The organism is Stutzerimonas chloritidismutans AW-1, assembly GCF_000495915.1.
Taxonomy (GTDB): domain Bacteria; phylum Pseudomonadota; class Gammaproteobacteria; order Pseudomonadales; family Pseudomonadaceae; genus Stutzerimonas; species Stutzerimonas chloritidismutans.
In genome coordinates this window covers 1-115,343 of the sequence record NZ_AOFQ01000031.1, presented here as the reverse complement: position 1 = coordinate 115,343, position 115,343 = coordinate 1, and the positions used below count along the sequence as shown (strand labels likewise).

The following is a 115,343-nucleotide window of genomic DNA, read 5'->3' as shown; positions in this document are numbered from 1 at the left end:
AGGCCGCTGGCCGGCGACACCGAGATTACCGCGGCGCTGGAAACCCAGGCGCGCTACAGCTCGCCCGAGGAGTTCGAAGCCATTGTCCTGCGAGTGGAGCCGGATGGTGCGTCCGTGCGGCTTGGCGATGTCGCGCGGGTCGAACTGGGGGCGAAGAACTACAACGCCAGCACCGAACTCAACGGTGATGCCGCTGCGAGCATGGCGGTGAAGCTGGCGCCTGGGGCGAATGCGCTGGAGACCGCCGAGGGGATCAAGCAGCGCATGAGCGAACTGGCGCGAGCGTTCCCGGAAGATATCGTCTGGACCATTCCGTACGACTCCACCCCATTCATCGCCGCGTCGATCAAGGAAGTGCTGCTTACCCTTGGGCAGGCCATGGTGCTGGTGGTCCTCGTGATGCTGTTATTTCTCCAGAGCTGGCGCGCCACCGTCATTCCCTCGATCGTCATTCCGATCACGCTGGCCGGAACCTGTCTGGGGCTTTGGCTGGTGGGTTTTTCCATCAACCTGCTCAGTCTGTTTGCCATGGTGCTGGCGATTGGCACGCTGGTGGACGACGCTATTGTCGTGGTCGAGAACACCAAGCGGATCATCGACGAAGAGCAACTGACGCCGTTCGAGGCCACGAAGAAGGCGATGGGGCAGGTCAGCGCGGCGATCATCGGGACGACATTGGTGCTGATCGCGGTGTTCGTGCCCATGGCATTCTTCAGCGGGTCCACCGGAGGTATCTATCGGCAGTTCGCGGTGACCCTGGCCATCGCGGTCGCCATTTCCACCGTCATGGCGTTGGTGCTGACACCGGCGCTTTGCGCCACCTTGCTTCGCCCGAGCAGCGGTGCCGGCGAGCGCGGCAGGATGCCAAGGCCGTTGCGGGTGCTCAATCGGGGACTGGATGGCACCGCGACGGGTTATCACCGTGCCGTCGGCGGAATGCTGCAGCGACCGATCTGGTTTCTGGTGATTTTCGCAGGGCTGGTCGCGCTGGCAGCAACGCTCTTCGTCAGGCTGCCTGGTGCATTTCTGCCGGAGGAAGACCAGGGTTCGCTGATGACGGTCATCCAGTCTCCACCTGGGGCCACGGCCAAGCGCACGGAGGAGGCCGTCAGGCGGGTACAGGCCTATTTTCAGGTTCTTCGCGGAGTCTGGGGGAAGAGCGAGTTGACAGTCAGGGAAGCAGGTAAATTGGCAGTCGCCAAACACACCCTTCACCTGTCCCTGCTGTCGCCGTGCATCCTATTGATCTTGCTGCTTTCTGGCCAGGCTACGACGCCGTTGCCTGTCGCCCATCTACCGATAACACCCTCCTCATTGAGCTTGAACCTCAAGCCGGCTCTCTTCCTAAGTGCGGGCGTTGTGGCCAGTTCAGCCCGTTGATTCACGATCGCCGGATTCGTCTGGTGCGTGATCGTGATCTGTTCGATCAGCGCGTCCTGCTTCAACTACCAGTGCGCCGAGTCGATTGCCTGAGTTGTGGGCGGGTGACCGAGCGGATCGACTGGTTGGAGCCAGCATCTCGGCTGACCCAGCGGTTACGGATATGGCTCGAAAGCTTGCTGCGGCTGCTGCCGATCAGCCACGTCAGCCAGCTCACCGGCCTGCACTGGCACACCCTCAAAACGCTCGATAAACGACGCCTTCAAGCCGAGGTAGGCACCTTCGATTCAACCGGTGTCCGCCGCCTGGTGATGGACGAGTTCGCCCTGCACAAAGGGCATCGCTATGCCACGGTCATCATGGATGCCGAGCGAACGCGGGTGTTGTGGGTCGGCCACGGCAACAGCCGCGAGGCGGTCCGCCCGTTCTTTGAATTGCTCGGCAAGCACTGCCAGCAGATAGAGGCGGTGGCCATGGACATGAACACGGCTTTTGATCTGGAGGTGAAGAAGCATTGCCCGCAAGCCGAAGTGGTGTACGACCTGTTTCACGTCGTCGCGCGCTATGGTCGGGATGTGATCGACCGTATCCGGGTTGACCAGGCCAACCTCCTGCGCGAAGACAAGCCGGCACGAAAGGCGGTCAAGCAAAGCCGCTGGCTGCTGCTGCGCAATCGCAACAACCTGAAGGACGGACAAGCCGTGCAGCTTCAAGAACTACTCGCGGCCAACCAGCCGCTGGCTACGGTCTATGTCCTCAAGGATGCGCTGAAGGATGTCTGGTTCGCCCCCAGCGTACGAGAGGGCTGGCGCCGCTGGCGAACCTGGTTGCGGCACGCCCGGGACAGCGGCCTCGCACCGCTACAGCGCTTCGCTCGCAACCTGCGCAAATACGCCCGAGGCATCCTCGCCAGTGCCAACTTCCACATGCATACCAGCGTCCTTGAGGGCGTCAACAACCGCATCAAGGTGATCAAGCGTATGGCCTATGGTTTTCGGGACTCGGAATACTTCTTCCTGAAAATCAAGGCTGCCTTCCCCGGGAAAGCGCGATGAACCTATTTTCATGACCATCCGCTGGTTGCGAATACCACGCTGGTGTATGGCCACAGTGCGGCGGGGCAGGGCCAGGGGCATGCCACGGCTTATGTACGCATGGTTCCCTGGGATGAGCGTCCCGGCGATGAGGAAACGGCACCGGAACTGGTGCGCCAGGCAACCGATGCCTTCAAGCAGATCAAGGAGGCAAAGGTCTACGCGGTGAACCGATCGTCCATTCCATCGCTGGGCGAAACGGGCGGTTTCAGCTTCAAACTGCAGGACCGCAGCGGGCATGGTTATGAGGCGCTCTATGAGGCGCGCGAGGCGTTGATCAAGGCCGCCGGTAAAAGCGATGCGCTGGAGGATGTACGGCCGTCCGGCGATGACGAGGCACCGCGGCTCAGGGTTCGCATCGATCGAATCAAGGCGCGAGCGCTTGGCCTGTCGATCGAGGAGGTCAACGCTACCCTGACCATGGCCTTCGGCAGCGCCTATGCCAATGACTTCACCCGTGGCGGGCGCGTCCTGCAGGTGCTGCTGCAGGCCGACGCACCGTTCAGGATGCAACCGCAGGATGTGCTGGCGCTGAAGGTACTGGACCAGCAGGGCGAGGCTGTGCCCTTTGGCGCGTTTCCACGGTCGAATGGAGTGCCGGGCCTTCCCAGCTGCAGCGCTACAACGGCTATTCCACCATGAGCATTTCCGGTAGCAGCGCTTCGGGCTACACCACCGGCGAGGCAATGGCGGAGATGGAGCGCCTGGCCGAGGAGCTGCCGGAAGGATTCGATTTCGAGTGGTCGGGCGCCTCCTATGAGGAGCAGCAAGCGTCCGGTCAGCTCTACTGGCTCCTTGGCCTGTCGTTGTTGACCGTGCTGATGGTGCTCGCCGGGTTGTACGAAAGCTGGTCGGTACCCATCGCCGTCCTGCTGGTCGCACCATTCGGGGCCCTCGGGGCTGTGCTGTTTTCCATGCTGCGTGGCCTGGCGGCAGACGTCTATTTCAACGTCGGGCTGGTGGCGATCATCGGCCTTTCGGCGAAGACCGCGATCCTGATCGTCGAATTCGCCATCGAGGAAGAAGCCAAGGGCGAACCGCTGATGACGGCGGTGCTCAACGCGGTACGGATGCGTTTCCGGCCGATCCTCATGACCTCGCTCACCTTTGTTCTCGGCATGCTGCCGCTGGTGCTCTCGACCGGGCCGGGTTCGGCCGCACGTAACGCCGTGGGCACCGGAGTGATGGGCGGCATGCTGCTGTCCACCCTGCTCGGGCTGTTCTATATCCCGCTGTTCTACCTGCTGGTCAGAAGATGGCTGACCAACCGACGGCCGCCTACCCGGCTCGATCGTGAAAAGGCCAAGCGCCGTCCCGCTACGCAGGGTGGCAGCGAGCAACGATGAACGGCGCAGCTTGCGAAGCATCGGCGGCGAATGCCGGTTAGCCATGGCAGCCACTGGTCCCGGCAGGAGGGAGACGAAATGAACCTGGAACAGCTGATCGACAAGATTCGAGCAACCCCGGAGGAGGATGGACGGGTTGCATTGGGCGACATCATGGAAAGCCTGGGTACGCGGTCGTTTGGAAGTTTCCTGGTGCTGGCTGGCCTGATCGTGGTGATGCCACTGATAGGCGATATCCCGGGAGTGCCGACCCTGGTGGGAGTGATCGTTGCCTTGGTGTCGATTCAGCTTCTTATGGGACGCAAGCAGTTCTGGCTGCCGCAGACGATGCTCAAGCGCAGCATTGAGAAAGCTCGGCTGGACCGAGCGCTGCAACGTATGGAGCGCCCGGTGAGCTGGATCGACCGGATGATCAAGCCGCGGCTCTCGGCCTTTGTAGAAGGTAATGCCAGCTACTTCATCGCGGCGTGCAGTCTGTTGGTCGCGGCGATGATGCCGCCCATGGAACTGGTGCCTTTTTCCGCGAATCTCGCCGGCCTCGCCCTGATCACTTTCGGTTTAGCGCTCGTAGCGAGGGATGGGCTTTTCGCCTTCCTGGCATTCGCTTTCACCTTGATTGGGCTTGCGCTAGCCGCTTCCGCGATTCTGTAGCCGCTTTCCAAGGTAGCGGATCAGCTCCGAATGCAGCGTTCCATCATTGCCGAATGACTGGGGGGGCGGCTGCACCATCAATTTTTGCGGTAGGCCAGCAGCACGATACCGCCGACCACGATCAGGCCGCCGAGCACTTGCATGGCCCCGAGTACCTGCCCGAGGATCAGCCAGCCCAGCACCATGCCGGCCACCGGCTCCATGTTCATCACCGGCGCATTGCGCGCGATGTTAAGCCGCGGCATGCAGATGAACAGTGTCGAGAACGCCGCGCCGTAAAGCAGCACCAGGCAGGCGAGGGCGATCCAGCCGGCGGTTGCATTGGGCAGGCCGAGCCCACCCGGAATCAGGTCGCTGGCGCCGAGCAGGGCGGAGGCGGTGAATACCACGATCAGGGTCAGCATGCTGCGCACCGAGCCGGCCATGCTCGACAGCTTGTGCTCGGTGACCCACAGCGCCACCGCAAATACCGCAGCTGCCGTCAGGCTGAAGAGGATGCCCGCGACCCACTGGCCATCCGGCGCTGCGCTGCCGAGCAGGCGCGCCGGTACATCCAGCACCAGTACCAGGCCGAACAGGATCAGCCCCATGATCGCCAGTGCCTGGCGAGTCGGCCGCGGGCCGCCGAGCGCCCAGGTGAGCAGCGCCAGCAGGATTGGCGAGAGGTTCACCACCAGCAGCGCCAGCGCCACCGGAATGCGTGCGACCGCCGAATAGATGCAGAAGCTCTGCACCGCGATCAGCAGGCCGAGCAGGATTTGCCAGCGCCAGGTGGCAGGGCTCAGGCGCAGCGATTCGCGGCGCCAGAACACCAGTGCGGCCAGCGCCAGCAGGGTCACCCCGGCGCGAAAGAGCATGGCCAGTAGCAGGCCGGTGCCGTGATCGAAGGCGATCCGCGCGGCGATGTGGTTGGCCGCGAATGAACAGGCCAGGGTGGCCAGGACCAGTACAGCGATGTGGCGTGGAAACGGCGTGGCTAACATGGCAGGGCGATACGTCCTTAAACGAGGCGCTGCCCACAAGGCGGCTTTGCTTGGGCGAGTATCTCGGCAAACGATGCAGCGAAGCAGGCAGTGTGTGAGATCTTGCGAGCTAGAGCCCTACAAGGCAAAAACAGGCGAGGAAGCGGAGTTTACTTTTGTAAATGAGCATTCCGAGCCTGTTTTTAACGCAGGAGGGCCGACGCGCAGCAGATCGTGAGCTGGATCAGAGCACTACGCTCGGCAGCCACAGCGAAATCATCGGGATATAGGTCACCGCCATCAGCACGGCGAACAGCGCGGCGTAGAACGGCAGCAGCGCTTTCACCGTGTTCTCGATGGTGACCTTGCCGATGGCGGCACCGACGAAGAGTACCGCACCGACCGGCGGGGTAATCAGGCCGATCCCCAGATTGACCAGCATGATCATGCCGAAGTGCACCGGGTCGACGCCAAACGACGTCACCACCGGCAGCAGGATCGGCGTGAGGATCAGGATCAGCGGCGCCATGTCCATCAGCGTGCCCAGCACCAGCAGCATCAGGTTGACGCACATGAGGATCACGTAGCGGTTGTCCGACAGGGTCAGGAACGCGGTGGTGATCTTCGACGGGATCTGCATCAACGTCATGATGTAGCCGAAGCTGGCGGCGAAGGCGATCAGGATCATCACGATGGAAAGCGTGCGCACCGTGCGGTGCAGCATCTTCGGCAGCTCGCGCCACTTGTAGTCGCGATAGATGAACATGGTGACGAAGAAGGCCCAGACCACCGCCACCGCGGCGGACTCGGTGGCGGTGAACACGCCGGAGAGAATGCCGCCGAGGATGATCACCATGGTCATCAGGCCCCACAGCGCCTCGACGCAGATCTTCAGCGCCTGGCGCAGCGGCACCACTTCGCCCTTGGGGTAGTTGCGCTTGCGGGCGAACAGCAGGCAGAGCGCGGCCATGGCGGTGCTGAGCAGCAGGCCCGGGCCGATGCCGGCGACGAACAGCGCGGAGATCGACACGGTGCCGCCGGCGGCCAGCGAGTAGATCACCGAGTTGTGACTGGGTGGAGTCAGAAGCGCCTGCACCGAGCCGGAAATGGTCACCGCGGTGGAGAACTCCCGCGGGTAGCCCTTCTTTTCCATCTCGGGAATCAACACCGAGCCGACCGAGGCGGTGTCCGCCAGGGATGAACCGGAGATGGCGCCGAAGAAGGTCGAGGCGGTGATGTTGACCAGCGACAGGCCGCCGCGGACGAAGCCGACCAGCACCCCGGCGAAGGCGACCAGGCGGCGGGCCATGCCGCCTTCGGCCATAATCGCGCCGGCCAGGACGAAGAACGGAATGGCGAGCAGGGAGAATTTGTTCACGCCGCCGGCGATCTGGATCATCACGGCGTGCAGGGGAATATCGATCCACCAGGCGCCGGCCAGGGTGGCCAGGCCGAGCGAGTAGGCCACCGGAACACGTAGCAGAATGAGGACGATGAAGCTGCCCAACAGGACGACGGCATCCATTACACGGACTCCTTGGACTCTTCGCGGGCTTCGTAATCGACGACCCGCCGCTTGCTCTGGTCGCCGTACAGCAGTTGCTCGATGACGAACAGCAGGGTGATGAAGCCGCCCAGCGGAATCGGCGCGTAGCTGATACCGACGCGCATCCAGGTCAGGGTGCTGAGGTACTGGTTCCATGTGGCCAGGCATAGCTTGTAGCCCCAGATCAGCATGAACAGGCTGATAGCCGCCATGGCCAGGCGTACGAACAGGATGATGAAGGGCTGGGCCATCGGCGGCAGGCGATCACTGAGCACCTGCACGGCCATGTGCGCGCCGGCGCGGTAGCTGGCGGCGGCACCGACGAAGGTGAACAGCACCATCAGCAGGATGGCGATGGGCTCGGGCCAGCCGAGGCCCTGGCCCAGTGCGTAACGGCTGAACACGCCCCACGGAATGATCGTCGCCATGATCACGATCGCCGTGGCCGCGACGATGACGCAGGTGCGATAGATGGCGTCATTGACGCCCAGAACCAGGTTTTTCATGAGAGTCCACCGGTTGCACCGCGACGGCACGGGCCGCCGCGATGCGCTTGCACGAGGATTACTGAACGGCTTCGATGCGCTTGATCAGTTCGGCGTATGGCGCGCCGTACTTCTCGCGGATCGGCGCGGTGGCGTCGAAGAAGGGTTTCTTGTCGATTTCGATGAACTCGACCCCGGCTTCCTTGAGTTTGGCTTCGCTGGCGGCGGACTTCTCGTCCCACAACTTGCGCTCTTCGAACTGCGCTTCCTTGGCGAACTTCTTCACCAGGTCCTGCTGTTCGGCGCTGAGCTTGTTCCAGGTGGTCTTGGAGATCACGATCGGCTCGGGCAGGATCAGATGGCCGGTCAGGCTGTAGTACTTGGCGTTGCGGAAGTGGTTGTGCTCAAGCATGGTCGGCGGGTTGTTCTCGGCACCGTCGATCACGCCGCTCTGCAATGCGCTGAAGATCTCGCCGGTGTCCATGGCGATACCGCTGGCGCCCAGGGCGTTGAAGGTTTCGATGAACATCGGGTTGCCGATCACGCGGATCTTCATACCCTTGAGGTCTTCCAGACTGCGTACCGGCTCCTTGGTGTAGAGGTTGCGCACGCCGCCGTCCATCTAGGCCAGGCCGACCATGTTGAATTCGGAGTTGGTGATCTTGTCGAGGATCTCCTGGCCGATGTCGCCATCGATGACCTTGCGCATGTGTTCATGGTCGCGGAACACGAACGGCATGTTGAACACGTTGACGTCCGGGACCACCGGTCCGAGGGTGCCGAGGCTGACGCGGGTCATCTGTACCGCGCCGAGCTGCACCTGCTCGACCACTTCCTTTTCCGAGCCGAGAACACCGCCGGCGAACATGCGGTAATCCAGTTCGCCCTTGGTGGCTTCGGCGATCTTCTTGCCCATGTTCTCCTGCGCGACCACCGTGGGGTAGCCGGCCGGGTGGATCTCGGCAATCTTCAGCGTCATGGCATGTGCCAGCCCGCTGACGCAGAAGGCGAAGGGTAGGGCGGTAACGAGCAACTTGCGTTTGAGGTTCATGACACTCTCCATCTTGTTTTTGTTGGTGTGCAGCGTTGCGAGAAGCGAGGTTGGGCACGCAGCGGCCCTTCCCTGGTGAGTCAGTTGAAAGCGGGTTCCTCCAGTCCGGCCACGCCGGGATGGAGCGCGAAGACGCCGCCGGCCAGCGGCTGGTCGCTCAGATCGCCGCCGGGGCGGATCGAGGTGACGAACAGGGTCTCCAGCCGCGAGCCGCCGAAGGCGCACATGGTCGGTTTCTTCACCGGCACGGCGAGCGAGCGGTCCAGGCGGCCATCCGGCGTGAAACGGTGGATCAGCCCGGCGTCGTTGCCGCAGATCCAGTAGCAGCCGTCGGCATCCACTGCGGCACCGTCGGGTCGGCCGGGGTGGTCGAGCATGTCGACGAACAGGCGTCGGCCGGTCGGCGTGCCGCTGTTCGTGTCGTAATCGAAGGCCCAGATCTTCTGCACGCTGGGGTGCGAATCGGACAGGTACATGGTTCGCCCGTCCGGGCTGAAGGCCAGGCCGTTGGGCACGATGAAACCGTCGAGCTGCGGCCGCAGCGGCGCATCGTTGGCATCGCGATCCAGCCGGTAGAGCGCGCCGACCGGGTGCCCGGCGGCCATGTCCAGCGCCATGCTGCCGGCCCAGAAACGGCCCTGGCGATCGCAGCGGCCATCGTTCATGCGCATGTCCACCAGCTGGTGCTCGATGGTCGCCAGCGCGCGGCTGTCGAGCCGGCCGTCCGGGCGCGTCTGCAGGGCGAAGAAGCCGCTCTCCATGCCGGCCACCCAGCCGTCGCCGTGGCGCGCGATGCAGGCCAGCATCTGCTCGCCCTGCCAGCGTGAAACCTGGCCGTCGGCAGCGCTCCAGCGCAGCAGCTCGCGGTTGGGGATGTCGACCCAGTACAGCGCCTGTTCGGCGGCGACCCAGACCGGGCTTTCGCCGGTGGCGCAGCGCAGGTCGGCGATGAGTTCAGCTTCACGGGCCATTGCGTTTCTCTTTGTTGTTGTACGCGGGCGAAGGGGGGGCGATCAGTCGAAGGGGCCGGCCGCGACGAAGGCGCCACCCTGGTAGATGCCGGCGGGGTCGTCAGCGCTGTATGGCGGTTGCTGCTCGACCTTGTCGCGGAACACCTCGGAGCTGTCCTGCGCTTGGAAGCCCAGGTGCGCCGCGAGATGGTTGTCCCACCAGACGTCGCGGTTGGCGGACATGCCGTAGACCACGGTATGACCGACCGCTGGGGTGAACAGCGCGCAGCGCATCAGCTCGGTGAGATCGCGGAAACTGAGCCAGGTGCTCATCATCCGGCGGTTGGCCGGCTCGGGAAACGAGGAGCCGATGCGGATGCTGACGGTCTCGATGCCGTAGCGGTCGTAATAGAAATTCGCCATGTCCTCGCCGTAGGACTTGGAAAGGCCGTAGTAGCCATCCGGGCGGCGTGGGGCGTGGGTGTCCAGAGTCTCGGACTGCGGGTAGAAGCCGATCACGTGGTTGGAGCTGGCGAAAACCACGCGCTTGATGCCGTGCAGGCGGGCTGCTTCGTAGATGTGGAAGGTGCCGCGGATATTGGCGTCGAGGATTTCCTCGAACGGCCGCTCGACGGAGACACCGCCGAAGTGGGCGATGGCGTCGACACCTTCGCACAGGGCATGCACGGCGGCCTTGTCGGCGAGGTCGCAGGGCATGACCTCCTCGTGTTCACCGGCTGCTGGAGCCATCGGCGCGATATCGGACAGTCGGATGATGCGGGCGTAGGGCTGCAGCTTTTCGCGTAAGACCTTGCCAAGGCCGCCTGCCGCTCCGGTGAGCAGAAGACGGCCAAGCGTGGGATTGGGGGTGGTAGTCATCGGGGTGCCTGTCATTATTGTTCTTGAAGTCATCTGTTGTCATATGACATGTGTCAAATATCAGCATCTAGCCGCATGAATGTCAACACGCTTAAAGTCGTATTTGATGACATATGTTGCTTTTCAGCGTCACTTCCGTTGTGTTGTCCAAGCTAAAGCGCTGCGACAGAGGGCTCCAGAGGAGCGGCACCCGAGATTGATAAAAGCGGGGCGCTGCCAGCAATATTTTCGATAGTTGTATGATGACTTTTCGAAAGTGGAGTGCGTAACGAGGTTGGTGCGCGGCCAGCACAATGCCGACGCGCTGCTGGTGCACACGGTAATGACTGCTATGGAGGCTGCCAAACTCGGTGTCCTGAGCGGCCGCGATCGGCCGCTGCGGCTCAGAATTGCCTGACCAACGCTGCGGCGAGGATGCCGGCGGCAATCGCCGGCAGCGGCTTCTTCAGCACCAGCATGGTCACTGCCGTGGCTAGCAGCGCCAATCGCGCGCCAGCATCACCCTGCAAGGCCATCGGCGCGACGATCGCCACCAGCACCGAGCCGGACATGGCGGTGATGAACTGGCGGACGCGGTCGCTGATGGGCACGAAGGCCATGACGAACACGCCGCCCCAGCGCGTCGCCAGGGTCACCAGTGCCATGACCAGCACCACGGTCAGCGCGCCTGCGCCCGTCGCATCAAGATTCACGCGCTTTCTCCTTCCACAGCAGCCCGGTCGCGCCACCGGCGAGGGCACCCACCACCACGTGGCTGTTCTCCGGCAGGTAACGGAAGGCGAGCAGCGAGGCGCCGGCGGCAACGCTCCAGATCACTAGCATGCGCAGGTTCTTTTCGCCGCCCACCACCATGGCCAGCAGAAAGCAGCCCATCACCATGTCCAGCCCCAGGCGCTTCGGGTCGCTGACTGCACTGCCGAAATGGATGCCCAGCCAACTGCCGACCACCCAGAACGACCAGAGCGCCAGGCCGCCACCGAGCAGCAGGCCGAAACCCGGGCGGTTGCGGTTGAAGGCCTGCATGGCCATCGCCCAGTTGGCGTCCGAGGCGATCAGCATCACCCCGTAGCGCCTGCCCGGCGGCAGCTGGCGCAACCAGGGATAGAGTGTGGCGCCCATCAGCAGGTGGCGGGCGTTGATGGCAAACACCGTGATCATCAGGGTGAGCAGCGGCACCTGCGTGCCCCACAGCTCCAGCGCGGCGAACTGCGAGGCGCCGGCGAACACCAGCGCGCTCATCGCCAGGATCACCGAATCGTCCAGCCCGGTCTGCACTGCGGCGAGGCCGAAGGCGGCGCCGAACAGGGTGACGAAGATGGAAATCGGCGCGAGCTGGCGAAAACCGGCCCAGACCATGCGCCGGTCGAAATGATGCAGCTCGCTTTCTGCGTCAGTCATGCATGAATCCTCCAGGTGGCAGCGCTGGATCGATGTCATTCAACGTCCAGCCAGCCAGATTAGGGGGTGTTGCCGCGACGGAACAGCGCAGTTGGCGTCGGATCGGGCGGTACAGATTCGCGCGGGCAGTCGATCGCGCGGCAATGAAGGCTTCGGCCTATCGACGCTGTGCCTCGCCAGTCATCACCGATGCTATGGGTGGCTATGTCCGATTCTGATTTTGCAGTGTGATGGGCTGTCGACGGCTAGAAGCTGCCGGTCGCAGCGGAAGGCTTATCTGGCTGGAATGGTGCCGAACTGGACAGATTTACCGCCCGGGATCCGAGAGTGATCTGCCGTTCCGGGTTTGTTCGCCGTAATAAGATATCTATTCATGACAGCTTATCGCACTTAAGGTGCTTTGAAATGACTTCTTAATACCATTGCAAGGTTGCTTAGTGTGCGATTAGTAGTATCTTATCCTTTATAGGATGTCGCTTGGTTTAACCTTATGAAAGGCTTTTTCCCTGTTCAAAGTACGTCTCTGCTTTACCGTATAGGCCTTCTGGTGAAGGAGGCGCGTCTGCGCATGGGGCTGCGCCAGGCTGACCTTGCAGAGCGGGCTGGGATTTCTCTCCGAGCTGTTCGTCACATTGAGGGAGGCAAGGCTGAAGGTGTTTCGCTTCGCGACTTCATGCTCGCGTTGTTCACCGTTGGGATTTCTGACCGGGTTTTCCAGGCGCTGATCGATGACCCAGCGCTTGATCTCGACGCTTTGGAAACCAATGCGACCAAGCGCGTCAGGCTGCCGCGCAGCAACGCGGAGGACTTCTAATGTCGCGCGCTTACATCTACATGGAGTGTCCGGAAACGGGTGAGACTGTGACTCTGGGCAGGCTGACCCTTGCGGGTGGTACGGGAACCTTCGTCTATGCGCCGGAGATCGTGGAAGCCAAGCGTTGGGTGCCTGATCCGATACGGTATCCGCTCTCCACTCGACCCATTCAGGTACATAAGAATGGCGGCGTTCCCGGCTTCATTGATGATGCGATGCCAGATGGCTTGGGGGGAACGCCTGTTGCGCCGCACCCGAAAGGGCGAGCTCACTCCGATCCAGCTCCTGCTGTTATCTCCTAACGAAGATCGCGCCGGAAACATCATGGCTGGCGAAGATCGCACCCCGAGGCCGGGTATAGGCGAAAGGCCTGTGAAAATGCTTGAAGCCAAAGGGCTCGATCATTTCATAGATATTTGCGCTGCGATCTATGACAGCCAGCTGAGCGCTGAGCAGCTGGAGGAATTAAGAATACGGGATCAGCGCTCAGCTGTTGGTGGTGCCAGGCCCAAGCGCACGTACCGCTTTGATCACAAGCTGATTCTTGCCAAGCCACGCGACAAATTTGATCACTACGACCTGCCGAAATTCGAGTATGCCTGCATGACTTTTGCGGCTACCAAGGGGATGAATGTTGCTCGGACAGCACTCCATCAAAGTGAAAGGGGCAACACGTTGCTAGTGGAGCGATTCGACCGAGAATGGTCAGCGAATGATGCAAGGTTTCGCCGCATTCCGATGATGAGTGGCTTAACTCTTCTCGATGCCGAATGGCAGGTGCAGCGCAACAACGGGTGGATCTACGCGGCGCTCGCCGATGAGCTGTACCGCAGAGGCGCGCCAGATTCTGATAGGCAGGCGCTCTACAGGCGAATGGCCTACAACGCTCTGGTCGGCAACAGTGACGATCATCCTCGCAACCACGCCGTGATCTGGCAGGAAGGCGCTTGGCGCCTCTCGCCCATGTATGACGTTCTTCCCGTACTGGGAGAGGGGCCTGCGCAGGGGCTGGCGATGGAGGTTGGTATCAGCGGTACTCTCCTAAGTCGAGCCAACCTGCTTAGCCAGCATGAGCATTTTGCACTGACGAAAGATGAGGCGGCCGGCATATTGGGCGAGGTCGCTTCTTGGGAGTCGGAGCTGATGGAGCACTATGCAACGCATTTGGCTGGGGCTGAGCTGGATGCAGCAGTGGACGCAACAAGCAGCGAGAGGCTGCTGGCTTAGGGCGGGCTGCGAAGGCTTCTCCTGCACTCTTAGACCTTGCTTTAGCGTCGAGCAGCGCATTCGTCACAGCCTGGATAGCCCCGGCTCTGGTCGACCATTTGAACGTCAACTCGTGGCCGTCAGCAGCCCGTCCCATGGTGTTGGGGCTGGATTGGCGGCAGGTCCCAGGCGATATCGCGGGCCGCCTGACGCACGGCATTGCGCGCCGCCTCCAGCGTCGGGTTGTCGTTGTCGTCGCGCCAGGCCAGATACAGCTCGGCGCAGATGCCCTCCGGCAGCGGCAGTTCGCGAAAGCGTACCTGCTGGAAGCGGATCGCGCTGGCCCCGCGCGGCACCAGCGCCAGGCCGAGGCCAGCGTTGACCAGCGAGAGGATGGTGAGCGTCGAGCCCAGTGACTGGACGAATTCGGGCTGGATACCGCTGGCGCGGAACAGCCCGGTGTGCAGCTCGTTGAACGGCTGCCAGGCGCCATGGGCATAGAGGATGAATGGCTCGCCGTGGAGCATTTCCAGGGTCGGCGCCGGATGCTGCGCCAGCGGGTGGTCGGTCGGCGTGGCCAGCACGAAGGGCTCGCGCAGCAGGCATTCACTGACCAGTCCCGGCTGCTGCAACGGCTCGCGCACCACCGCCAGGTCGACCCGCCGCGCGCGCAGAGCCTGCAGTTGTTCGAAGGTGGTGGTCTCCAGCAGGTTGATGGCCACACCTGGCCGTTCCCGGCGCACTTGGGTGATCGCGCGCGGCAGGAAGTCGTAGACCGCGCTGGCAACGAAGCTGATGGTCAGCGAGCCGCTCTCGCCCAGTGCGGCCAGGCGCGCACCTTGTGCGGCGCGGTGGGCCTGGTCGAGCAGGGCCTGGGCCTCGACGAAGAAAGCGCGGCCGGCGGCGGTGAGTGCTACCGAGCGCGTGCTGCGGGTGAACAGCGCGACGCCGAGCTGGTGTTCCAACAACTGGATCTGCCGGCTCAGCGGCGGCTGGGTCATATTCAGGCGCTCGGCCGCGCGACGGAAATTCAGTTCGCTGGCCAGGGTGGTGAAGCAGCGCAGCTGGGCGAGTTCGAACATTGATCCGTTCCTGGTATCAATCGAGAGCTTTAATGAATTGGACCGTATCAATCAGTCGGCGGATTATCCAGCGCATCCCCTGACTGGCGAGGCGGTGCACGAATGAGCGACCTCTATGAAGCTGACCGCATCAGCTTGATCGGCCTGCGTGCGGTGGAGCTGCCGCTGCAGCGGCCGGTCAGCGACGCCAAGGTACTCACCGGGCGGCAGCTGCCGCTGGCGTCGGTCAGCCTGTTGTTCGTTGAACTGCAGTCGCAGCAGGGCCATCACGGCCTCGGTTTCAGCTACAGCCTGCGCACCGGCGGCCACGCGCAATATGCCCACGCGCGGGAACTGGCGCCGTTGCTGCTGGGCGAAGATCCCAACGACATCGCCCGCCTGTGGAGCCGGCTGAGCTGGGCCAGCGCCTCGATCGGGCGTAGCGGCCTGGCAGTGCAGAGCATTGCCGCCTTCGATACGGCGCTTTGGGACCTCAAGGCGCGTCGCGCCGGGCTGCCACTGGCCAAGCTGCTCGGCGCCCACCGCGACGCGGTGCCTTGCTACAACACCTCCGGCGGCTACCTGCAGGCGCCCATCGAGGAGGTCATCGAAAAGGCCGAGGCGTCTAGGGCGCGAGGCATTGGCGGGATCAAGCTGAAGGTCGGCCAGCCCGATCGGCACGCCGACCTGCGCCGGGTCGCGGCGCTGCGCAGGCACTTCGGCGACGAGGCGGCGCTGATGGTCGACGTCAACCAGCAATGGGATCGCACCACCGCGGCACGCATGGGCAGGGCGCTGGAGGAGTTCGAGCTGATCTGGATAGAGGAGCCGCTGGACGCCCACGATCTGGAAGGTCACGCCGCCCTGGCGGCGCAGCTGATCACCCCGGTCGGCACTGGCGAGATGCTCGGCAGTGCGGCCGAAGCCTGTGCCTTCGTCGAACGCGGGGCGGTGGATGTGATCATGCATGATGCGCCGCGCATCGGTGGTTTCACGCCGTTCCTGCAGGTGGCCGAGGCGGCGCGGCGGCGCGGAATCGTGATGGCGCCGCATTTCGTTATGGAATTGCATATCCACCTCGCGGCGGCCTACGAACATGCCACATGGGTCGAGCATTTCGAATGGCTCGAGCCGCTGTTTAAGGAGCGGCTCGAGATCCGCGACGGCTGCATGCAGGTGCCGACCCGGCCCGGGCTGGGGCTGAGCCTCAGTGAGCAGGTGGCGGGTTGGACGCTGGCAAGCGAGACGTTCGGCACCAAGCCCTGACGGCAGCCCCTCTGCTGGCGCAGAGGGGCGCAGCTTCAGGTGCGTAGCACCTGACCGAGCACGCCGCTCCGTGGCCGCATCGCGCTGTACAGCTGCCAGAGCACGAAGGCCAGGGCCAGCCCGAGAAAGGTCGCGGCGATGGGGTTGGTGAAGAACGAGGCGAAGTTGCCGTCGGAGAGCATCAGGCCGCGGCGCAGATTGGTCTCCGCCATCGGCCCGAGGATGAAGCCGATGATGAAGGGCGCGACCGGCATGCCCGCCTTGACGAAGGCATAGCCAAGCACACCGAACAGCAGGATCGACCAGACATCGAACAGCCGGCTGGAGAGGCCGAACGCACCGACCACACAGAGCACCAGGATGATCGGCAGCAGGATGTGCTTGGGCACGTCGAGCAGCTTGATGAACAGGCGTAGGCCGTAGAACTCCATGAACAGCATCATCACCGAGGCCACCAGCAGCGCGGCGAAGATGGTGTAGACCAGCGGCCCCTGGCTGATGAACAGCAGCGGGCCGGGCTGGATGCCGTGGATCAGGAAGCCGCCGAGCAGGATCGCCGTGGTGGTGTCGCCGGGAATGCCCAGGGTCATCAGCGGCATCATCGCGCCGCCGATGCCGGCATTGTTCGCGGTCTCGCTGGCGACCACGCCACCGATGTTGCCCTTGCCGTAGGTTTCCGGCTGCTTGGCGCGCTTCTTCGCGACGATGTAGGAGAGCAGATTGGAGGTGCCGGCACCGATCCCCGGGAGAATGCCCACCGCCAGGCCGATCAGACCGGAGCGACTGGCGTTGGGCAGCTCCTGGCGGAACTCCTTGAGCGAGAAGCCGAAGCCTTTGATGTCTTTCATGCTCACCGAACCGGCCTTGCTGCGCACGGCATGCCGGCCGGTTTCGGCGAGCTTGATGACCTCTGCCACGGCGAACATGCCGATCATCACCGTGAGCATGGAGAAGCCGCCGTTCAGTTCGCTGATGCCGAAGGTAAAGCGGCGTACGGCTTCCACCGGGGCGATGCCAACGGTGGATACGGCGATGCCCAGCGTGCCGGCGAACAGCCCCTTGACCATCGAGCCGGCGGAAAGGGTGGCGATCAGCGTCAGCGAGAACACCGCGATGGCGAAGTATTCGTGCGGGCCGAAGCTCAGTGCGATCTTGGCCAGCTGCGGGGCGATGAACATCAGCGCGATGATGCTGAAGATGGTGCCGAGAAAGGAGAACACGATGCCGACGCCGAGCGCCTTCACGCCCAGGCCTTGCTCCATCAGCGGGCCGCCGTCGAACACCGTGGCGATGGACGATGGCGTACCGGGAATCTTCAGCAGGATCGCCGAGATCAGCCCGCCGGACGTAGCGCCGATGAACAGTGCGACGAGCAGCGACAGGCCAGCTTGCGGCCCCATGGTGAAGGTCAGTGGCAGGCACAGCGCCACTGCCATGGTCGCCGACAGGCCGGGCACGGCGCCGAAGACGATGCCGACCGCGACGCCGCCGAGCATCAGCAGCATGATGTAGAGCGAGAAGACGGCACCGAAGCCTTGCTGCAGTAATTCGAGCATGGTCGATTCCTCAGAAATTCAGCAGGCCAGCGGGCAGCAACAGATCGAAGGCCTCGCGGAACAGCAGGTAGATGACGGCCGACGTGACCACCGCGATGGCCGCGTAGGGCAGGTGGCGGACCTTTTGGTTCACGGGCGTCAGGACGATGAACTGCAGGTAGAGGTACAGCGCGGTCATGATCGGAAAGCCCACCGGGCCGAGCAGCACCACGTAGATAAGGATGAGCCCGAGGGTCTTCAGCACGGTCAGCGGCTCGACGACGCTGGTGCTGGTTTGCTCCGGTGCGTCGGCGTCGCTCTCGGCCGCGGGCCGCGCGCGGTTGCCGATGGCGCTGAGCGTCTGCAGCGCCCCGAGCAGGCAGAGCAGGATGGCCAGCAGGGTGGGGACGGTGGCGGCATCGATGCCGTCGTGGCCGGGTACGCGGTAGGCCATCACCAGATAGGCGATGCTGGCGCCGAGCATGGCCACGCCGATGATCAGTTCTTTCTTGTTTGCAGTGGTCATGGCAAACCTCCGTGCGCGAGGAGAGACAGCCAGCCGGCGTGGCCGGCTGGCGACACGTCAGGGATCAGTTCTTGGCCTGACGCAGTTCGTCCTTGAACTGCATGAAGTCCTCGCGGGTCTTGGCCAGAATCGCCTTGGCCTCTTCGGTGCCGTAGTAGGCCACCGGCTGCTTGAACTTCTTCAGTTCCTCGGCGTACTCGGGGATTTCGGTGATCTGCTTCATCACGTCGGCCATCTTCTTCACGATCGCCGGATCGGTGCCCTTCGGGAAAGCGACCACGTAGGGCTTGTCCATGGTGATGTCGAGGCCCTGCTCCTTGAGTGTCGGCACCTCGCCGAGCAGTGGGTTGCGCTCCTCGTTGGGCTGGCCGAGGGCGACCATCTGCCCACCGCTGACGTAGTCCTGCACCGAGCCGTAGGTGATCGCGCCGAGGTCGAGGCGTCCGCCGAGCATGCCCACCACGCGGTCGGAAACCGTGCCGCCGTCGACCATCTTCAGCTTGGTGTCGGTCAGCTTCTCCAGCATCAGCCCCTGCACGTGGGAGAAGCTGCCCATCTCGGTGCCGTAGGTGATGCTGCCCGGCTCGGCCTTCGACTTGGCGATCAGGTCCTGCATGCTGGTCACGCCGGACTGCTTGGAGGCGACGAACACGGTGCTCTTGTCGACCCCGGCGATGCACGCCACATCGAAGGTCTCGTAGCTGTCCTCGGTGAGGCCGGCGACCTCGTTGACGATCAGCTGACCGGGGTGGGTGAAGAGGATGGTGTTGCCATCCGCCGCCGCGCCCTTGACCTGTTCGGCGGCCAGGGTGCCGCCGCCGCCGGCGATGTTGGTCACCACCATGCTCTTGCCGGTGATCTGGTTGAAGTACTTGGCCATGGTGCGGGCGTTGAAATCGGTGTCGCCGCCGGGGTTGGCGATCACCACCACCTGCACGGGGCGGGTCGGCCATTTCACGTCGGCCGCCATGGCGGTGGAGGCGGCGAGGCCGGCAATGCCGACGAGGGCAGAAAGCAGGGAGGCGCGGAATATTGTTTTCATTGGAGTTCTCCGGGTTTGGGCTGCGGGATCAGGTATTGCGGCCGAGGCTGGGTTTCTTCGGGTCATAGGTCCAGCCAGGCACCAGGTAACGCATCGCCATGGCGTCGTCACGCGCACCACTGGCGACCTTCTTGTAAAGCTCGTGAGCCGCCATGATCCGGTCCATGTCCGGCTCGATGCCCAGGCCCGGGCGCTCGGGTACGCGAACCTGGCCGGCGACGATCTGCAGCGGCTCTCGGGTCAGGCGCTCCTGGCCTTCCTGCCAGATCCAGTGGGTGTCGATGGCGGTGATGCGTCCCGGCGCGGCGGCCGCGGCGTGGGTGAACATGGCCAGCGAGACGTCGAAGTGGTTGTTCGAATGCGAACCCCAGGTCAGGCCGAACTGCTCGCACATCTGCGCCAGGCGCACCGAGCCCTGCATGGTCCAGAAATGCGGGTCGGCCAGCGGGATGTCGACTGCCTCCAGGCGCAGCGAGTGGCCCATCTGCCGCCAGTCGGTGGCAACCATGTTGGTGGCAGTGGGAATGCCGGTGGCGCGCTTGAACTCGGCCATGATCTCGCGGCCGGAGTAGCCATTTTCCGGGCCGCAGGGGTCTTCGGCGTAGGCGAGCAGGTGGCCCTGGCCCTTGCACAGGGTGATGGCCTCGTCCAGCGACCAGGCGCCGTTAGGATCGAGGGTGACGCGGGCATCCGGGAAGCGCGCCTTGATCGCGGCGATGGCCTGCATCTCCTCCTCGCCGCGCATCACCCCGCCCTTGAGCTTGAAGTCGGCGAAGCCGTAGCGCGCATGCGCGGCCTCGGCCAGGCGGACGATGGCGTCCGGGGTCAGCGCCTGCTGGTGGCGCAGGTGGTACCAGTCCTCGCCGGTGCCGGCCAGATAGGGCAGGTCGGTGCGCTGGCGATCACCTATATAGAAGAGGTAGGCGAGCATCGGCACGGCATCGCGCTGCTGGCCGCTGCCGAGCAGCTCGGCTACCGGCACGTCGAGGTGCTGGCCGAGCAGGTCGAGCAGGGCGGCCTCGACTGCGGTTATCACGTTGTCCAGGCGCAGGTTGATCTCGTGGGGCTGCTTGAGCACCGCCGCCTCGGCTGCGGAGGTCACCTCGTGGCGGGTGTCGCGGCCATTGCCGGCGAGCATCGCGCGCAGGCGGTTGAGCACCCGGTTGTAGGCGCCGATCGGCTGGCCGATGACCAGCGGGCAGCTACGCTCCAATGCCTGACGGATACCCTCGCCACCGGGTACTTCGCCGATACCGGTGTTGCCGGCATTGTCGGTGAGCAGGACCAGGTTGCGGGTGAAGTAGGGGGCGTGGGCGCCGCAGAGATTGAGCAGCATGCTGTCGTAGCCGGCCACGGGTATGACCTGCATGCTCTGTACACGGGGCGTTGCACTGGACGGCTGACTCATTGTGCGCGGCCTCCGCTGCAGGCGAGGCGAGCGACCGGAGCGGGCGCTGTGCGCGCATCTGCTGAGGCAGCGCGGCGGATGGCGTTATCGGCAGCCAGCGGCTGCGCAGGGGACGGGCAATTGCGGAACATGTCCGGGGCCTCGCTATTGTTATTGTGGTTATAGGTCGTCGTACGACTATGTGGGGTTTTTACAGTTCGCTACGTCACCTGTCAAACGAAATCATCAGTGCATTTGGCTGGGGCATCCGCAGCTGCTTATGCCTTTTAAGCTGCCGCCCTTATGGTGATTAACCTGGCCGGGTGAGTGAAAAGCAGAAAGCTTTCAGTCAGCTTTCAGCGCTGAAGAAAATGCGCAGAAAAAACGGTTGGAGTATTTTTAGTTGTACGATAACGTATCTCAAGGCTGATGCCCTTGTACCTCCTCCACATGCATTCAGGATGCTCGAATAATGAACCCACAAGAATTGAAGGCCATCCTCTCTTACGGCCTGCTGTCATTCCCGGTCACCGACTTCGACGCGCAGGGCGACTTCAATCGCGCCGGCTACGTCAAGCGCCTGGAATGGCTCGGTCCCTACGGTGCCTCGGCGCTGTTCGCTGCCGGCGGTACCGGCGAGTTCTTCTCGCTGGAGCCGCGCGAGTACAGCGAGATCATCAAGACTGCCGTGGATACCTGCGCCGGCACGGTGCCGATTCTCGCCGGCGTCGGTGGCCCGACCCGCCTGGCCATCCAGATGGCGCAGGAGGCCGAGCGCCTGGGGGCCAAGGGCCTGCTGCTGCTGCCGCACTACCTCACCGAGGCGAGCCAGGAAGGCGTCGCCCTGCATGTCGAGCAGGTCTGCAAGTCGGTGAACATCGGCGTGGTGGTCTACAACCGCAACGTTTGCCGCCTGACCGCGACGCATCTGGAGCAGTTGGCTGAGCGCTGCCCGAACCTCATCGGCTACAAGGATGGTCTGGGCGACATCGAGCTGATGGTGTCGATCCGCCGCCGCCTCGGCGAGCGTTTCAGCTACCTCGGTGGCCTGCCGACCGCGGAAGTCTATGCCGCGGCCTACAAGGCGCTAGGCGTGCCGGTGTATTCCTCGGCGGTGTTCAACTTCATTCCGAAGACCGCCATGGACTTCTACAAGGCCATCGCCCGCGAGGATCACGAAACTGTCGGCAAGCTGATCGACGATTTCTTCCTGCCGTACCTGGACATTCGCAATCGCTGCAAGGGCTATGCGGTCAGCATCGTCAAGGCCGGCGCACGCATTTCCGGCTACGACGCCGGCCCGGTGCGCGCGCCGCTGACCGAGCTGAAGCCCGACGAATACGAGCGCCTGGCGGTGCTGATCGAGAAGCAGGGCGCCCAGTAAGCCTTCCCCAGAATCGTCCCGGCGCCGCGCTGCCGAACGGCCGCGCCGGGCATCATCAGAGGACACTTTGCATGGCTGACGTACAACGCTACGACAACTACATCGACGGCCAGTGGGTCGGCTCGGATCGCTACCAGGCCAACACCAATCCGTCCGACCTCTCTGACATGATCGGCGAATACGCCCAGGCCGATGCCGGGCAGGTCGAGCAGGCCATCGCCGCCGCCCGCCGCGCCTTTCCGGCCTGGGCCACCTTCGGCATCCAGGCGCGCGCCGATGCGCTGGAAAAGGTCGGCGTGGAAATCCTCGCTCGCCGTGAAGAGCTCGGCACGCTGCTGGCCCGCGAAGAGGGCAAGACCCTCCCGGAAGCCATCGGCGAAGTCGCCCGTGCCGGCAACATCTTCAAGTACTTCGCCGGCGAATGCCTGCGCCAGGCCGGCGAGACGCTGCAGTCGGTGCGCCCCGGGGTCGGTGTGGAAGTGACTCGCGAACCGCTCGGCGTGATCGGCCTGATCACACCGTGGAACTTCCCCATCGCCATCCCCGCCTGGAAGATCGCCCCGGCGCTGGCCTTCGGCAACTGCGTGGTGATCAAACCGGCCGACCTGGTGCCGGGCTGCGCCTGGGCCATCGCCGAGATCATCTCCCGGGCTGGCTTCCCGGCCGGCGTGTTCAACCTGGTGATGGGCCGAGGTCGTGAAGTCGGCGAAGCCATCGTCAATGCCAGGGATGTCGACGCGGTGAGCTTTACCGGCTCGGTGGGTGTCGGTCGCGGCATCGCCCAGGCCTGCGTGGCGCGCGGCGCCAAGGTGCAGCTGGAGATGGGCGGCAAGAACCCGCAGATCGTGCTGGACGATGCCGACCTCAAAGTCGCGGTCGAGCTGTGCACCCAGAGCGCCTTCTATTCCACCGGCCAGCGCTGCACGGCCTCGAGCCGCATCATCGTCACCGAAGGCATCTACGACCGCTTCGTCGAGGCGATGGTCGAGCGTATCAAGAAGATCAAGGTCGGCCCGGCGCTGGAGCAGGGCGTCGACGTCGGTCCGGTAGTGTCCGAGGCGCAGCTTGAGCAGGACCTGCGCTACATCGAGATCGGCAAGCAGGAAGGCGCACGCCTGGCCTGCGGTGGCGAGCGGGTGAAGTGCGGCACCGAGGGCTACTTCCTGGCGCCGACACTGTTCGTCGACAGCAACCCGAGCATGCGCGTCAGCCGCGAAGAGATCTTCGGCCCGGTGGCCAACGTGGTGAAGGTCAAGGACTACGACGAGGCGCTGGCCATGGCCAACGACACCGAGTTCGGTTTGTCCGCCGGCATCTGCACCACCTCGCTGAAGCACGCCAACCACTTCAAGCGTCACGCCCAGGCCGGCATGGTGATGATCAACCTGCCGACCGCCGGGGTGGATTACCACGTGCCGTTTGGCGGCCGCAAAGGCTCGTCCTACGGCCCGCGCGAGCAGGGCCGCTACGCCCAGGAGTTCTACACCACGGTGAAGACCACCTACATCGGCTGAGGTGAAAGCCGGTCGAAAGGCCACGCTGCGAAACTGCGTAACGGCGCCCCGCGCGGGCGCCGCATCCCCGACAAGAACAACAGAGGGACACCCATGACCATTGCCGCAACGGGCACGCCCCGCATTACCGAACTCACCGTCGTGCCCGTCGCTGGGCAGGACAGCATGCTGATGAACCTCAGCGGCGCCCACGGCCCCTGGTTCACCCGCAACATTCTCGTTCTCAAGGACAGCGCCGGGCACGTCGGCGTTGGCGAGGTGCCGGGCGGCGAAGCCATCCGCCAGACTCTGGAGGACGCCCGCTCTCTGCTGGTCGGCGAACCGATCGGCCAGTACAACGCCTTGCTCAACCGTGCGCGCCGCGCCTTCGCCGACCGCGATTCTGGCGGCCGCGGCCTGCAGACCTTCGATCTGCGCATCGCCATTCACGCCGTCACCGCGCTGGAATCGGCGCTGCTCGACCTGCTCGGCCAGCATCTGGACGTGCCGGTCGCCGCACTGCTCGGCGACGGCCAGCAGCGCGACGAGGTCGAGATGCTCGGTTACCTGTTCTTCATTGGTGATCGCAACAAGACCGACCTCGGCTACCGCGACGAATCCGGCGCCGATGACGCCTGGTTCCGCCTGCGCAACGAGGAGGCGATGACCCCGGAGAGCATCGTCCGCCAGGCCGAGGCGGCCTACGAGCGCTACGGCTTCAAGGACTTCAAGCTCAAGGGCGGCGTGCTGCGCGGTGAAGAAGAAGTCGAGGCGATCCGCGCGCTGGCCGCACGCTTCCCCGACTCCCGCGTGACGCTGGACCCCAACGGCGCCTGGTCGCTGGATGAGGCCATTGGGCTGTGCCGCGATCTGCATGGCGTGCTGGCCTATGCCGAAGACCCCTGCGGTGCCGAAAACGGCTACTCCGGTCGCGAGGTGATGGCCGAGTTCCGCCGCGCCACCGGCCTGCCCACCGCGACCAACATGATCGCTACCGACTGGCGGCAGATGAGCCACACGGTGCAGCTGCACTCGGTGGACATTCCGCTGGCCGACCCGCACTTCTGGACCATGGCCGGCTCCGTGCGCGTGGCGCAGATGTGCGCCGACTTCGGCCTGACCTGGGGTTCGCACTCGAACAATCACTTCGATATTTCGCTGGCGATGTTCACCCACGTCGCCGCCGCCGCGCCGGGCCGCGTCACTGCCATCGACACCCACTGGATCTGGCAGGACGGTCAGCACCTGACCCGCGAGCCGCTGAAGATCGTTGGCGGCAAGGTCGCGGTGCCGCAGAAGCCGGGCCTAGGCGTCGAGCTGGATTGGGATGCGCTGGGCAAGGCACATGCGCTGTACAAGGAAAAAGGCCTGGGCGCCCGCGACGACGCCATCGCCATGCAGTACCTGATCCCCGACTGGACCTTCAACAACAAGAAGCCCTGCATGGTGCGCTGAGACGCCGCGGTTGCAGGCGCGCTGCGCCCGTGGTGGACGGCTTCGGCCGTCCACCCTACGGAGGGTGTGATGCGCAAAGCCGTTCTCGGTAGATGGCTTCGGTGATCCCCTGCGGCTATGCGAAGAGCAGAACAACAACCGGACCCTAACCGGAGCAGACATGAGCGAAACCGTGCAACTGATTCCCCACCAGGATTCCCCGCGCTGCATCCGCCTGCACGAGGCGGACAACGTGGCCGTGGTGGTCAATGACGGCGGCGTGCCGGTCGGCGCCCGTTTCGAGGATGGCCTGGTCACCGTCGAGGCCGTGCCGCAGAGCCACAAGGTCGCGCTCGTCGACATCGGCATAGGCGAGCCGGTGCGGCGTTACGGGCAGATCATCGGTTACGCGCTCGAACCCATCCGTTGCGGTAGCTGGGTCAAGGAAACGCAGTTGAAGATGCCCAGCGCACCGCCGCTGGACAGCCTGCCGCGTGCCACCGCCGTGCCGGCTGCGCTCGAGCCGCTCGACGGCTACACCTTCGAGGGCTACCGCAACGCCGACGGCACCGTCGGTACGCGCAACATCCTCGGCATCAGCACCACGGTGCAGTGTGTCACCGGCGTGCTGGAACACGCGGTCAAGCGCATCCGCGACGAGCTGCTGCCGAAATACCCGAACGTCGACGACGTGGTCGCGCTGACCCACAGTTACGGTTGCGGCGTGGCGATCAACGCCCGCGACGCCTACATCCCGATCCGCACCGTGCGCAACCTGGCGCGCAACCCCAACCTGGGCGGCGAGGCGCTGGTCATCAGCCTCGGCTGCGAGAAGCTGCAGGCCGAGCAGGTGATGCACGAGGGCGATCCCTCGGTGGACCTGCGCGACCCCTGGCTGTACCGCCTGCAGGAGTCCAACAGCGGTTTCGGCGAGATGATCGAGCAGATCATGGCGCTGGCCGAAACGCGGCTGAAAAAGCTAAATCAGCGCCGACGCGAAACGGTGCCGGCCAGCGAGCTGATCCTCGGCATGCAGTGCGGCGGCAGCGACGCCTTCTCCGGCATCACCGCCAACCCGGCGCTGGGCTATGCGGCGGACCTGCTGGTGCGCGCCGGGGCCACGGTTATGTTCAGCGAGAACACCGAGGTGCGCGATGCGGTGTACATGCTCACCGCTCGCGCCGAGACGCCAGAAGTCGCCGATGCGCTGATCGCCGAGATGGACTGGTACGACCGCTACCTGGAGCGCGGCGCCGCCGACCGCAGCGCCAACACCACGCCGGGCAACAAGAAGGGCGGGCTGTCGAATATCGTCGAGAAATCCCTCGGCTCCATCGTCAAATCCGGCAGCGGCGCCATCAACGGCGTGGTCGGGCCGGGTGAGCGGGTCGCGCGAAAGGGCCTGATCTTCTGCGCCACCCCCGCATCCGATTTCGTCTGCGGCACGCTGCAGCTGGCTGCCGGGATGAACCTGCACGTGTTCACCACCGGTCGTGGCACGCCGTACGGCCTGGCCATGGCGCCGGTGGTCAAGGTGGCGACGCGTACTGAGCTGGCCGAGCGCTGGCCGGACCTGATCGATATCGACGCCGGGCGCATCGCCAGTGGCCGCGCGAGCATCGAGGAACTCGGCTGGGAGCTGTTCCACTATTACCTGGACGTCGCCAGCGGCCGCAAGCAGACCTGGGCAGAGCGCCATCGGCTGCACAATGACATCGTGCTGTTCAACCCAGCGCCCATCACCTGAGCCGGAGCGTTCCCGCTGCGTCGAACTCGCAGCGAGTGCTATTGCCCTGCAATCGCAGGAGATTGGTAACTGCTATCTTCTAAATGGGAACATTTATCAATATCATGCGCGTTCTCATCAAACAACAAGGTAGCACTCATGAGTCGCGTTGTCGCTTCGCCCCCGTTTTCGTTGCGCCCGCTGGTGTTGGGCCTGCCGGTGCTGGTCGCCTGCTTTGCTGTCGACGCTGAGGAAGCGGTCGAGCTGGAGGCACAACAGATCACCGCGCCACGTGAAGTCGAGCAGGGCAATGGCCCGGTCGAAGGTTATGTCGCCAAGCGCAGCGTCGGCGCCACCAAGACCGACACACCGATCATCGAAACCCCGCAGTCGATCAGCGTGATCACTGCCGACCGCATTCGCGACCAGGGCTCGCTGACCATTCAGGACTCACTGCGCTATGTCGCCGGCATGCGTGGCGAGGCCTATGGTCTGGACAGTCGCGGCGACTTCGCGCTGATCCGCGGTGTCGCGCCAACACTCTTCTTGGATGGCCTGCAGCAGAGCGTGGGTTTCTATACGAACTCACGCACCGATCCGTTCACCCTGGAGCGCGTCGAGGTAATCAAAGGACCGTCGTCCATGCTCTATGGGCAGAGTTCGGTCGGCGGCTTGCTCAACTTCGTCAGCAAGCGTCCGCAGGCGGAACAGAAGAGCGAGCTGCAGTTGCAGTACGGCAGCTTCGACCGCAAGCAGATCGCCTTCGACAGCACCGGTCCGCTGGATGAAGACGGCACGTTGCTCTATCGCGTCGTGGCAATCCAGCGCGACAGCCAGACCCAGGTCGATCACACGAAGGACAACCGTCTGGTGTTCATGCCGTCATTGACCTGGCGCCCGAACGAGCAGTTCGAATGGACGCTGATGGCCAACGTGCAGAAAGACGATAGCGGCACCACCAGCTCCTTCCTGCCGCACCGCGGCACGGTACTCAGCGCACCCTACGGCGAGATTGGCAGCGAGCGCTTCGTCAGCGAACCCGGCTTCGACGAATATGACACCGAGCAGAAAGCACTGACCTCGCAGATGGCCTGGCGTGTCGACGACACCTGGACGCTGCGGCAGAACCTGCGCTGGCAGAAGAGCAAGGTCAGCTACCAGACCATGTATGGCTGGCCGCCGGTGCTCGGTGCCGACGACCGCACGGTCAATCGTGTCTGGTCCATTTCCAAGCCGGAGGTGACCATCTGGAGCGCCGACCATCAGGCCGAATCGCGCTTCGATACCGGCCCGCTGCAGCACACCGCGCTGGTCGGTATCGACTACCGGCACGCCGTCACCGATAGCAAGACCGCCCGCGGAACCGCCACCCCGCTGGATCTCTACGATCCGGTGTACGGCACCTTCGACCCATCCGGCATTACGCTTTCCGATGTCCCGCAGCAGCGCGTTGCGCAGCAGGGCCTCTATGTTCAGGACCAGATCCGTCTCGACAAGTGGCTGGCAACTCTGGGCCTGCGCAAGGACTGGGCCGACACCCGCGTCGAGCAGGGCACCCGGCAGAAGGACGATGCTGTGACCGGCCGGGTGGGCCTGACCTATCTGTTCGACAATGGGGTGGCGCCCTACATCAGCTACAGCGAGTCCTTTACGCCGATTATCGGGCTGGACAACTTCACTCAGCAGTCCTACAAGCCGCTCGAGGGCGAGCAGTGGGAACTCGGTGTGAAGTACCAGCCGGCAGGCAGCAACACGCTGCTCACTGCAGCGGTGTTCGATCTGCGCGAGAAGAATCGCCAGATGCCGAACCCGGCGAACCCGCTCAGCACCATTCAGGCAGGCGAAGCGCGGGTCAAGGGACTAGAGCTTGAAGGGCTGGTGGAGATGAACTCCAACTGGGATCTGATCAGCACCTACACCTACCTCGACAGCGAAGTGGTCAAGGGCCCATCTGCCCAGCAGGGCAAGCGCATCGCCAGTGTGCCCGAACACATGGCCTCGCTATGGTCGCAGCACCGCTTCAGCATCGCCGGCATCCCCGGCTTCAGCGCCGGCGCTGGCGTGCGTTACGTCGGTGCCAGCTGGGATGGCACCGACAGCCTGAAGACGCCGTCGACGACGCTGTTCGACGCCATGCTCGGCTACGCCTACCAGGACTGGGCGTTCACCCTCAACGCCACCAACCTGGAAGACGAGACCTACTACACCACCTGCCTGTCGCGTGGCGACTGCTTCACCGGCAACCGCCGCACCGTGGTGGCAACCGCGAGCTACAGCTTTTGAACGTCGCTGAGCCACGTGCCGCTTGCCGGCCTGCAAGGGAGGATTCGAGGTGAGTCGCAACGCATCCATCAATCGCTGGAACATCGCGTCGCGTGTGCTTGCGGCGCTGGTCGGCGGCTATGCGGTCGCCTACGCGGTGACCGCCTTTCTGGCGGTCTACCTGCCGCTGGCGCGGCCTGATCGTGTGGTGTTTTCCAGCCTGGCGAGCTTCGCCGTGTGGACCGCCGTGGTGATCTACGTGTTCGCCGCCCGCAGTGCCACGCGGGTATGGCTGTTGATCGTCGGTGTGACCGCGGTGCTGTGTCTGGCCGCGTTCTTTTCCGGCGACTGGAGGGTTCGTCCATGAAACTGCGCCAAAGCATGGCCGGTTTGCACACCTGGGGCGGCCTGCTGCCGAGCTGGCTGCTGTTCGTGATCATCTTTGCCGGCACCGTCGCCTGCTTCGACAAGGAACTCACCCGCTGGATGCGTCCGGCGCTGCATGACGGCGTGGTATCCAGCCTCGGTGCGGACGATGTGCGTGGCTGGTTGCAGCAGAACGTCAGCGAGGAGTTGCATGCCTTCTGGATGCACGGCCCGACCGAGCGCGAGCCTTACTGGCGACTCGGTTGGGAAGTAGACGCCACCAAGACGATCCACAACATCGCCTTCGACCCGCGCAGCGCGCAGGCCGAGCCAATGCCGGAAACGCTGGGTGGCGAGTTCTTCTTCAAGTTGCACTACAACCTGCACGCCGGTGACATCGGCATGTACATCGTCGGCCTGGCCGGCATGTTCATGCTCGTCGCGCTGGTGTCGGGGGTGATCATCCATCGGCGCATCTTCAAGGATTTCTTCACCCTGCGGCCCAAGGCCAACGGCCAGCGTGCCTGGCTCGATGCGCACAACCTGTTCGGCGTGGTCGGTTTTCCGTTCCATCTGGTGCTGGCCTACACCGGCGTGGCGATCTTCGTCGCGTCCTACATGCCGGCCGCCGCGCAGGTGAGCTATTCCGGCAACGTCATGCAGTACTTCGGCGAGGTGATGGGCAGCTTCGAGCGCGAAGAGGTGGGCCAGCCGCCGTCGGCTCCGGTGTCCCTCGATGCGCTGATCGCCGAATCGCGCCAGCAGTGGGGCGGTGGCGAGGCGGGCTGGGTCAGCGTGCATCATCCCGATGATGCCTCGGCGGTGGTCGACGTCCGTCGTCAGGACCGTTCGCGGATCGGCTCGCCGCAGGACACCCTCAGCTATGACGCCGGCACTGGCGAGCTGCTCAATCGCCAGGACGCATCCACCGGCTACCGCGCCTACCTCTGGCTGGCGGGGCTGCACATGGCGCAGTTCGGCGGCACGCTGGTGCGCCTGCTCTATTTGCTGATGGGGCTTGCCGGTTGCGCCATGCTGGTCGGCGGGCTGCAGGTCTGGCTGGCCAAGCGCGAACAGCGCGGCGACCGCAGCGTGATCTGGGTGCGCGCGCTGAACGCCTCGGTGTTTGCCGGCCTGCCGCTGGCCAGCCTGGCGCTGCTGTGGGGCAATCGTCTGATTCCGGCAACATTCGCCGAACGCGCCGTGGCCGAAGGCTGGGTGTTCGTCGGTGCCTGGTTGCTAGCGGTGCTCTGGGCCGTTCTGCGCCGCCATCAGAGCCGCCGCCTGCTGCGCGAGCAGCTGCTGCTCGGCGCCGTGCTCGCGCTCGGCTTGCCGATCATCAACGCGCTGACCACCGATGGCCACCTGATCGCCAGCCTCGGACGTGGCGACTGGGCCCTGGCATCGGTCGATCTGTTCATGATCGTCGCGGGACTGGTGTGTGCGGCCTGCGCCTGGCGCCTGAACGCAACGCCGGCTGCCGCTGCGGTGCGCGGTCGCTCAACCCGTGTGCAGGAGGCCTGATCATGCTGCTATTGGCATTCGCGCTGGCCTACCTGGGCATGACGCTGCTCTGCCTGACCATGAACCGCCACCGTGGTGCGCTGCTGCGCGCCGATACGCGCCTGCCGGGCCCGGCCATCATCCGTTCGCTGGCCGTTGGCTGCTTTGGCTTCGCGCTGTGGCTCGGCGTCAACAGCCAGGGCGGCGAGATTGGCACGGTCATCTGGCTGTGCCTGGTCATGCTCTCCGGCTTGCTGCTGGTGCTGCTGCTGGCCTGGCGTTCGCGCTGGGTACTGCCAGCGGTACCGCTGCTGGCGGCATGCGGGGTGGTGCAGACCGTGCTGTAAACAACCCATGGGCTGCGGCCCGCCAACGCGCAGAGGAATATCGATGAGCTGCATTCTCCAGATGGGCCCCTTGTCCGAGCGAGTCCAGCAACGCCTGAGCGGGCATGAGGTGCTGGCCTACTGGCAGGGCGACGCCGAAACGCTGCTCGCCGAGCATGCCGGGCGCATCGAGATCATGCTTACCTCTGCGCGCTTCGGCTGCCCGGCCTCGTTGATCGAACGGCTGCCCCGGTTGAAGGCGATCTGCAGTTTTGGCGTCGGCCATGACGCCATCGCCGTAGAAGCCGCCAAGGCGCTCGGCATTCCGGTGAGCAATACGCCGGATGTGCTCAACGAATGCGTGGCCGATCTGGCCTTCGGCTTGATCATCGACAGCGCGCGACAGCTCGCCCTGGGCGACCGCTTCGTCCGCGAGGGGCGCTGGGGCGAGGCTAACCTCCCACTCGGCCGTCGCGTCAGCGGCAAGCGGCTGGGCATCGTCGGGCTGGGCCGCATCGGCGAGGCGGTGGCCAAGCGCTCGGCGGGCTTCGACATGGCCGTGCGTTATCACAATCGTCGGCCAGTGGCCGGTAGCCCGTACGAGTACGAAGCGAACCTGCTGGAACTCGCGCGCTGGGCGGACTTTCTCGTGCTCAGCTGTCCCGGCGGGCCGCAGAAGCAGAACCTCATCGACCGCGCAGTGCTCGACGCGCTGGGTGCCAAGAGCATCCTGATCAACGTCGCGCGCGGTTCGGTGGTGGACGAGCCGGCACTGGTCGCGGCACTGCAGGAGGGCCGGCTCGGCGGTGCCGGACTGGACGTCTTCGCCGAAGAACCGAGGGTCCCGGCGGCCCTCTGCGAGCTGCCCAATGTCGTGCTGCTGCCGCACATTGGCAGCGCCACCCATGAAACCCGCGGCGCCATGGAGGATCTGCTGCTGGACAACCTCGACAGCTTTCTTCGCGAGGGACGGCTGCTGACGCCGGTCTGACCGCGGCAGTCGACCGCTGGGTGGCGGCGTTTTGTCTACGCGAGAAATCGCAGCCTCATTCGCAAGCAACGTCGCTCCATCTCTGAGCGGCCACCATCAGGAGCGCGCATGGCTTCCCTCGATGAAGTGCACCTCGCCCACGCCGGTTTCCGGCTCTCGGTCTGCCCGGCGCTAGGCGGCGCAATTACCCGCTTCGCCCTGGATGATTTCGACCTGCTACGTCCCTGGGATGGCAGCGAGCAGGTGCGTCGTACCAGTTGTTTCGTGCTGGCGCCGTACTCCAACCGGGTTGGCGGCGGAATGTTCCAGGCGGACGGCGAGTCGCACCGCTTGCGGCTGAATTCCGCGGAGCATGCCTTGCCGATTCACGGCGTGGGCTGGAAGCGCCCGTGGACACTGGCTGCGCAGGAGGCCGACCGACTGCTGCTGACACTGCTGCATCGGGCCGAAGGCGATGGCCGGCAGGACTGGCCGTTCTCCTTCGAGCTGGAGCATGAGCTCGGGCTCGACGAGCAGGGCGCCTGGCTGCGGCTGGCGCTGATCAACCGCAGCGAGCGGGTGATGCCGGCCGGGCTCGGCTGGCACCCGTACTTCCCGCGCCATGCAGGCGTGACGCTGCGTTTCGCTGCCGAGCAGGTCTGGCTGAGTGACGATCAGCAGTTGCCTAGCGAGGCGGTGGATGTACCGTCACGCTGGGACTTCCGTCAGATGCGGGAGCTGGGTGAGCCCGAGCTGGATCACTGCTTCGCCGGTTGGGATGCCACGGCAACCTTGCAGTGGCCGACGGCAGGCGTGCGGCTTGAGCTCGAGGCGGACCCGTCGATGACGCATCTGGTGGTCTATACGCCGCCGGCCGCGCAGGGCTTCTTCGCCGTGGAGCCGGTGTCCCATCGCAACAACGCGCTGAATGCGCCGGACCCGGCCAGGCATGGCGTTTTGTATCTGCAGCCGGGCGAGCGACTGGAGCGCCGCTGCTGCCTGCGTGTCACGCGTTGCTGAAGGCGGACGAAAAAAGGCCCGTCATTCGACGGGCCAAAGATTTATCGCAACCGGAGCGAGGAGGGTTGCGTACTGCGCTACCGCTTACAGCAGAGACAACGGGTAGTTGAAGATCAGGCGGTTTTCGTCGAATTCGGTCGCGCTGTAGTCGCGACGGATGCTGGAGTTGCGCCACTTGATGTTGAGGCTCTTGAGCGGACCGCTCTGCACCGTGTAGGCCAGCTCGGACTCGCGACCCCATTCCTTGCCATCGTCCACGCCACCGGCTTCGATCTGATCGCCGCTGATGTAGCGGTTCATGATGGTCAGGCCCGGAACGCCCATGCCGGCGAAGTTGTAGTCATGGCGCAGCTGCCAGGAACGCTCGTTGGCGTTGTCGTACGCGGAGTTGAACGAGTCGTTGGCGAGGGTGCCGCCACTGGTGCCGTTGACGCGCATCCAGCCGTTGTCGCCGCTGACCTTCTGCAGACCGACGTAGAAGGTGTTGCCACCGACCTGCAGGCCGAACAGGCCGGAGTAAGTTGAAGCGGTCGGAACTCGCGCCGCCGTAGAACATGTCGTCCATGCTGCCGTCGTCGCGCGGGCTGTTCTGCCGCATCTGCCCGCCGTAGAGCGACAGACCCTTGATTTCCTTGGAGGTGATCATGCCGCCCTGGAAGGTCTGCGGCAGCGAGCGACCGTCGTCCGAACGCAGGATCGGCAGTACCACCATCCATTCACCGACGCGCACCTCGGTTTCGGAGAACTTGGCCTTCGCCGCGACTGCCAGGCGCGCGAAGTCATCCGGCGGATGCCGATCGCCGGGTGCGCCATGCACCGGCAGCAGGCCAGTGCCATAGGTACCGCCACCGCCATCCAGCTTGACCGCCAGCAGGCCCAGCGCGTCGACGCCGAAGCCCACCGGGCCGGGCGTGTAGCCGGATTGGAAATTGAGGATGAAGCTCTGCGTCCACTCTTCGCCCTTGCTCTGGGGGTAGTCGGAGTCGACGAAATTGCGGTTGATGTAGAAGTTGCGCAGGTTCAACGAAAAGTTCGCATCTTCGACAAAGCCTTCGGCTTGGGCGCCGGCAGTGAAGCCGAGCGATGCGAGGGTCATGCAGCCGCCCGCGAACAGTGCGACGGACGAGGGTGTGCGTGGGGTCATTATTGTTGTGCTCCCTTGCTTGATGGGCCGCCCCGGTGTGGCCACCGTGGGGGCGGTGGTCTATGCCTGATCGGCAAGTCTAATGACGTCAGTTGTCATATGACTGCAGGGATTATGACGATGAGCACGTCGTTGTCAATGTCGCTGAAAGTCGAAGGGGTCCCGCATGCACACACCGCTATTTCAGGATATAAGCAGAATTAGAGGCGATAGGAGGAGATTTTTAGCACGTCGAGGAAGCACAGGCGCCGCTCGTACAGCGCCTAGGGAATCCTTATGGTTTTTGGTGGTGATCGTATGACTCAGGGGCGCTGGTAGGGAGAACCTGTTACCGGCGACAAGTCGAATGTGCCCTTCTCGACGAAGCGCTGGGTGCCGAACAGGCCGCCGGCAAGCTTGCCACGCAACACGTAGGGCACTTCGTCGAGCCCGATGTGTTCCGCCAGTCCCAGTGCCTGGCGCGCGGCCGAGAAGGCGGAAATGGTCACCGGCACGCTGAGCACGCTCTCGCCGAAACGCGGCACCGTGCCGCGCTGGTCGCTGACGCCACTGGCCAGCCGGCGACCGTTGACCTCCAGGTCCAGCGCGACGCCGTTGTAGTCGATGGCGCCATCGTTGGGGTTCTGCAGGCGCAGCTTGACCAGGAAGCGCACCTCCAGGCCTTCGCCTTGCAGCGGCTGGATGCCGGCGACCTGAACGTTGAGCGGGTCGCGCGGTGAAAATGCCGTGCAGGCGCCCAGCGCCGAGGCAAGCAGGGCGATCAACAGCAACCGCAGTGGTCGGTGAAACGTGGGGAATATGTGCACTCAGGGTTTCCTGTCGAGGTTCTTGATCCCCTGCAGCAGCTCGATGGGCAGCGGGAAGACGATGGTAGAGCTCTTGTCACCGGCGATGTTGCTCAGTGTCTGCATGTAGCGCAGCTGCATGGCGCCCGATTGCCGGCCAAGCATCTCGGCGGCCTGCATGAGTTTCTCCGACGCCTGCAGTTCGCCCTCCGCATGAATGACCTTCGCCCGCCGCTCGCGTTCCGCTTCGGCCTGCCGGGCGATGGCGCGGATCATTGATTCATCGAGGTCGACGTGCTTGATCTCGACGTTGGCCACCTTGATCCCCCAGGCATCGGTCTGCGCATCGAGCACCTGCTGGATGTCGCTGTTGAGCCGCTCGCGCTCGGCCAGCATGTCGTCCAGTTCGTGCTTGCCGAGCACCGCACGCAGGGTGGTTTGCGCCAGCTGGCTGGTGGCCGAATGGTAGTCCTCGACCTGGATGATCGCCTTCTGCGCGTCCAGCACGCGGTAATACACCACCGCGTTGACCTTCACCGAGACGTTGTCGCGGGAGATCACGTCCTGGGTCGGCACGTCGAGCACCAGCGTGCGCAGATCGACCCGTACCATCTGCTGGATGCCGGGAATCACCAGGATCAAGCCCGGCCCCTTGACCTTCCAGAAACGTCCGAGCATGAACACCACGCCGCGCTCGTATTCGCGCAGGATGCGAAAGGTCGACGCCAGCAGGCCGAACAGCAGCACAAGCAACACCAGAAAACTCATTTCATAGCCCATGGTTCAGCTCCTCTCGATGGGTGGATGGCTGTGCGGCGACCTCCAGTTGCAGCCCGTGCCGGGCGATTACCCGTACCTGCTGGCCGGCCTGCAGCGGCGAGGCGCTGTGCACCTGCCAGTTCTCGCCCTGCAGGTGCAGCCAGCCACTGTGGGAATCCTGTACCGAGACCGAGGTGATCTGCGCGAGGCTGCCGATCAGCTCGCTGTCTCCGCCGACCAGGCGCTGCCGTCGCGCCTTCAGCGCCATGGCGACGATGCCGAACACCAGCAGTGCGCTGACCATGCCCAGCGGCACGATCAGGCTCAGCGGAATGCCGAAACCCGGCACCTCGGTATCGATGAGGATCACCGCGCCAGCGACGAACGTGGCCACGCCTCCGATGCCGAGCACGCCGAAGCTCGGCAGGAACGCTTCGGCGACCATGAAAGCGATGCCGAGCAGGATCAGCGCCACGCCGGCGTAGTTCACCGGCAGCAGCTGCAGCGAATACAGCGCCAGGATCAGACAGATGCCGCCGAGCACGCCGCCGGCGCCGATGCCGGGGTTGGAGAATTCGAGGATCAGCCCGTAGATGCCGATCATCATCAGGATCAGCGCCACGCTGGGGTTGGTGATCACCGCCAGCAGGCGCACCCCCCCCCCCGCGGCCCCCCCCGCCAGTCGGGTGCGTGCTCGATGAGTGGGGCTTCGGCGGTGCTTAGCGTGGCGTCACCCTCGACGGTGGCGAGGGTTGTGCCGTCGAGCTGGCGCAGCAGGTCGGCAACGTCGCGCGCCAGGTAGTCGATCACCTTCTGTTCCAGCGCTTCGCTCGCCGACAGGCTGACCGCCTCGCGCACGGCCTGCTCGGCCCACTCGGCATTGCGTCCGCGCAACTGGGCGAGGCCGCGGATATAGGCGGCGGCGTCGTTGACCTGCTTGCGGCTCATGGCATCGCCGGGGGGCTTGGATGGCTCGTCCCGCTCGCCTTGCGGCTGCTCGGGCGGTGCGCCGGGCATGCCACCGATCTGCACCGGCGTCGCCGCGCCAAGGTTGGTGCCCGGCGCCATCGCCGCGACATGGCTGGCGTAGAGCATGTAGGTGCCGGCGCTGGCCGCCCGGGCGCCACTGGGGGTGACGTAGGTAGCGACTGGGATCGGGCTGGCGAGGATCGCCTTGATGATCGCGCGCATCGACGTGTCCAGCCCGCCGGGGGTGTCCAATTCCAGCACTACCAGCTGTGCCCCCTCGTCGCGGGCATGTTCGAGGCCGCGCAGCAGGTAGTCGGCGCTGGCCGGGCCGATGGCGCCGTCGACCCGCAGCAGCGTGACCGGCGCCGCAGCCAGTGCGGGGCCAGCCAGCAACAGCAGCAAGGCCAGCGACCAGCGTAGCAGGCGCATGGAGCGGAGCATGGCGCTCTCCTCGGGCAGTGCAGGATACTGCCGGTCATTTCAGCGTAGACGACGGCTGCTCGCGCGCCGATTGCTGCGCGAGTGTGTCGCGGTGCGGCGCAATCGCTGAACTCTGCTCGGTGTTAACACCTCACAGGTGCAGAGGGATGGTTGTCCGTCGCCTGCAGAACGAGGAGATATGCCGATGATTCCTTGCCCCGACAAGCGCTCCGCGCCCGTATCGAGAAGCCGGCAGGATGGGCTGCGCTGATGCCCGCACCGCGCAGCAAGACAGTGGAGAAGATGATGGGCGTCGTGCGCTGGATCGGATTCGCCGCCTGCTCGCTGGCGGCCGTCGGCTATGCCGCCATCGGCAACTACAACATGACCGGTGCGATGCTGGCGCTGGCCGTGCTGTCCTGGCTCAACATCCGTCGCAAGCGTTCGCCGCGGCCGCCTGAGCGCTAGCGTCGGCCTCGGCCCAATGCCCAACCCGCACCCAGTGCCAGCAGGGCGCCGGCGCCCAGGGCCAGCTTGCCTACATTCGCCGCGCTGATGGTCAGCGCATGTGACTGCGCCTGATCGCCGAAGCGGCCGTCGGTAGAGTGCAGGCCTTCGACTGGCTCGAACAGGTTGTCCGGGCGGTTTTCCGCCACGCGCTCGGGCACCAGCTGTCCGTCCCAGGCCTGCCGCGCGAGCATGCGATCGAGCAGGCCTGGCATGAACAGCGTGCCGATGATCGCCTTCAGGCTGGCCGTGCCGACCCACAGCTCCCGGGGTGCTTCACGCGCTGCACGGAGGATGGCCCGCGCCGCGACTTCCGGTGTGTGGATCGGCGGCACCGGCTGCGCGCGCCAGCCGATCTTGTTGCGTGCCCAATCGAACTGCGGGGTGTTGTGCGCCGGCAGCTGAACCATGCTCAGGCGAATGGCGCTGTTGTCGTGGATCAGCTCGCAACGCAGCGAATCGATAAAGCCGCGAATGGCGAACTTGGCGCCGCAATAAGCCGACTGCAAGGGGATGGCGCGGTAGGCCAGTGCCGAGCCGACCTGGACGATGGTACCGCTGTTGCGTGGGCGCATGTGGCGCAGCGCAGCCAGCGTGCCGTGCACGCTGCCGAGGTAGGTCACCTCGGTGACGCGGCGGATTTCCTCGGCGGTCAGGGACGCGAAGGGGCCGAACACTGTCGCCATCGCCGCGTTCACCCAGACATCGATCGGCCCCAGTTCCGACTCGATGCGGCTGGCCGCGGCATCCAGCGCCTTGGCATCGGCGACATCGGCGGAAATCGCCAGCACCGTCGCGCCCAGTGCTTCGAGTTGATCGCGGGTGTCGCGCAGGCCCTGTTCCCCCCGGGCGATCAGCGCCACCCGGTAGCCGGCCGTGGCAAAGGCCTCGGCGGTCGCGCGGCCGACGCCCGCGGTTGCCCCGCAGATCACCGCGATTGGTTCTGGCATGAGAAGTCCTCTGATCGTTGCAGTTGGCGGTCGCGCTCGGCGGCCCGCGGTCTGCTTAGACGACCCGTGCGGGCATGGGGGAGTTCGGATGAGCCCGAGCGAAATGCGCGGCTATCGACCAATGGCCAATGGCGTCTACGCCTTTCGTCTGAGATTGTTAGCAGGCTAAGCGATACGCTTGGCGCCGCCCCTTGGCTCAAAAGGCGAAGCGGCATGACGCAACGATGCCCACGTGAAAGACGGGCTGCGTCTTCCCCCTCCGTGCATCTAACCGATGCCCTCGGCGGCTTATCCGGTCGCCCTCGGACTTCAGCCCGCTGCCCCTCGGCAGCGGCGCTCCGCCAGCAGCGTGGAAGGAACCCCTCTGCGCTGTTCCGGTCGATTCAGGTAAGCCGCATATGGCCACACTTACCTGACGGAGACCATGATGGACCTCATCCGCATCATTATCGCGATACTGCTGCCACCGCTTGGCGTGTTCCTCCAGGTAGGCTTCGCCGGCGCGTTCTGGCTCAACATCCTGCTCACCTTGCTCGGCTATATCCCCGGCATCATCCACGCGGTCTGGATCATCGCTCGCCGTTGATCGTCAGCGGCCCGGCTCGACCGGGCTGCTTTTGAACTCCTTCCCCTGGCCGTGTAGAGTCGCGCTTCCTGCGCTACGGAACCAATCACGCGCGAAACACTCAAGAAAACGCCGCTAACCGAGCGCGATCGCCCGTGGGTGACGCCTGCGTTCAGCCGCCCGCGCCAGGTATACGGAAAGGAAACCAATGAGCGAGTCCTTCATCGATCAGAGCAATTTCAGGCGAATACTCAACCGCAACGTGGCCGTGCCACTGGGGTTCGGCTTTCTCAGCGCGTTCTTCTTCAGCGCCATCGTGTATTACCTGCTGAGCGTGAGCCAATGGGTCGAGCGTTCGGTTCAGGGCGTGGCCTACGCCCACGAGGCGCAGAAGATGCTCAACGACATCGAGTCCTCGATGCGCGGCTACCTGATTGCCGGCGAGGCGCGCTTTCTCGAGCCCTATGAGCGCGAGCTGCCGCTGTTCGAAGAGCAGGTGGAGCTGATGCGCAAGTACGCCGCCGAGGACGCCGAGCAGCTCGAACGCATCGAGCGTATCGCCATGCTGCACAGCCAATGGCTGGTCTTTGCCGAGGATCTGATCGGCCAGCGCGGCCAGGGGCTTTCGATTATCGAGGAGGTGCAGAGCAAGCGCGGACTCGAGCTGAAAGAGGACCAACGCCGCCTGCTCAACGACTTCATCGCCCGCGAGCGTCAGCTGCGCAGCGAGCGCACCGACGTTTCGGAAGTGATCACCACCGCGCTGATCGGCGGCTTCCTGCTGTTCAGCCTGATCTTCAGCGGCCTGCTGGTATACCTCGGTCGTCGTGACCTGACCTCGCTGTCGGAGAGCTACTCGCAGTCGCTGCAGCGCCAGCAGGCGCATGCCGAGGCGCTTGAGCAACAGGCCTGGTACCGCACCGGGCAGACCCAGCTCAGCGACTCCATCATCGGCGAGCTGGCCCTGCCGGCGCTTGGCCAGGGTGTGCTGAATTTTCTTTCGCGCTACATCGATGCGGCGGTCGGCGCGCTCTACGTGGTGCAGGATGGCAAGCTGCAGCGCGTCGCCGAGTATGCCTACGACCCCGATCATCTGCAGAGTGCGCGCACGCTGGACATCGGCAACGGTCTGGTCGGCCAGGCCGCGCTGGAGCGGCGGGTAATGGCGCTCGAAGACCTGCCGGCGGATTACCTCAAGGTGACCTCGGGGCTGGGCAACACGGTGCCGCGCTCGGTACTCATCGTGCCGGTGGAAGACAGCGGCATGCTCAACGGTGTGGTCGAGCTGGGCTTCCTGCGGCCGCTGCGCGAGCAGGACAGCGAGCTGCTGCGGCGCATCGTCCCCAGCATCGGTTCGGCCATCGAGGCAGCGCGCTATCGCCAGCGCCTGCAGAAGGTGCTGGCCGAAACCCAGCAGCTCAACGAGGAGCTGCAGGTGCAGCAGGAAGAACTGCGCGCCGCCAACGAGGAGCTGGAAGAGCAGTCCAACGCCCTGCGTGAATCCCAGGCGCATATGGAAGAACAGCAGGCCGAGCTGGAGCAGACCAACGAGCAGTTGGCCGAGCAGACCGAAGAGCTGGCCCGCCAGCGCGACCAGATGGACGAGAAGAATCAGCGCCTGAACGAGGTACAGCTGATGCTCGAACAGCGCGCTGACGAGTTGCAGCGCGCCAGTCGCTACAAGTCCGAATTCCTTGCCAACATGTCCCACGAGCTGCGCACGCCACTGAACAGCTCGCTGATCCTGGCCAAGCTGCTGGCCGACAACCCCGAGGGCAACCTCAGCGACGATCAGGTGCAGTTCGCCCGCTCCATCTATTCGGCTGGCAACGATCTGCTCACCCTGATCAACGACATCCTCGACATCTCCAAGGTGGAAGCCGGCAAGCTCGAGGTGCATCCCGAGTTGACCATCCTCACCCGCCTGGTCGACGGCATGAAGAATCTGTTCCTGCCGCTGGCCATGGAGAAATCCCTGCAGTTCAGCGTGGAGCTTGCCGATGACCTGCCGGCCAGCCTGTTCAGCGATCGCCAGCGCCTGGAGCAGATCATCAAGAACCTGCTGGCCAATGCCTTCAAGTTCACCGAGAAAGGCTCGGTGACGCTGCGCGTCGAACCGCGCGACGACGACCTGCTGGCCTTCGCCGTGCGCGACACCGGCATTGGCATCGCCCAGGAGCAGCAGGCGGCGATCTTCGAGGCATTCCGCCAGGCCGACGGCACCACCAACCGCCGTTACGGTGGCACCGGCCTGGGCCTGTCGATCTCCCGCGAGCTGGCCAATCTGCTCGGCGGAGAAATCGAAGTGCAGAGCCAGCCAGGCGCCGGCAGCACCTTTACCCTGGTCGTGCCGCAGAACTACAGCGAAGCGCTCGTCGCCGCGCCGGTGGTGCAGGAGCCGAGCCGCCAGCCGGAGCCGAGCAGCAAACCGGCGCTTGTGCCGAGCAAAGCACCGGCGCGTCCCGACGAGCGAGAGCTGCTCAATCGTGCCGCCGCGGTACCGCAGGCGCGCCTGGCCGATGACCGCGACAGATTCCCGTTCAAGGAGCGCTGCGTGCTGGTGATCGAGGACGAGCCGCAGTTCGCGCGCATCCTCCACGATCTCGCGCATGAGCTGCAGTACAGCTGCCTGCTGGCGCAGAACGCCGACGATGGCTTCGATACCGCGGTGCAGTACAAGCCGGACGCGATCCTGCTCGACATGCGCCTGCCGGATCACTCCGGCCTGACGGTGCTCGAACGGCTCAAGGAAAACCCCGCGACCCGGCATATCCCGGTGCATGTGGTATCGGTGGAGGATCGCAAGGAAGCTGCCCTGCAGATGGGCGCGGTGGGCTATGCGATGAAACCCACCACCCGCGAAGAACTCAAGGACGTCTTCAGCCGGCTGGAGGCCAAGCTGGCGCAGAAGGTCAAGCGCATCCTGCTGGTCGAGGACGACGCGCTGCAGCGCGAGAGCATGTCGCGGCTGATCGAGGACGTCGACATCGAGATCACCGCCGTCGAGTTCGGTGCCCAGGCGCTCGAACTGCTGCGCGACACGGTGTTCGACTGCATGATCATCGACCTCAAGCTGCCGGACATGGACGGCAGCGAACTGCTCGAGCGCATGGCCAAGGAGGACATCTGCTCCTTCCCGCCGGTGATCGTCTACACCGGGCGCAACCTGACCCGCGACGAGGAGGCGGCGCTGCTCAAGTACTCGCGCTCGATCATCATCAAGGGCGCGCGCTCGCCGGAGCGTCTGCTCGACGAGGTGACGCTGTTCCTGCACAAGGTCGAGTCGGACATGCCGCCGGAGCGGCAGAAGATGCTGAAAAGCGCGCGCAGCCGCGAGAAGGCCTTCGAGGGCCGCAAGATCCTGGTGGTGGACGACGACGTGCGCAACGTATTCGCCCTGACCAGCGCGCTGGAGCAGAAGGGCGCGCTGGTGGAGATCGCCCGCAATGGCCTGGAGGCCATCGACAAGCTGCAGCACGATGCCGGCATCGACCTGGTGCTGATGGACATCATGATGCCGGAGATGGATGGCTTCACCGCCATGCAGGAAATCCGCAAGGATGCCCGCTTCGCCAAGCTGCCGATCATCGCGGTGACCGCCAAGGCGATGAAGGATGACCAGGACCGCTGCCTGCGTTCGGGCGCCAATGATTACCTGGCCAAACCCATCGACCTCGACCGGCTGTTTTCGCTGATCCGCGTCTGGCTGCCGAAAGTGGAGCTGCTGTGAAATGGGCGACCGTAACGTCGAGATCGAACTCAAGCTGCTGATCGAGGCGATCTACCTCAAGTACAGCTATGACTTCCGTGACTACTCCGGCGCTTCGCTCAAGCGCCGGGTATTGCTGGCGTTGAAGCAGTTGCAGTGCGAGAGCATCTCGGCCTTGCAGCGCAAGATCCTCTATGACCCGCAGGCCTTCATGGACCTGCTGCAGTACCTCACCATCCCGGTCAGCGAGATGTTCCGCGATCCCGGCTATTTCCGCGCGCTGCGGGAACAGGTGGTGCCGGTGCTGCGCACCTATCCGTCGCTGAAGATCTGGATCGCCGGCTGCAGCACCGGCGAAGAGGTCTACTCGATGGCCATCCTGCTCAAGGAGGAGGGGCTGCTCGAGCGCTCGATCATCTACGCCACCGACATCAACCCGCGTTCGCTGGAGCAGGCGCGCCAGGGCATCTTCGCCATCGACCACCTGCGCCAGTACACGGCGAACTACCAGCAGGCCGGCGGCACGCGCAGTTTTTCCGACTATTACACTGCCGCGTACGACTCGGCGATCATGGACAAATCGCTGAAAGAAACGGTTACGTTTGCCGACCATAGCCTGGCAACCGATAGCGTATTTTCCGAAACGCATTTGATCTCCTGCCGCAACGTGCTGATCTATTTCAACAAGCCGCTGCAGGACCGCGCCTTCGGTCTGTTCCACGAATCGCTCTGCCACCGCGGATTTCTTGGTCTGGGGAGCAAGGAGACGGTCGAGTTCTCCGGCTACGCCGGTTGCTACGAGCCGTTCAACAAATCGGAAAGGATCTTCCGCAAATCATGAGCAGCTCCGCGCAGGCGATCCTGCACGCCCGTCGCCAGCCGCCGATAGAGGCCGTGGTGATCGGCGCCTCCGCTGGTGGGCTCGAGGCTCTCGGGATGGTGCTCGAAGGGTTGCCTAGCGGTTTCCGCTTGCCGATCCTGGTGGTCCAGCACGTGCCGGCCAATGGCCCGACGCATCTGGCCGAGATTTTCGGACGTAGAACCCGGCTACTGGTCAAGGAAGCCGACGACAAGGACCAGTTACGCTGCGGAATGCTGTACTTTGCCGCACCCGGCTACCACCTGCTGGTCGAAAGCGACCGCAGCCTTTCCCTGAGCCAGGACGATGCGGTGCATTTTTCCCGTCCGTCGATCGACGTGCTGTTCGAATCGGCGGCCGATGCCTGGGGACCGCAGGTTGCGGGTTTCCTGCTGACCGGCGCCAACGAGGATGGCGCCGCCGGCCTCGAGGCGATTCACCGCGGCGGCGGGTTGACCGTGATTCAGGACCCCGTCGAAGCGGCCGTACCAACCATGCCTCGCGCCGCTCTGCGGCGCTTCGCGCCGGATTACATCTTGCCCCTACGCGACATTCACCGATTGTTGCGAGAACTGGAGTGACCATGCCCGACCGTACCGACGAGGTGAATCTGCTGATCGTCGATGACCTGCCGGAGAACCTGCTGGCCCTGGATGCGCTGTTGCAGGCGCCCGGCATACGGGTTCATCAGGCCGAATCGGCCGAGCAGGCGCTGGAGCTGTTGCTGCGGCACGAGTTCGCGCTGGCAATCCTCGACGTGCAGATGCCGGGCATGGATGGCTTCCAGCTGGCCGAGCTGATGCGCGGCACCGAACGCACCAAGCAGATCCCCATCGTCTTCGTCAGCGCCGCCGGCCGTGAGCTCAACTATGCCTTCAAGGGTTACGAGAGCGGCGCGGTGGACTTCATGCAGAAGCCGCTCGATGCTCATGCGGTGCGCAGCAAGGTCAGTGTGTTCGTCGATCTTTATCGCGGGCGCAAGCGCCTGGCGCGCCAGCTGGAGGCCCTGGAACGGAGCCGTCGTGAGCAGGAAGTGCTGCTCGACGAACTGCGCAGCACCCAGGCCGAGCTGGAGGGCGCCGTGCGCATGCGCGATGACTTCATGTCGATTGTCTCCCACGAGCTGAAAACGCCGCTCAACACCCTGATTCTCGAGGTGCAGCTGCGCAAGCTGCAGCTCAGTCGCAACAATCTCGAGGCCTTCAGCGAAGAGCGCCTGCGCAATATGGTGGACAAGGACGAGCGGCAGATTCAGAGCCTGATCCGCCTGATCGACGACATGCTCGATGTCTCGCGCATCCGTACCGGCAAGTTGTCGATCCGCCCGAGCCGCACCGACCTCGCGCAGCTGGTGGGCAACGTCGTGGAGAGCTTTGCGGCGCAGATGGAAGCCTGTGGCTGCGAACTGCGGCTGGAGCGAAATGAGCCGATCATCGGTGTGTGGGACGCCTTCCGTATCGAACAGGTGCTGGCCAACCTGCTGACAAATGCCATGCGCTACGGGGCTGGCAAGCCGGTGCACGTCAGTGTCGTGTCGTGTGCAGACGGCGCCTGCATCGAGGTGCGCGACCACGGCATCGGCATCAGCCCGCAGAGTCTGGAGCGCATCTTCTGCCAGTTCGAACGTGCCGAAGGCAGCGAAAGCAGCGCCGGCCTGGGACTGGGTTTGTTCATCGCCGACCAGATCGTCCGTGCGCACAACGGCCGCATTCAGGTGCAGAGCGAGGAAGGCCAGGGCTCGCTGTTCCGCGTGCTGCTGCCGCTGGGCGAGTAGCTGCCGGTATGCTCGCGGGCCTGTAGCGCCGCAAGAGCGTATCTCCGCCCGAGCGGAGAAGGTGCCTAGTGCGCCGGCCCCGGCGCGATACTGATTTTCCGCCTCAGGACGAGCAGCTGATCTCCAGGTGCTTGCCCCATTCCGGCGGCCGCTCGGCGTAGCGCTGCATGCCCGGCTGTTCCTCGAAGGGACGGCTGAGCACGGCGTGCAATTCGCGCACGGGGGCGTAATCACCTTTTTCCGCCGCCTCGATTGCCTGCTGCGCCAGGTAGTTGCGCAGGATGTACTTCGGGTTGACCGCCTGCATGCGCGCCTGTCGCTCGGCCGGCTCGCTGCCCTCACGTGCGGTGCGCGCGCAATAGTCCGCGGCCCAGGCATCGAAGCCTTGCAGATCGACGAAGTCCTCGCGCAGGCGGCGGACCGCCTGTTCGGCCGGGCTCTCGCTGAGTTCACGGAAGAAGTTCGTGTAATCGACGGCACTGGCCTGCATCAGTTGCAGTAGGCGGCGCACTAGCGCCTCGTCATCCGCCTCGGCCTGGGCGAAACCCAGACGCCGGCGCATCAGGTCCAACCATTCGGCTTCGTACAGCGGCAGGAACAGCTCCATGGTTTCGCGCAGCACCTTGACCTCGACGAAAGGCGTCAGCGCCTGGGCCAGCGCCGCCAGGTTCCAGTGGGCGATGGGCACCTGGTTCTCGAAGGAGTAGCGGCCGGCGTCATCGGAATGGTTGCAGATGAAGCGCGCGTCGAAGTCGTCGAGAAAGGCGTAGGGGCCGAAATCGAAGGTGATGCCGAGGATCGACATGTTGTCGGTGTTCATCACCCCATGGCAGAAGCCGTAGGCCTGCCAGCGGGCGATCAGCGCGGCGGTGCGTTCGAGCACCTCGCGGAAGAATGCGTGGAACGGCTCGGGGTGTTCCAGCAGTTCGCTGAAGTGCGCCTCGATGACGTGTTCGAGCAGCTGTTTCAGCTCGGCGTGCTGGCGGGTGTAATAGAAGAACTCGAAATGGCCGAAGCGCACATGACTGGGCGCCAGGCGCAGCAGCATGGCACCGCGCTCCGGGCGCTCGCGGTAGACCAGCGAATCCGAACCGGTGACGCACAGCGCCCGCGAGCTGGGAATGCCCAGCGCATGCAGATGTTCGCTGGCGAGGAACTCGCGAATCGACGAGCGCAGCACCGCGCGGCCGTCGCCCATGCGTGAATAGGGCGTCTTGCCGGCGCCCTTGAGGTGCAAATCCCAGTACTCGCCGGCCTCGTTGACCACTTCGCCAAGCAGCAGCCCGCGGCCATCGCCCAGCTGCGGGTTGTAGCTGCCGAACTGGTGGCCGGAATAGACCATCGCCCGCGGTTCGGCGGTCGACCAGATCTTGTGCCCGGAGAACAGTTCGGCGAACAGCGGCTGCTCGGCCTCGGCCGGGTCCAGATCCAGCAGCGCCATGGCCGCCTCGCTGACGACCACCAGGCGTGGATCGTTCAGTGGCTGCGGCGAGACCTCGGTAGAGAAGGTATCGCCGAGGCGGGCGAAGCGGTTGTCGAAGGTCAGCTGGGTCAGGCTTTTCAAGATGTCTCCGGCGGCGGCAGGCGGACGAGGAGTGCCCGGCCGCAGCCGGGCGTTCTGGACGTTGGAGAGTGCGCGGTGCCCGGACGTTCCTCAGCCGCGATCGTCGGTCGCCGGCTTCGGCGTGTCGTCGGCGGGCTTCGGCGTGGCACTGAGCTGCAGCTGCTGGCCGGCGACGTTCTTCAGGAACACGTCGACCTGGCGGAAGGCGATGTTGATGCCGGCCTTGGTGAACTCGCTGTCGATGAAGCGGTTGATCTCATCGGTGGCCGGGTTGCGGTCGCCCAGATCGCGCACGTGGATGCGCAGTTCGTGGTCCAGCGTACTCTCGCCGAAGTTGAGGAAGAACACCTGCGGCTCCGGGTCCTTGAGTACGCGCGGGTTGGCTTGAGCGGCCTTGTAGAGCAGCGCCTTGACCTGATCCAGGTCGGAGCCGTAGGCCACACCGACCTTGACCGTCACGCGGGTCACGGTGTCGCTCAGCGACCAGTTGATCAGCTGACCGGTGATGAAGGTCTTGTTCGGGACGATGATGTCCTTGCGGTCGAAGTCGGTGATGGTGGTGGCACGGATGCGAATCCGGCTGACCGTGCCCGACAGGTTGCCGATGGTTACCACGTCGCCGATTCGTACCGGGCGTTCGAAGAGGATGATCAGGCCGGAGATGAAGTTGGCGAAGATCTCCTGCAGGCCGAAACCCAGGCCCACCGATAGAGCGGCTACCAGCCACTGCAGCTTGTCCCAGCTGACGCCGAGGGTGGACAGCGTGGTGACGATGCCGAAGCCGGCCAGCGCATAGGACAGCAGCGTGGTAGTGGCGTAGGCGCTGCCCTGGGCCAGACGCAGCTTGGACAGCACCATGACTTCCAGCAGGCCGGGCAGGTTGCGCGCCAGGGCCACCGTGATGGCGACGATCAGCAGTGCGCCGAGCAGGTTGTTCAGGCTGATCGCCGCGGTGGTCAGGGCATCGCCGCTGCCGGTGGTGTATTCGTACAGGGTGATGTTGTCCAGGTAGGACACCACCGAGATCAGGTCGGACCAGACCCAGTACAGCGCCACGAGGAACACGCCGAACATGGTCAGGCGGGTCAGGCGCAGCGACTGCTGGTTGACCTGTTCGATGTCCAGCCCCGGTTCGCCCTGGGTTTCCACCGTGTCGCTGCCATCGTCGCCCTGCGCCTGGCGCTTGGCCAGGGCGCGCTTGTAGGCCAGCCGCCGCGCCGCGACGGTGAGGCCGCGGACCAGCGCCGCTTCGACGACGATCCAGATCATCAGCAGGTAGAGCGTGTCGATCAGGCGGTCGGTCAGCTTCAGCGCCGTGTAGTAGTAGCCAAAGCCCACTGCGACGATCAGCGCGATCGGCAGCACGCTGAACAGCAGGCCGATCATCAGGCGCAGCGGCGGCGCGTTCTGGCTCGACGGTCCCTTGAGCAGCAGGCGGTTGAGACGCCAGCTCATCAGGGCGAAGCAGGTCAGCACCACGAGAATGCCGAGCACGTCGTCGGCCAGCCGCGCCGGCTGATGCTCGGCGACGCTGACCACGGCAACCAGGGCCATGACGATCAGCCCCAGCCGGCGAATCTCGTCACGCAGGAAGGCCACCTGCGGCCGCGACCAGCCGAAGTGCAGCTCGGCCACGCGCCCTGGCGAGAGCATGCGGTAGGCGCTGTAGAACACCAGCCAGGCCTGGGCCATTTCGTACAGGGCGGCGCCGAGGACGTAGTTCTGCCCGCGCGCGTCCATCTGCAGCAGGTAGCCGCAAAGGGCCAGGAACAGCGCGCCGGGCAGCGCCAGCAGCAGGTTTAGCAGCAGCGCCAGCGGGGTGTGCAACTGACTGTCGTTGCGGAAATGGCCGATTTCCTCGCTCAGCGAGCTGAGCTTGGCGTCGATCTTCTTGCGCCACCAGAGCAGCGCGGCGATCAGCAGCAGCAGCGGCAGGAAGAACAGCGGGCGTTCCTTCAGCCCCGCGCCCAGCTCCTGTACCGCGGACAGCCAGGGCATGGCCGCAAGCTGCGCCTTGAGTCGGCGAACCGAACCCTGCAGCCAGTCCAAATCAAGCGGCTTGTTGCTGGGAATCCAGAACATCTGCTCGTCGAGGGTATTGCTAAGCGCGCTGGCGGTGTCCTGCAGCTGCTTCTGGTTGAGCTGCAGGGTGATCGAGGCGTTGAGCAGTGAGTCCAGCTCACGGTTGAGTCGGTCGAGCAGCTCGCTGCGAGTCGTGGCCAAGTCCAGCAAGGCGCGGCGCAGTTCCGGTGTGACTTCCTCTTCGTTCTGCTGGGCGAGCAGCTGGTCGACGTAGGCAGAGGGGTTGCCCGCGGCTTCACGGCGCTGGTTTAGCTCGAACTGATAGAGGCGGATATCGGCGATCTCATCGGCGAGGTCCTTGTCCAGCTGCAGGCTCGGCAGCGCCTGCTTCTGCTGATAGAGAATGCGCGACAGCAGCAGGCTGCCTTCGAGCACGGCGATCTGCTCCTCCAGTGCCTGATCGGTCTGGTTGAGGGTGTCGAGCTGCTGGCGGGTCTGCAGGTTCTGCTGGTTGAGGCGGTTGAGGCGCTCGGTGGCCCGCAACAGGTAGTCGGACAGCTTGAGGTTCTCGGCGCTTTCGGCGGCGAGCAGCTTGTCCGAGCCGGCCTGCTGCACCCGCGCGGAGAACTCGGCGACGGTCTGCTCCGATTCGGCACGGCGCTTCTCGTTGATCAGCCCTTGCAGGGCCTGGGTGTCCTGCTCGGCACGGGCGATGCGCTCGGCCAGCAGGTCGCGGCGGGCCTTGCCCAGGTCCTGCAGCAGGCTGTTGCCGGCCAGTTCCTGGCGGCGCAGTTCGATCTGCGCGCCGAGCGAGGCGATCTCCGCCTCCAGCAGCGCGCGGCGTTCCTCGCTCAGTGGCTTGCCGGATTCGCGTCCGCCCTTGAGCAGGTTGTTGATTTCCTGGATGCGCGTCTGCGCCGTGCCGATCTGCGCCTGGGCGCGCTCGGGACGGGTCTGCGCGCTGATGATCATGCTGTTGGCGGCACTGAACTGCTTCTGCCATTCGGACAGCTCCTCGACCCGCGCGCTCAGGCGCTGCTCGAGTGCCTCCACCGACTGGCTGGCATAGCGCTTGGCGGGGTCTTCGTCCGGGCTGGCCTTGAGTTTCGCCAGCTCGCGCTGAGCCTCGGTGATTTCCTTCGGCGCCTGCGCCAGCTGCGCTTTCAGTTCGGCGAGGCGGGTTTCGCTGGTCGCGGCCTGCTCGCTCATGCGCCGGGTCTGCTCGTCCAGCGAGGGTTGTGCGGATTTCGTTTCGCCTTCGCTGGCGGGTGGGGTGCCCGTCAGGCTGTCCAGTGATTGAGCATGCAGGGGGGCGACAAACAGGCAGAACGTCGAGAGCAACAGGGCGCGCAGAAGGGACATGGGGGCAGTGACGCAGCGGATGACCAGAAAGTGCGAAAGTCTACGGGCTGCGCCTGTCCAGCGCGAGTACCGCGCAACCGGTCGAGTGATGAGCGGTGAGGCCGCGTCATCCGCCGGCCATGGTGGCTTTAGAACATCAGCTGTGGGCCTGGCTTGTCACCTTCCGGAAACTTCAGGCCGACCTTGCGCACTTCGCCGGCTTCCATTGCTGCCACGGTCCAGGTCAGCCCGTTCCATTCGATCTGGTCGCCCACCACCGGATTGCCATTGACCTGCTCGGCCATGAAGTTGCCGATGGTCTGGTTGCCGTCCACATCGCCGAGCTTGAGGCCGTAGAGCGCGGTGATGGCGCTGAGCTGGGCGTCGGCCTCGAGGATGAAGTCGCCGAAGAAACGCAGGTCCTGGCCGCGCTTGGGTGCCTGGCTGAACAGCTTGCCGAGGGCTGGCAGGTCTTCGTCATGACCGATCACGCAGAGGATATCGTCCACCTGCAGCCGCGTGCTGCCGGACGGGTGCAGCAGGTTCTTGCCGCGGAACAGCGCGGCGATGCGCGTGCCAGGTGGCATCTTCAGTTCGCGCAGGGCGGCGCCGACGCACCATTTGCTGGCGCTCAGGCGGTAGACGAACATTTCCCACTGGCTGGTGGCGTGCACCTGCAGGCCCGTACGCGAAACCGGCATGGGCGACGGCGGTACCTCGACCTTGGCCTTCTTCGCCGCCCAGGCCAGCGTCGAACCCTGCAGCAGCAGCGACACCAGGACGATGAAGAACGCCACATTGAAGAACAGCTGGGCGTTTTCCAGCCCGGCCATCAGCGGGAATACCGCGAGGATCACCGGCACCGCACCACGCAGGCCGATCCAGGAGATGAACAGGCGCTCGCGCAGGTGGAAGCTGCGGAACGGCAACAGGCTGACGAACACCGCCAGCGGGCGGGCGAACAGGATCATCCACAGCGACAGCGCCAGTGCCGGCAGGGCGATGGGCAAGAGTTCGCTGGGGGTGAGCAGCAGGCCGAGCACAAGGAACATGCCGATCTGGCTGAGCCAGGCCAGGCCGTCGAACATGTGCAGGATGCCGTGGCGGTTGCGGATCGGCCGGTTACCCAGCAGCAGACCGCAGACGTAGATGGCGAGGATGCCGCTGCCGCCGATGGCGCCGGACAGGGCGAAGATCATCAGGCCGCCGGCCACTGCCAGCAGCGGGTAGAGCCCGTCGGCCACCGACAGCCGGTTGATCAGCTGCAGCAGCAGCCAGCCGCCAGCCAGACCGAGCACGGTGCCTATACCGAACTGTTGCAGCAGAGTCAGCAGGAAGTCCCAGCCGAAGGTGGTCTGCCCGGCGAGCAGCATGTCGATCAGCGCGACGGTAAGGAACATCGCCATCGGGTCGTTGCTGCCCGACTCGATTTCCAGCGTCGAACCGACCCGCTCGTTCAGGCCCTTGCCGTTGAGCAGGTTGAACACCACGGCGGCATCGGTGGAGCCGACGATCGCGCCGATCAGCAGGCCCTGCAGCAGCGGCAAATCGAACAGCCAGGCAGCGGCCAGCCCGGTAAAGCCGGAGGTGATCGCCACGCCCAGGGTCGCCAGCGAGAACGCCGGTTTCAGGGCCACGCGGAAGGTTGCGGTACGGGTACGCATGCCACCGTCGAGGAGAATCACCGCCAGCGCCAGGTTGCTGATGACGAAGGCCAGCTGATAGTCCTCGAAGACGATACCGCCTACGCCATCGACCCCGGCAAGCATGCCGACGCCGAGGAAAATCACCAGGATCGGCACGCCGAGACGCGCCGAAAGGGAACTCATCAGGATGCTCGCCGCCACCAACAAGGCACCGATAAAGAACAGGTGGTTGATGTTGCCGACGTCCAAATGAAGTCTCCGTTAGAGATAGCTGCCGCGTGCCCATGCACGGGATATGCCAGCGATTCTAACCTGATGATTTGACAGCCTGTCAAAAAAACGCCCCGCAGGAGCGGGGCGCTGTTACAGCATGTGCGGCACGCTCTAGAACCAGGCGTCCTGCATCGTCAGGCAGGTGTCGTCGCGTGCGTCGAGGATGGCCAGCTCGTGCGCGCAAGCCGGCACTTCCCAGGTCAGAAAGTAACGCGCGGCCTGCAGCTTGCCACGGTAGAAGTCCGCATCCGCCGGATTGCCTTCGGCCAGCCCGCGTTCGGCGCGCAGTGCCTGCTCCAGCCAGCGCCAGCCGATCACTGCATGGCCGAACACCTTCAGGTACAGCGCCGAGTTGGCCAGCGCCTGGTTCACCTTGCCGGCTGCCAGATCGCCCAGCAGCGCCTGGGTCACGCTGGTGAGGCGGGCGATGTGCTGCTCCAGTGGTTGGCGCAGTGCGGTCAGCGAGTCGTACTCGGCGGCGCGTGCGCAGCTGGCCTGGATCAACCCGAGCAGCTGGCGCAGGCCGGCACCCTTGTTCTGCATCAGCTTGCGGCCGAGCAGGTCCAGCGACTGGATGCCGTGGGTGCCTTCGTGGATCGGATTGAGGCGGTTGTCGCGGTAGTACTGTTCCACCGGGTATTCGCGGGTGTAGCCATGCCCGCCGAGAATCTGGATGGCCAGTTCGTTGGCCTTCAGGCAGTACTCCGACGGCCAGGATTTGACGATCGGCGTCAGCAGGTCGAGCAACTCGCCGGCGTTGCGCCGCTCCTCGTCGCTCTCGGCGGTGTGCTCGTCGTCCACCAGGCGTGCCGAGTACAGGCCGAGATCGAAGGCGCCTTCGACATAGGCCTTCTGCATCAGCAGCATGCGCTTGACGTCGGTGTGCTCGATGATCGGCACCTGGGTCGAGGCCGGGTCCTTGCCGTCCGGCAGGCGGCCCTGCGGACGCTCGCGGGCGTAGTTCAGCGAGTAGAGGTAGCCGGCGTAGCCGAGCATGATCGCGCCCATGCCGACGCCGATGCGCGCCTCGTTCATCATCTGGAACATGTAGGCCAGGCCCTTGTGCGGCTCGCCTACCAGATAGCCGACGCAGTTGCCGTTGTCGCCGAAGTTCAGCGCCGTGCTGGTGGTGCCACGCCAACCCATCTTGTGGAACAGGCCGGCGAGCAGCACGTCGTTGCGCTCGCCCAGCGAGCCGTCGTCGTTGACCAGGAACTTCGGCACGATGAACAGGCTGATGCCCTTCACCCCGGGCGGCGCGTCCGGCAGCTTGGCCAGCACCATGTGCACGATGTTTTCCGACAGCGGGTGGTCGCCGCCGGAAATGAAGATCTTGTTGCCCTTGAGGCGATAGCTGCCGTCACCGGCCGGTTCGGCGCGGGTGCGGATGTCCGACAGCGACGAGCCGGCATGCGGCTCGGTGAGTGCCATGGTGCCGAAGAAGCGGCCCTCGAGCATCGGCTGCAGGAAGCGCTGCCTCTGCTCGTCGGAGCCGAAGGCCTCGATCAGGTGCGAGGCGCCCATGCTCAGCATTGGGTAGGAGCTGGTGGCGATGTTGGCCGACTGGAAATGCGCGAAGCAGGCCCGCGACAGCAGGTTCGGCAGCTGCATGCCGCCGTCGTCGAAGCTGCGCTGCGCGTTGTGAAAGCCCGCCTCGATAAAGGCGTCCACGGCCGGCTTGACCTCGGGAATCAGCACCGCTTCGCCGTTGACGTACTGCGGCTCGTGCTCGTCGGACTTGCGGTTGTGCGGTGCGAAGTATTTCTCGGCGATGGTGCGCGCGGTGCCGATGGCGGCGTCGAAGGTTTCGCGGCTGTGATCGGCGAAGTGCTCGCGGCGGGTCAGGGCCTCGGCGTCCAGCACTTCGTAGAGTTCGAATGCCAGGTTACGCGGGCAGAGCAGGGTCTCGGTCATGGTCAACCTCCATTTTTATCGGCCCGAGTCTAAGGACCACGGTTTTCCATTGCCTAGCTTCATCCATTGCACTGATGAAGCGTCAACACGGGGTCGCTCCGTTCAGCCGAACAGCTGGCGCATGAGCGCGGCCAGTTCGCCATCGCCCAGGCCGGCGGCATCAAGATGGCTGAGGGCGGCCTCTCGATGGGTTGCCAGCTGCTGCTCTGCCGCCTGCTGGCCAAGCAGCGAGACCACGGTCGCCTTGGCCCGGTCCTGCTGGCAGTCCTTGCCGGTCTGTTCGGGCGTCAGGCCATCGGCGATATCGTCGAGCAGCTGAAACGCCAGGCCCAGTTCGTTGGCAAAGCCTTGCAGATGGCGTGTCCGCGTCCGCTCAGCCCCCGCGAGCAGGGCCGCAACTTCCAATGCGGCGGTGAACAGTGAGCCGGTTTTCAGCTGATTGGTGGCAATCACCGCATCGAGCTGCTGTGCTTCTTGTGCGCCATGCAGGTCGCGAAATTGCCCACGCACCAGGCCCTGCGCACCGACCGCTCGCGCCAGTGTGGCCACCGCGTCGTTGCGCTGCCTGGGGGTGAGCCTGGGCGCGGTGGCGGTTATGCCATAGGCATGGCTGAGCAGGGCCACTGAGGCGAGGACGGCGACATCCTCGCCGAAACGCAGATGAATGGTCGGCTGGCCGCGCCGCAGGCTGGCGTTGTCCATGCATGGCATGTCGTCGAGAAACAGCGAGGCGGCGTGGATCATCTCCAGCGCACATGCCGGGTCCAGGCCGATATCGGGGTCGACGCCGAGATCTCCCAGCGCCAGCAGCAACAACAGTGGCCTGATTCGTTTGCCGGGAGCGAGGGTGCCTTCACGTAACGCCAGCGTGACCTTGTCCAGCTCCGACTCGGGGCGCGGCAGGCGCATGGCCAGGCGCTCGTCGACCTGTCGCCGCAGGCGCAGCAGGCTGTCGCATTGCGGAAGCGGGAGGGTGGAATTCTGCGTTTGCATGGCGGTGCCCTCGCTGGCGCCCCAGTTCGAGCACCAGGGTTGTGCAATGTTGTACAACGATTGGACGTTATGACAAAAACCTGTACAACTCGTTGCCATCGCATAGCACTTTTTTCAGGGCGTCACGTCCAAACAAGTCTTCCCGGGAGCCGATTTCCATGAGCAAGCAATCGTTGGTCAGCCGCAAAAACGATCATCTGGATATCGTCCTGGACCCGACGCGGGCAGCCGGTGCGACGGGTACCGGTTTCGGCGCATTTCGCTTTGAGCACTGCGCCCTGCCCGAGTTGCACCTTGATGAGATCGACCTGCATAGCGCGCTGTTCGGGCGCCAGCTGCGGGCGCCGCTGCTGATCAGCTCGATGACTGGCGGCGCCGCACGTTCTGCTGCGATCAATGCGCACCTGGCGGAAGCCGCGCAACACTTGGGTATCGCCATGGCGGTGGGTTCGCAGCGGGTTGCGCTTGAAACCGCGGGAGATCAGGGCCTGACCGGGCAGCTGCGCCAGCTGGCGCCGGACATCCTGTTGCTGGCCAATTTCGGTGCCGCGCAGCTGGTACGTGGCTACGGCGTGGACGAGGCGCGGCGCGCGGTCGAGATGATCGATGGCGATGCGCTGATCGTGCACCTGAACCCGCTGCAGGAAGCGGTGCAGCCGGGTGGCGACCGTGATTGGCGAGGCGTGCTGCGGGCGATCGAAGCGCTTGCCAGCCGCCTGGCCGCGCCTGTGGTGATCAAGGAAGTCGGTGCCGGCATATCCGCGACGGTGGCACGGCAGCTGGTCGACGCCGGTGTTGCCGCCATCGATGTCGCCGGTTCCGGTGGAACCAGCTGGGCCGCAGTGGAAGCCGAGCGCGCCAGCGATGTCAGCCAGCGTGCGATCGCCCAGGCCTTCGCCGATTGGGGCATCCCCACCGCGCAGGCGCTGCAGGCCGTGCGCAAGGCCTGCCCGGATACGCCGCTGATCGCCTCCGGAGGCATTCGCGACGGCGTGGAGGCGGCCAAGGCGATCTGCCTGGGTGCCGATCTGGTAGGGCAGGCAGCGGGCGTGCTGCAAGCCGCGATGCTGAGCAGTGAGGCGGTGGTCAAGCACTTCGAAGTGCTGATCGAGCAACTGCGGATCGCCTGCTTCTGTACAGGTTCGGCCGGCCTGGCCGAGCTGCGGCAGGCGCGGCTGCTGCAAGTGCCCACTGCCTGATGCCGGGCGGAGCCGCCAGATGACTCATTTCGCGGCAATCGCGCTGCCCTTTCTCAGCCACCTGCGCGCGTTCGAAGTAGTCGCCTGGGCGCTGACGCAGCGAGGCCACCGAGTGACTTTCGTCCAGCAGGCCGATGTCGCCGAGCTGTTGACGTTGCCCTCGGCCGGATTTGCCGCCATCGGTGCCGATTCCCATCCGCCGGGCAGCCTGGCTGCGGTGGTCCGCCGCGCCGCGCAACCGGGGCCGTTCGGCATCCGCCGGGTCATCGCCGACATGGCAGCGAGCACCGCAATGCTCTGTCGCGAGTCGCCGGACGTGCTGCGTTCGCTGAAGGTCGACGCCGTGCTGGCCGACCAGATGGAGCCGGCGGGGGCGCTGGTGGCCGAGCATCTTGGCCTGCCGTTCGTTTCCATCGCCTGCGCCTTGCCGTTCAACCGCGAGCCGCTGGTGCCCTTGCCGGTGATGCCCTGGCGCTACCGGGCGACCGACTGGGGCGAGCAGCTCAACCTGCACAGCAGTCGTGTCTACGACCGCCTGATGCGCCCCCACGCCGAGGTGATCCAGCACTACTGTCAGGCGTTAGGCCTGGCGCCGCGCTCGACCTTGAGCGAGTGCCTGTCGCCGCTGCTGCAGGTCAGCCAGACGGTGCCAGGTTTCGACTTTCCGCGCCGCCAGCTCCCGGCGAATTTTCATGCTGTCGGGCCGTTGCGTCGTCCGCTGGAAAACGAAGCCGAGCTGAACCTGCCAATCGATCCGGCGCGGCCGTTTGTCTTCGCCTCGCTGGGCACCCTGCAGGGACATCGCTATACCTTGCTGCGCAATATCGCCAGCGCCTGCAAGCCGCTCGGCGTACAGCTGTTGATCGCCCATTGCGGCGGGTTGAATGCCGCGCAAGCGGCGCGGCTGCAGGATGAGGGGGCGTATTGGGTCACCGACTTCGCACCCCAGCGGGCGGCATTGGCCAGGGCTGCGGCGGTCATCACCCACGCCGGGCTGAATACCGTGCTCGATGCGCTTGAGGCCGGTGTGCCGATGCTGGCGCTGCCGATTGCCTTCGATCAGCCGGGTGTCGCGGCGCGTATCGAACATGCCGGCGTCGGCCTGCGCCTGCAGCCGCAACTGGCGAGCCCGGCGCGGATCGGTCACGCATTGCAGCGGTTGTTGAGCGAAGGCGAGTTTCGCCGGCGGGCGGCACAGCTGGGCGCAGAAGTGCGGCAGGCTGGCGGCGTCGTTCGTGCCGCCGAGCTGATCGAGGCTGCGCTCGGGACAGATGGGCAACGGCTGGAGGTGGCGAGTGGCGCTTGATGCGGACCTGATCCTGGTTGGCGGCGGGCTGGCCAACGGCCTTTTGGCCCTGCGCCTGCGTCAGCAGCGGCCTGATCTGCGCCTGCTGCTCGTCGAGCAGGGCGACACCCTGGGCGGCAATCACACCTGGTCGTTTCACCAGCACGATCTGACGCCGGCTCAGCACCGTTGGCTGGAGCCCATGGTGAGCAAGCGCTGGCCCGGCTATGAAGTGATCTTTCCCGACCTGCAGCGCCGGCTGGGCAGCGGTTACGCGAGCATCTTCTCGGAGCGCTTTCACCAGTACCTGATGCCTGAACTGAGCGATGGCGTGCGTTTGCGCACCACCGTTGCCAGCGTGGAGCCACAAAGGGTGCGTCTGGCCTCGGGGGACATCCTGCAGGCCGGCGCCGTGATCGATGGACGCGGCGTGCGCCGGACCGATCAGCTGGCCCTCGGATTTCAGAAATTTCTCGGCCAGGAATTGCGCCTGCAACAACCGCACGGCTTGCAGGAGCCGATCATCATGGACGCCAGTGTTGCCCAGCTCGACGGCTATCGCTTCGTCTATGTGCTGCCGCTGGATGCGGACACCCTGCTGATCGAAGACACCTATTACGCCGACGGCGCTACCGTGGCCCCGGATACGCTGCGCGAGAACATCGGCAGCTACGCCAGTGCGCGCGGCTGGACCATCGCCGAAATGCTGCGCGAGGAGCAGGGCGTGCTGCCCATCGTCCTCTCCGGTGACCTGCCGGCTTTCTGGGACGAGGCGCGCGGTGTGCCGCAGACGGGGCTGGCCGCAGCGTTGTTCCATCCCACCACCGGCTACTCGCTGCCCGACGCGGTGCGTCTGGCCGATCACCTGATCGCGCTGGACCGCTGGGATGCCGCCAGCCTGTTCGAGGCGATCCGCGACTACTCGCTGGCGCAGTGGCGCCAGCGCGGCTTCTTCCGACTGCTCAATCGCATGCTGTTCATGGCCGGTCCGGCGGATCGCCGCTGGGCGGTGATGCAACGTTTCTATCGCCTGCGCGAACCGCTGATCCAGCGTTTCTATGCGGCCAAGCTGACCACCCGCGACCGCTTGCGCATCGTCTCGGGCAAGCCTCCTGTTCCGCTAGGCGAAGCGCTGCGCGCGCTCGCCGCCCATAATCTGCATCGCAAGGATTACCGATGAACCAAGCTAAACGAGCGGTGGTAATCGGCGCCGGCTTCGGCGGGCTGGCGCTGGCCATCCGACTGCAGCGTGCCGGCGTCCAGACCACCTTGTTGGAGAAGCGCGACAAGCCTGGTGGCCGCGCCTACGTCTATCACGATCAGGGCTTCACCTTCGACGCCGGGCCGACGGTGATCACCGATCCGCCAGCGCTGGAAGAACTCTTCAGCGGCGCTGGCAAGCGCATGGCCGATTACGTCGAGCTGCTGCCGGTCAGCCCCTTCTACCGGCTGTGCTGGGAGGACGGCTACAGCTTCGATTACGTCAACGACCAGGCCCAGCTGGATCGGCAGATCCATGCGCTCAACCCCCGTGACGTCGCCGGCTATCAGCGCTTTCTCGCCTATTCGCGCGCGGTGTATGAAGAGGGCTACGTCAAACTCGGCACCGTGCCCTTCCTGTCGTTCCGCAGCATGATCGGTGTCGCCCCGCAGCTGGCCAAGCTGCAGGCCTGGCGCAACGTGTACAGCATGGTGGCCAAGTTCGTGGAGAACGACCGGCTGCGGCAGGCGCTGTCCTTTCACTCGCTGCTGGTCGGCGGCAACCCCTTTGAAACCTCGTCAATCTACGCGCTGATTCATGCGCTGGAGCGCCAGGGCGGCGTCTGGTTTCCGCGCGGCGGTACCGGTGCGCTGGTACAGGGGATGGTCCGGCTTTTCGAGGACCTGGGCGGCAAGCTGGAGCTGAACGCCGAGGTGGCGCGCATCGAGCTGGCCGAAGGGCGGGCGAAGGCGGTGATCACGGGTGACGGTCGGCGCTTCGATACCGATGCGGTCGCCTCCAACGCCGATGTGGTCAACACCTACAAGCAGCTGCTCGGGCATGAGCAGCGTGGTCGCGATGAGGCCAAACGGCTCTCCGGCAAGCGTTTCTCGATGTCGCTGTTCGTCATCCATTTCGGCCTCAAGCGCCGCCATGAGCACCTGCAACACCACACGGTGTGTTTCGGGCCGCGCTACCGTGAGCTGATCGACGAGATTTTCAAGCGTGAGACCCTGGCCGATGATTTCTCCCTCTACCTGCACGCGCCCTGCGTCACCGATCCCTCGCTGGCGCCGGAAGACTGCGCCAGCCACTACGTGCTGGCGCCGGTGCCGCACCTGGGCACGGCAGATATCGATTGGGCGGTGGAGGGGCCGAAATACCGCGACCGCATTTTCGAGTACCTCGAGCGGCACTATATTCCCGGTCTGCGCGGTGATCTGGTGACCCACCGCATCTTCACCCCGCACGATTTCCGCGACGAGCTCAACGCGCACCTGGGTTCGGCGTTTTCGCTGGAGCCGATCCTCACCCAGAGCGCCTGGTTCCGCCCGCATAACCGTGATGACGTGATTCCCAACCTCTATATCGTCGGCGCCGGTACCCATCCGGGCGCGGGCGTTCCGGGCGTCGTGGGCTCGGCCAAGGCCACCGCCGGGTTGATGCTGGAGGACTTCATGTTGGGGGAGCAGGCCGGATGAATGACAAGGTCATCGATCATTCGACCCAGGCAATCAACGTCGGCTCCAAGAGCTTCGCGGCGGCGGCAAAGCTGTTCGACGAGCGCACTCGCCAGAGCGCCGTGATGCTCTACGCCTGGTGCCGTCACTGTGATGACGTGATTGATGGGCAGACGCTGGGGCATGGTCAGGTCGAGGGTGATCGATCGACTGGCGAGGCGCGGTTGGCCGAGCTGGTTGACCTGACCGGACGCGCCTATGCCGGCGAGCCGATGAGCGATCCGGCTTTTGCGGCGTTCCAGCAGGTGATTCAGCGGCACCAGATCCCCCGTGAGTACCCGCTGGAGCATCTCGCCGGCTTTCGCATGGACGTGCAGGATTACCAGTACCGGACCCTCGACGACACCTTGCTCTACTGCTACCGGGTTGCCGGCGTGGTGGGGCTGATGATGGCGCGGGTGATGGGCGCCGAAGCGGAGCCGACGCTGGATCGCGCCTGTGACCTGGGCTTGGCCTTTCAGCTGACCAACATCGCCCGCGATATCGTCGAGGATGCGCAGATCGGGCGCGTCTACCTGCCGGCCGAGTGGCTGGCCGAGGTGGGCATCCCTGAAGATCAGGTCGCGCTACCTGAGCATCGTGCGGCATTGGCCACGCTGGCAGCGCGACTGGTGGATCTGGCCGAACCCTACTATCAATCAGCATCTCAGGGTTTGCGGGACCTGCCGTTACGCTCGGCCTGGTCGATCGCCACGGCGCATGGCGTCTATCGGCAGATCGGCGTCGAGGTGAAAGCGCGCGGCGCGGCGGCCTGGGATGCGCGGGTGTCGACCAGCAAAGGGCAGAAGCTGCAGTTCCTGCTGGGTGGCGGGGTGCTGGCGCTGGCCTCGCGGCGGATGCAGGTCAGGCCGCGTCCTGACGGTCTTTGGAGGCGTCCTCGCTAGCGCTAACGCTCGCCTTGCGCAGCGGCCCGTCATGCAGTTCTCGCAGCTGCTGCTTGAGCACCGGCAGCGGCGGCGCGTAGAGGAAGCCGAAGGACACGCAGCGCTCCTTGCCTTCCACCGCATGGTGCATGCGGTGCGCCTGATACAGCCGCTTGAGATAACCGTTGCGCGGCACATAGCGCAGCGGCCAGCGATGATGGACCAGCCCGTCATGGGCGACGAAGTAGAGAAAGCCGTAGGCCGTCATGCCAGCGCCGATCCATTCCAGCGGGTGATAACCGGCCGTGCCGAGGGCGATCAGCAGGATCGGGGGCGATCAGCAGGACCCCCACGCCAGCGAACACCACCGCATAGAGGTCGTTCTTCTCGAACCAGCCGCTGCGTGGCTCGTGGTGCGACTTGTGCCAGCCCCAGCCCCAGCCGTGCATCACGTACTTGTGTGCCCACCAGGCAAAGACTTCCATGCCGGCCAGGGTGGCCAGGAAGACGAGCATATTGGTCAGTGGGCTCATGGCGGCGTTCCGTGTGACGTGCGGTCGATTCTACGCTCCGTCACGGCGGCTCAGGGCTCGCCGCGACGGACTGCGTAATGACTCAGGCCCGCCAGCCGGCCGCAAGTTCACGGGTCAGCTGGCCGGCAGGGATTTCCCGGCAGCCGCTGACGTTCTGCCCGGCCCACAGCGGCGTGCAGTGATCCAGGCCCTGCTTCTCGGTTTGGGCGCGCAGCGCGCCGATGGCGTTGCCGGCCAGCGGGAAGGGGGGCACGCCTTCGGGGAGCGGGCCCAGTTCGCGCATGATGCGGTTGACGATGCCGCGCGCCGGGCGCCCGCTGAACAGGGTGGTCAGCGCGGTATGCGCTGCCTGCGGGCTCTTCAGCGCGGCGCGATGCAACGCATTGGTGCGGCTCTCCGGGCACAGCAGGTAGGCGGTGCCCAGTTGCACACCAGCCGCGCCGAGGGTCTGCGCTGCAGCCACGCCCCCGGCATCGGCGATGCCGCCGGCGGCGACCACCGGCACGTTCAGCGCGGCGACCAGTTGCGGCAGCAGGGCAAAGGTGCCGAGCTGGGTGGTCAGGTCCTCGCTAAGGAAGATGCCACGGTGGCCGCCGGCTTCCAGGCCCTGGGCAATCACCAGGTCGACACCGTGCTGCTGCAGCCAGAGGCCTTCGGCGGCCGTAGTCGCGGTGGAGGCGATCTTCGCCCCGGTGGCGCGGGCGCGTTGCAGCAGATCGGGCGCCGGCAGGCCGAAGTGGAAGCTGACCAGCGCCGGCTTGTGCCGCTCCAGCACCGCGGCCATTGCCGCATCGAACGGCTGGCGGGTGGCGCCGGTGGGAATGCCTGCCGGGTCGATGGCGAACTCGGTGAACATGGGTGCGAGCATCCGGTGCCAGGCGTCGAAGGCCGTCGGGTCGGCGGCTGGCGTCTGGTGGCAGAAGAAGTTGACGTTGTAGGGTCGGTCGGTCAGCGCCTCGATGGCGGTCAGCTCGGCGTCCAGCGCCTCGGCATTGAGCATGCCGGCCGGGATCGAGCCCAGCCCGCCGGCCTCGCAGACCGCCGCGGCCAGCAGGTGATTCTGCGCGCCGGCCATGGGCGCCTGGATGATCGGGTGCTCGATGCCGAAAAGATCGCGCAGGTCCATGAGGTCAGCTCCGTTCAGTCGTCGTGGGTGGGCACTGTAGCCCTAGTCGGTGGCCGGGGAAAACGACGCCGGTCATGCCGGACCTGCGCGGCGCAAGGCGGACGGGTAAACTGCGCGGCTCTCGAGGAGGATCAGATGAACTACCGCCACGCCTTCCATGCCGGCAACCACGCCGATGTGCTCAAACACCTGGTGTTGAGCCGGATCTTCGCCCTGCTGTCGCGCAAGGAGGCGCCCTTCGCCTACCTCGACAGCCATGCCGGCGTCGGCCTCTACGACCTGGCCGGCGACCAGGCCAGCCGCACCGGCGAGTGGCTGCAGGGCATCGCCCGCATCTGGCAGGCCGAGGCGCACCCGGCGCTGCTCGATGACTACCTCGGCGTGATCCGCCAGCTCAACCCGGGCGGGGCGCTGCGCTATTACCCCGGCTCGCCGGAGCTGGCGCGACAACTGACCCGCGAGCAGGATCGTCTGCAGCTCAACGAAAAGCATCCCGAGGACGGCGCGCTGCTCAAGGACAACATGGCCGGCGACCGCCGCGTGGCCGTGCACCGCGGCGAGGGCTGGCATGTGCCGCGGGCCCTGATGCCGACGCAGGAAAAGCGCGTGGTGTTGTTGATCGATCCACCGTTCGAACAGGCCGACGAACTGAGCCGCTGTGTGACGGCGCTGAAGGAAGCGCTCGGCCGTATGCGCCAGACCATCGGCGTGATCTGGTATCCGATCAAGGACGAGCGCCAGCTCAAGCGCTTCTATCAGGACCTGGCGCGCAGCGGGGCGCCCAAGTTGCTGCGTGCCGAACTGTTCGTCCACCCCGCCGACGACGCCAGCCGCCTGAGCGGTTCGGGTCTGGCTATCGTCAACCCGCCGTGGGGGGTGGAGGAAGAGCTGCGTGAGCTGTTGCCGTGGCTGGTCGAGCAGCTGGCGCAGAGCCAGGGCAGCTGGCGGCTGGACTGGCTGATCGAGGAGGCCTGAGTCGCGGAGACCGCCACCGTGTGGACGTCCACACGGTGGATCGATAAAGCGCGATCCACCCTACGCAGACGCCGGGATTCGTAGGGTGGATGTCGCTTTTCACATCCACAGTCACGGGTCCGCAGCCACACCATGCCTCAGAACAACCTGAGCGGCTCTTCCTGCAGCGCCGATATCTGTTCGCGCAGGATCAGCACCTGGTCGCCCCAGTAACGCTCGCTGCCGAACCAGGGAAAGCTCATCGGAAAGGCCGGATCGTCCCAGCGGCGGGCGAGCCAGGCGCTGTAGTGCATCAGCCGCAGCGCGCGCAACGCCTCGATCAGCGGCAGCTCGCGCGGGGCGAAATCATGAAATTCGTTGTAGCCGTCGACCAGTTCGGCCAGCTGACCAAGACGTTCATGGCGCTCGCCGGCGAGCATCATCCACAGGTCCTGCACCGATGGGCCCATGCGGCAATCATCGAGATCGACCAGATGAAAGGCATCGTCGCGGGCGAGGATGTTGCCCGGGTGGCAATCGCCATGCAGGCGGATCGGGGTGAAGTCTGTGTTGGCGAAGACGTCTTCGACCCGCTTGAGCAGATCGCGTGCCACCGACTCGTAGGCCGGCAGCAGGCTTTTGGGCACGAAGCCGCCTTCCAGCAAGCTATTCAGCGAATCGTGGCCGAAATTCTGTACGTCCAGGGTTTCGCGATGCTCGAACGGCCGGTTTGCACCTATCGCATGCATCCGCCCCAGCAGCTGGCCGAGACGATAGAGCTGGTCGAGATTGCCCGGCTCCGGCGCGCGACCACCGCGGCGTGGAAAGAGCGCGAAGCGGAAGCCCGCGTGCTCGAATAGCGTCGTGCCGTTGCGTTCCAGCGGCGCCACCACCGGCACCTCGTGCTCGACCAGTTCCAGGCTGAACTGGTGCTCCTCGAGAATCGCCTCGTTGCTCCAGCGACCGGGCCGGTAGAACTTGGCGATCAGTGGTGTCTCGTCTTCGATGCCCACCTGATAGACGCGGTTCTCGTAGCTGTTGAGCGCCAGCACGCGGGCATCGCTGAGATAACCGATGCTTTCCACAGCGTCGAGGACCAGGTCCGGCGTGAGTGTATCGAAGGGATGAGACATGACCGGCTCCGCAGAATAGACCGATCAGTGTATTGCACCGGGGCTTTTAAACAACCGCGCGTCCGCCGCTATCAGTCGCCTGGCTTGGGCGTGCGTGCCAGGCAGTAGACGTCCACTCGCACCGCACCCGCACGCTTGAGCAGTCGCGCCAGCGCCTCGGCGGTCGCACCGGTGGTCAGCACGTCGTCGATCAGCGCCAGATGGCGGCCCTTGATGTCGTTGCCCGGCGCCAGGCAAAACGCCTGGCGCAGATTTCGCCGTCGCGTGGCGGCGTCCAGTTGCTGCTGCGGGGGCGTATCGACGACGCGTTCCAGCAGATGCTCGTCGACCGGCAGTTTCAGCGCGCCGCCCAGCCACTGGGCCAGCATCTGCGCCTGATTGAAGCCGCGTTGGCGCAGGCGTCGGCGTGCCAGCGGCACGGGTACAAGAAGGTCCGGCTGCGGCAGCCCGTCGGTGAATGCATGTTGCAGATGCAGCGCCAGGCGCTCGCCAAGCAGGCGGCCGAATGGCCAGCGCGCCTGGTGCTTGAAGCGGGTGATCAGCGCATCCACGGGAAAGGCGAAGCGCCAGGGCACCTCGACGTGGTCATAGCTTGGCGGCCTTTTCTGGCATTCGCCGCAGACCAGCCCGCGTGTCGGCAGTGGCACGGCACAGGTTGCACACCGGCCATCGAGCCAGGGCAGTTCGGCTTCGCAAGGGCCGCACAGTGGGTGACCGTCGCAAGGTTCATCGCACAGCAGGCAGTGCTGTATATTAATTGACCAGTTGTAAACCATGATTCCTTTCCTGGTTGACAGCGTATCGAGCTTGGCTAAACATTCCGCATCCGTGCCAGGCCGCCGAGCCGCTATTAATTACAAGGAATGCCCATGAGCGCCACCTCCGCCTCTATTATTACGCGTCACGATTGGACCCTCGCCGAGGTCAAGGCGCTCTTCGAGCAACCCTTCAACGATCTGCTGTTCCAGGCGCAGACCGTGCACCGCCAGCACTTCGATGCCAACCGCGTGCAGGTTTCCACGCTGCTCTCGATCAAGACCGGCGCCTGCCCGGAAGACTGCAAGTACTGCCCGCAATCCGGCCACTACAACACCGGCCTGGACAAGGAAAAGCTGATGGAGGTGCAGAAGGTGCTGGAGGCGGCGGCCGAAGCCAAGGCCATCGGCTCGACGCGCTTCTGCATGGGTGCCGCCTGGAAGCACCCGTCGGCCAAGGACATGCCCTACGTGCTGAAGATGGTCGAAGGGGTCAAGGCGATGGGCCTGGAAACCTGCATGACCCTCGGCAAGCTCGATCAGGAGCAGACCAAGGCGCTGGCGGCGGCGGGGCTGGACTACTACAACCACAACCTCGACACCTCGCCGGAGTACTACGGCAACATCATCACCACCCGCACCTACGGTGAGCGTCTGGAGACGCTGAGCTACGTGCGCGAGGCGGGGATGAAGATCTGCTCCGGCGGCATTCTCGGCATGGGCGAGTCGCTGGACGATCGCGCCGGCCTGCTGATCCAGCTGGCCAACCTCCCGGAGCACCCGGAATCTGTGCCGATCAACATGCTGGTCAAGGTCAAGGGCACGCCGCTGGCCGAAGAGCAGGACGTCGATCCGTTCGACTTCATCCGCATGCTAGCCGTGGCGCGGATCATGATGCCGAAATCCCATGTGCGGCTGTCCGCCGGTCGTGAGGCGATGAACGAGCAGATGCAGGCCCTGGCCTTCTTCGCTGGTGCCAACTCGATCTTCTACGGCGAGAAGCTGCTGACCACCGCCAATCCGCAGGCGGACAAGGACATGCAGCTGTTCGCGCGTCTGGGCATCAAGCCGGAAGAGCGCCACGAGCATGCCGACGAAGTACACCAGGCGGCCATCGAGCAGGCGCTGATCGAGCAGCGCGACAGCAAGCTGTTCTACAACGCCGCGGTCTGATGATCGGGTCCGGTGGATGAGTGCGGCATCGGTTGCACGCATCCGCCGCTGGCCAGGCCAACCCATTTGCAGGCTGGATGACCCGCGCGTGGTCATCCATCTCCTCTCGGTGCACCCATGAGCTTCGATATCTCCGCCCGTCTCGCCGAGCGCCGCGCGGCCCATCTCTATCGTCAACGGCCGCTGCTGGAAGCGCCGCAGCAGCCGGAGGTGATGGTCGATGGCGACCGCCTGCTGGCGTTCTGTTCCAACGACTATCTGGGCCTCGCCAATCATCCCGAGGTGATTGACGCCATGCAGCAGGGCGCTGCGAAGTGGGGTGTGGGCGGCGGCGCCTCGCATCTGGTGATCGGCCACAGCACGCCGCATCACCAGCTCGAGGAAGCCCTTGCCGAATTCACCGGCCGACCACGGGCGCTGCTGTTTTCCACCGGTTATATGGCGAATCTGGCTGCGGTGACGGCGCTGGTCGGGCAGGGCGATACGGTGCTGCAGGATCGCCTCAATCACGCCTCCCTGCTCGACGCCGGTTTGCTCTCCGGCGCGCGCTTCTCGCGCTACCTGCACAACGATGCCGAAAGCCTCGCCAAGCGCCTGGAGAAAGCCAGCGGCAATACTCTGGTGGTGACCGATGGCGTATTCAGCATGGACGGCGATCTCGCAGAACTGCCGGCGATTTGTGCCACGGCGAAGCAGCGTGGCGCCTGGGTGATGGTCGACGATGCCCATGGCTTCGGTCCGCTGGGCGCGACGGGCGCCGGCATCGTCGAGCATTTCGGTCTGGGCATGGATGATGTTCCGGTACTGGTCGGCACGCTGGGCAAGGCGTTTGGCACCGCAGGCGCCTTTGTCGCCGGTAGCGAGGAGCTGATCGAAACGCTGATCCAGTTCGCGCGACCGTACATCTACACCACCAGCCAGCCGCCTGCGGTGGCCTGTGCCACACTGAAAAGCCTGGAGCTTTTACGTAGCGAGGGCTGGCGCCGCGATCAGCTGAACCGGCTGGTGGCGCGTTTCCGCGAAGGCGCGGTGCAGATCGGCCTGACACTGATGGCCAGCCCGACACCGATCCAGCCGGTGCTGGTCGGCAGCAGCGAACGGGCGTTGAGGCTGTCGGCATTGCTGCGTGAGCGCGGCATCCTGGTCGGCGCGATTCGCCCACCAACCGTTCCGGCCGGCAGCGCACGGCTGCGGATCACCTTCACGGCGAGCCACAGTGAGGGACAGCTGGACCGCCTGCTGGAAGCGCTGGCCGAGTGCTGGGCCCTGTTGCCCAAGGAGAACGAGGATGCGTGATCGACTGATTCTTCTGCCGGGCTGGGCGTTCAGCTCGGCCGCCCTTGAACCCCTGGCCGAGCTATTGCGCGACCGCGAGCCACGGCTGCAGGTCGACATTGCCCCGCTGCCGACGCTGGATCGCCCCGAGGCCTGGCTCGATGAGCTGGATGCGCGGCTGCCCGTCGACAGCTGGCTCGCCGGTTGGTCGCTGGGCGGCATGCTGGCGACGCAATTGGCCGCGCGGCGTGGCGACAACTGTCCGGGGCTGATCACCCTCTGCAGCAATCCCTGCTTCCGCAGCCGTGACGACTGGCCGACGGCGATGCCTGCCGAAGCGTTCGATGCCTTCGAGGAGGCCTTCCGACTCGGGCCGGATGACACGCTCAAGCGCTTCAGCCTGCTGTGTAGCCGCAGTGCCTACGATCCGCGGACGCTGGCGCGGCAACTGCAGGTTAGCCTGCTCGAGCAGCCTTCGTCAGTGGCTGCCGCCGGGCTGCGTCTGCTCGCCGAGCTGGACGGCCGCGAGGCGCTGCAAGGTTATGTGGGGCCACAGCTGCATCTGTTCGCCGATGGTGATGCGCTGGTGCCGGCGTCAGCGGCAGATGCGCTGCTGGCCTGTCTGCCGGATGTGGAAGTCGATGTGCTGGCCAATGCCAGCCACGGCCTGCCGCTGGAGCGTGCCGACGACGTGGCGACGGCAATGCTGGCGTTTATGGGTGATGGCGAGGATGACTGAAGCATCGCTCAGCGAGCGTCCGCCGGCGCGGTTGCCTGATAAGCGCCAGGTCGCGGCATCGTTTTCCCGTGCTGCGGGCAGTTACGACAGCGTCGCCGCGCTGCAGCGACAGGTTGGCAATCAATTGCTGGCCCGACTGCCCTCCACTCGGCAACCTGGCCGCTGGCTCGATCTTGGCAGCGGCACCGGCTACTTCTCCCGCGTCCTGGCTGCGGCCTTTCCGGAGGCCGATGGCCTGGCACTGGATATCGCCGAGGGCATGCTGCGCCATGCACGGCCGCAGGGCGGCGCACGGCATTTCGTCACCGGTGACGCCGAGCGGCTGCCGCTGCGTGATGGCACTGTCGACCTGATCTATTCGAGCCTGGCACTGCAGTGGTGCGAGGATTTCGCCAGCGTGCTGAGCGAAGTGCGGCGGGTGCTGCGTCCGGGCGGCATCTTTGCCTTCACCAGTCTGTGCAGCGGTACCCTGCAGGAGCTGCGGGACAGCTGGCAGGCGGTGGACGGCTTCGCTCACGTCAACCGCTTCCGCTCGCGGGAGGCCTACCAGACGCTGTGTAGGGGCTGCGGTCTGGGATTGGCGAGTCTCGAAGTGCGCCCGGAAGTGCTGCATTTCCCCGATCTGCGCCAGCTGACCCATGAGCTCAAGGCGCTGGGTGCGCACAACCTGAACCCGGGTCGCCCGGATGGACTGACCGGGCGTGCACGCATCCGCGCGCTGGTCGAGGCCTACGAAGGATTCCGCCGTCCCGAGGGGCTTCCGGCGACCTATCAGGTGATCTACGGCATTCTGCACAAGGAGCCATGATGCATCGCGCTTTCTTCATTGCCGGCACCGATACCGATGTTGGCAAGACCACTATCGCCGCGGGCCTGCTGCATGCAGCGCGCCTGGCGGGGTTGTCCACCGCGGCGGTGAAGCCGGTCGCCTCAGGCTGCGAGCGGACCGAGCAGGGTTTACGTAACAGCGATGCGCTGGCCCTGCTGGCCGAGTGCAGCCTTGCGCTGGACTATGCGACGGTCAATCCGTTCGCGTTCGAGCCGGCCATTGCCCCGCACATAGCCGCCCGCGAAGCGGGTGTCGAACTGACCGTCGCTCGTCTGATCGAGGCCGTGCAACCGGTAATGGCCCGGCAGGCCGGCGTCACTCTGGTCGAGGGCGCGGGAGGCTGGCGAGTCCCGCTGAATGCGCGTGAGTATCTGTCGGCATTGCCCGCGGCGCTGGGTTTACCGGTCATTCTCGTAGTAGGGGTGCGCTTGGGTTGTATCAACCATGCGTTGCTCAGTGCCGAAGCGATCGCCCGCGACGGGCTGGCGCTGGCTGGCTGGGTGGCGAATATCATCGACCCTGCCACGTCGCGGCTGGATGACAACCTCGCCACGCTCGCTGAGCTGCTACCGGCACCCTGCCTTGGCCAGGTGCCTCGCCTCACTGCGCCAACGGCGCGTCAGGTCGCGCGCTACCTGACGTTGCCCGCGTTGCAGCCGGTGTGAGCGGACGCGCATTGCGGCGACTCGCGCCTTGCGGTACGTGTCGGCATCTGCTTGAATGCTGGCAACCTGATAGCGCGTGGAGTCACCATGCAAATCACCAATAATCTTCTGGGCGCGGGCCTCAGTGCCTACCAGGGCGGTCAGCAGCGCGTCGAGCAGGCCGCTTCGTCCATTGCCTCCGCCAACGCGCCAGTGCTGGGCAACTCCCAGGCGGTCACCGAAATCACCGAGCAGCTAATCCAGTTGAAGGTCGGTGAACACAGTGCCAAGGCAGGTGCCCGTATGATCCAGAGCGCTGACGAAGTCCTCGGCACGCTGATCGATACCCAGGCCTGATCGCGTACTCCGGCGCTCATCGATTCTCCTTGCTGATTCGAGTCGTCATTCATGCGCTCGGCCAGCTTCGCTTTCTCCTTCCTGCATCTTCGTATCCGCCAGTCAGCTCGGCAGGCGCCGGGCTTGCTGCGTCTTTGCAACATCAGATTTCCTGTTCCCGAATTCGCCAGGCGTGGCCTTCGCTCGACCTGAATTTGGCTGATTCAGCCGATAAGTGGTGCCCTGTTCCGCGCTTGACATCGCTCAGGTCGAAACGTATGTTTCAAACGCCTGTTTGACCCTTCGGGCTGGTAGTCCGACGGTCGAAATCGAATTCAGATGGCTGGGTCGCCCGGTCAGCTTGTTACAAGAACTCACCGCTGAGGTTTACGCTATGCCCGACTACAAGGCCCCCTTGCGCGATATCCGTTTCGTACGTGACGAGCTGCTCGGCTACGAAGCGCACTATCAGAGCCTTCCGGGATGTGAAGACGCCACCCCGGACATGGTCAACGCGATTCTCGATGAGGGCGCGAAGTTCTGTGAGCAGGTACTCGCTCCGCTGAATCGCGTCGGCGACATCGAAGGCTGCACCTGGAGCGAGTCGGGCGTGAAGACACCGACCGGTTTCAAGGAAGCTTACGAACAGTACGTGGCAGGCGGCTGGCCGAGCCTGGCCCATGACGTCGACCACGGCGGTCAGGGTCTGCCCGAGTCCCTCGGTCTGGCGATCAGCGAAATGATCGGTCAGGCCAACTGGTCCTGGGGCATGTACCCCGGCCTGTCTCATGGCTGCATGAACACCATCGCTACCCACGGTACCGACGATCAGAAGCACACCTATCTGAGCAAGCTTGTGTCCGGCCAGTGGACCGGCACCATGTGCCTGACCGAGCCGCACTGCGGTACCGATCTGGGCATGTTGCGCACCAAGGCGGAGCCCCAGGCCGACGGCAGCTACAAGCTGAACGGTACCAAGATTTTCATCTCCTCCGGTGAACACGACATGGCCGAGAACATCGTCCATATCGTTCTGGCTCGCCTGCCCGATGCTCCGGCTGGCACCAAGGGCATCTCCCTGTTCATCGTGCCCAAGTTCCTGCCCAACGCCGAAGGCGAGAAGGGCGAGCGCAACGGTGTGAACTGCGGATCGCTTGAACACAAGATGGGCATCCACGGCAACGCGACCTGCGTCATGAACTTCGACGGCGCCACCGGTTTTCTGATCGGTCCGCCGAACAAGGGCCTGAACGCGATGTTCACCTTTATGAACACCGCACGTCTGGGTACCGCGCTGCAGGGTCTGGCACATGCCGAGATCGGTTTCCAGGGCGGCATCAAGTACGCTCGTGAGCGCCTGCAGATGCGCGCGCTGAGCGGCCCCAAGGCGCCGGAAAAGCCAGCCGACCCGATCATCGTGCATCCGGACGTGCGTCGCATGCTGTTGACCATGAAGGCGTTCGCCGAGGGCAACCGCGCGATGGTCTACTTCACCGCCAAGCAGGTCGACATCGTCAAGAACAGCCAGGATGAAGAGCAGAAGAAGCAGGCCGACACGCTGCTGGCCTTCCTCACGCCGATCGCCAAGGCGTTCATGACCGAAGTGGGCTTCGAAGCTGCCAACCACGGCGTGCAGATCTACGGTGGTCACGGCTTCATCGCCGAGTGGGGCATGGAGCAGAACGTGCGTGACGCGCGTATCTCCATGCTGTACGAGGGCACCACCGGTATCCAGGCGCTGGATCTGTTGGGCCGCAAGGTGCTGATGACCCAGGGCGAGGCGCTGAAGTCCTTCACCAAGATCGTGCACAAGTTCTGCCAGAACCAGGAAGGCAACGAAGCCATCAAGGAGTTCGTTACCCCCCTGAATCAGCTGAACAAGGAGTGGGGCGAGCTGACCATGAAGATCGGCATGGCGGCCATGAAGGATCGTGAAATGGTCGGTGCGGCGTCGGTCGACTACTGCATGTATTCCGGCTACGCCTGTCTCGCCTATTTCTGGGCTGACATGGCTCGGGTTGCTGCCGAGAAACTGGCTGAGGGCACCTCCGAGGAGGCGTTCTACAAGGCCAAGCTGCAGACCGCGCGATTCTACTTCCAGCGCATCCTGCCGCGTACCCGCATGCATGTCGACGCCATGCTGTCCGGTGCCGACAACCTGATGCAGATGGCTGAGGAAGACTTCGCTCTCGGTTACTGACGGGTTGAGGTTGTAAAGAAAAGCCGCTGCTTTGCAGCGGCTTTTTTGTGGTGCGCCAGGCATGGCGCGTAGCGCCGTGACTGGCGCTGTCGGGTTCACTGTGGTGGTGAGCCTGGCGACTTGGAGGTGAAAGTCCTCTACACACCCGGCAAGGGGAAGTGTTAGCTGAAGGCAAGGGTGTCGCGGGCGACTGCGAATCTGAAGGAAGCCCGAGGCAAAATGCTGGCCTGACGAACAGGAAGCGGATGAGGCGGCGCAGCGGGGTGAGGTGGCCATAATCGCCAAAGCCCGATACTTGCACGGAACGCTGCGACGTAGATCCGACAGGCATAAGCAGGAAGGTCGCGCGAATTACCCTGGGAGATCTGTACGCTTGCCATTGTGCTACCGATTGTCGAGAGGCGACGGGATGGGCGTGCAGAAGTCAGCCGAGGCCGTAGTAAGTGGCGGTCAACCACGCCATCAAGGGCCGAACAGGTCATGCCGCCAGTAGGCGTCAGCGTCTCGTCGATAACCGAAATGCAGAAATTTCTCCAAGAGAAGACTGTCACCCCGAGTCCCGGCCAGAGGCCGAGGATGACGCCTGACAGCGCAGAGGTATCGGCGGCGTCGGTGACGTGGATGAACGCGGAGCCGGACACGCTGATGGAGCGGGTGCTTGCACCGGCGAATCTCAAGCGTGCGTATCAGCGCGTGGTCAGCAACAAGGGGGCGCCGGGTGCCGATGGCATGACGGTCGCCGACTTGGCAGGCTACGTGAAACAGTATTGGCCCATCCTGAAGGTCAGGCTGCTGGCAGGTGAATACCATCCCCAGGCAGTGCGGGCGGTCGAAATTCCCAAACCGCAGGGCGGTATGCGGCAACTGGGCATTCCCAGTGTCGTGGATCGCCTGATCCAGCAAGCCCTGCTGCAACAGCTCACGCCGATCTTCGATCCGCTGTTCTCGGACTATAGCTACGGCTTCCGTCCGGGCAGAAGCGCTCACCAGGCTGTCGAGATGGCCCGCACCCATGTGGCGGCGGGTCATAGGTGTTGCGTGGAACTCGATCTGGAGAAGTTCTTTGATCGGGTCAACCACGACATCCTGATGTTCTGTGTTGAGCGCCATGTCGAAGACAAACAGGTGCTCAGACTCATCCGCCGTTACCTCGAAGCGGGCGTCATGTCGGACGGGGTTGTCAGCCATCGGCAGGAGGGGGCGCCGCAAGGCGGCCCGCTTTCGCCGCTGCTGTCGAACATCCTGCTCGATGAACTCGACCGTGAGTTGGAGCGGCGAGGCCATCGCTTCGTGCGCTATGCCGATGACGCGAACATTTATGTCCGTAGTCCGCGTGCTGGCGAACGAGTGCTGGCCAGTGTCGAGCGGTTCCTGAATCACCGTCTGAAACTGAGACTGAATCGGGACAAGAGTCGCGTGGCTGGGTCGTGGAAATGCGACTACCTGGGGTATGGGATGAGTTGGCACTCGCTGCCTAGACTGCGAGTGGCAACCATGAGCCTGCGCCGTGTGCGCGACCGTCTCAGGGAACTGCTGCGAGGGGTGCGGGGCCACAAGATGGCGAATGTCATCGAGCGGGTAAACCCGGTGCTGCGAGGCTGGGCAGGCTACTTCAAGCTCAGCCAGAGCAAGCGTCCACTGGAAGAGCTGGATGGCTGGGTCAGGCACAAACTTCGCTGTGTCATCTGGCGGCAATGGAAGCAGCCCTCTACGAGGGCGCGCAACCTGATGCGCCTGGGATTGAGCGAGGAGCGTGCCTGCAAGTCGGCCTTCAATGGCCGAGGCCCGTGGTGGAACTCAGGAGCGCCGCATATGAATCAGGCGCTGCCGAAGAAGCTATGGGACAGACTTGGACTGGTCTCGATACTGGATACGATCAATCGGCTTAACCGCATGGCCTGAACCGCCGTGTACGGAACCGTACGCACGGTGGTGTGGGAGGACGGCGGCCGTGAGGCCGCCTCCTACCCGATCCCGATCCAGACGTTGTACTGCTTTTGCCGCATCTTCGCCGGTATTTCGGCTGCACAACTGGGAGCAAGAAGGCAAAATGCTAGCTTTTCTCGGCAGCATGCCGGAGTTGCCGTGTCGCGTACCGTCCCGCCTCGCTTCAGCCATTTTCTCGCGCCATTGGCCCTGTTGCTCGGCGGAGAGGTCATCGCGCGTCAGGTTTCGCTGAACGAGTTCTTCACGTCGCTCTATAACGTCCTGCCGACCGTACTGCTGTTGCTCGGCGGTGCGCTTTGCATGATGTACGGCCGCATCCGCGAGCTGTTTCTGCTGCTCTGCGTCTATCTTGCCTATTTCCTCCTCGATATCCACGCCGATCACTACCGGGCGCATGGCACTCTGCTGGACGATGCTGCACTGACCTTTCATCTCTGCAGCTTGCTACTGCCGCTGCTTTACGGCCTGTATGGCGTGTGGCGAGAGCGCAGTCACCTGGCGCAGGACGGCCTGGCCCGTGCCGCCGTGCTGTTTGCCGTCGGCGTCGTCGCCGTGGCGCTGGCAAAGCGGTTTCCGGAAGCGTTACATGCCTGGCTGGTGGTGATTCGCTGGCCCGCGCTCAAGGCCGACTGGCTACCGCTCATCCAGCTGGCGTATCCGGTGTTCCTCGTGGCGCTGGTATTGCTGATCGTCCAGTACCTTCGCCAGCCGCGACCTTCCCATGCGGCGCAGATCATCGCGCTGCTCGGCATTCTGCTGATGCTGCCGCAGACGTTCAGCCGCTATGCCGCCCTCAACATTCTGAGCAGCCATGTGCTGCTGATGCTGGTGACGGCAATCGCTCATGAGGCTTATCTCATGGCCTTTCGTGACGAGCTGACCGGCCTGCCTGGGCGTCGCGCTCTGAATGAGCGACTGCAGCGCCTGGGGCGGCAGTATGTGCTGGCGATGGCTGATGTGGACCACTTCAAGCGCTTCAACGATACCTATGGTCACGACGTCGGTGATCAGGTGCTGAAGATGGTTGCCAGCCGGCTGCGCAAGATCGGCGGCGGTGGGCGCGCCTATCGTTATGGCGGTGAGGAATTCACTCTGGTATTTCCTGGGCACAGTATCGAGGAGTGCCTGCCGCACCTCGAGGCGGTACGCCAGTCGGTGGAGGCTTATGCCCTGCAGCTGCGTGACGCAGACAATCGGCCGAAGGATGATCGGCGCGGCCGTATGGCCCGGGGAGCGGCGTCGGCGAACCAGGTCTCGGTGACCATCAGCATCGGAGTGGCGGAGCGACAAGGCGAGCAGCGCAGTCCGGAAGAGGTGATCAAGGCCGCCGACCAAGCGCTGTACAGTGCAAAAAAAGCAGGAAGAAACTGTTTGCGAGCGCATGGCAGTGGCCGCGGCGCGGTGCGCATGGCCGAGCATTCGCGTTAGGGTTGCATCGGTATTGATAGTGACTGGTCAAAACTATCTGGTCATAAAAAGACGCTTAATCCTGTCCTGGTTATTCGGTTAGACTCGCTGGAAACGGCCCATAGTGGCCGCAACCCAGTGTCTTGCGAGGAACCTTGCCATGGCTGACTACCAAGCGCCGCTGCGCGACATGCGTTTTGTCCTGAATGAAGTCTTCGACGCGCCGAAACTCTGGCAGTCGCTGCCAGCGCTGGCCGAGGTGGTCGATGCCGAGACGGCCGATGCAATTCTCGAGGAAGCTGGCAAGATCACCGCCAACAGCATCGCGCCGCTCAACCGCAGCGGTGACGAAGAAGGCTGCCGCTGGGACGCCGGGGCGGTTTCTACGCCCGCCGGCTACCGCGAGGCTTATCAGCTATACGCCGAAGGCGGCTGGGTCGGTGTCGGTGGCGATCCGGCGTTCGGCGGGATGGGTATGCCCAAGGTCATCTCGGCTCAGGTTGAGGAGATGATGAACTCCGCCAGCCTGGCCTTCGGCCTCTATCCGATGCTGACGTCCGGCGCCTGCCTGTCGATCTACGCCCACGCCAGCGAGGAGCTCAAGCAGAAGTACCTGCCGAACATGTATGCCGGTGTCTGGTCCGGCTCAATGTGCTTGACCGAGCCGCATGCGGGCACCGATCTGGGCATCATCCGCACCAAGGCCGAGCCTCAGGCCGATGGTTCCTACAAGGTCAGCGGTACCAAAATCTTCATCACTGGCGGTGAGCACGACCTGACCGAGAACATCATCCACCTGGTGCTGGCCAAGCTGCCGGATGCGCCAGCTGGCTCCCGCGGCATCTCGTTGTTCCTGGTGCCGAAGGTGATGGTCAACGAGGACGGCACCCTGGGTGAGCGCAACTCGCTGTCCTGCGGTTCCATCGAGCACAAGATGGGTATCCAGGCCTCGGCGACCTGCGTGATGAACTTCGACGGTGCCACCGGCTGGATGGTCGGCGAGCCGAACAAGGGCCTCGCAGCGATGTTCACCATGATGAACTACGAGCGTCTGGGCGTCGGTATTCAGGGCCTGTCGACTGGCGAGCGCTCCTATCAGAGCGCCATCGAGTATGCCCGCGAGCGTATCCAGAGCCGCGCACCGACCGGACCGATTGCGCAGGACAAGGCAGCCGATCCGATCATCGTGCATCCGGATGTGCGCCGCATGCTGCTGACCATGAAGGCGTTGAACGAGGGTGGTCGCGCGTTCTCCAGTTATGTCGCGCTGCAGCTCGATATCGCCAAGTTCAGTGACGACGACGAGGCGCGACTGCGAGCCGAGGCGCAGGTGGCGCTGCTGACACCGGTGGCCAAGGCTTTCCTCACTGACATGGGGCTGGAAACCACGGTACATGGCCAGCAGATTTTCGGCGGCCATGGCTTCATCCGCGAGTGGGGCCAGGAGCAGCTGGTGCGTGACTGCCGCATTACTCAGATCTACGAGGGCACCAACGGCATTCAAGCGCTGGACCTGGTTGGGCGCAAGATCGTCGGCAGTGGTGGCACCATGTATCAGGCCTTCGTCGATGAAATTCGCGCATTCATCGCTGATGCCGGTCCGGAGCTGGCGGAGTTCGCCGAGCCCCTCAAGGCTGCCATGGACAATCTGGATGAGCTGACCGCCTGGGTTATCGATCAGGCCAAGGTGAATCCGAACGAAATCGGCGCCGCCTCGGTGGAGTACCTGCACGTGTTCGGCTACACCGCTTATGCGTACATGTGGGCACGCATGGCGGCGACGGCATTCGCCAAACAGGATGAAGGCGACTTCTACCAGAGCAAGCTGGGAACCGCGCGTTTCTACTTTGCTCGCCTGTTGCCGCGAATTCATTCGCTGAGCGCTTCGGTCAAGGCCGGAAGCGAGTCGCTGTACCTGCTCGACGCTGCTCAATTCTGAGAAGCCGCGGCTTAATCTAAAGGCAATATGAAATTATTTGGCCATGACGCGGAACGATTAAGCCGCCCTTCAGGTCATAAAAACCGCACCATGTAAGCCTGGACTTACAGCACTGCATCAAGGATGACGCGATGTAGGAAAAGGCTTACAAGGCGTGATGCACAATGGCTACTACAGGCTCACAAGGTCTGACGGTAATCTACTGCTTAAGGACGTGGCGCATGGAAAGCGCAAATCAATAAAACGGACCACACAGGGAGCGGCGCCAGGATGGCGCGCGATCATGGATGTCAGGATTCAGTCTGCAGAGCCCCGCTTCGGCGGGGTTTTTCTTTTCTGCTTAGTTCTTATGCCAGCAGTCAGTCATTCAGGCGGCCTTGCGACCGCTTAGGCTTAGCCCGACTGTTCCGGCATCAATTCGGCAGGCACACACCGGTCCCACCAAGCCCGCAATATCCCCCAGGATTCTTTGCCAGATACTGCTGGTGATAGGCCTCTGCGTAGTAGAACGGCGGTGCATCGTCTACCTCGGTGGTGATGGCCGGAAAGCCCGCTGCGCTTAGTTGTCGCTGGAAACGTTCACGGCTTGCCTCTGCCTCGCGGCGCTGCTGTGCATCCATGCAGTAGATCGCCGAACGGTACTGGCTGCCGACATCGTTACCCTGCCGCATCCCCTGGGTCGGGTTGTGTGCCTCCCAGAAAACGCGTAGCAGCGTGCCGTAGTCGATCTGCTGAGGATCGAAGACCACCAGTACCGCCTCCGTATGCCCGGTAAGCCCGGAACAGACTTCATCGTACGTCGGGTTCGGGGTCAGGCCTCCGGCATAGCCGACAGCCGTTGTCCACACTCCCGGCTGCTCCCAGAACCGGCGTTCCGCTCCCCAGAAGCAGCCCATGCCAAACACCGCCTGGCAAAGGCCTGCTGGAAAGGGTGGCTGCAGCGGGTTGCCATTGACGTAGTGGGCGGGGGGGACCGGTACGGGTGTCGAGCGGCCGGGCAAGGCCTGCTCGGCGGTGGGCAGTGCCTGTTTGTTGATCAGAATCTGCGAGCGTAGCGACATGCGAGCCTCGAGCGGGGAAGGTGGCTGACAAGCTAGGCTACAAAAGCCCGGGAGCCAGTGAAAGCGCCACGGCTACCACGCGTCGCAGAGTTCTGCGCAAACGGCTGGCACTCAGCACCATTGGGGGTAGCGGCGCAGAGCCTCGGTCAGGATGTTGCCGGGGATCGGCTTGTCGAACAGGTAGCCCTGACCGATATCACAGCGATGACGACGCAGGAATTTCAGCTGCTCCGGTGTTTCGATTCCTTCAGCGACGACCTTCAGGTGCAGCTTGCGGGCCATGGCGATCACTGCCGAGGTGATCTCCACGTCGTCCTGGTTGCCCGGGATGTCCTTGATAAAGCTGCGATCGATCTTGATCACGTCGATGGGGAATTTCTTCAGGTAGCTCAGCGAGGAATACCCCGTGCCGAAGTCGTCCATGGCCAGCGTCAGGCCGAGCGCCTTGAGGCCGATCAGCTGCTGTCGGGTTTCCTCGGTTGCTTCGAGCAGGAGGCTTTCTGTCAGCTCCAGCTCCAGCTGCGCGGCGGGAAGTTGCTCTTCGAGCAGAATTGCGGCGATCGTGCCAAGCAGATCCGGATCCGAGAACTGCTTGGGTGAAAGGTTGATTGCGATCTGGGGCGTGCCAAGGCCTAGCGCTGACAGGGTGACGCCCATCCGGCACGCCTCCCGCGCGACCCACTTGCCGATCGGGATGATCAGCCCGGTTTCTTCCGCGACGCTGATGAACTGATCCGGGCGGATCATGCCCTTTTCCGGATGGTTCCAGCGCAGCAGCGCTTCCAGCCCCTGCAGCCGGCCGGTATGCAGGCATAGCTTGGGCTGGTAGAACACTTCCAACTCGTTCTGCAGCAGCGCACGGCGCAGGTTGTTCTCGACGAACAGCTTGTAGTTGGCTTCGGCATGCAGGGCTTCGGTGAATATCTGCACCTGGTTCTTGCCGTTCGCCTTGGCCTTGTGCAGCGCTTGCCCGGCATGCTTCATCAGCGTTTCCGGGTCACGCCCGTGCTGGGGCGAGCACGCCAGCCCCAGGGACCCGCTGACGCTGATCAGCTGCTTGTCGACGAATAGCGGCTTATCGAGGATGCGCAGCACCTGGTCTGCCAGGCGGACGCCTTCGTCCAGTCCCTTGTCATCGAACAGCAGGGCGAACTCGTTGCTGGCAAAGCGTGCCAGTACGGCCTGCTGGCTGAGTCCGTTGCGCAGTCGCCGGGCAAGGCTGGTGAGCAGCTTGTCGCCGGTCTGGTGGCCGAGGCTGTCGTTGATGCGCTTGAAGTTGTCGATGTCCACCAGCAACAGGCAGAGCCTGGGCTCGGCCCCGGCGGCAAAGCGCTCCTCGATGCTGCGAATGAAGTACGGGCGATTGCCCAGGTTGGTCAGGTTGTCGGTGTAGGCCAGGCGCTCGATATGCTGATGCGCCAGTTTGCTGCGGGTGATGTCCTCGTAGATGCCGATGTAGTGGGTCAGCGCGCCTTCTTCATTGAAGACCTTGGAGATGGAAAGCTGACCCCAGTACGGCTCGAGGTTCTTGCGTCGGGAGCGGAACTCGCCCTGCCAGCTGTTGCTGTGGGCAAGTACCGAAGAGGTGTCGAACAGCAGCTCGCCGAGGTTTTCCAGAGCCTTCAGATCGGCCAGACGCTGACCGCGTACCTCGGCTGAGGAAAACTGGCTGATGACGGTGAATGCCGGATTCACATATTCCACCCGGCCTTCTCGGTCGACCAGGATGAAGGCGCTGGCGCTCTGTTCCACGGCGCGCTGGAACAGGCCGAGCATATGGGTTGCGCTGAGCCGCTGCTGATTGGCCAGCACCTGCGCATACTGATCGGCCAGCTCGCCGGCGAAGGCGATCTCGTCGGCCTGCCATGCGCGCGGTTTGCCTGTGTGTTGCAGGCTGAGAACGCCGATTACCTCCCCACCGACTCGAATGCTGGCGTCCAGGATCGAGCGAACGCCCTGCGGGCGATAGATAAGCTGGTCAAGTTCGCAGGTGCGGTGATCCTGGGACACGTCCTGCGCATCGACGGCGCGACCGCTCTGCAGCGCCTGCAAGTAGCGGGGAAACGGTGCGAGTTCCAGGGCTGAGGGCGTTTCGTAATGGTCGCTGTCGAGTCGGTAGCACGACACTGGCTCCAGGCGCGTGCCGTCCAGATGCCAGATTGTCGCGCGGTTCAGCTCGTACACTTCGCAGGCGGCCTGAGTGATCAGCTGTGCCGCTTCCAGTTCCGGATTGGCGGAGCCGTAGCGATGCCGAGCCAGCCTGACGATCAGGCTCTGCTGGGTGCGCGAACGCAGCATGTGCTCGATGTGTTCGTCTTGGGCTTGCTGATGTTGCTGCAGCGCCGTGCGCAGTCGGGCGTTCTGCGCCCTGAGATCCTGATCCGATTCAGGCTGGCGTCCGGGCATCAGATAGCCCCTGAGCAGCTCGCGACCATACTGCTGGCAAACTTCGCCGAGTTCGGTGATGTCCTGCACGCCGTCAGGCGTGTGCAGTCGATAGCTGACTGAATAGTGGCTGCGGCCTGTCAGTTGTTGCTGAATCTCTTCGTGTAGCTGGTGACGGACGCTGGGCTCCATCAGGCTGGCGTAGGGGGCGTCGACCAGGGAGCAAAGGTCGCCGGCGGAAACACCGAGATAACGCTCGCAAGCGGGGTCGAGAAAAAGCAGTGTCCAGCTGGACTCGTTCAAGCGCTCGAAACGCAGCATGCCGAGCCGTGAAGGCACTGGCAACTGCGTCACAACCTCGGTCGCCAGACGGCTGGCGGCATCGGTATGTATTTTCATCGAGCGGTTGGCTTCCAGTATGCTCCACGGAGTCGGGCTGGCCTGTGCTCCAGGCGCCGTTCCAGCGAAGGACGATGGCTAAATAATATTAATTTCGGCAAGGGTGCATCATGCGACAGGGACTGACAAGTCGGCTTGCAAAGTTAGTGATGGTCTCGGTTCTCTGCGTGATCGGAACACCTCTGATCGCGAGTGAAGTGGTGGAGTTCGGCTCGGATGAGTCGGCTCGCTATCTCACTGAATTGAAAAAGCTTTATCTCACCAGCAGTGATCGCGAAGCGCTGCTCGCGCATAGTAACGGATTGCTCGATACCTACGCATTGCGAGCGGGTTATCAGGTTGGTCAGGCCAATCCGCAGGACTTTCTCTACGAGCTGAGCGTGGCCACTCCTGGCGAGTTGCGCATACGCGAGGAAGTCCGCAGCAGCAGCGGCGGTGTTGCCGTACGCAACCGCAGTCTGTCGGTATTCGGGCTTGATCCCTACCTGCAATATCAGTGTCCTGCGCAAGGGTTCAGTTGTTCGATCAGCAGCCCCATCGACGGCCTGCCCTTGCTGGTCATTCTGCGCGACCCCCAGGGTGCCGAAGAGCTGGCCAAGGCACTGTCTTTTCTGATTCGTAATCTGCAGAAGGGTTGACGCAGCAGTTGGTGCGCGTGATCCCTGCACAATAGAAAACGCCGCATCTTCTTCAGAGGATGCGGCGTTTTTCGTTTGGCTCAGCCGTTACAGCAGCAGGGTGCGGATATCCGCCAGCAGCTCCGACAGCCGTTTGGTGAAGCGTGCGGCAGCAGCCCCGTTGATTACACGGTGATCGTAGGACAGCGAGAGCGGCAACATCAGGCGCGGCTCGAATGCCTTGCCGTCCCAGACTGGCTGCATCGTCGCCTTGGATACCCCGAGAATCGCCACTTCCGGCGCGTTGACGATCGGCGTGAAGCCGGTGCCGCCAATGTGGCCAAGGCTGGAAATGGTGAAGCAGGCACCCTGCATGGCGTCAGGCGAGAGCTTCTTGCTGCGCGCTTTCTCCGCCAGCTCGGCCGCTTCGCCAGCCAACTGCAGCAAACTCTTCTGATCCACGTTCTTGATCACCGGGACCATCAGGCCATCCGGCGTATCCACGGCGAAGCCGATGTGCACATACTTCTTGCGGATCAGTGCCTTGCCGCTTGGCGCCAGCGAGCTGTTGAAGTCCGGCAGCTCCTTGAGCAGGTGCGCACACGCCTTGAGCAACAACGGCAGCACGGTGAGCTTGACGCCGGCCTTCTCGGCGGCAGCCTTCTGGGAGACGCGGAAAGCCTCCAGTTCGGTGATGTCGGCCGATTCGAACTGGGTCACGTGCGGTACGTTCAGCCAGCTGCGGTGCAGGTTGGCTGCGCCGATCTGCATCAGGCGCGACATCGCGACTTCTTCGACTTCGCCGAACTTGCTGAAGTCCACGGCCGGGATCGGCGGAATGCCGGCACCACCCGAGGCACCTTCGGCCGGAGCCTGCTTGGCCTTGTGCAGCATGTTCTTGACGTAGGCCTGGACATCTTCCTTGAGAATCCGGCCCTTGGGACCGGTGGCCGGAACATCGGCCAGGTCGACGCCGTACTCGCGCGCGGTCATGCGAACCGCCGGCCCGGCGTGAACCTTGGTGCCGGCCTTGCTCGGACCGCTGACGGCCGGAGCCGGCGTCGCCGCGGCCTTCGCCTCCGGTACGCCCTGCTTGTTCGGTGCGACGGCCTGCTGCTGGGAAACGGCCTCCTGCGGCCTGCTCTCGGCCTTTTTCGCTGGCGCCGAGCCCTGGACCTTGAGGGTCAGGATCAGGTCGCCGGTCTTGGCATCGTCACCCACCTTGATCGACAGCGACTCCACCACGCCCGCCTTGGGCGCCGGAATTTCCATGCTGGCCTTGTCGGATTCCAAGGTGATCAGCGACTGGTCCGCCTCGACGCTGTCGCCAGCCTTGATCATGACTTCGATGACCTTGGCGCTGCCGCTGGAACCGATGTCCGGAATACGAACCTCCTCCACGGACTCGCCTGCAGTTTCGGCCGGTGCTTCTGCGGCCTGCTCGGTCAGTTTCTCCTTGGCCGGGCTTTGTGCCTGGCTGGTCGGAGCACTGGCCGCTCCCGGCTTGCTCGAGGCGGTACCCTTGAGGATCAGGATCAGATCGCCGGTACCGACTTCGTCGCCCACCTTGACCGAAATGCTCTCGACTACGCCAGCGGCTGGAGAGGGGATCTCCATGCTGGCCTTGTCGGACTCGAGAGTGATCAGCGGTTGCTCGGCGGCGATGGTATCGCCGGCCTTCACTGATATCTCGATCACGCTGGCCTTGCCGGAGGAGCCGATGTCCGGAACCTTGATTTCCTGCGACTCGCCTTCCTCGGCGGAGGCCGAAGAATTGTCATCTCCCGGAGGCGTAGGTGCTTCGGCTTCATCAGTCGGGCCGCCAGTGCTGGCAGCGGCAGGCTCGGCCGCGGCTTGCGCCGGCGCTTCGCTGTCAGTTCCTTCTTCGCTTTCCAGCTCAAGTAGCTCGTCACCTTCTTTCAGGCGGTCGCCGAGCTTGACCTTCAAGGCCTTCACGACGCCAGCCTTGGGTGCCGGGATTTCCATGCTGGCCTTGTCGGACTCCAGCGTCAGGATGCTCTGGTCCGCTTCGATACGGTCGCCGACCTTGACGAACAACTCGATTACTTCACCCTCACCGCTGCCGATGTCGGGTACGCGTATGGTTTCACTCACAATAGGTTCTCCTGTGCGCACGCAGCATCAGCAATCCAGCGGATTGCGCTTCTCGGGGTCGATACCGAACTCGGTGATGGCATTGGCCACCACGGTGCGTTCGATGGCGCCGCGATCGGCGAGTGCCTGCAGTGCCGCGACGGCAACCCAGCGGCGGTCGACTTCGAAGAAGTCACGCAGCTTGGCGCGCGAGTCGCTGCGGCCGAAGCCGTCAGTGCCGAGCACCTGGTATTCGCGCGACGGAACCCACTGACGGATCTGATCGGCGAACAGCTTCATGTAGTCGGTCGAGGCCACTACCGGGCCTTCGCGGCCTTCCAGACACTGCTCGACATAGCTCTTGCGCGGCTCCTCGGTCGGGTGCAGACGGTTCCAGCGGTCGACCGCCAGGCCATCGCGACGCAGCTCGTTGAAGCTGGTTACGCTCCAGACGTCGGAGCCGACGCCCATCTTGGCGAGGATATCCACCGCAGCACGCACTTCACGCAGGATGGTGCCGGAACCCAGCAGCTGTACGCGGTGCTTGAAGTCGCCCTTGGCTTCCTCGAGCAGGTACATGCCCTTGATGATGCCGTCCTCGACACCCTGCGGCATGGCCGGCTGCTGGTAGTTCTCGTTCATCACGGTGATGTAGTAGTAGACGCTCTTCTGCAGCTCCATCATCTCGTGCATGCCGTGATGCATGATTACCGCCAGCTCATAGCCGTAGGTGGGGTCATAGCTGCGGCAGTTGGGGATGGTGCTGGCGAGGATGTGGCTATGGCCGTCCTCGTGTTGCAGGCCTTCGCCGTTCAGCGTGGTACGCCCGGAGGTGCCGCCTAGCAGGAAACCGCGAGTCTGGGCATCGCCGGCCGCCCAGGCCAGGTCGCCGATGCGCTGGAAGCCGAACATCGAATAGAAGATGTAGACCGGCAGCATCGGCTGGTTGTAGTTGCTGTAGGCGGTACCCGCCGCGATGAACGAGGAGAAGGCGCCGGCTTCGTTCAGGCCTTCCTGCAGGATTTGACCATCCTTCTCTTCGCGGTAATACATCACCTGGTCGCGGTCGACCGGCTCGTACAGCTGCCCTACCGGGGAATAAATACCCAGCTGACGGAACATGCCTTCCATGCCGAAGGTGCGCGCCTCGTCGGCGAGGATCGGCACGATGCGCTTGCCCAGATCCTTGTCCTTCACCAGCTGCGAGAGAATCCGGCCGAAGGCCATAGTGGTGGAGATCTCGCGATCACCGGAACCGTCGAGCACTGCTTTGAGGGTGTCCAGCGGCGGCGTCGGGATGCTGAAACTCTTCGGCCGGCGCTGCGGCAGCGAGCCACCGAGTTTCTCGCGGCACCTGCGCAGGTAGCGCATCTCAGCGCTGTCTTCGGCCGGACGGTAGAACGGCAGTTCTTCGAGCTGCGAATCGTTGACCGGGATGTCGAAGCGGTCGCGGAATTTCTTCAGGCTGTCGATATCGACTTTCTTGGTGTTGTGGGCGATGTTCTTCGCCTCTCCGGCACCGGTGCCGTAGCCCTTGATGGTCTTGGCCAGGATGACTGTCGGCTGGCCCTTGTGGTTGACCGCCTGGTGGTAGGCCGCATAGACCTTGTACGGATCGTGGCCGCCGCGGTTGAGCTTCCAGACTTCCTCGTCGGACATGCTCTCGACACGCTTGAGCAGCTCAGGGTCAGCACCGAAGAAATGCTTGCGCACATAGGCGCCGTCTTTGGCCTTGTAGTTCTGGTATTCGCCGTCGATGGCTTCGTCCATGCGGCGCTGCATGCGGCCGTCTTCGTCGGCGGCGAACAGTGGGTCCCACAGGCGGCCCCAGACGACCTTGTTGACGTTCCAGTTGGCGCCTTTGAATACGCCTTCCAGCTCCTGGATGATCTTGCTGTTGCCGCGTACCGGGCCGTCCAGACGCTGCAGGTTGCAGTTGATGACGAACACCAGGTTGTCGAGATTCTCACGGCCGGCCAGGGAAATGGCGCCGAGGGTTTCCGGCTCGTCGCACTCGCCGTCACCGATGAAGCACCAGACGCGCTGCTTGCCTTTCGGAATGAAGCCGCGGTTTTCCAGGTACTTCATGAAGCGCGCCTGGTAGATCGCGGTGATCGGGCCGAGGCCCATGGACACGGTCGGGAACTGCCAGAAGTCCGGCATCAGGTGCGGGTGCGGGTAGCTCGACAGGCCCTTGCCATCGACTTCCTGGCGGAAGTTGAGCATCTGGTCTTCGCTCAGGCGGCCTTCGAGAAAGGCGCGGGCGTAAATGCCAGGGGAGGCATGCCCCTGATAGTAGATCAGGTCGCCGCCGTGCTCTTCCGTTGGGGCCTGGAAGAAATAGTTGAAACCGATGTCGTAGAGGGTCGCGCTGGAAGCGAAGGTGGAGATGTGCCCACCCAGATCCGGATCCTTGAGGTTGGCGCGCATCACCATGGCCAGTGCGTTCCAGCGAACCAGAGAGCGAATGCGGCGCTCCATGAACAGGTCGCCAGGCATCTTGGCTTCACGGGTAACGGGGATGGTGTTGCGGTACGGCGTGGTGATGCCGTAGGGCAGGGGGGTGCCGCTACGTGTGGCCAGTTCACCCATCCGGGTCATCAGGTAGTGAGCGCGGTCTTCACCCTCGCGGTCGAGGACGGACTCGAGGGCGTCCAGCCATTCCTGGGTTTCGACGGGATCGAGATCTTGCATGGCTTGCTCCATGGCGGAAAGGCTTCCAGAATCGGTTGCCTGTTCGCGACCGGCTTTGTGGGCCGGTGCGTGTAATGTTCTTGGACGAGTGCCGGGGGTAGGACCGGGCGTCTGTAGTTTTACTACAAAATGACGTCGGGATCAGCCCCCTGAAATACTCTTTAGTAGTAAAACTACAGATCAGCGGCGCTGGCATTTTCCTGAGAAAGGCATCTGCGAGGCTCTGAATCGCGCGGTTTCACTGTGTTGCTGTGAAGGAAACCTCAATGAGTCTGCCATCGCTGGTTGCATTGCCGCCCTCGCTTCTGCCTTTTGTCAGTCGTGCCGAAGAGTCGTTCCTCGCTGCTGCCGGCAGCCTGTCGGATGCCATTGCGGCACGTTGCCGCGCCTGGCTGGTGGAGCAGCGCGAGGCGTTTGGCCGGGTCTGTGCGGCGAGCGACTTCGTCAGCGAACAGGTTAGTCGAGATCCGCAGATGCTGCTGCAGCTGGCCGAGCTGGGCTGGTTGGACAGATCGCTCGCGCCGGTCGAGATGCGTGACGCACTGAGCGAGCAGGTCGCCGCGTGCGACAGCGAGGATGCCTTGGCGCTGACCCTGCGCCGCTTCCGGACGCGCCAGCAGGTGCGGATCATCTGGCGCGACCTGACCCGTCAGGCCGAGCTTGCCGAAACCTGTCGCGACCTCTCCGATCTCGCCGACGCGTCGGTCGATCTGGCCTATCACTGGCTGTATGTGCGTCATTGCGAGCAGTTCGGCATACCCACCGGGCGTCGCAGCGGCAACCCGCAACACATGGTCATCCTTGGCATGGGCAAGCTGGGCGCCCATGAGCTGAATCTGTCCTCGGACATCGACCTGATCTTCGGGTACCCCGAGGGGGGCGAAACCGTGGGCGCCAAGCGCTCGCTGGACAATCAGGAGTTCTTCGTCCGGCTCGGTCAGCGGCTGATCAAGTCGCTGGACGCCATCACCGTCGATGGCTTCGTCTTCCGCGTCGATATGCGCCTACGCCCGTACGGTTCGTCTGGTCCGCTGGTCTACAGCTTCAACGCGCTGGAACAGTACTACCAGGACCAGGGGCGTGACTGGGAGCGCTACGCGATGATCAAGGCGCGTGTCATCGGTGGCGACCAGCAGGCCGGCAAGGAGCTGCTGGAAATGCTGCGGCCGTTCGTCTATCGGCGCTACCTTGATTTCTCCGCCATCGAAGCGCTGCGCACCATGAAGCAGCTGATCCAGCAGGAAGTGCGGCGCAAGGGCATGGCTTCGAATATCAAGCTGGGTGCCGGTGGCATCCGCGAGGTGGAGTTCATCGCCCAGGCGTTTCAGCTGATTCACGGCGGGCGCGATCTCAGCCTGCAACAGCGGCCGTTGCTCAAGGTGCTGGCTACCCTGGAAGGTCAGGGCTATCTGCCGGGTGCAGCGGTGACGGAGCTGCGCGAAGGCTATGAGTTTCTGCGCTATACCGAGCATGCGCTGCAGGCCATCGCCGATCGCCAGACGCAGATGCTGCCGGAGACTGAAGTCGACTGCGCGCGGGTCGCCTTCATGCTCGGTTTCGACAGCTGGCAGGCCTTCCACGAGCAGCTGTTGCACTGGCGTGGGCGTATCGACTGGCATTTTCACCAGGTTATCGCCGACCCGGACGAGGACGAGAATGCCGAAGGCGAGGCGCTGGTCGGCGGCGAGTGGCTGCCGCTGTGGGAGCAGGACTGGGACGAGGAGTTTGCCTGTCGACAGCTTTCCGAAGCCGGGTTCCGTGATGGTCAGGTTGCCTGTCAGCGCCTCGCCGCGCTGCGCAATGCCAGTCAGGTCAGGACCATGCAGCGTCTCGGCCGTGAGCGACTGGACGCCTTCATTCCTCGTCTGCTGGCGCAGGCTGTCGAGCAGGACGACCCTGATCTGGTGCTCGAGCGCGTGCTGCCATTGGTCGAGGCGGTGGCCCGGCGTTCGGCCTATCTCGTATTGCTGACCGAAAATCCCAGCGCGCTGCAGCGCTTGCTCGAACTCTGCGCGGCCAGCCCGTGGGTCGCCGAGCAGATCGCGCGGTTCCCGTTGCTGCTCGACGAATTGCTCAACGCCGGTCGTTTGTATAGCCCGCCGCTGGCGCCGGAGCTGGCTGCCGAGTTGCGTGAGCGGCTGATGCGTATTCCCGAGGATGACCTTGAGCAGCAGATGGAGGCGCTGCGTCATTTCAAGCTGGCGCATCGCCTGCGCGTCGCAGCCTCGGAGATCGCAGGGACGCTGCCGTTGATGAAGGTCAGTGACTACCTGACCTGGCTGGCGGAGGCCATTCTGCAGGAAGTGCTGACCCTGGCCTGGCGCCACACTGTCGCGCGTCATGGTCAGCCGCGGCGCAGCGACGGCACGCTGTGCGATCCGGCCTTCGTCATCGTCGGTTACGGCAAGGTCGGCGGGATCGAGCTCGGTCACGGTTCTGACCTGGACCTGGTGTTCATCCATGACGGCGACCCTGCCGCCGAGACCAATGGCGCCAAGCCCATCGACACCGCGCAGTTCTTTACCCGTCTCGGTCAGCGCATCATTCATCTGCTGACCACCCAGACCACCTCCGGCCAGCTGTACGAGGTGGACATGCGCCTGCGTCCGTCCGGCGCTTCCGGGCTGCTAGTCAGCTCCCTCGGCGCCTTCGAGCGCTACCAGGGTCAGGAAGCCTGGACCTGGGAGCACCAGGCGCTGGTGCGTGCGCGGGTACTGGTTGGCTGTCCGCAGCTGACCGCCGACTTCGAACGGGTGCGCGCCGGTGTGCTCGGTCGTGAGCGTGATCTGGATGCGCTGCGTCGCGAAGTCAGCGACATGCGCGCGAAGATGCGCGAGAACCTCGGGACCCGCGCGACACATGCGGGGACTGCCGAGCAAGCCTTCGACGGCGCGGCCGAGTTCAATCTCAAGCAGGACGCCGGTGGTATCGTGGATATCGAATTTATGGTGCAATACGCGGCTTTGGCGTGGTCGCACCAGCATCCCGAACTGCTGCGCTATACCGATAACATCCGCATTCTCGATGGGTTGGAGCAGGCCGGGTTGATGACCGGCGATGAGGTTCGGCTGCTGCAGGATGCCTACAAGGCCTACCGCGCCGCAGCGCACCGGCAATCACTGCAGAAGCAGCCCGGAGTGGTGAGTGGGGATCAATTCCACGACGAGCGCCGCGCTGTCATGCGTATCTGGCGTGAGTTGGGCCTAAGCTGAGCCCCTCGTCGGGCTACTGGCAAATTCGAATTCTGAGGAGCTGGCAACGATGTCGATGGCCGATCGTGATGGCGTCATCTGGTATGACGGCGAACTGGTGCAGTGGCGTGATGCGACCACCCATGTGCTGACCCATACCCTGCACTACGGCATGGGCGTATTCGAAGGCGTACGCGCCTACAACACCCCGGACGGCACGGCGATCTTCCGCCTGCAGGCGCACACCGACCGCCTGTTCGATTCGGCACACATCATGAACATGCCGATGCCATACTCGAAGGAAGAGATCAACGAAGCGACCCGCGCCGCAGTGCGCGAGAACAACCTGGAAAGCGCCTACATCCGCCCGATGGTGTTCTACGGAAGCGAAGGCATGGGCCTGCGCGCCAGCGGCCTGAAAGTGCACGTGATCGTCGCCGCCTGGCACTGGGGCGCCTACATGGGCGACGAGGCGCTGGAACTGGGCATCAAGGTGCGCACCAGCTCCTTCACCCGTCACCACGTCAACATCACCATGACCCGCGCCAAGTCCAACGGTGCCTACATCAACTCGATGCTGGCCCTGCAGGAAGCCATTTCCGGTGGCGCTGACGAAGCTTTGATGCTGGATCCTGAAGGCTACGTGGCCGAAGGTTCGGGCGAGAACATCTTCATCATCAAGGATGGCGTGATCTACACCCCGGAAGTGACCGCCTGCCTGAATGGCATCACTCGTGGCACCGTGCTGACCCTGGCCGCCGAGCACGGCCTGAAGGTGGTCGAGAAGCGCATCACCCGCGACGAGGTCTATATCGCCGATGAAGCCTTCTTCACCGGAACTGCCGCAGAGGTGACGCCGATTCGCGAAGTCGATGGCCGCGCCATCGGCATCGGTCGTCGTGGCCCAGTGACCGAAAAGTTGCAGAAGGCCTACTTCGATCTGGTCTCCGGCAAGACCGCTGCTCATGCCGAATGGCGGACACTGGTCAAGTAAGCGCAGGCGCCAAGCTGCACGCGGCCGATGGTTTGCCGCTTGCAGCTTGAGGCTCGTGGCTTGAAGCTGCCCTTATGAATATTCTGATTGTGGGACCCAGCTGGGTTGGCGACATGGTGATGGCGCAGACGTTGTTCGTCTGCCTGAAACAGCGCCATCCCGACTGCCAGATCGATGTGCTGGCACCCGAGTGGAGCCGGCCGATTCTCGAGCGCATGCCCGAGGTGCGCCAGGCGCTTAGCTTTCCGGTCGGGCACGGCGTGCTCGACATGGCGACCCGGCGCAAAGTTGCGCAGAGCCTGCGTGGTCAGTACGAGCAGGCGATCCTCTTGCCCAATTCGTTGAAGTCGGCGCTGGTGCCGTTCTTCGCCGGTATTCCCAAGCGCACCGGCTGGCGCGGCGAAATGCGCTTCGGCCTGCTCAACGACATGCGCAAGCTCGACAAACAACGCTATCCGCTGATGATCGAACGCTTCATGGCGCTGGCGTTCGAGCCGGGCGCCGAGTTGCCCAGACCGTATCCGAACCCTTCGCTGCGTATCGACCCCGTGACTCGCGATGTGGCACTGGCACGTTTCGGCCTGAGCCTGGATCGTCCGGTACTGGCGCTCTGTCCAGGTGCCGAATTTGGCGAGTCCAAGCGCTGGCCGGCCGAGCACTTCGCCAAGGTCGCCGAGCTGAAGATTCGTGAGGGCTGGCAGGTCTGGCTGTTCGGCTCGAAAAACGACCACTCGGTGGGCGAGGAAATCCTCGCGCGATTGATTCCTGGGTTGCGCGAAGAGGCGGTGAACCTGGCCGGCGAGACCAGCCTGGCCGAGGCTATCGATCTGCTCTCCTGCGCTGACGCAGTGGTGTCCAACGACTCCGGCCTGATGCACGTGTCAGCCGCGCTGGGCCGGCCTCTGGCTGCAGTCTATGGCTCGACGTCACCGGCCTTCACCCCGCCGCTTTCCGAGCAGGTCGAGGTGGTCCGGCTGGGTCTCGACTGCAGCCCCTGTTTTGAACGCACCTGCCGCTTCGGCCACAACAACTGCATGCGCGAGCTGAAGCCGCGCGCGGTGATCGAGGCGCTGGATCGCCTGGCCCCGCAGTCAGTTGAGGTGCGCTGATTGAAGGTCCTGCTGGTCAAGACCTCGTCGTTGGGCGATGTCGTGCATACCCTGCCGGCGCTGACCGATGCGCAGCGGGCGCTGCCTGGCATCCAGTTCGACTGGGTCGTGGAGGAGGGCTTCGCCGAGATCCCGGCCTGGCATCCAGCGGTGGCGCAGGTGATTCCGGTGGCGATTCGTCGCTGGCGCAAACATCCGATCAATACCCTGCGCAGCGGCGAGTGGCGACGCTTCAAGGCGCGCCTGCGCGAAAGTCGTTATGACCTGGTGATCGATGCCCAGGGCTTGCTCAAGAGCGCCTGGCTGACCCGCTACGTCAAGGCGCCGGTCGCCGGGTTGGACCACGATTCGGCCCGCGAGCCGCTGGCGACACGCTTCTATGATCGGTGCTATGCCGTGCCGCGTGAGCAGCATGCGCTGGAGCGGGTGCGTCAGCTGTTCGCTCAGGCGCTCGGTTACCCGCTGCGGCAGGATGTTGCCGACTACGGCCTAAATCGTGAGCAGATGGCCGCGCCCAGCGATCAGCCGTATCTGCTGTTTCTGCACGGCACCACTTGGCCGAGCAAGCACTGGCCGGAAACCTACTGGCGCGAACTGGCCGAACGCATGAGCGATTTCGGCTGGGCGATTCGCCTGCCATGGGGCAATGCCGAAGAGAAGGCGCGGGCCGAACGCATCGTCAGCGGTGTGGCCAACGCCGCGGTGCTGCCGAAGCTCAATCTGGCCGGTGTTGCACGGGTCATCGCTGGTGCGCGGGCTTGCGTCGCAGTGGATACCGGCCTCGGTCATCTGGCCGCGGCGCTGGATGTGCCGAGCATTTCGCTTTATGGTCCGACCCTGCCCGGGCGGGTCGGCGCCTATGGGCGCTCGCAGGTGCACCTGTGCGCCAGCGGACCGAACGCCGGTCGCGGTGATCGCCACAAGCCTTGTTTCGACGATCTGCGCCCTGAGCGCGTCGTCACCGAACTGAAAGCCCTGCTGCGGGCCCCGGAGTCCGTCTGATGCAACTGGCCTTCATTCTCTACAAGTACTTCCCTTTTGGTGGTCTACAGCGCGATTTCATGCGCATTGCCCTCGAATGCCAGCGTCGCGGCCACGCGATCCGCGTCTACGCGATGATCTGGGAAGGTGACGTGCCCGAAGGCTTCGAGGTGCTGATCGCGCCGGTCAAGGCGCTGTTCAACCACACCCGCAACGAGCGCTTCACCGCCTGGGTCGAGGCCGATCTGGCGCGGCGGCCGGTGGACCGGGTGATCGGCTTCAACAAGATGCCGGGACTCGACGTGTATTACGCCGCCGACCCCTGCTTCGAGGACAAGGCGCAGACCCTGCGCAATCCGATCTACCGCCGCTGGGGTCGCTACAAGCACTTCGCCGAGTACGAGCGCGCGGTGTTTGCGCCCGAGGCGAAGACCGAAATCCTGATGATCTCCGAGGTGCAGCAGCCGCTGTTCGTCAAACACTACGGCACGCCCGCCGAACGCTTTCACCTGTTGCCGCCGGGCATCGCCCAGGATCGCCGCGCGCCGGCCAATGCCGCGCAGATCCGTGCCGAGTTTCGCGAGGAATTCGAGGTGCGGCCCGAGGAGCTGCTGCTGGTGCAGATCGGTTCCGGTTTCAAGACCAAGGGTCTGGACCGCAGCCTCAAGGCGCTTGCCGCATTGCCGCGCGAACTGAGTCAGCGCACCCGCCTGCTGGTAATCGGCCAGGACGATCCCAAGCCGTTCAAGCTGCAGGCCAAGACGCTGGGCGTTTCCGGCATGGTCGAATTCCTCAAGGGGCGCAGCGATATCCCGCGGTTCCTGCTGGGCGCCGATCTGCTGATCCACCCAGCCTACAATGAGAACACCGGTACCGTACTGCTGGAAGCGCTGGTCGCCGGGCTGCCGGTGCTGGTCACCGATGTATGTGGCTATGCGCACTACATTACCGACGCCGACTGCGGTCGCGTGGTGCCCAGCCCCTTCGAGCAGCAGGTGCTCGACCAGATGCTGGCGCAGATGCTGGCCGATGATCAGCAACGCGCGGTCTGGAGTCGCAATGCTCTGACGTTCGCCGGCACGGCGGACCTTTATTCGATGCCGCAGAAGGCGGCAGACGTGATTCTCGGGGCAAGCGCATGAGCGCTACAGCTCGGTCAGCGCCCTGCCGATTGGCGGAGGCTCCATGCGCCTGATGCTATTGGAGCCGTTCAAAAGCCTCTGGCACGGCGAGGACCCGTTCGTCGAAGTCGAGCGTCTCGACGGGCAGGTGTACCGCGAGCTGGAGGGGCGACGCACGCTGCGTACCGAAGTCGAAGGCCAGGGTTACTTCGTCAAGATTCATCGCGGTATCGGTTGGGGCGAGATCGCCAAGAACCTGCTTACCGCCAAGGCGCCCGTTCTCGGTGCTGGCCAGGAATGGCGAGCAATCCAGCGGTTGCACGAAGTGGGTGTGCCGACCATGACCGCGGTGGCTTACGGCGAGCGCGGAGCCAATCCGGCGAGCCAGCATTCGTTCATCATCACCGAAGAACTGGCCCCGACCGTCAGCCTCGAGGATTTCACGGCCAACTGGCTGGAACAGCTACCCGCACCGGCGCTCAAGCACGCCCTTATCGCCGAAGTCGCCCGCATGGCTGGCACCATGCATCGCGCCGGCGTCAATCATCGCGATTTCTACATCTGCCACTTTCTGCTGCATACCGACAAACCGGTGACAGCAAGTGATTTCCGCCTGTCGCTGATCGACCTGCACCGCGCGCAGACCCGCTCCCGGACGCCTCGGCGCTGGCGCGATAAGGATCTGGCCGGGTTGTACTTCTCGGCGCTCGAGATCGGCTTGACCCGTGGTGACAAGCTGCGCTTCCTGCGCGATTACTTTCAGCGTCCGCTGCGGGAGATTCTGCGTGACGAGTCTTCGCTGCTGGCATGGTTGCAGCGCAAGGCCGAAAGGCTGCAGGCGCGCAAGCTGCGCTATGGGGATGCGCTGTAATGGCCGGCTGGACACTGGACCCGGCCTATGCCGATCTGAGTGCGGATTTCGGCACCCTCGCGAGCGTATTCGCGTTGACAGGCGAGCGGCTGACCCAGGACCTGCTGTCGGAGGTCATTCGTATCGAGCGCAACGGTGTTCGCTATTACGTAAAGCGTTACTCCGGGGCAGGCAAGGGTTTGCGTCGATTTGTCGGCCGGCCGCGGGTCAAGGCGGAATGGCAGAATCTTATGCTGTTTCGACGTTGGGGCATCCCCACTGCTCCAATCGTGGCTTACGGTCTGGAGCGTCGTGGTGGTGCGTGTTTACGCGGCGCATTGATCACCCGCGAGCTGGAGCAGACCGATGATCTGGCCATGCTCGCCACTACACATGATGCTCGCCTCCGCGATCCGCGCTGGGTGCAAGAGGTCAGCCTGCAGCTTGCTCGCTCTACTCGGGCGATGCACGACCGGGGCTTTGCTCACAACGATCTCAAATGGCGCAATCTGCTGGTCGATCCGCAGCGTCGTCTTTATCTGATCGACTGTCCGACCGGTGCGTTCTGGCGGGGACCGTTCCTGCAGCGGCGTATCGTCAAGGACCTGGCCTGTCTGGACAAGGTCGCCAAGTACCAGCTCAGCCGAACCCAGCGCCTGCGGTTCTATCTGCAGTACTGCCAGCGCAAGCGGCTGGTAGACAAGGACAAGTCGCGCATTCGGCAGATTCTGAATTATTTCCAGGGGCGGGAATGAAGGACTTCATTGCGCAGGCTGATCGGGCGGCGCTCGAGAGACATGGTCTGGCGGGTTTTGATGCACTCTGGTCGGTGCAGCTGACTGCTGTGGATGAGCCCAATGTCGAGCGCGGTGGCTGGAGCAGTGTCTTCCGGCTCGAGCTCGATGACTCGGCGTTCTACCTCAAGCGGCAGAGCGATCATCTGACTCGCACACTGGCGCACCCCTTTGGCGAGCCAACCTTCGCCCGGGAGTTTCGCAATATCCGTCGTTATGCGCGGCTTGGCGTGCCGGCGCTGCAGGCCAGCTTCTTCGGGCAGCGCAAGGTCGGCGGCGAACGGCGCGCTGTTCTGCTGACGCGTGCGCTGGATGGATGGATGGATTTGGACGAATTGCTGAAGCGATGGCCGGAGCTTGGCGAATCAAATCACCAAGCGATCCTCGTTGCAGTCGGCGGATTGGCGCGTACGTTGCATCAGGCCGGACAGATGCATAGCTGCTTCTATCCCAAGCACATCTTCCTGCGTGAGCAGGGCGGTTGTTGGCAGGCCTGCCTGATCGATCTGGAGAAAACCCGCCCTCTATTGTTGGGGCGGCGCGACCGGGTCAAGGATCTGGAACCGCTCGTGCGGCGTGCAAGCGTTATCGGTAAGCAAGGCGTGCGGCATTTGCTGGAGGCCTATCTGGACGACTCTCGCCTGGTCGAGCCATGGCTGCGGCAGCTGCATCAGCGGCGCGAAGCCAAGGAGGCCCGTTAATGAGGTTGGTCGAGCTGGCCGGAGCCGGGCGAGAGCCTGCCTGCCCGTTGCAAGTCGAGTTACCGGATGGGGCGAGTCTGCATGTCGATCTTTGGCTGCGCATCCTGCCCGGGCAGCGCTATGTCGGCCGCGCGCTTTGGAACGGTCGCCAGGTACTGGCCAAGCTTATGGTGGGTGGCAAGGCGCAGCGTCACCATCGGCGCGAGGTGGCTGGCGCACAGCTGCTCGCGGATCAGCAGCTGCCAACACCTGCCCTGGTTGCTCAGGATTGGCGGGAGGGCGAGGGCGGCTGGCTGCTGTTCGACTGGCTCGATTCCTGCGAAAGCCTGTGGGAAGTCTGGTGCTCCGTTGAGGCGGAACCTGGCCTGTCGGATGCCCAGCGCGACGTGCTCGGCGAGGCGCTTGAACTGATCGCCAGGATGCATGCGCAAGGCCTTTGGCAGGCGGATCTGCATTTGGACAACCTGCTGAGAGCCGCCGGGCAGCTCTATGTGGTCGACGGCGGCGGCGTAAAGGCAGAGACGCCCGGGCAGCCGTTGTCGCGCGAGCGGGTGCTGGAGAACCTCGGCGTTTTCTTCGCCCAGCTACCGGCAGAGATCGAGCCGTTCATAGAAGAACTGCTGGTGCACTATCTGCTCGCCAACAGCGAGCATGCGTTGCCGCTGGAAGCGCTGCTGAAGGAAATCCGCAGGACGCGCGCCTGGCGCCTGAACGACTACCTGAAAAAGGTGGCGCGCAATTGCAGCCTCTTCAGCGCGCACATTGGCCCGTTCGGCGCGCAAGCGGTTCGGCGTGACGAGGCGCCTGCCTTGCAGCCGGTACTGGCTGATCCGGACGCTTTCGTTTCCCGGGGGCGGCTGTACAAGACCGGTGGCGCAGCCACCGTTGCGCAATGCGAGCTGGACGACCGGCCACTGCTGATCAAACGGTACAACATCAAGAATCCGCTGCATTGGCTCAAGCGCTTCTGGCGCCCTAGTCGCGCCTGGCATAGTTGGGTTGAAGGCAATCGCCTCGACTTTCTCGGGATCGCTACTCCACGTTTGCTAGCCGTCATCGAGCGCCGCTGGCTGTGGATGCGTGGGCCGGCGTGGCTGATTACCGAATTGCTGCGCGGAGAAGATATAATTGCGCGTTTTCAGCCGTACCTGGGTGGCTGTCCTCCAGAGGAAGAGCTGGTCGCCCTGGACCGGCTGTTCGCAGCACTGATTCGCGAGCGCATCAGTCACGGCGATCTCAAGGGGCACAACCTGTTCTGGGAGGATGACCGCTGGTCGCTGATCGACCTGGATGCCGTGCAACAACATGGCAGCGATGCCAGCTTTGCCCGGGCATATGCCAAGGACCGCGCGCGGTTCCTGCGCAACTGGCCGACCGACAGCGCCCTGTACCGGCTGCTTGACCAACGTTTACCCGCGGTGCCCGGCACCAGCATCGAAGATTAAGAGGCAATACCCGTGGCATTGACGATTCTCGGCCTTTCCGGCGCCCTCAGTCATGATCCTTCCGCCGCCCTTTACATTGACGGGAAGCTGATTGCCGCCGTTGAAGAAGAGCGCTTTGTGCGTGACAAGCATGCCAAGAACCGCATGCCGTACGAATCCGCCAAATTCTGCCTTGAGCAGGCCGGCATCAAACCGGCGGACGTCGACGTAGTGGCGATTCCGTTCGCACCCATCAGCATCTTCGAGAAGGCCCGCTGGCACTATGCCAAGCGCTACTGGTACGCGCCGGATCGTGCGCTGGATGCCATTCTCATGGGCAACCGCCGCTACTACCGGTACAAGAAGCGCATTGAGTGGTGCCTCCAGCAGCTCGGCTTCGACTTGAAGAAGGTCAAGCTGCAGCCGGTTGAGCATCATCTGGCCCACGCCTCCAGCGCCTACCATTGCTCGGGATTCACCGAGAAGACCGCCATTCTCGGCATCGACGGTAAGGGTGAGTACGCCACCACGTTCTTCGGCTGGGGCGAGAACGGCAAGATTCACAAGATCAAAGAGTTCTACGACCCGGATTCCTTAGGCGGACTGTACGGAGCGATCACCGAGTACCTCGGTTTCGAGATGCTCGATGGCGAATTCAAGGTGATGGGCATGGCGCCCTACGGCGACGCCGCCAAGTATGATTTTTCCCGCCTGGCGACGTTTGAGAACGGCGAGCTGACCATCAACACCGATTACGCCAACGTCATCGGCTTTCGTCGCTACAAGGAGAAGGGCAAGGGCTACTACTTCTCGCCGAAGCTGATCGAATGGCTGGGCCCCAAGCGGGAAGGTGACATCGCCGACGACCCCTACATCCATTACGCGGCCGCCATGCAGGCGCTGTTCGAAAAGCTTGCCCTGCAGATGATGGACTACTACCTGGGCGACATCATCCGCGAGACTGGCAAGATTGCCTTCGCCGGCGGTTGCGCGCTGAACGTGAAGCTCAACCAGAAGATCATCGCCCGTGACGACGTCAAGGAGCTGTTCGTTCAGCCGGCCTCCGGTGACGCTGGTACCGCGGTTGGTGCTGCGGCCTATGTCTCGGTGCAGCGCGGCGTGCCGGTGGAGAAGATGGAGCACGTCTATCTCGGCCCGTCTTATTCCAACGAAGACGTCATCGCTGCCTGTGCCAAGCATCCAAACAAGCCGGTGTTCAAGCAGATCGCCAACACGCCCGAGCGCATCGCCAGGATTATGGTCGATGGCAACCCCGTGGCTTGGTTTCAGGGGCGCATGGAGTTCGGCCCGCGTGCCCTTGGCGGCCGCTCGATCATTGGCTGTCCGAGCGTGCCCGGCGTGGCCGATCGCATCAACGAGCAGATCAAGTTCCGCGAGCGCTGGAGACCCTTCTGCCCGTCCATGCTCGATACCGTTGCTCCGCAGATGCTGAAGGTCGACCATCCTAGCCCGTTCATGACCTTCACCTTCGAAGTGAATGAAGGCTGGAAGGAGCGGGTCGGCGAAGTGGTCCACGAAGACGGCACTTCGCGCGCCCAGGTTCTTGAGCGTCGGCATAATCCGCGCTGGTACGACCTGATGCTGGAGCTGGAAAAGCTGACCGGCAACGGCGTGTCGTTGAACACCTCGCTGAACCGCCGCGGCGAGCCGATGATCTGCTCGCCAACCGATGCGCTGAATATGTTCTACGGCTCGGATCTGCAATACCTGATCATGGAGGACATCCTCGTGGTCAAGGAAGGCAAGGGTTGGTATGAGCACATCTGATTTGCTGATCAGTATCGTCATTCCAGCCTACAACTATGCGAAGACTTTGCCTCGCGCGGTCGAGTCCGTAATCGCTCAGTTAACTGAGCGTAGCGAGCTGTTGGTAATCGATGACGGCTCGACCGACGAGACACCTGCGGTACTTGCCGATCTGCAAGTCAAACATGCTGGACTTTTCCGTGCTATCCGCAAGCCCAACGGCGGGCTTTCCTCGGTCCGTAATCGCGGCATAGTAGAGGCCACAGGGACGTATCTGGTGTTTCTCGATGCCGATGACGAGTTGGCGCCGGATGCCCTGAGGTTGTTGAGTGAGCACCTCGCGCAACATCCGCAAACACGCATGGTAATCGGCGGCCATTGGGCTGTCTGGCCCGATGGCAAGCGCCGTGAACATCTGCCAGCGGCGCTTCCTGATGAACGGCTGGAACGGTTGCGTGGATATCTATTGGACAAGACCATCGGCCTTGCCAACGGGGCGTCCGCCATTCATCGCGACGTTTTTCGGCTCGGAAACTACCCCGAAAGCTTTAGAAATGCCGAGGACATTCCGGTCTTCAGTCAAGCACTCGCAAACTTTGAGTGCACGGTGCTTGCCGCGCCCATGGCGCTGATCTACAAGCACGATGACAGCATGAGGCACGACATCGAGCAGGATTGTGCTGTTGGGCTTGCCGTCGTCGAGGAGATATTCAACAAGGGGCGGGTGCCTGCTGCCATGTCGTCGTTACGCAGAGCATTCAAGGCTCAGCGTTGCCTTTCGCTGTTTCGTGGGCTTTTGAGCGCAGGGCGGTTTGCCGAGGCGCGTGGAATGTATCGGCAAGCGATCAGCAATGATTGGCGGGTAATTTTCAAGATGTCCTATACCCGCAAAGCGTTGCGGCTTTGGTTGAGCGGAAGACACTGAGCGTGGGACCTCCCATGAACGTGGCGTTGCGCCAGCTGCGTGACTTCGTAGTCAGCGCACCATTGCGCCGCGGGAAGGGGCGATTGGCGTCCTGGCGACTGCGCTGTCGGTTGGCAGGTAGGGGGCTGTTGGCTTTCTTTTTGTCCATAGGTCGGCGTATCCCAGCAACGTCATGCGACGTTTTGCTGATTCATCCTTCGCGTAAATCATACGAACAAGGCCGAAAAGGCGCTTTGCTACAGGCGTTGCGGGCTAACGGTCTCCACGTCGAGGAATTTGTCGAAGAGTCGGATGGCGTACTGATTCGCGCTCGGCAGTTCGTCAGACCTGCCAAGCCCGTCCCGTTCCTGCTGTATTGGCATGCTGCGCATGCGGCGTTCTTGCTGCGACGTTATCGGGCCAAGGTGGTGTTGGCCGAGCGAAACGGCTGGATAATTCCAAGTTTCATCAAGGCGCTACGCACCGAGGGCATGCGAGTAATGCATCTGGCGCATTCCGTGCCGTCTGGGCAGTCCAGTCGCTATGACTATTTCGATTACGACTACTATCTGATGTTTGGCAGAAGTTCTTACGACTACCTTTCTTCGCTTGGGGAGGCTTTTGGTGAGTGCCGCGCCGTGTATGCGGGGCCATATTTTCTGACAGACGAAAAGAGAGCCGTTTGGCACGAGAGTAATAACAGAAGGACGCCACGTTTGTTGTTTCTCGGTTCTGGCCCGGGTTACGAGCATACCGAAACCTATCAACAATATTGCAGGTGGGTAGTGACTTGGCTCGAACAGCATCAGGATGCAAGGATCTCAGTGAAACTCCACCCCCGTGGACAAGGCTATCCTTGGCTGGACTATGCAGCGGGTTCCGAGCGAATCGCTCTCTTGTCTGCAGATGAGACGCTCGAGCAATGTGCCGGGCACTTCGATCTAGTGCTGTGTGGTTATACCAATGCTGTCTTGGATGTTGCCCGTGCCGGAGTTCCTTTCGTGCTTCTTGGGCAGGGCGAGGACTATTTTTCGGTCGCGCGATTCGGGCTGCCAAGAGTCGTCGCTGAGGCGCAGTTGGCGCCCTGTATCGAAACAGCTCTGTCTGAACCGGGAAAAATAAAAGAGCGCTTGTTGGAGTTTCTGAACTACCACATCTGTCACGCAGACAAGCCGCTTAGCACCCTTATCGGCAGCGTGCGGGTGGTAGCGAACGCCGCGGAGCCTGTTGGTATTCAACTGTCTGCTCCGCCCCAAAAATATTAATAAGCATACTTATGAAAGTCGTATTTCTCGGATTGGCTAAGCATCAAATCAACTACTTCAGTGGCCTACTTGAAAATTCAGAGTTGACTGGCACTGTCGTCACGCCTGCGACATTGCCTCTTCCATCCGTCTGCGGATTACAACAGGCGCTACGTCGGGTGGAGTGGAGTCGGTTGGTGCAAGAGAAGTGCACCGAGCGGGCGACGAAAGGTCGTTATCACGGCGCCTTATATCGACTTCTGCTGAGGTTGGAGATGTTGGTGATGGCTCTTCGTTTCGGCCGGTTGCTGCGAGAAGAGAGGCCGGGCGCGGTAGCGGTGTGGAACGGTAGCCACCGTTATTGCGCATTGCTCACAAGCATGTGTGAAGCTGGCGTGCTGCGATTGCATTTCGAGAACGGACTGCTTCCAGGTACTACAACCCTTGACCCTCAGGGCGTGAATTATCGCAACTCCGTGCCGAGGGATGCCGCTTTCTATAGGAACTATGCAGAGCGATACCCTGGCCGGCTACGTGGTGCTGGCTCGGTCGCGCTGGTTCCACGAGAAGCGAAGCGTCAAAGCCAGTCCGTTGAGCTACCTAGCAGCTATATATTCATTCCCTTTCAAGATGATTGGGATACCCAGATTCGGCTGTATTCGCCCTGGATAAGCGGCATGCGCGAGCTTTTCTCCTTTGCCGAACTGGTCGCGCAGCGCAGCGGGAGAGTCGTGGTTCTGAAAGAGCATCCATCGAGCCGGGTAAAGTATCCGGATCTAGCCAGGCGCGCCTCAGACAGGGTCATTTTCGCGAACGGCAACTCGACGCAGGAATTGATCGAGAAGGCTGACTGTGTCGTTACGATAAATTCGACAGTGGGCCTTGAGAGCATTCTCTTGGCGAAGCCCGTGCTGGTTCTGGGGGAAGCTTTCTATGCGATCGAAGGCATTGCGGCCAGCGCGCGAAATGCGACAGAGGCTCTCGCTTTACTGGAAAAGCTGCCGGCCTGGGGCCTAAGCGAAGACCTGCGACAGGCATTCATAAGTTATCTTCGAGATGAATACTGCGTGCCGGGCCGTTGGCAGGATGCCGTAGCGGAGCACTGCGCGGCGGTAGCGACGAAAATTGAGGCTTTGGCAGCATGATTCTACCTTGGTCGCTCCCTACCTCCCTGCGGGTGTTGCTCGCGATTGGACTATATCTGCAGCTCGCAGGGATTTGCTTTATTCCAGACGGCAGTCGTTACGCCACCATCACCAACCTAACTCTGTTCGCCCCCGCACTCGTCGCGCTCCTTTTCAGGCAATCATGGCCGTCGTTCAATAAGACTGCGTTTGGCATGTTGTTGGCCCTGTGCGGGTGGGTTGCTTTCGTTGCTGTGTTTAACGAGGGGAGCGTTGGCACACCTTGGAGATGGCTGCGGCTGCTTCTATATGTAGGTCTCTACGTTGTGGCCATTGGTCTTGTGATGCAAAGCAGGAACATCTGGCGAGTCCTGCTTCTGGCGGTGGTTGGTACTGCGGGACTATTTGCATGGCTCAGCTTGTTTCAAGCGCTCTTCATCGATAACCGAGGCTTCGGTTTCAGAGAGTTCAGGCTAGATTCTTGGGCTGGCCACACAATGGCAGATTTTAAGAACCCTATCGTGTCCGCCTTGTACTTTGGCGTGGCAGCAGTCATGGCGCTTTGCATGTCTTTACGCGAAAAAGGTTGGCTCAGAGTATTGCCCCTGCTGGCGTTCCTTGGAGCCTCTACGTACTGCTATTTCACTTATTCGCGAGGGGTATGGGTTGGCCTGTTGGCTGCGGTTATGGCTTGTCTGGCAGTTTCGCTCACTGCTCGGCAGTTTCGCTTGCTGTTATGCGGCATTCTCCCGCTAGCCATTGCCGGGATATTTCTTCTCGAAACGGCCGGCGGAATAGACGCCAGTTATCGAGACGAAATCTTCTGGCAATGGTGGTCAAAGATCGGTTCATTCTGGTGGTGGGGGGCCGGCGCGGGAGCAGAACCGAATATCTGTATTGAAGGAGCCGGGCGCTGTTTCAACCAAGCGCACAGCCTCTATCTGCAGTTCTTCTACGAGTATGGGATTCCCGGCCTGCTGCTCCTGCTGGCGTTGATCGCCATTCTTTTGCTAGGTGGGTGGCGTTATCGTTCTGGGCAAAGCTTCGCGCCTCTGGGATTGGCGCTTATGGTGTTTGTCATTTTCGTGTCCGTTGCAAACTACTATGTGATTTTTCTGCGTCCGGGTGTGTTCTGGATTGTTTTTTGGTTGCCGGCCGCAATCCTCCTGCATGAACACTCGGGGGGCGAGCGGCCAGAAGTCCGATGATGTCGATGTTCAACAGTATGAAGCGGTACTGGTGCCTGGAGATTCTAGGCGCGAGTCAAAAAGAATTTTCATGGCGCAGACTCAGGCAGAAATATAAGAGAAGCAATCGCTATGCTTACTTGTTCTGGTTTCGTCTTGCCTACGTACTTCACGCTGAAGGCGGTCGTTTCTGGAAGCGGCGAGCCAAAATGCTCAACGAGCGAATAAGCCGTAAGTACAACGTCGAAATCATGCTGGGCGCGACGGTCGGCGAGGGGTTATGGATTGCGCACCCGTCGGGCATCGTGATTAGTGCTTATGCCCGAATCGGGAAGAATTTCAAGGTTTGGCAGGGTTGTACCGTCGGCATAAAAGGCGGAACGGGAGAAAAATCGATACACATAGGTGATAATGTCAGTCTTTGTGTCAATTCATGTGTAATTGGCGATGTTATCTCGATTTCCGATAATGTGGTGGTCGGCGCGATGACCTTGGTGAATAAGGATATTCCAAAGCCTGGGACCTATGTTAATAAGCGCGTACTAGAGCGTTTCGGTTTTAGTGACGTGCCGTTGTCGGGTAGTTAATCGCTTCGCTTTTCCCCCCGTGCTACAGAGTGTCTCCGTAGAGCTTGAGAAGTTCCTGTATAGGGAACTTCTCAAGCTTCTTTCGTTTTAGGTGGTTGTGTAAGTGATCGAAATTTCGTCTGATTAAGTTTGGGCCAAGCGGGCTGCGCTTCTTCTGCAGGTCGAGAACGTCAATCAGGCCAAGCGAGCCATTCGGAAGCAGGATAATGTTGCCAATATGCAACGATCGAAAGTAGATGCCTTTTTGGTGCAAGCTTTTTATAAAGTTAGCTAGCGCAGGCAAGTGTTGTTTGATCAGATTAGGATCGGCGCGAAAAATGGATTCTATTGAGGAACCTGGCAAGGGCTGGTATAGGCAGCCGCTCAGGCCTGCGCTCTTGTCAATCCAAAAGGTGTCGATGACTTCAGGGACATGGAAGCCAGCGCCACGCAGTATGGCAAGGTTCCTAGCGAACCGTTCTGCATAGGGAAACAGGCGCGCCAGAAAGGGGCGTCGGCGAGTATAGAAGATCTTTAGAAAACTCCCGTTTACTAGCTCCAGAACTTTGGGCCCGCGCGCATCCTTTTCCAGCACCTTGCCTTCCGCCAGCCAGTTTTCCAGCTCCTGCGCTGTTACAATCCTCATCTTGTTCCTCTAGCCAGTCGTATGGGGCTTGCCGAATGGCCAATTCTACCCAGCAATCCAGTGTGACGGTGTATCTGCGATTGCTGCACTACGTCTTTCCCTATTTAGGGCTGTTTGCGATCAGTCTTCTTGGTTTTCTGATTTTTGCGTCGACCCAGCCGATGCTCGGCTACATGCTGAAATTCTTTGTTGATGGTTTGAACAACCCAGACGCCAGTTTGTTTGCTCAGGTCCCGCATCTCAACGAAGTACCATGGCTGGCTCAGCTCAAGCTATTGCAGGCCGTCCCGCTGCTGATCATCTTCATCGCGCTTATGCAGGGCATCGGTTCGTTTCTCGGCAATTTTTTTCTTGCAAAGGTTTCGCTAGGGCTGGTGCATGACCTGCGGCTGGCACTGTTCAACAACATGCTGACACTCCCCAATCGCTATTTTGACAGCCACAACTCCGGGCATCTGATCTCGCGGATCACATACAACGTGACCATGGTCACCGGCGCGGCGACCGATGCGATCAAGGTTGTGGTGCGCGAGGGCATGACAGTGATTTTCCTGTTCGCCACGCTGCTGTGGATGAACTGGAAGCTCACTCTGGTGATGCTGGCGATACTGCCAGTGATCGGTTTCATGGTGTCGAGCGCCAGCAAGAAATTCCGCAAGCAGAGCAAGAAGATTCAGCTTGCGATGGGCGACGTGACCCATGTGGCTTCGGAAACCATACAGGGCTATCGCGTGGTCCGTAGCTTCGGAGGCGAGCCTTACGAGCGGGATCGTTTCCTGGCTGCGAGCTCGGAGAACACCGCCAAGCAGTTGCGTATGGTCAAGACGAATGCCGTTTACACACCGAGTCTGCAACTGGTCATTTACAGCGCCATGGCAGTGCTGATGTTCCTTGTGTTGTTGCTCCGCGGTGACGCGTCTGCTGGCGATCTGGTCGCCTACATCACGCTGGCGGGGTTGCTGCCCAAGCCGATACGTCAGCTCTCGGAAGTCAGCTCGACCATCCAGAAGGGCGTGGCCGGGGCGGAAAGTATCTTCGAGCAGCTCGACGAGGAGCCAGAAGTCGATCGGGGCACGCTTGAGCGCGAAGCCGTCAGCGGCCATCTTGAGGTGCGCAACCTCGACTTTGTCTATCCGGGTACAGACAAGCGCGTGCTGCACGACATTAGTTTCACCATTGAGCCGGGGCAGATGGTGGCGCTGGTCGGACGTTCAGGCAGCGGCAAATCCACGCTGGCGAATCTGATCCCACGCTTCTATCACCATGAGGCAGGTCAGATACTGCTCGACGGTGCGGATGTCGAATCCTACACGTTGCGCAACCTGCGTCGTCACATCGCCCTGGTGACGCAGCAGGTGACCCTGTTCAACGATACCGTGGCCAACAACATCGCCTACGGCGATCTGGCTGGCGCGCCGCTGGACGACATACGCCGCGCGGCCCGCGATGCGTACGCCGATGAGTTCATCGAGCAGATGCCGGAGGGTTATCAAACCATGGTCGGCGAAAACGGCGTGCTGCTATCCGGCGGTCAGCGTCAACGCCTGGCGATCGCTCGTGCGTTGTTGAAGAACTCGCCGGTGCTGATTCTGGACGAAGCCACTTCGGCGCTGGATACCGAGTCCGAGCGGCACATCCAGGGCGCGCTGGATCATGTCATGCAGGGCCGCACCACGCTTGTCATCGCGCACCGCTTGAGCACCATCGAGAAGGCCGACCAGATTCTGGTGATGGAGCAGGGCCGCATCGTCGAGCGCGGTACCCACGCCGAGCTGCTGGCCGCGAACGGCGCCTACGCCAGGCTCCACGCCACTCAGTTCAAGGACGAAGTGCCCGAAGAGCAGGGATCCTGATGTTTCAGTTCCTGCAGAGCTGGCGCGAGCGTGGCTGGCGCGTTATCGACGCATCGACGTATTCCGAGGTCTGGCAGCGCTACGGTGGCAGCGTTGCGACTCACCCTGAGGTCATCGAGCGGCTGGCTGGGCTCGCTGGTATTCCAGTGCGCTATCTGGGCTGGGAAAAACAAAGTGAGCTGATTGCGGCGGTTCCCTGCTGGGGGCGACATCTGGCGCTTTCCAAGGATGTGCTGAAAAAGACTGGCAAGCGCGGCCTGTTCGATATGGGCAACGCGGAGATCGTTCTGCCGGTTGCCGAGCTGGCAGCGGTGCCGGTACGCCAGCGTATGCGCTACGTGTCCGAGCTGAATGCTACTGCGATCAGCACGTTGCGCGAGCAGCCGGAGGGCTTGGCGCTGGCGCGCGAGCCGGAGGAGTATTCGAAGAAGTTTCGCTACAACCAGCGTCGCGAGCAGCGCTTGCTGGAAGAGGCCGGCGGTGTGCTGCGACCGATGCTGGATTTCTCGCCGACCGAGCAGGCTGCGATGTATGCCGATCTGTTCCAGCGCCGCTGGGGTTTCGAGGCGCCCGGCAAGGGCCATCTGCAAGAGGTCTTTGCACTACTGCGCGAGTTCATGACCGGCTCTGTGGTCCTGCTCGATGAGCAGCCCATCGCCGTCCAGGTGCTTTACCGGGTCGAGGCACCGAAGTGGGTGTCGATCGAGTACATCAACGGCGGTGTCGATCCGCAGCAGCGGGATTTCAGCCCTGGCAGCGTCCTCAGCTTCGTCAACACCCAGACGGCCTGGGCCGAGGCACGGGCGTTGGGCAAACCGCTGCGTTATTCCTTCGGTCGTGCGGACCGAGAGTACAAGGACCGCTGGTGCAACCGCGTCCCGGTCTACCAGGTGTGAGCCATGAGTGCACGCAAGCAGCAATTGCTTAAACGTCATCGCAAGCACAAGCGCATCGCGCTGCTCGTCGCGCTCGTTGCGCTGTTGCTGATTGGTGCGCTGGTCAACTGGTGGCTGATACCGCTGCTGGTGGTTCTCGGCTGGATCGCCCATGAGGCGTGGTTCGCTGATCATCTGTTCTACCGGCCGCAGGACGACTACCGCTACGCCTTTCCTGAAGATGCCAAGCGCTACCTGGTGCGCATCGAGGGCGGCCGTCTGGTTCTGCCTGACGGCTTCGACGCTGCAGATACGCTGATTCTCGAGGTCAACCTGAAGGCCAGCTGGCTAGGGCGCTGGCGCGACCCGCAGGTATGGATCGGTGAGGACCGCCAGGACTTCGAGCGCGGTGTCGCGGGTCGGCGTTACCTCAATCTGTCCGGTCAGCAGGAGCTGCTCGCCCAGGGCAGGCTGAATATTCGCGGGCGGTTCTGCCGGCTGTCGAGCGATGCGACCCTCTACGCGATGCGCAATCCTGACTACGCTGAGCGCCGGATCCTGATCATTGCCCCCCACGCTGACGATGCGGAGCTGGCTGCCTTCGGCTTGTACAGCCGAGCTCGCGACGTCGCCATCGTTACCCTGACTCAGGGCGAGATCGAGGCGAACAACTACCAGCGCCTGGGTTTGGATCTGCCTGCTGCGGCCCGTTTGAAGGGGCGCCTGCGCAGTTGGGACAGCCTTGCGATACCGCTCTGGGGCGGCGTGCCGCAATCGCGTTGCGTGCAGCTCGGCTATTACTGCCTGCAGCTGCCGACCATGGCCGAGGAGCCGGAGCGCACCTTCGGCTCGCGCGAGTCGGGCGAGCAGGACATCCGCAGCGTTCGTCAGAACAACCCCTTCGCGCTGCCGGCCGATGTGGACGGCGTGCCGACCTGGGGCAATCTGCAGGCCGATTTGCGCGCGCTGCTGACGCACTTTCGCCCCGAAGTGGTGGTGACGCCGCATCCTGAACTCGATCCGCACTCCGATCACGTCGCAGCCACGCGAGCCCTCTGTCAGGCGATGGAGGAGGGCGACTGGCTGCCGGAAACGCTGCTGCTCTATGCCAACCACCTGCACGATAATGATCGCTGGCCGATGGGTCCTGCTGATGGTGGTATTGCGTTGCCGCCTGCCATCGAGCCGCTGCCGGCGGACCGCCTGTGGAGCCCTCTGCTGGATGCCGACGCGCGGCTGAACAAGGCTATGGCGTTGGCCATGCAGCACGATTTGCAGGGGCCACTGCCGCTGAAAAAGCGCCTGCGCCGTTTGGTCCAGGCGGCCCTCGCCGGCCGGCGCTGGCCGCGCACCGGCGAGGACGAATTCTTCCGCAAGGCGGTGCGCAGGCACGAACTGTTCTGGGTTCGCCACCTCTAGCAAGGCGCTTGTCGCGGGCAGGCGGCCGCGGCCTGCATGTTATGATCGCCGCCGTTTTCTGTTTGTCATCGGAGCCCCAATGAAGCTGTCCATGCCCCGTTTCGACCAAGCCGCCGTACTGGTGGTGGGTGATGTCATGCTCGATCGCTACTGGCATGGCGGCACGTCGCGGATATCGCCTGAGGCGCCGGTGCCGGTGGTCAAGGTCGAGCAGATCGAAGATCGCCCAGGCGGTGCGGCCAACGTCGCGCTGAACATCGCGGCGTTGGGGTCTGCTGCTGCGCTGGTGGGTGTGACCGGCGAGGACGAGGCGCGTCAGAGCCTGGCTGACAGCCTCGCGGCTGCCGGTGTGCAGGCGCATTTCCAGTGCATCGATGACCAGCCCACCATCGTCAAGCTGCGGGTGATGAGTCGCCATCAGCAACTGCTGCGCATGGATTTCGAGGAGCCGTTCAACACCGATCCAGCCGCGCTGCTGGCCGAGGTGGAAGGGCTGCTGGCCGGAGTCAAGGTGCTGGTGCTGTCGGACTATGGCAAGGGCGCGCTGAAGAACCATCAGGCGCTGATCCAGGCTGCGCGACGCCGCGGTATTCCTGTGCTGGCTGACCCCAAGGGCAAGGACTTCAACATCTATCGCGGCGCTTCGTTGATTACGCCGAACCTGGGCGAATTCGAGGCGATCGTAGGAAATTGTGCCGACGAGGCCGAGTTGGTCAGCAAGGGGGCCGAGCTGATGAGCAGGCTTGAGCTGGATGCGTTGCTGGTCACCCGTGGCGAGCACGGCATGACCCTGCTGCGCCCTGATCACGCACCGCTGCATCTGCCGGCCCGTGCCCGCGAAGTGTTCGATGTCACCGGTGCCGGGGATACCGTCATCTCGACCTTGGCCGCTGCGATTGCGGCCGGCGAGGAGCTGCCACAAGCCGTGGCACTGGCCAACTTGGCAGCCGGTATCGTGGTCGGCAAGCTGGGCACCGCCTGCATCAGCGCGCCGGAGCTGCGCCGCGCGGTGCAACGCGAGGAAGGCTCCGAGCGTGGCGTGATGACCGTCGAGCAGCTGCTCACCGCGGTCGAGGATGCCCGCGCCGAGGGCGAGAAGATCGTCTTCACCAATGGCTGTTTCGACATCCTGCACGCCGGCCATGTGACCTATCTCGAGCAGGCCCGTGCCCAGGGCGACCGGCTGGTGGTGGCTGTGAACGATGATGGCTCGGTGAGCCGCCTCAAAGGCCCGGGCCGGCCGATCAATTCGGTCGATCGCCGCATGGCGGTGCTCGCTGGTCTGGAAGCGGTGGATTGGGTGGTGTGCTTCTCCGAGGACACACCGGAAAACCTGCTGGCTCAGGTTCGTCCCGATGTACTGGTCAAGGGTGGCGACTATGGCGTCGATCAGGTCGTTGGTGCCGAGTTGGTCAAGGCCTACGGGGGCGTGGTGAAGGTGCTGGGGCTGGTGGAAAACAGCTCGACCACCGCCATCGTCGAGAAGATTCGCAGCCGCTGAGCCCTTTGGATACGCCTACCGCGTATCGTCAGTAGGTGGGCAGCCGCTTTGCGCGGCTACCGACTACGCGTTAACGGGCGGCGGCCACCGGCCGTGCCGCCCACCAATCGCGCCAGCGAACGCGCTCGTCGCGCACAACCCAGCCTTCCTGCGGCGCAAAGCTTTCTGAGAGCCACAGGCCGCGAGTGTTCACCGGGCTTAACTGGCCATTGCGCAGTTGCAGCAGCTGATCCTGCGGCAGGCCTTGATGCAGCGGTATCAGGTAGATGTCGGGCCGGCTGCGCTCCAGGCGCGCAACCAGTTGTCCATCTTCCAGGCGCTCGTCGACGTGGAACAGGCTCAACTGGCGTACCTCTTTCGGTAGCTCCATGCGCATGTCATATACCAGCTGCAACGATGCGGTCGGCAGGTGTACATAGGCGCGAGGACGCTCCATCAGCACCATGTTGCCGCACTGCACCGGGCGCGTGGCGCCGGATTGCGAGGCGAGCTTGAAGTGCACCGCCTCTCGGTAGTGCAGGCTGGCCTGGTACGGAGTGGGCAGCCAGGTATCGCCGAAACGCCCGGCAAGCCAGCCTTCAGGGGTTTCCAGCAGGCATTCTTCGGCGATTTCCTGAATGGCGGTAAGCAGCGGCAGGTTCAGCTCATGCGCCGGGATGTAGCCGGAAATCAGCTTGAGCACAACGTCACCACGGTCCGGCCGCTGCTGACGGACCAGCACCCAGTATTCGCGGCCCTGCCAGCTCATGGTCAGACGCACTGAAACGCCGAGATTGGCCAGTTCGATGGCAAAACGGCCCGGATCGGACACCTCCACCGGGCGGCGGCGCTCGATCACTTCGCTGAAGTTCAGCGGCCGGCCCAGACTCTGGTAGCTCAGGTTGTCCTGGCTGGCCTCGACGTAGAGAGGCAGGGTCTTGAATGCGGCAGGGCTCTTGCGCACCAGAACTCTTGGCATTCGGTTTCTCCTTGCGGCGAAGAAAGTAACCGCGCGGCATCAGCGTAATGCGCTTTCCGCGCAGCGGATGAACGTTGCCGCCAGGACCGTTTCAGTTGCCGGTCAGAACGGCAGCAGCAGTCCGTACGTTAGCCGTCAAATGCTGCGGATTGATAGTGCCGATGATCGCGCCGCTGACCCCTGGGTGACCGAACAGCAGCTCGAAACTGCGGCGGACCGGGTCGTCGCCTGGCTTGAGGCAGGCATGTCCGCTGGCCAGGGCTTTCTTGATCAGGATGCCCTTGCCGTGTGCAGCAGCGTAGTCGAGGACCGGTCGTTCGGCCTGCTCGTTGAGGTTGTAGGTCACCATCGCGCAGTCGCCCTGCTGCAGCGCAAGCAGTCCACCATCGACCGTCTTGCCGGACAGACCGAAGGCGAGGATCTTGCCCTCGCGCTTGAGTTGGGCCAGGGTCTGGTAGACCTCGGTGTGCTGCAGGATATCGAAGTCGTTGCCGTCCGAATGCACCAGCACCAGCTCGATGCGGTCGGTACGCAGACGCTTGAGGCTGCGCTCCACCGAGAAGCGCGTGTGGGCGGCAGAAAAGTCGAAACGCGACTGGCCGTTCTCGAACTCCTCGCCAACCTTGCTGACGATCACCCAATCCTCGCGCTGTCCGGCCAGCAACGGGCCGAGCCGTTCCTCGCTGACGCCGTAGGCCGGCGCGGTGTCGATCAGGTTGATACCCAGTTCGCGGGCCAGGGTCAGCAGTTCGCGAGCCTGGGCATCGTCGGGGATGGCGAAGCCGCTGGGGTACTTCACGCCCTGGTCGCGACCCAGCTTGACCGTGCCCAGACCCAACGGCGAAATGCGCAGGCCGGTGCTGCCCAGTGGGCGGTGCATGTCATGCAGCGTCGCGTTCATGGCAGCAGCCCTTCCCAGAACGGCCCGGTCAACGGTGGTCGCGGCAGTTCCGGTAGTGCAGGATGCTGGACGGGGCGAATGCCGTCGCGGGCGAGAGCGGCTTCGACGCGGTCGGAAAAGTCCGGTGACAGCGCCAGCTTGGTCGGCCAGCCGACCAGCAGGCGGCCCTGCTCGGCGAGAAAGGCGTTGTCCGGACGGGCGAGGGCCGATTGCGCCGGCTCGGCGCGGTCGATGCGCAGCGTGGTCCAGTGCGCTGCGGACAGGTCGATCCAGGGTACCAGCTCGGCCAGTTCCTTCTTCGCCGCGGCGATCTGGCTGGCTTCGTCGCGCGCCACGCCATCGGCTTCGGCCAGATCGCCGCCCAGGTACCAGACCCACTCGCCGTCTGCCGCCGGATGGCTGGTCACGGTGATTCGCGGTTTGGTGCCGCCGCCCAGGCAGTGGGCGTAGAGCGGCTTGAGCGTCGGCGCCTTGACGATGACCATGTGCAGCGGTCGGCGCTGCATGGCCGGCTGCTGCAGGCCGAGCGAAGTGAGCAGCTCGGCCGTTCCGCCGCCGGCGCTGAAAACGATGCGCTGAGCGCGGATCTCGCGGCCGTCGACGCGCAGACCGACCAGCTCGTCGCCATCGAGCAGCGGTTCGACCTGCTGGCCGGCGAGCAGGCTGTCGCCGGCCAGTTCGGCCAGGCGGGCGATCAGACTGGGCACATCGAGCACCAGTTCGCTGAGGCGGTAGACCTTGCCTTTGAATTTCGGGTGTTGCAGAGCGGGTGGCAGTTCGTCGCCCTTGACCTGACCAACCCGCGAGCGCACTGCCTTGCTGGCGAAGAAGCTGGTGAGGTTGCCGGCCAGCGTGCCGGGCGACCAGAGGTAATGCGCATCGGACAGCAGGCGCACGCCGCTGAGATCCAGCTCGCCCTTGCCTTCAAGAGCCTCGCGCCAGCGCCGTGGCATGTCGGCGATGGCTTCGGATGCGCCGGTGAGGGCGCCGCTCAAGGCGTATTTGGTGCCCCCATGAATGATGCCCTGGGACTTCACGCTCTGCCCGCCACCCAGCGTTCCCTTGTCCACCAGCAACGTGGCAAAACCTTGCCTGCGCAGGCGCGCGTTGAGCCAGAGGCCGGCGACGCCGCCGCCAACGATCAGGACATCGGTGCTGAGGGATTCAGGCATGTGCAGGCCTCATACGGGGAAACGGACGCGCAGTATAACTGCATGCAGTTCGCGGGGCGCTTAGTGGCCGGTGCTGCCGGAGAACAGCTGAATGACCACCACGCCAGCGATGATCAGGACCATACCGAGCGCTGCCGGCAGGTCCAGGTGCTGGCGATAGATCAGCGCCGCAGCGATGCTGACCAGCACGATGCCCAGGCCCGCCCAGATGGCGTAGGCGATCCCCACCGGAATGGTCTTCACCACCAGCGCCAGCATCCAGAAGGACAAGCTATAGCCACAAATCACCAGCAACAGGGGCAGCGGGCGGCTGAAGCCGGCCAGGGCTTTCATCGAGGTGGTGGCGATCACTTCGGCGCAGATGGCGATGGCCAGGTAAACGTAACACCGGACATGGGAAATCCTGATCGTGGGCTGGAGGAGGTCAACTTCGTTCGGTCGCGTCCTCGTCAACTAGTTCGCCAGCCGTGGCGATTGTGGCTCCCCGGCAGGCGGG

90 protein-coding genes and 6 pseudogenes (1 of these 96 running past the window's edge) are annotated in these 115,343 nt (G+C 63.6%); 60 read left to right on the top strand and 36 right to left on the bottom strand.

The features are described from left to right. The 5 genes and pseudogenes from F753_RS35885 to F753_RS35870 all read left to right on the top strand — a co-directional run. Positions 1–1,071 (top strand): annotated as a pseudogene (locus F753_RS35885) (efflux RND transporter permease subunit) (its annotated part extends 666 nt beyond the left edge of the window); the annotation flags it as partial. Positions 1,072–1,232: 161 nt separating this feature from the next. Then, entirely contained in the window at positions 1,233–2,435 is a 1,203-nt protein-coding gene (locus F753_RS35880) for an ISL3 family transposase (protein ID WP_031297637.1), read from the top strand. A 42-nt stretch (positions 2,436–2,477) separates the two neighbouring features. Then, complete coding sequence (locus F753_RS49995) at positions 2,478–3,116, top strand: efflux RND transporter permease subunit (protein ID WP_245218647.1); 639 nt, start codon at positions 2,478–2,480, stop codon at positions 3,114–3,116. Beyond that, complete coding sequence (locus tag F753_RS49990; RefSeq protein ID WP_023445258.1) at positions 3,113–3,820, top strand: efflux RND transporter permease subunit; 708 nt, start codon at positions 3,113–3,115, stop codon at positions 3,818–3,820. Before F753_RS49995 ends, F753_RS49990 begins: the two co-directional genes overlap by 4 nt. Positions 3,821–3,898: 78 nt before the next feature. After that, a complete protein-coding gene (locus tag F753_RS35870; protein ID WP_023445257.1) occupies positions 3,899–4,471 on the top strand; it encodes an exopolysaccharide biosynthesis protein in 573 nt (190 codons plus the stop codon). 77 nt (positions 4,472–4,548) lie between these two features. Here F753_RS35870 and F753_RS35865 read toward each other — a convergent pair whose 3' ends face one another. The 8 genes and pseudogenes from F753_RS35865 to F753_RS35830 all read right to left on the bottom strand — a co-directional run bounded on the left by F753_RS35865 (position 4,549) and on the right by F753_RS35830 (position 11,742). Next, positions 4,549–5,454 carry an EamA family transporter gene (locus tag F753_RS35865; RefSeq protein ID WP_023445256.1) on the bottom strand — a complete coding sequence of 302 codons (906 nt, stop codon included), beginning with the start codon at positions 5,452–5,454 and terminating at the stop codon, positions 4,549–4,551. A gap of 223 nt (positions 5,455–5,677) precedes the next feature. Continuing rightward, positions 5,678–6,958: a TRAP transporter large permease gene (locus tag F753_RS35860; protein WP_023445255.1), complete on the bottom strand. Its 1,281-nt coding sequence runs from the start codon at positions 6,956–6,958 to the stop codon at positions 5,678–5,680. Next, positions 6,958–7,485 carry a TRAP transporter small permease gene (locus F753_RS35855; protein WP_023445254.1) on the bottom strand — a complete coding sequence of 176 codons (528 nt, stop codon included), beginning with the start codon at positions 7,483–7,485 and terminating at the stop codon, positions 6,958–6,960. Before F753_RS35855 ends, F753_RS35860 begins: the two co-directional genes overlap by 1 nt. 58 nt (positions 7,486–7,543) lie before the next feature. Further along, a pseudogene (locus F753_RS35850) lies at positions 7,544–8,515 on the bottom strand (TRAP transporter substrate-binding protein). A gap of 80 nt (positions 8,516–8,595) precedes the next feature. Beyond that, positions 8,596–9,486 (bottom strand): SMP-30/gluconolactonase/LRE family protein, encoded by an 891-nt coding sequence (locus F753_RS35845; protein WP_023445251.1) that lies wholly within the window; start codon positions 9,484–9,486, stop codon positions 8,596–8,598. 42 nt (positions 9,487–9,528) lie between these two features. After that, a complete protein-coding gene (locus tag F753_RS35840) occupies positions 9,529–10,344 on the bottom strand; it encodes an NAD-dependent epimerase/dehydratase family protein (RefSeq protein ID WP_023445250.1) in 816 nt (271 codons plus the stop codon). Positions 10,345–10,727: 383 nt separating this feature from the next. Continuing rightward, positions 10,728–11,036 carry an AzlD family protein gene (locus F753_RS35835; RefSeq protein WP_014818816.1) on the bottom strand — a complete coding sequence of 103 codons (309 nt, stop codon included), beginning with the start codon at positions 11,034–11,036 and terminating at the stop codon, positions 10,728–10,730. After that, positions 11,026–11,742: an AzlC family ABC transporter permease gene (locus F753_RS35830; protein ID WP_014818817.1), complete on the bottom strand. Its 717-nt coding sequence runs from the start codon at positions 11,740–11,742 to the stop codon at positions 11,026–11,028. Before F753_RS35830 ends, F753_RS35835 begins: the two co-directional genes overlap by 11 nt. 490 nt (positions 11,743–12,232) lie before the next feature. Between F753_RS35830 and F753_RS0124895 the strand changes: the two genes are divergently transcribed. Both F753_RS0124895 and F753_RS35825 read left to right on the top strand, forming a co-directional pair. Then, the gene (locus F753_RS0124895; protein WP_031297634.1) at positions 12,233–12,556 is read left to right on the top strand and encodes a helix-turn-helix domain-containing protein; all 324 of its coding nucleotides are present in this window, start codon (positions 12,233–12,235) and stop codon (positions 12,554–12,556) included. After that, a pseudogene (locus F753_RS35825) lies at positions 12,556–13,783 on the top strand (type II toxin-antitoxin system HipA family toxin). Before F753_RS0124895 ends, F753_RS35825 begins: the two are co-directional and overlap by 1 nt. 119 nt (positions 13,784–13,902) lie before the next feature. Here F753_RS35825 and F753_RS35820 read toward each other — a convergent pair. Then, complete coding sequence (locus tag F753_RS35820) at positions 13,903–14,844, bottom strand: LysR family transcriptional regulator (protein WP_023445247.1); 942 nt, start codon at positions 14,842–14,844, stop codon at positions 13,903–13,905. A 102-nt stretch (positions 14,845–14,946) separates the two neighbouring features. On the opposite strand from F753_RS35820, the gene F753_RS35815 reads away from it, so the two are divergent. Then, entirely contained in the window at positions 14,947–16,089 is a 1,143-nt protein-coding gene (locus F753_RS35815) for an L-talarate/galactarate dehydratase (RefSeq protein ID WP_023445246.1), read from the top strand. A gap of 35 nt (positions 16,090–16,124) precedes the next feature. Here F753_RS35815 and F753_RS35810 read toward each other — a convergent pair whose 3' ends face one another. The 4 genes from F753_RS35810 to F753_RS35795 form a co-directional block, all read right to left on the bottom strand. After that, positions 16,125–17,645 (bottom strand): tripartite tricarboxylate transporter permease, encoded by a 1,521-nt coding sequence (locus F753_RS35810; protein ID WP_023445245.1) that lies wholly within the window; start codon positions 17,643–17,645, stop codon positions 16,125–16,127. 10 nt (positions 17,646–17,655) lie between these two features. Beyond that, positions 17,656–18,150 (bottom strand): tripartite tricarboxylate transporter TctB family protein, encoded by a 495-nt coding sequence (locus F753_RS35805; RefSeq protein ID WP_023445244.1) that lies wholly within the window; start codon positions 18,148–18,150, stop codon positions 17,656–17,658. A 64-nt stretch (positions 18,151–18,214) separates the two neighbouring features. After that, positions 18,215–19,192, bottom strand: coding sequence for a tripartite tricarboxylate transporter substrate binding protein (locus F753_RS35800; RefSeq protein ID WP_023445243.1), 978 nt, complete (start codon positions 19,190–19,192; stop codon positions 18,215–18,217). Between the two features lie 28 nt (positions 19,193–19,220). Continuing rightward, positions 19,221–20,600 carry an enolase C-terminal domain-like protein gene (locus F753_RS35795; protein ID WP_031297632.1) on the bottom strand — a complete coding sequence of 460 codons (1,380 nt, stop codon included), beginning with the start codon at positions 20,598–20,600 and terminating at the stop codon, positions 19,221–19,223. Between the two features lie 451 nt (positions 20,601–21,051). On the opposite strand from F753_RS35795, the gene kdgD reads away from it, so the two are divergent. The 10 genes from kdgD (at position 21,052) to F753_RS35745 (ending at position 33,063) form a co-directional block, all read left to right on the top strand. Then, positions 21,052–21,963 carry a 5-dehydro-4-deoxyglucarate dehydratase gene (gene kdgD, locus F753_RS35790; protein ID WP_023445241.1) on the top strand — a complete coding sequence of 304 codons (912 nt, stop codon included), beginning with the start codon at positions 21,052–21,054 and terminating at the stop codon, positions 21,961–21,963. A 71-nt stretch (positions 21,964–22,034) separates the two neighbouring features. After that, entirely contained in the window at positions 22,035–23,477 is a 1,443-nt protein-coding gene (locus tag F753_RS35785; RefSeq protein WP_023445240.1) for an aldehyde dehydrogenase family protein, read from the top strand. A 93-nt stretch (positions 23,478–23,570) separates the two neighbouring features. Further along, complete coding sequence (gudD, locus tag F753_RS35780; protein WP_023445239.1) at positions 23,571–24,911, top strand: glucarate dehydratase; 1,341 nt, start codon at positions 23,571–23,573, stop codon at positions 24,909–24,911. A gap of 172 nt (positions 24,912–25,083) precedes the next feature. Further along, positions 25,084–26,637: a galactarate dehydratase gene (garD, locus tag F753_RS35775; protein WP_031297630.1), complete on the top strand. Its 1,554-nt coding sequence runs from the start codon at positions 25,084–25,086 to the stop codon at positions 26,635–26,637. 138 nt (positions 26,638–26,775) lie between these two features. Continuing rightward, on the top strand, positions 26,776–28,899 hold the full coding sequence (locus F753_RS35770; RefSeq protein WP_031297629.1) for a TonB-dependent siderophore receptor: 2,124 nt from the start codon (positions 26,776–26,778) through the stop codon (positions 28,897–28,899). 49 nt (positions 28,900–28,948) lie between these two features. Beyond that, on the top strand, positions 28,949–29,245 hold the full coding sequence (locus F753_RS35765; protein ID WP_023445236.1) for a DUF3649 domain-containing protein: 297 nt from the start codon (positions 28,949–28,951) through the stop codon (positions 29,243–29,245). Beyond that, positions 29,242–30,768 carry a PepSY-associated TM helix domain-containing protein gene (locus F753_RS35760; RefSeq protein WP_023445235.1) on the top strand — a complete coding sequence of 509 codons (1,527 nt, stop codon included), beginning with the start codon at positions 29,242–29,244 and terminating at the stop codon, positions 30,766–30,768. Before F753_RS35765 ends, F753_RS35760 begins: the two co-directional genes overlap by 4 nt. Positions 30,769–30,770: 2 nt before the next feature. After that, entirely contained in the window at positions 30,771–31,094 is a 324-nt protein-coding gene (locus tag F753_RS35755; RefSeq protein WP_014818835.1) for a DUF3325 family protein, read from the top strand. A gap of 43 nt (positions 31,095–31,137) precedes the next feature. Beyond that, the gene (locus F753_RS35750; protein ID WP_023445234.1) at positions 31,138–32,064 is read left to right on the top strand and encodes a 2-hydroxyacid dehydrogenase; all 927 of its coding nucleotides are present in this window, start codon (positions 31,138–31,140) and stop codon (positions 32,062–32,064) included. Positions 32,065–32,172: 108 nt separating this feature from the next. Next, entirely contained in the window at positions 32,173–33,063 is an 891-nt protein-coding gene (locus tag F753_RS35745) for an aldose 1-epimerase (protein WP_023445233.1), read from the top strand. Between the two features lie 84 nt (positions 33,064–33,147). On the opposite strand, the pseudogene F753_RS35740 reads toward F753_RS35745, so the two are convergent. The 4 genes and pseudogenes from F753_RS35740 to F753_RS35725 form a co-directional block, all read right to left on the bottom strand. Beyond that, positions 33,148–34,207, bottom strand: a pseudogene (locus tag F753_RS35740) (OprD family outer membrane porin). A gap of 302 nt (positions 34,208–34,509) precedes the next feature. Further along, positions 34,510–35,013, bottom strand: coding sequence for an LEA/WHy family protein (locus F753_RS35735; protein WP_023445230.1), 504 nt, complete (start codon positions 35,011–35,013; stop codon positions 34,510–34,512). Beyond that, positions 35,014–35,772: a slipin family protein gene (locus F753_RS35730; protein WP_023445229.1), complete on the bottom strand. Its 759-nt coding sequence runs from the start codon at positions 35,770–35,772 to the stop codon at positions 35,014–35,016. It abuts the gene before it with no gap. After that, positions 35,762–37,161: pseudogene (locus tag F753_RS35725) on the bottom strand (NfeD family protein). Before F753_RS35725 ends, F753_RS35730 begins: the two are co-directional and overlap by 11 nt. A gap of 249 nt (positions 37,162–37,410) precedes the next feature. Here F753_RS35725 and F753_RS35720 point away from each other — a divergent pair. Continuing rightward, positions 37,411–37,608: a hypothetical protein gene (locus F753_RS35720; RefSeq protein WP_023445226.1), complete on the top strand. Its 198-nt coding sequence runs from the start codon at positions 37,411–37,413 to the stop codon at positions 37,606–37,608. Here F753_RS35720 and F753_RS35715 read toward each other — a convergent pair. After that, positions 37,605–38,597 carry an SDR family oxidoreductase gene (locus tag F753_RS35715; RefSeq protein WP_014818843.1) on the bottom strand — a complete coding sequence of 331 codons (993 nt, stop codon included), beginning with the start codon at positions 38,595–38,597 and terminating at the stop codon, positions 37,605–37,607. The two genes, F753_RS35720 and F753_RS35715, sit on opposite strands and share 4 nt — an antisense overlap. A 427-nt stretch (positions 38,598–39,024) precedes the next feature. Between F753_RS35715 and F753_RS49090 the strand changes: the two genes are divergently transcribed. The 5 genes from F753_RS49090 to F753_RS35690 all read left to right on the top strand — a co-directional run bounded on the left by F753_RS49090 (position 39,025) and on the right by F753_RS35690 (position 45,504). Further along, positions 39,025–39,183 (top strand): YqaE/Pmp3 family membrane protein, encoded by a 159-nt coding sequence (locus tag F753_RS49090; RefSeq protein WP_003282625.1) that lies wholly within the window; start codon positions 39,025–39,027, stop codon positions 39,181–39,183. A 187-nt stretch (positions 39,184–39,370) separates the two neighbouring features. Beyond that, on the top strand, positions 39,371–42,892 hold the full coding sequence (locus F753_RS35705) for a response regulator (RefSeq protein ID WP_023445225.1): 3,522 nt from the start codon (positions 39,371–39,373) through the stop codon (positions 42,890–42,892). A gap of 1 nt (position 42,893) precedes the next feature. Then, complete coding sequence (locus F753_RS35700; protein WP_023445224.1) at positions 42,894–43,712, top strand: CheR family methyltransferase; 819 nt, start codon at positions 42,894–42,896, stop codon at positions 43,710–43,712. Beyond that, complete coding sequence (locus tag F753_RS35695; RefSeq protein WP_023445223.1) at positions 43,709–44,311, top strand: chemotaxis protein CheB; 603 nt, start codon at positions 43,709–43,711, stop codon at positions 44,309–44,311. Before F753_RS35700 ends, F753_RS35695 begins: the two co-directional genes overlap by 4 nt. A 2-nt stretch (positions 44,312–44,313) precedes the next feature. Next, positions 44,314–45,504: a hybrid sensor histidine kinase/response regulator gene (locus tag F753_RS35690; RefSeq protein WP_023445222.1), complete on the top strand. Its 1,191-nt coding sequence runs from the start codon at positions 44,314–44,316 to the stop codon at positions 45,502–45,504. Between the two features lie 103 nt (positions 45,505–45,607). Here the strand turns inward: F753_RS35690 and selO are convergent, their stop codons facing one another. From selO to F753_RS35665, 5 genes are all read right to left on the bottom strand, one after another. After that, complete coding sequence (selO, locus tag F753_RS35685) at positions 45,608–47,068, bottom strand: protein adenylyltransferase SelO (protein WP_023445221.1); 1,461 nt, start codon at positions 47,066–47,068, stop codon at positions 45,608–45,610. Positions 47,069–47,158: 90 nt separating this feature from the next. Next, positions 47,159–50,452: a mechanosensitive channel MscK gene (gene mscK, locus F753_RS35680; RefSeq protein ID WP_023445220.1), complete on the bottom strand. Its 3,294-nt coding sequence runs from the start codon at positions 50,450–50,452 to the stop codon at positions 47,159–47,161. Between the two features lie 128 nt (positions 50,453–50,580). Further along, the gene (locus F753_RS35675) at positions 50,581–52,326 is read right to left on the bottom strand and encodes a potassium/proton antiporter (RefSeq protein WP_014818850.1); all 1,746 of its coding nucleotides are present in this window, start codon (positions 52,324–52,326) and stop codon (positions 50,581–50,583) included. 135 nt (positions 52,327–52,461) lie between these two features. Further along, positions 52,462–54,264 (bottom strand): acyl-CoA dehydrogenase, encoded by a 1,803-nt coding sequence (locus tag F753_RS35670; RefSeq protein ID WP_023445219.1) that lies wholly within the window; start codon positions 54,262–54,264, stop codon positions 52,462–52,464. A gap of 102 nt (positions 54,265–54,366) precedes the next feature. Further along, positions 54,367–55,257 carry a polyprenyl synthetase family protein gene (locus F753_RS35665; RefSeq protein WP_031297626.1) on the bottom strand — a complete coding sequence of 297 codons (891 nt, stop codon included), beginning with the start codon at positions 55,255–55,257 and terminating at the stop codon, positions 54,367–54,369. A gap of 158 nt (positions 55,258–55,415) precedes the next feature. On the opposite strand from F753_RS35665, the gene fni reads away from it, so the two are divergent. Genes fni through crtB form a run of 5 tightly spaced genes read left to right on the top strand, consistent with a single transcriptional unit; the run spans position 55,416 to position 61,346 of the window. Further along, complete coding sequence (gene fni, locus F753_RS35660) at positions 55,416–56,456, top strand: type 2 isopentenyl-diphosphate Delta-isomerase (protein ID WP_023445217.1); 1,041 nt, start codon at positions 55,416–55,418, stop codon at positions 56,454–56,456. 19 nt (positions 56,457–56,475) lie between these two features. Next, on the top strand, positions 56,476–57,762 hold the full coding sequence (locus tag F753_RS35655) for a glycosyltransferase (RefSeq protein ID WP_023445216.1): 1,287 nt from the start codon (positions 56,476–56,478) through the stop codon (positions 57,760–57,762). Continuing rightward, a complete protein-coding gene (crtY, locus tag F753_RS35650; RefSeq protein ID WP_023445215.1) occupies positions 57,752–58,921 on the top strand; it encodes a lycopene beta-cyclase CrtY in 1,170 nt (389 codons plus the stop codon). Before F753_RS35655 ends, crtY begins: the two co-directional genes overlap by 11 nt. Then, positions 58,918–60,423 carry a phytoene desaturase gene (locus F753_RS35645; protein WP_023445214.1) on the top strand — a complete coding sequence of 502 codons (1,506 nt, stop codon included), beginning with the start codon at positions 58,918–58,920 and terminating at the stop codon, positions 60,421–60,423. The genes crtY and F753_RS35645 overlap by 4 nt, the downstream gene beginning before the upstream one ends. Then, on the top strand, positions 60,420–61,346 hold the full coding sequence (gene crtB, locus F753_RS35640) for a 15-cis-phytoene synthase CrtB (RefSeq protein WP_023445213.1): 927 nt from the start codon (positions 60,420–60,422) through the stop codon (positions 61,344–61,346). Before F753_RS35645 ends, crtB begins: the two co-directional genes overlap by 4 nt. Here the strand turns inward: crtB and F753_RS35635 are convergent. Next, positions 61,306–61,858: pseudogene (locus F753_RS35635) on the bottom strand (sterol desaturase family protein). The gene crtB and the pseudogene F753_RS35635 sit on opposite strands and share 41 nt — an antisense overlap. An 82-nt stretch (positions 61,859–61,940) precedes the next feature. Further along, on the bottom strand, positions 61,941–62,984 hold the full coding sequence (locus F753_RS35630) for an NAD(P)H-dependent flavin oxidoreductase (protein ID WP_023445210.1): 1,044 nt from the start codon (positions 62,982–62,984) through the stop codon (positions 61,941–61,943). 135 nt (positions 62,985–63,119) lie between these two features. On the opposite strand from F753_RS35630, the gene F753_RS35625 reads away from it, so the two are divergent. Next, positions 63,120–63,959: a 23S rRNA (adenine(2030)-N(6))-methyltransferase RlmJ gene (locus F753_RS35625; protein ID WP_023445209.1), complete on the top strand. Its 840-nt coding sequence runs from the start codon at positions 63,120–63,122 to the stop codon at positions 63,957–63,959. A 137-nt stretch (positions 63,960–64,096) separates the two neighbouring features. Here F753_RS35625 and F753_RS35620 read toward each other — a convergent pair whose 3' ends face one another. Together F753_RS35620 and F753_RS35615 are read right to left on the bottom strand one after the other, a co-directional pair. After that, the gene (locus F753_RS35620; protein WP_023445075.1) at positions 64,097–65,071 is read right to left on the bottom strand and encodes a serine/threonine protein kinase; all 975 of its coding nucleotides are present in this window, start codon (positions 65,069–65,071) and stop codon (positions 64,097–64,099) included. A 71-nt stretch (positions 65,072–65,142) separates the two neighbouring features. Further along, on the bottom strand, positions 65,143–65,847 hold the full coding sequence (locus F753_RS35615) for a ComFC family protein (RefSeq protein ID WP_023445076.1): 705 nt from the start codon (positions 65,845–65,847) through the stop codon (positions 65,143–65,145). Positions 65,848–65,940: 93 nt separating this feature from the next. On the opposite strand from F753_RS35615, the gene bioB reads away from it, so the two are divergent. The 10 genes from bioB to F753_RS35565 all read left to right on the top strand — a co-directional run bounded on the left by bioB (position 65,941) and on the right by F753_RS35565 (position 78,315). Continuing rightward, on the top strand, positions 65,941–66,999 hold the full coding sequence (gene bioB / locus F753_RS35610) for a biotin synthase BioB (protein ID WP_023445077.1): 1,059 nt from the start codon (positions 65,941–65,943) through the stop codon (positions 66,997–66,999). A gap of 117 nt (positions 67,000–67,116) precedes the next feature. Further along, the gene (gene bioF / locus F753_RS35605) at positions 67,117–68,295 is read left to right on the top strand and encodes an 8-amino-7-oxononanoate synthase (RefSeq protein ID WP_023445078.1); all 1,179 of its coding nucleotides are present in this window, start codon (positions 67,117–67,119) and stop codon (positions 68,293–68,295) included. Continuing rightward, on the top strand, positions 68,288–69,013 hold the full coding sequence (locus tag F753_RS35600; protein WP_023445079.1) for an alpha/beta fold hydrolase: 726 nt from the start codon (positions 68,288–68,290) through the stop codon (positions 69,011–69,013). Before bioF ends, F753_RS35600 begins: the two co-directional genes overlap by 8 nt. Beyond that, a complete protein-coding gene (gene bioC / locus F753_RS35595) occupies positions 69,006–69,821 on the top strand; it encodes a malonyl-ACP O-methyltransferase BioC (RefSeq protein WP_023445080.1) in 816 nt (271 codons plus the stop codon). Before F753_RS35600 ends, bioC begins: the two co-directional genes overlap by 8 nt. Beyond that, the gene (bioD, locus tag F753_RS35590; protein ID WP_023445081.1) at positions 69,821–70,507 is read left to right on the top strand and encodes a dethiobiotin synthase; all 687 of its coding nucleotides are present in this window, start codon (positions 69,821–69,823) and stop codon (positions 70,505–70,507) included. The genes bioC and bioD overlap by 1 nt, the downstream gene beginning before the upstream one ends. 87 nt (positions 70,508–70,594) lie before the next feature. After that, a complete protein-coding gene (locus F753_RS35585; RefSeq protein WP_014818868.1) occupies positions 70,595–70,843 on the top strand; it encodes a hypothetical protein in 249 nt (82 codons plus the stop codon). 373 nt (positions 70,844–71,216) lie between these two features. After that, complete coding sequence (locus F753_RS35580) at positions 71,217–73,022, top strand: phenylacyl-CoA dehydrogenase (protein ID WP_023445082.1); 1,806 nt, start codon at positions 71,217–71,219, stop codon at positions 73,020–73,022. Positions 73,023–73,502: 480 nt separating this feature from the next. After that, positions 73,503–74,924 carry a group II intron reverse transcriptase/maturase gene (ltrA, locus tag F753_RS35575; RefSeq protein WP_017517123.1) on the top strand — a complete coding sequence of 474 codons (1,422 nt, stop codon included), beginning with the start codon at positions 73,503–73,505 and terminating at the stop codon, positions 74,922–74,924. A 183-nt stretch (positions 74,925–75,107) separates the two neighbouring features. Next, positions 75,108–76,397: a GGDEF domain-containing protein gene (locus F753_RS35570; protein WP_023445083.1), complete on the top strand. Its 1,290-nt coding sequence runs from the start codon at positions 75,108–75,110 to the stop codon at positions 76,395–76,397. Positions 76,398–76,536: 139 nt separating this feature from the next. Continuing rightward, positions 76,537–78,315: an acyl-CoA dehydrogenase C-terminal domain-containing protein gene (locus F753_RS35565; RefSeq protein WP_023445084.1), complete on the top strand. Its 1,779-nt coding sequence runs from the start codon at positions 76,537–76,539 to the stop codon at positions 78,313–78,315. Between the two features lie 413 nt (positions 78,316–78,728). On the opposite strand, the gene msrA is transcribed toward F753_RS35565, so the two are convergent. Next, positions 78,729–79,376 (bottom strand): peptide-methionine (S)-S-oxide reductase MsrA, encoded by a 648-nt coding sequence (gene msrA, locus F753_RS35560; RefSeq protein WP_023445085.1) that lies wholly within the window; start codon positions 79,374–79,376, stop codon positions 78,729–78,731. 111 nt (positions 79,377–79,487) lie between these two features. Further along, complete coding sequence (locus tag F753_RS35555; RefSeq protein ID WP_023445086.1) at positions 79,488–82,160, bottom strand: bifunctional diguanylate cyclase/phosphodiesterase; 2,673 nt, start codon at positions 82,158–82,160, stop codon at positions 79,488–79,490. Positions 82,161–82,309: 149 nt separating this feature from the next. On the opposite strand from F753_RS35555, the gene F753_RS35550 reads away from it, so the two are divergent. After that, positions 82,310–82,798, top strand: a complete 489-nt coding sequence (locus tag F753_RS35550) for a hypothetical protein (RefSeq protein WP_014818874.1) — start codon at positions 82,310–82,312, stop codon at positions 82,796–82,798. Positions 82,799–82,885: 87 nt separating this feature from the next. Here the strand turns inward: F753_RS35550 and aceF are convergent, their stop codons facing one another. Further along, on the bottom strand, positions 82,886–84,892 hold the full coding sequence (gene aceF, locus F753_RS35545; protein WP_023445208.1) for a dihydrolipoyllysine-residue acetyltransferase: 2,007 nt from the start codon (positions 84,890–84,892) through the stop codon (positions 82,886–82,888). Positions 84,893–84,919: 27 nt separating this feature from the next. Continuing rightward, positions 84,920–87,565, bottom strand: a complete 2,646-nt coding sequence (gene aceE / locus F753_RS35540) for a pyruvate dehydrogenase (acetyl-transferring), homodimeric type (protein WP_031297582.1) — start codon at positions 87,563–87,565, stop codon at positions 84,920–84,922. A 266-nt stretch (positions 87,566–87,831) separates the two neighbouring features. Here aceE and glnE point away from each other — a divergent pair, with 266 nt between their 5' ends. From glnE to F753_RS35465, 15 genes are all read left to right on the top strand, one after another. After that, a complete protein-coding gene (gene glnE / locus F753_RS35535) occupies positions 87,832–90,777 on the top strand; it encodes a bifunctional [glutamate--ammonia ligase]-adenylyl-L-tyrosine phosphorylase/[glutamate--ammonia-ligase] adenylyltransferase (RefSeq protein ID WP_023445088.1) in 2,946 nt (981 codons plus the stop codon). Between the two features lie 49 nt (positions 90,778–90,826). Next, entirely contained in the window at positions 90,827–91,750 is a 924-nt protein-coding gene (gene ilvE, locus F753_RS35530) for a branched-chain-amino-acid transaminase (protein ID WP_023445089.1), read from the top strand. Positions 91,751–91,824: 74 nt separating this feature from the next. Beyond that, on the top strand, positions 91,825–92,859 hold the full coding sequence (gene waaF, locus F753_RS35525; protein WP_023445090.1) for a lipopolysaccharide heptosyltransferase II: 1,035 nt from the start codon (positions 91,825–91,827) through the stop codon (positions 92,857–92,859). Continuing rightward, positions 92,860–93,861: a lipopolysaccharide heptosyltransferase I gene (gene waaC / locus F753_RS35520; RefSeq protein ID WP_023445091.1), complete on the top strand. Its 1,002-nt coding sequence runs from the start codon at positions 92,860–92,862 to the stop codon at positions 93,859–93,861. Further along, positions 93,861–94,982 carry a glycosyltransferase family 4 protein gene (locus F753_RS35515; protein WP_023445092.1) on the top strand — a complete coding sequence of 374 codons (1,122 nt, stop codon included), beginning with the start codon at positions 93,861–93,863 and terminating at the stop codon, positions 94,980–94,982. Before waaC ends, F753_RS35515 begins: the two co-directional genes overlap by 1 nt. A gap of 43 nt (positions 94,983–95,025) precedes the next feature. After that, positions 95,026–95,832: a lipopolysaccharide core heptose(I) kinase RfaP gene (gene rfaP / locus F753_RS35510; RefSeq protein WP_023445093.1), complete on the top strand. Its 807-nt coding sequence runs from the start codon at positions 95,026–95,028 to the stop codon at positions 95,830–95,832. Continuing rightward, on the top strand, positions 95,832–96,566 hold the full coding sequence (locus F753_RS35505) for a lipopolysaccharide kinase InaA family protein (protein ID WP_023445094.1): 735 nt from the start codon (positions 95,832–95,834) through the stop codon (positions 96,564–96,566). The genes rfaP and F753_RS35505 overlap by 1 nt, the downstream gene beginning before the upstream one ends. Continuing rightward, positions 96,563–97,306: a lipopolysaccharide kinase InaA family protein gene (locus F753_RS35500; protein ID WP_014818884.1), complete on the top strand. Its 744-nt coding sequence runs from the start codon at positions 96,563–96,565 to the stop codon at positions 97,304–97,306. The genes F753_RS35505 and F753_RS35500 overlap by 4 nt, the downstream gene beginning before the upstream one ends. Then, positions 97,306–98,751 carry a BUD32 family EKC/KEOPS complex subunit gene (locus F753_RS35495; RefSeq protein ID WP_014818885.1) on the top strand — a complete coding sequence of 482 codons (1,446 nt, stop codon included), beginning with the start codon at positions 97,306–97,308 and terminating at the stop codon, positions 98,749–98,751. Before F753_RS35500 ends, F753_RS35495 begins: the two co-directional genes overlap by 1 nt. Before the next feature lie 12 nt (positions 98,752–98,763). Beyond that, positions 98,764–100,518 carry a carbamoyltransferase family protein gene (locus tag F753_RS35490; RefSeq protein WP_014818886.1) on the top strand — a complete coding sequence of 585 codons (1,755 nt, stop codon included), beginning with the start codon at positions 98,764–98,766 and terminating at the stop codon, positions 100,516–100,518. Then, positions 100,505–101,422, top strand: coding sequence for a glycosyltransferase family 2 protein (locus F753_RS35485; protein ID WP_014818887.1), 918 nt, complete (start codon positions 100,505–100,507; stop codon positions 101,420–101,422). The genes F753_RS35490 and F753_RS35485 overlap by 14 nt, the downstream gene beginning before the upstream one ends. Positions 101,423–101,436: 14 nt before the next feature. Then, positions 101,437–102,666, top strand: a complete 1,230-nt coding sequence (locus F753_RS35480; protein ID WP_245218641.1) for a hypothetical protein — start codon at positions 101,437–101,439, stop codon at positions 102,664–102,666. An 11-nt stretch (positions 102,667–102,677) separates the two neighbouring features. Further along, positions 102,678–103,790: a capsular polysaccharide export protein, LipB/KpsS family gene (locus tag F753_RS35475; protein WP_031297584.1), complete on the top strand. Its 1,113-nt coding sequence runs from the start codon at positions 102,678–102,680 to the stop codon at positions 103,788–103,790. Continuing rightward, positions 103,787–104,977 (top strand): O-antigen ligase family protein, encoded by a 1,191-nt coding sequence (locus tag F753_RS35470; RefSeq protein WP_014818890.1) that lies wholly within the window; start codon positions 103,787–103,789, stop codon positions 104,975–104,977. Before F753_RS35475 ends, F753_RS35470 begins: the two co-directional genes overlap by 4 nt. Continuing rightward, on the top strand, positions 104,977–105,543 hold the full coding sequence (locus tag F753_RS35465; protein WP_031297622.1) for a serine acetyltransferase: 567 nt from the start codon (positions 104,977–104,979) through the stop codon (positions 105,541–105,543). The genes F753_RS35470 and F753_RS35465 overlap by 1 nt, the downstream gene beginning before the upstream one ends. Positions 105,544–105,565: 22 nt before the next feature. Here F753_RS35465 and F753_RS35460 read toward each other — a convergent pair whose 3' ends face one another. Further along, positions 105,566–106,168 carry a phosphotransferase gene (locus F753_RS35460; protein ID WP_014818892.1) on the bottom strand — a complete coding sequence of 201 codons (603 nt, stop codon included), beginning with the start codon at positions 106,166–106,168 and terminating at the stop codon, positions 105,566–105,568. A 35-nt stretch (positions 106,169–106,203) separates the two neighbouring features. Here F753_RS35460 and msbA point away from each other — a divergent pair, with 35 nt between their 5' ends. From msbA to hldE, 4 genes are all read left to right on the top strand, one after another. Further along, complete coding sequence (gene msbA / locus F753_RS35455; protein WP_031297587.1) at positions 106,204–108,021, top strand: lipid A export permease/ATP-binding protein MsbA; 1,818 nt, start codon at positions 106,204–106,206, stop codon at positions 108,019–108,021. Next, complete coding sequence (locus tag F753_RS35450) at positions 108,021–108,917, top strand: GNAT family N-acetyltransferase (protein ID WP_023445098.1); 897 nt, start codon at positions 108,021–108,023, stop codon at positions 108,915–108,917. Before msbA ends, F753_RS35450 begins: the two co-directional genes overlap by 1 nt. A gap of 3 nt (positions 108,918–108,920) precedes the next feature. Further along, positions 108,921–110,315 (top strand): PIG-L deacetylase family protein, encoded by a 1,395-nt coding sequence (locus F753_RS35445; protein ID WP_023445099.1) that lies wholly within the window; start codon positions 108,921–108,923, stop codon positions 110,313–110,315. Positions 110,316–110,394: 79 nt separating this feature from the next. Beyond that, the gene (gene hldE, locus F753_RS35440) at positions 110,395–111,816 is read left to right on the top strand and encodes a bifunctional D-glycero-beta-D-manno-heptose-7-phosphate kinase/D-glycero-beta-D-manno-heptose 1-phosphate adenylyltransferase HldE (RefSeq protein WP_023445100.1); all 1,422 of its coding nucleotides are present in this window, start codon (positions 110,395–110,397) and stop codon (positions 111,814–111,816) included. A gap of 70 nt (positions 111,817–111,886) precedes the next feature. Here hldE and F753_RS35435 read toward each other — a convergent pair whose 3' ends face one another. The 4 genes from F753_RS35435 to F753_RS35420 form a co-directional block, all read right to left on the bottom strand. Next, positions 111,887–112,774 carry a hypothetical protein gene (locus F753_RS35435; RefSeq protein ID WP_023445101.1) on the bottom strand — a complete coding sequence of 296 codons (888 nt, stop codon included), beginning with the start codon at positions 112,772–112,774 and terminating at the stop codon, positions 111,887–111,889. Between the two features lie 91 nt (positions 112,775–112,865). After that, the gene (locus F753_RS35430; RefSeq protein WP_023445102.1) at positions 112,866–113,675 is read right to left on the bottom strand and encodes an aldo/keto reductase; all 810 of its coding nucleotides are present in this window, start codon (positions 113,673–113,675) and stop codon (positions 112,866–112,868) included. After that, positions 113,672–114,847 (bottom strand): NAD(P)/FAD-dependent oxidoreductase, encoded by a 1,176-nt coding sequence (locus F753_RS35425; RefSeq protein WP_023444874.1) that lies wholly within the window; start codon positions 114,845–114,847, stop codon positions 113,672–113,674. Before F753_RS35425 ends, F753_RS35430 begins: the two co-directional genes overlap by 4 nt. A 60-nt stretch (positions 114,848–114,907) precedes the next feature. Next, positions 114,908–115,180, bottom strand: a complete 273-nt coding sequence (locus F753_RS35420) for a DMT family transporter (protein WP_051375869.1) — start codon at positions 115,178–115,180, stop codon at positions 114,908–114,910. Positions 115,181–115,343: the final 163 nt, after the last annotated feature.

Bases quoted from the DNA above. Each gene is read 5' to 3' on its own strand.
- F753_RS35665 (WP_031297626.1), bottom strand. From the start codon at position 55,257: ATGCAAACGCAGAATTCCACCCTCCCGCTTCCGCAATGCGACAGCCTG.
- F753_RS0124895 (WP_031297634.1), top strand. From the start codon at position 12,233: ATGAAAGGCTTTTTCCCTGTTCAAAGTACGTCTCTGCTTTACCGTATA.
- F753_RS35615 (WP_023445076.1), bottom strand. From the start codon at position 65,847: ATGGTTTACAACTGGTCAATTAATATACAGCACTGCCTGCTGTGCGAT.
- F753_RS35460 (WP_014818892.1), bottom strand. From the start codon at position 106,168: ATGAGGATTGTAACAGCGCAGGAGCTGGAAAACTGGCTGGCGGAAGGC.
- F753_RS35700 (WP_023445224.1), top strand. From the start codon at position 42,894: ATGGGCGACCGTAACGTCGAGATCGAACTCAAGCTGCTGATCGAGGCG.
- F753_RS35720 (WP_023445226.1), top strand. From the start codon at position 37,411: ATGCCCGCACCGCGCAGCAAGACAGTGGAGAAGATGATGGGCGTCGTG.
- F753_RS35505 (WP_023445094.1), top strand. From the start codon at position 95,832: ATGGCCGGCTGGACACTGGACCCGGCCTATGCCGATCTGAGTGCGGAT.
- F753_RS35760 (WP_023445235.1), top strand. From the start codon at position 29,242: ATGAAACTGCGCCAAAGCATGGCCGGTTTGCACACCTGGGGCGGCCTG.
- F753_RS35550 (WP_014818874.1), top strand. From the start codon at position 82,310: ATGGTCTCGGTTCTCTGCGTGATCGGAACACCTCTGATCGCGAGTGAA.
- F753_RS35855 (WP_023445254.1), bottom strand. From the start codon at position 7,485: ATGAAAAACCTGGTTCTGGGCGTCAATGACGCCATCTATCGCACCTGC.
- fni (WP_023445217.1), top strand. From the start codon at position 55,416: ATGAGCAAGCAATCGTTGGTCAGCCGCAAAAACGATCATCTGGATATC.
- F753_RS49090 (WP_003282625.1), top strand. From the start codon at position 39,025: ATGGACCTCATCCGCATCATTATCGCGATACTGCTGCCACCGCTTGGC.
- aceE (WP_031297582.1), bottom strand. From the start codon at position 87,565: ATGCAAGATCTCGATCCCGTCGAAACCCAGGAATGGCTGGACGCCCTC.
- F753_RS35580 (WP_023445082.1), top strand. From the start codon at position 71,217: ATGCCCGACTACAAGGCCCCCTTGCGCGATATCCGTTTCGTACGTGAC.
- waaF (WP_023445090.1), top strand. From the start codon at position 91,825: ATGAATATTCTGATTGTGGGACCCAGCTGGGTTGGCGACATGGTGATG.
- F753_RS35475 (WP_031297584.1), top strand. From the start codon at position 102,678: ATGAAAGTCGTATTTCTCGGATTGGCTAAGCATCAAATCAACTACTTC.
- F753_RS35715 (WP_014818843.1), bottom strand. From the start codon at position 38,597: ATGCCAGAACCAATCGCGGTGATCTGCGGGGCAACCGCGGGCGTCGGC.
- F753_RS35865 (WP_023445256.1), bottom strand. From the start codon at position 5,454: ATGTTAGCCACGCCGTTTCCACGCCACATCGCTGTACTGGTCCTGGCC.
- msrA (WP_023445085.1), bottom strand. From the start codon at position 79,376: ATGTCGCTACGCTCGCAGATTCTGATCAACAAACAGGCACTGCCCACC.
- F753_RS35755 (WP_014818835.1), top strand. From the start codon at position 30,771: ATGCTGCTATTGGCATTCGCGCTGGCCTACCTGGGCATGACGCTGCTC.
- crtB (WP_023445213.1), top strand. From the start codon at position 60,420: ATGAATGACAAGGTCATCGATCATTCGACCCAGGCAATCAACGTCGGC.
- F753_RS35810 (WP_023445245.1), bottom strand. From the start codon at position 17,645: ATGCTCGAATTACTGCAGCAAGGCTTCGGTGCCGTCTTCTCGCTCTAC.
- rfaP (WP_023445093.1), top strand. From the start codon at position 95,026: ATGCGCCTGATGCTATTGGAGCCGTTCAAAAGCCTCTGGCACGGCGAG.
- F753_RS35840 (WP_023445250.1), bottom strand. From the start codon at position 10,344: ATGACTACCACCCCCAATCCCACGCTTGGCCGTCTTCTGCTCACCGGA.
- F753_RS35470 (WP_014818890.1), top strand. From the start codon at position 103,787: ATGATTCTACCTTGGTCGCTCCCTACCTCCCTGCGGGTGTTGCTCGCG.
- F753_RS35795 (WP_031297632.1), bottom strand. From the start codon at position 20,600: ATGAGTCAGCCGTCCAGTGCAACGCCCCGTGTACAGAGCATGCAGGTC.
- hldE (WP_023445100.1), top strand. From the start codon at position 110,395: ATGAAGCTGTCCATGCCCCGTTTCGACCAAGCCGCCGTACTGGTGGTG.
- F753_RS35425 (WP_023444874.1), bottom strand. From the start codon at position 114,847: ATGCCTGAATCCCTCAGCACCGATGTCCTGATCGTTGGCGGCGGCGTC.
- gudD (WP_023445239.1), top strand. From the start codon at position 23,571: ATGACCATTGCCGCAACGGGCACGCCCCGCATTACCGAACTCACCGTC.
- F753_RS35745 (WP_023445233.1), top strand. From the start codon at position 32,173: ATGGCTTCCCTCGATGAAGTGCACCTCGCCCACGCCGGTTTCCGGCTC.
- F753_RS35830 (WP_014818817.1), bottom strand. From the start codon at position 11,742: ATGACTGACGCAGAAAGCGAGCTGCATCATTTCGACCGGCGCATGGTC.
- F753_RS35630 (WP_023445210.1), bottom strand. From the start codon at position 62,984: ATGGACCTGCGCGATCTTTTCGGCATCGAGCACCCGATCATCCAGGCG.
- F753_RS35730 (WP_023445229.1), bottom strand. From the start codon at position 35,772: ATGGGCTATGAAATGAGTTTTCTGGTGTTGCTTGTGCTGCTGTTCGGC.
- F753_RS35600 (WP_023445079.1), top strand. From the start codon at position 68,288: ATGCGTGATCGACTGATTCTTCTGCCGGGCTGGGCGTTCAGCTCGGCC.
- F753_RS35645 (WP_023445214.1), top strand. From the start codon at position 58,918: ATGAACCAAGCTAAACGAGCGGTGGTAATCGGCGCCGGCTTCGGCGGG.
- F753_RS35420 (WP_051375869.1), bottom strand. From the start codon at position 115,180: ATGAAAGCCCTGGCCGGCTTCAGCCGCCCGCTGCCCCTGTTGCTGGTG.
- F753_RS35820 (WP_023445247.1), bottom strand. From the start codon at position 14,844: ATGTTCGAACTCGCCCAGCTGCGCTGCTTCACCACCCTGGCCAGCGAA.
- F753_RS35860 (WP_023445255.1), bottom strand. From the start codon at position 6,958: ATGGATGCCGTCGTCCTGTTGGGCAGCTTCATCGTCCTCATTCTGCTA.
- F753_RS35805 (WP_023445244.1), bottom strand. From the start codon at position 18,150: ATGACCACTGCAAACAAGAAAGAACTGATCATCGGCGTGGCCATGCTC.
- F753_RS35450 (WP_023445098.1), top strand. From the start codon at position 108,021: ATGTTTCAGTTCCTGCAGAGCTGGCGCGAGCGTGGCTGGCGCGTTATC.
- F753_RS35690 (WP_023445222.1), top strand. From the start codon at position 44,314: ATGCCCGACCGTACCGACGAGGTGAATCTGCTGATCGTCGATGACCTG.
- F753_RS35705 (WP_023445225.1), top strand. From the start codon at position 39,371: ATGAGCGAGTCCTTCATCGATCAGAGCAATTTCAGGCGAATACTCAAC.
- F753_RS35495 (WP_014818885.1), top strand. From the start codon at position 97,306: ATGAGGTTGGTCGAGCTGGCCGGAGCCGGGCGAGAGCCTGCCTGCCCG.
- ilvE (WP_023445089.1), top strand. From the start codon at position 90,827: ATGTCGATGGCCGATCGTGATGGCGTCATCTGGTATGACGGCGAACTG.
- F753_RS35485 (WP_014818887.1), top strand. From the start codon at position 100,505: ATGAGCACATCTGATTTGCTGATCAGTATCGTCATTCCAGCCTACAAC.
- F753_RS35565 (WP_023445084.1), top strand. From the start codon at position 76,537: ATGGCTGACTACCAAGCGCCGCTGCGCGACATGCGTTTTGTCCTGAAT.
- F753_RS35430 (WP_023445102.1), bottom strand. From the start codon at position 113,675: ATGAACGCGACGCTGCATGACATGCACCGCCCACTGGGCAGCACCGGC.
- mscK (WP_023445220.1), bottom strand. From the start codon at position 50,452: ATGTCCCTTCTGCGCGCCCTGTTGCTCTCGACGTTCTGCCTGTTTGTC.
- F753_RS35480 (WP_245218641.1), top strand. From the start codon at position 101,437: ATGAACGTGGCGTTGCGCCAGCTGCGTGACTTCGTAGTCAGCGCACCA.
- msbA (WP_031297587.1), top strand. From the start codon at position 106,204: ATGGCCAATTCTACCCAGCAATCCAGTGTGACGGTGTATCTGCGATTG.
- F753_RS35785 (WP_023445240.1), top strand. From the start codon at position 22,035: ATGGCTGACGTACAACGCTACGACAACTACATCGACGGCCAGTGGGTC.
- F753_RS35500 (WP_014818884.1), top strand. From the start codon at position 96,563: ATGAAGGACTTCATTGCGCAGGCTGATCGGGCGGCGCTCGAGAGACAT.
- F753_RS35800 (WP_023445243.1), bottom strand. From the start codon at position 19,192: ATGAAAACAATATTCCGCGCCTCCCTGCTTTCTGCCCTCGTCGGCATT.
- F753_RS35515 (WP_023445092.1), top strand. From the start codon at position 93,861: ATGCAACTGGCCTTCATTCTCTACAAGTACTTCCCTTTTGGTGGTCTA.
- ltrA (WP_017517123.1), top strand. From the start codon at position 73,503: ATGCCGCCAGTAGGCGTCAGCGTCTCGTCGATAACCGAAATGCAGAAA.
- F753_RS35695 (WP_023445223.1), top strand. From the start codon at position 43,709: ATGAGCAGCTCCGCGCAGGCGATCCTGCACGCCCGTCGCCAGCCGCCG.
- F753_RS35435 (WP_023445101.1), bottom strand. From the start codon at position 112,774: ATGCCAAGAGTTCTGGTGCGCAAGAGCCCTGCCGCATTCAAGACCCTG.
- F753_RS35670 (WP_023445219.1), bottom strand. From the start codon at position 54,264: ATGACCGAGACCCTGCTCTGCCCGCGTAACCTGGCATTCGAACTCTAC.
- F753_RS49990 (WP_023445258.1), top strand. From the start codon at position 3,113: ATGAGCATTTCCGGTAGCAGCGCTTCGGGCTACACCACCGGCGAGGCA.
- F753_RS35620 (WP_023445075.1), bottom strand. From the start codon at position 65,071: ATGTCTCATCCCTTCGATACACTCACGCCGGACCTGGTCCTCGACGCT.
- F753_RS35870 (WP_023445257.1), top strand. From the start codon at position 3,899: ATGAACCTGGAACAGCTGATCGACAAGATTCGAGCAACCCCGGAGGAG.
- F753_RS35655 (WP_023445216.1), top strand. From the start codon at position 56,476: ATGACTCATTTCGCGGCAATCGCGCTGCCCTTTCTCAGCCACCTGCGC.
- kdgD (WP_023445241.1), top strand. From the start codon at position 21,052: ATGAACCCACAAGAATTGAAGGCCATCCTCTCTTACGGCCTGCTGTCA.
- bioC (WP_023445080.1), top strand. From the start codon at position 69,006: ATGACTGAAGCATCGCTCAGCGAGCGTCCGCCGGCGCGGTTGCCTGAT.
- F753_RS35845 (WP_023445251.1), bottom strand. From the start codon at position 9,486: ATGGCCCGTGAAGCTGAACTCATCGCCGACCTGCGCTGCGCCACCGGC.
- F753_RS35770 (WP_031297629.1), top strand. From the start codon at position 26,776: ATGAGTCGCGTTGTCGCTTCGCCCCCGTTTTCGTTGCGCCCGCTGGTG.
- F753_RS35445 (WP_023445099.1), top strand. From the start codon at position 108,921: ATGAGTGCACGCAAGCAGCAATTGCTTAAACGTCATCGCAAGCACAAG.
- bioD (WP_023445081.1), top strand. From the start codon at position 69,821: ATGCATCGCGCTTTCTTCATTGCCGGCACCGATACCGATGTTGGCAAG.
- glnE (WP_023445088.1), top strand. From the start codon at position 87,832: ATGAGTCTGCCATCGCTGGTTGCATTGCCGCCCTCGCTTCTGCCTTTT.
- F753_RS35815 (WP_023445246.1), top strand. From the start codon at position 14,947: ATGAGCGACCTCTATGAAGCTGACCGCATCAGCTTGATCGGCCTGCGT.
- bioF (WP_023445078.1), top strand. From the start codon at position 67,117: ATGAGCTTCGATATCTCCGCCCGTCTCGCCGAGCGCCGCGCGGCCCAT.
- F753_RS35585 (WP_014818868.1), top strand. From the start codon at position 70,595: ATGCAAATCACCAATAATCTTCTGGGCGCGGGCCTCAGTGCCTACCAG.
- F753_RS35750 (WP_023445234.1), top strand. From the start codon at position 31,138: ATGAGCTGCATTCTCCAGATGGGCCCCTTGTCCGAGCGAGTCCAGCAA.
- F753_RS35625 (WP_023445209.1), top strand. From the start codon at position 63,120: ATGAACTACCGCCACGCCTTCCATGCCGGCAACCACGCCGATGTGCTC.
- bioB (WP_023445077.1), top strand. From the start codon at position 65,941: ATGAGCGCCACCTCCGCCTCTATTATTACGCGTCACGATTGGACCCTC.
- F753_RS35465 (WP_031297622.1), top strand. From the start codon at position 104,977: ATGTCGATGTTCAACAGTATGAAGCGGTACTGGTGCCTGGAGATTCTA.
- F753_RS35555 (WP_023445086.1), bottom strand. From the start codon at position 82,160: ATGAAAATACATACCGATGCCGCCAGCCGTCTGGCGACCGAGGTTGTG.